General features: G+C 68.5%; 100 protein-coding genes and 1 pseudogene (1 of these 101 running past the window's edge). 51 read left to right on the top strand and 50 right to left on the bottom strand.

From position 1 onward, the window contains the following. From ribD to GGR04_RS12025, 6 genes are all read right to left on the bottom strand, one after another. Positions 1–813, bottom strand: the 5' portion of a protein-coding gene (gene ribD / locus GGR04_RS12050; protein ID WP_183200139.1) for a bifunctional diaminohydroxyphosphoribosylaminopyrimidine deaminase/5-amino-6-(5-phosphoribosylamino)uracil reductase RibD. The gene continues 303 nt to the left of window position 1, outside the view; 813 of the gene's 1,116 nt are visible here — the first part of the coding sequence; it begins with the start codon at positions 811–813; its stop codon lies beyond the left edge, outside the window. After that, entirely contained in the window at positions 797–1,279 is a 483-nt protein-coding gene (gene nrdR, locus GGR04_RS12045; RefSeq protein ID WP_183200138.1) for a transcriptional regulator NrdR, read from the bottom strand. Before nrdR ends, ribD begins: the two co-directional genes overlap by 17 nt. A 12-nt stretch (positions 1,280–1,291) precedes the next feature. Continuing rightward, positions 1,292–2,611, bottom strand: coding sequence for a serine hydroxymethyltransferase (gene glyA / locus GGR04_RS12040; protein ID WP_183200137.1), 1,320 nt, complete (start codon positions 2,609–2,611; stop codon positions 1,292–1,294). Positions 2,612–2,759: 148 nt separating this feature from the next. Further along, positions 2,760–4,085, bottom strand: a complete 1,326-nt coding sequence (locus GGR04_RS12035) for a L,D-transpeptidase family protein (RefSeq protein WP_183200136.1) — start codon at positions 4,083–4,085, stop codon at positions 2,760–2,762. Positions 4,086–4,371: 286 nt separating this feature from the next. Continuing rightward, a complete protein-coding gene (gene ldtR, locus GGR04_RS12030) occupies positions 4,372–4,884 on the bottom strand; it encodes a transcriptional regulator LdtR (protein WP_183200135.1) in 513 nt (170 codons plus the stop codon). A 178-nt stretch (positions 4,885–5,062) separates the two neighbouring features. After that, on the bottom strand, positions 5,063–5,488 hold the full coding sequence (locus GGR04_RS12025; protein ID WP_183200134.1) for a DUF6163 family protein: 426 nt from the start codon (positions 5,486–5,488) through the stop codon (positions 5,063–5,065). A gap of 249 nt (positions 5,489–5,737) precedes the next feature. Here GGR04_RS12025 and hemB point away from each other — a divergent pair, with 249 nt between their 5' ends. The 3 genes from hemB (at position 5,738) to GGR04_RS12010 (ending at position 8,217) form a co-directional block, all read left to right on the top strand. Then, on the top strand, positions 5,738–6,766 hold the full coding sequence (gene hemB / locus GGR04_RS12020; protein ID WP_246393122.1) for a porphobilinogen synthase: 1,029 nt from the start codon (positions 5,738–5,740) through the stop codon (positions 6,764–6,766). A 74-nt stretch (positions 6,767–6,840) separates the two neighbouring features. Continuing rightward, positions 6,841–7,299 carry an RDD family protein gene (locus tag GGR04_RS12015; RefSeq protein ID WP_183200132.1) on the top strand — a complete coding sequence of 153 codons (459 nt, stop codon included), beginning with the start codon at positions 6,841–6,843 and terminating at the stop codon, positions 7,297–7,299. A gap of 138 nt (positions 7,300–7,437) precedes the next feature. Further along, complete coding sequence (locus tag GGR04_RS12010; RefSeq protein WP_183200131.1) at positions 7,438–8,217, top strand: arginyltransferase; 780 nt, start codon at positions 7,438–7,440, stop codon at positions 8,215–8,217. 61 nt (positions 8,218–8,278) lie between these two features. On the opposite strand, the gene parC is transcribed toward GGR04_RS12010, so the two are convergent. Next, positions 8,279–10,528, bottom strand: a complete 2,250-nt coding sequence (parC, locus tag GGR04_RS12005) for a DNA topoisomerase IV subunit A (protein ID WP_183200130.1) — start codon at positions 10,526–10,528, stop codon at positions 8,279–8,281. 215 nt (positions 10,529–10,743) lie between these two features. Between parC and GGR04_RS12000 the strand changes: the two genes are divergently transcribed. Both GGR04_RS12000 and GGR04_RS11995 read left to right on the top strand, forming a co-directional pair. Further along, positions 10,744–11,925, top strand: a complete 1,182-nt coding sequence (locus GGR04_RS12000) for an aq_1923 C-terminal domain (protein ID WP_183200129.1) — start codon at positions 10,744–10,746, stop codon at positions 11,923–11,925. Between the two features lie 65 nt (positions 11,926–11,990). Then, positions 11,991–12,521 (top strand): 2'-5' RNA ligase family protein, encoded by a 531-nt coding sequence (locus GGR04_RS11995; protein ID WP_183200128.1) that lies wholly within the window; start codon positions 11,991–11,993, stop codon positions 12,519–12,521. A gap of 46 nt (positions 12,522–12,567) precedes the next feature. Here the strand turns inward: GGR04_RS11995 and aspS are convergent, their stop codons facing one another. Then, positions 12,568–14,358 carry an aspartate--tRNA ligase gene (gene aspS / locus GGR04_RS11990; RefSeq protein ID WP_183200127.1) on the bottom strand — a complete coding sequence of 597 codons (1,791 nt, stop codon included), beginning with the start codon at positions 14,356–14,358 and terminating at the stop codon, positions 12,568–12,570. Between the two features lie 233 nt (positions 14,359–14,591). Between aspS and rnd the strand changes: the two genes are divergently transcribed. Beyond that, positions 14,592–15,743, top strand: a complete 1,152-nt coding sequence (gene rnd / locus GGR04_RS11985; protein ID WP_183200126.1) for a ribonuclease D — start codon at positions 14,592–14,594, stop codon at positions 15,741–15,743. A 24-nt stretch (positions 15,744–15,767) separates the two neighbouring features. On the opposite strand, the gene GGR04_RS11980 is transcribed toward rnd, so the two are convergent. The 4 genes from GGR04_RS11980 to GGR04_RS11965 form a co-directional block, all read right to left on the bottom strand. After that, positions 15,768–17,327 (bottom strand): Ppx/GppA family phosphatase, encoded by a 1,560-nt coding sequence (locus GGR04_RS11980; protein WP_183200125.1) that lies wholly within the window; start codon positions 17,325–17,327, stop codon positions 15,768–15,770. Then, complete coding sequence (locus GGR04_RS11975; RefSeq protein ID WP_183200156.1) at positions 17,275–19,473, bottom strand: RNA degradosome polyphosphate kinase; 2,199 nt, start codon at positions 19,471–19,473, stop codon at positions 17,275–17,277. Before GGR04_RS11975 ends, GGR04_RS11980 begins: the two co-directional genes overlap by 53 nt. A 244-nt stretch (positions 19,474–19,717) precedes the next feature. Beyond that, positions 19,718–20,386, bottom strand: a complete 669-nt coding sequence (locus GGR04_RS11970) for a P-loop NTPase family protein (protein WP_183200124.1) — start codon at positions 20,384–20,386, stop codon at positions 19,718–19,720. 8 nt (positions 20,387–20,394) lie between these two features. Further along, on the bottom strand, positions 20,395–21,567 hold the full coding sequence (locus GGR04_RS11965) for an AI-2E family transporter (protein ID WP_183200123.1): 1,173 nt from the start codon (positions 21,565–21,567) through the stop codon (positions 20,395–20,397). 199 nt (positions 21,568–21,766) lie between these two features. On the opposite strand from GGR04_RS11965, the gene purM reads away from it, so the two are divergent. Further along, the gene (gene purM, locus GGR04_RS11960) at positions 21,767–22,837 is read left to right on the top strand and encodes a phosphoribosylformylglycinamidine cyclo-ligase (protein WP_183200122.1); all 1,071 of its coding nucleotides are present in this window, start codon (positions 21,767–21,769) and stop codon (positions 22,835–22,837) included. Beyond that, positions 22,834–23,541, top strand: a complete 708-nt coding sequence (gene purN, locus GGR04_RS11955) for a phosphoribosylglycinamide formyltransferase (protein ID WP_183200121.1) — start codon at positions 22,834–22,836, stop codon at positions 23,539–23,541. The genes purM and purN overlap by 4 nt, the downstream gene beginning before the upstream one ends. 21 nt (positions 23,542–23,562) lie before the next feature. Here purN and GGR04_RS11950 read toward each other — a convergent pair whose 3' ends face one another. Continuing rightward, positions 23,563–25,668 (bottom strand): molybdopterin-containing oxidoreductase family protein, encoded by a 2,106-nt coding sequence (locus GGR04_RS11950; protein ID WP_183200120.1) that lies wholly within the window; start codon positions 25,666–25,668, stop codon positions 23,563–23,565. Between the two features lie 116 nt (positions 25,669–25,784). Beyond that, positions 25,785–26,897 (bottom strand): alkene reductase, encoded by a 1,113-nt coding sequence (locus tag GGR04_RS11945; protein ID WP_183200119.1) that lies wholly within the window; start codon positions 26,895–26,897, stop codon positions 25,785–25,787. Positions 26,898–27,019: 122 nt separating this feature from the next. On the opposite strand from GGR04_RS11945, the gene GGR04_RS11940 reads away from it, so the two are divergent. From GGR04_RS11940 to GGR04_RS11930, 3 genes are all read left to right on the top strand, one after another. Next, positions 27,020–27,862, top strand: coding sequence for a 23S rRNA (adenine(2030)-N(6))-methyltransferase RlmJ (locus GGR04_RS11940; RefSeq protein ID WP_183200118.1), 843 nt, complete (start codon positions 27,020–27,022; stop codon positions 27,860–27,862). Between the two features lie 77 nt (positions 27,863–27,939). Further along, the gene (locus GGR04_RS11935) at positions 27,940–28,395 is read left to right on the top strand and encodes a hypothetical protein (protein ID WP_183200117.1); all 456 of its coding nucleotides are present in this window, start codon (positions 27,940–27,942) and stop codon (positions 28,393–28,395) included. 34 nt (positions 28,396–28,429) lie between these two features. Further along, the gene (locus tag GGR04_RS11930) at positions 28,430–29,026 is read left to right on the top strand and encodes a glutathione S-transferase (RefSeq protein WP_183200116.1); all 597 of its coding nucleotides are present in this window, start codon (positions 28,430–28,432) and stop codon (positions 29,024–29,026) included. 453 nt (positions 29,027–29,479) lie between these two features. Here GGR04_RS11930 and GGR04_RS11925 read toward each other — a convergent pair whose 3' ends face one another. Beyond that, complete coding sequence (locus tag GGR04_RS11925) at positions 29,480–30,367, bottom strand: outer membrane protein (RefSeq protein ID WP_246393120.1); 888 nt, start codon at positions 30,365–30,367, stop codon at positions 29,480–29,482. Between the two features lie 189 nt (positions 30,368–30,556). Here GGR04_RS11925 and uvrC point away from each other — a divergent pair, with 189 nt between their 5' ends. The 4 genes from uvrC to GGR04_RS11905 all read left to right on the top strand — a co-directional run bounded on the left by uvrC (position 30,557) and on the right by GGR04_RS11905 (position 34,104). Then, positions 30,557–32,611, top strand: coding sequence for an excinuclease ABC subunit UvrC (gene uvrC / locus GGR04_RS11920; protein ID WP_183200114.1), 2,055 nt, complete (start codon positions 30,557–30,559; stop codon positions 32,609–32,611). A gap of 144 nt (positions 32,612–32,755) precedes the next feature. Then, the gene (pgsA, locus tag GGR04_RS11915) at positions 32,756–33,337 is read left to right on the top strand and encodes a CDP-diacylglycerol--glycerol-3-phosphate 3-phosphatidyltransferase (RefSeq protein WP_183200113.1); all 582 of its coding nucleotides are present in this window, start codon (positions 32,756–32,758) and stop codon (positions 33,335–33,337) included. 52 nt (positions 33,338–33,389) lie between these two features. After that, positions 33,390–33,641 (top strand): molybdopterin converting factor subunit 1, encoded by a 252-nt coding sequence (gene moaD / locus GGR04_RS11910; RefSeq protein WP_183200112.1) that lies wholly within the window; start codon positions 33,390–33,392, stop codon positions 33,639–33,641. Between the two features lie 4 nt (positions 33,642–33,645). Beyond that, a complete protein-coding gene (locus tag GGR04_RS11905) occupies positions 33,646–34,104 on the top strand; it encodes a molybdenum cofactor biosynthesis protein MoaE (protein ID WP_183200111.1) in 459 nt (152 codons plus the stop codon). A gap of 66 nt (positions 34,105–34,170) precedes the next feature. Here the strand turns inward: GGR04_RS11905 and ndk are convergent, their stop codons facing one another. Together ndk and GGR04_RS11895 are read right to left on the bottom strand one after the other, a co-directional pair. Continuing rightward, positions 34,171–34,593: a nucleoside-diphosphate kinase gene (gene ndk / locus GGR04_RS11900; protein WP_183200110.1), complete on the bottom strand. Its 423-nt coding sequence runs from the start codon at positions 34,591–34,593 to the stop codon at positions 34,171–34,173. Positions 34,594–34,683: 90 nt separating this feature from the next. Further along, positions 34,684–35,379, bottom strand: a complete 696-nt coding sequence (locus GGR04_RS11895; RefSeq protein ID WP_183200109.1) for a glutathione S-transferase family protein — start codon at positions 35,377–35,379, stop codon at positions 34,684–34,686. A 300-nt stretch (positions 35,380–35,679) separates the two neighbouring features. On the opposite strand from GGR04_RS11895, the gene GGR04_RS11890 reads away from it, so the two are divergent. Together GGR04_RS11890 and GGR04_RS11885 are read left to right on the top strand one after the other, a co-directional pair. Further along, positions 35,680–37,584 carry an ABC-F family ATP-binding cassette domain-containing protein gene (locus tag GGR04_RS11890; protein WP_183200108.1) on the top strand — a complete coding sequence of 635 codons (1,905 nt, stop codon included), beginning with the start codon at positions 35,680–35,682 and terminating at the stop codon, positions 37,582–37,584. A 139-nt stretch (positions 37,585–37,723) separates the two neighbouring features. After that, positions 37,724–38,623: an alpha/beta fold hydrolase gene (locus GGR04_RS11885; RefSeq protein WP_183200107.1), complete on the top strand. Its 900-nt coding sequence runs from the start codon at positions 37,724–37,726 to the stop codon at positions 38,621–38,623. On the opposite strand, the gene GGR04_RS11880 is transcribed toward GGR04_RS11885, so the two are convergent. Both GGR04_RS11880 and GGR04_RS11875 read right to left on the bottom strand, forming a co-directional pair. Then, entirely contained in the window at positions 38,574–39,026 is a 453-nt protein-coding gene (locus tag GGR04_RS11880; RefSeq protein WP_183200106.1) for a DNA polymerase III subunit chi, read from the bottom strand. The two genes, GGR04_RS11885 and GGR04_RS11880, sit on opposite strands and share 50 nt — an antisense overlap. A 10-nt stretch (positions 39,027–39,036) precedes the next feature. Beyond that, entirely contained in the window at positions 39,037–40,539 is a 1,503-nt protein-coding gene (locus GGR04_RS11875; protein WP_183200105.1) for a leucyl aminopeptidase, read from the bottom strand. 258 nt (positions 40,540–40,797) lie between these two features. Between GGR04_RS11875 and GGR04_RS11870 the strand changes: the two genes are divergently transcribed. The 6 genes from GGR04_RS11870 (at position 40,798) to rsmA (ending at position 48,511) form a co-directional block, all read left to right on the top strand. Next, the gene (locus GGR04_RS11870) at positions 40,798–41,991 is read left to right on the top strand and encodes an LptF/LptG family permease (protein WP_183200104.1); all 1,194 of its coding nucleotides are present in this window, start codon (positions 40,798–40,800) and stop codon (positions 41,989–41,991) included. Beyond that, complete coding sequence (gene lptG, locus GGR04_RS11865; protein WP_183200103.1) at positions 41,988–43,067, top strand: LPS export ABC transporter permease LptG; 1,080 nt, start codon at positions 41,988–41,990, stop codon at positions 43,065–43,067. Before GGR04_RS11870 ends, lptG begins: the two co-directional genes overlap by 4 nt. Before the next feature lies 1 nt (position 43,068). Next, complete coding sequence (locus GGR04_RS11860) at positions 43,069–45,516, top strand: LPS-assembly protein LptD (RefSeq protein WP_183200102.1); 2,448 nt, start codon at positions 43,069–43,071, stop codon at positions 45,514–45,516. 163 nt (positions 45,517–45,679) lie between these two features. Next, positions 45,680–46,618 carry a SurA N-terminal domain-containing protein gene (locus tag GGR04_RS11855; RefSeq protein WP_183200101.1) on the top strand — a complete coding sequence of 313 codons (939 nt, stop codon included), beginning with the start codon at positions 45,680–45,682 and terminating at the stop codon, positions 46,616–46,618. Between the two features lie 16 nt (positions 46,619–46,634). Further along, positions 46,635–47,669 carry a 4-hydroxythreonine-4-phosphate dehydrogenase PdxA gene (gene pdxA / locus GGR04_RS11850; protein WP_183200100.1) on the top strand — a complete coding sequence of 345 codons (1,035 nt, stop codon included), beginning with the start codon at positions 46,635–46,637 and terminating at the stop codon, positions 47,667–47,669. Continuing rightward, a complete protein-coding gene (rsmA, locus tag GGR04_RS11845) occupies positions 47,666–48,511 on the top strand; it encodes a 16S rRNA (adenine(1518)-N(6)/adenine(1519)-N(6))-dimethyltransferase RsmA (RefSeq protein WP_183200099.1) in 846 nt (281 codons plus the stop codon). The genes pdxA and rsmA overlap by 4 nt, the downstream gene beginning before the upstream one ends. Positions 48,512–48,529: 18 nt before the next feature. Here the strand turns inward: rsmA and gmk are convergent, their stop codons facing one another. From gmk to fabD, 7 genes are all read right to left on the bottom strand, one after another. Next, positions 48,530–49,195 carry a guanylate kinase gene (gene gmk / locus GGR04_RS11840; RefSeq protein ID WP_183200098.1) on the bottom strand — a complete coding sequence of 222 codons (666 nt, stop codon included), beginning with the start codon at positions 49,193–49,195 and terminating at the stop codon, positions 48,530–48,532. An 8-nt stretch (positions 49,196–49,203) separates the two neighbouring features. Continuing rightward, a complete protein-coding gene (locus tag GGR04_RS11835) occupies positions 49,204–50,097 on the bottom strand; it encodes a YicC/YloC family endoribonuclease (RefSeq protein ID WP_183200097.1) in 894 nt (297 codons plus the stop codon). A 46-nt stretch (positions 50,098–50,143) separates the two neighbouring features. After that, positions 50,144–51,295 (bottom strand): endolytic transglycosylase MltG, encoded by a 1,152-nt coding sequence (mltG, locus tag GGR04_RS11830; protein ID WP_312857443.1) that lies wholly within the window; start codon positions 51,293–51,295, stop codon positions 50,144–50,146. A gap of 155 nt (positions 51,296–51,450) precedes the next feature. Beyond that, positions 51,451–52,716, bottom strand: coding sequence for a beta-ketoacyl-ACP synthase II (fabF, locus tag GGR04_RS11825; RefSeq protein WP_183200096.1), 1,266 nt, complete (start codon positions 52,714–52,716; stop codon positions 51,451–51,453). 37 nt (positions 52,717–52,753) lie between these two features. Next, the gene (locus GGR04_RS11820) at positions 52,754–52,990 is read right to left on the bottom strand and encodes an acyl carrier protein (RefSeq protein WP_026358398.1); all 237 of its coding nucleotides are present in this window, start codon (positions 52,988–52,990) and stop codon (positions 52,754–52,756) included. Positions 52,991–53,169: 179 nt separating this feature from the next. Further along, entirely contained in the window at positions 53,170–53,907 is a 738-nt protein-coding gene (gene fabG, locus GGR04_RS11815; protein ID WP_183200095.1) for a 3-oxoacyl-[acyl-carrier-protein] reductase, read from the bottom strand. Positions 53,908–53,968: 61 nt separating this feature from the next. Continuing rightward, entirely contained in the window at positions 53,969–54,910 is a 942-nt protein-coding gene (gene fabD, locus GGR04_RS11810) for an ACP S-malonyltransferase (protein WP_183200094.1), read from the bottom strand. Between the two features lie 603 nt (positions 54,911–55,513). On the opposite strand from fabD, the gene rpsF reads away from it, so the two are divergent. The 10 genes from rpsF (at position 55,514) to GGR04_RS11760 (ending at position 65,330) form a co-directional block, all read left to right on the top strand. Beyond that, on the top strand, positions 55,514–55,957 hold the full coding sequence (rpsF, locus tag GGR04_RS11805) for a 30S ribosomal protein S6 (protein ID WP_183200093.1): 444 nt from the start codon (positions 55,514–55,516) through the stop codon (positions 55,955–55,957). Further along, positions 55,957–56,205: a 30S ribosomal protein S18 gene (gene rpsR / locus GGR04_RS11800; RefSeq protein ID WP_062212146.1), complete on the top strand. Its 249-nt coding sequence runs from the start codon at positions 55,957–55,959 to the stop codon at positions 56,203–56,205. The genes rpsF and rpsR overlap by 1 nt, the downstream gene beginning before the upstream one ends. A 158-nt stretch (positions 56,206–56,363) precedes the next feature. After that, complete coding sequence (locus GGR04_RS11795; protein WP_183200092.1) at positions 56,364–57,293, top strand: DUF2232 domain-containing protein; 930 nt, start codon at positions 56,364–56,366, stop codon at positions 57,291–57,293. 28 nt (positions 57,294–57,321) lie between these two features. Continuing rightward, positions 57,322–57,900 (top strand): 50S ribosomal protein L9, encoded by a 579-nt coding sequence (gene rplI, locus GGR04_RS11790; RefSeq protein ID WP_183200091.1) that lies wholly within the window; start codon positions 57,322–57,324, stop codon positions 57,898–57,900. Positions 57,901–58,211: 311 nt separating this feature from the next. After that, positions 58,212–59,696, top strand: a complete 1,485-nt coding sequence (locus GGR04_RS11785; RefSeq protein ID WP_183200090.1) for a replicative DNA helicase — start codon at positions 58,212–58,214, stop codon at positions 59,694–59,696. Positions 59,697–59,713: 17 nt separating this feature from the next. Beyond that, on the top strand, positions 59,714–60,856 hold the full coding sequence (alr, locus tag GGR04_RS11780) for an alanine racemase (protein ID WP_183200089.1): 1,143 nt from the start codon (positions 59,714–59,716) through the stop codon (positions 60,854–60,856). Between the two features lie 5 nt (positions 60,857–60,861). Next, positions 60,862–62,250, top strand: coding sequence for a DNA repair protein RadA (gene radA, locus GGR04_RS11775; RefSeq protein ID WP_183200088.1), 1,389 nt, complete (start codon positions 60,862–60,864; stop codon positions 62,248–62,250). A 78-nt stretch (positions 62,251–62,328) separates the two neighbouring features. Then, positions 62,329–62,961 carry a CvpA family protein gene (locus tag GGR04_RS11770; RefSeq protein ID WP_183200087.1) on the top strand — a complete coding sequence of 211 codons (633 nt, stop codon included), beginning with the start codon at positions 62,329–62,331 and terminating at the stop codon, positions 62,959–62,961. Positions 62,962–63,111: 150 nt separating this feature from the next. After that, the gene (purF, locus tag GGR04_RS11765; protein WP_183200086.1) at positions 63,112–64,572 is read left to right on the top strand and encodes an amidophosphoribosyltransferase; all 1,461 of its coding nucleotides are present in this window, start codon (positions 63,112–63,114) and stop codon (positions 64,570–64,572) included. 17 nt (positions 64,573–64,589) lie between these two features. Continuing rightward, a complete protein-coding gene (locus GGR04_RS11760; protein WP_183200085.1) occupies positions 64,590–65,330 on the top strand; it encodes an SDR family NAD(P)-dependent oxidoreductase in 741 nt (246 codons plus the stop codon). A 12-nt stretch (positions 65,331–65,342) separates the two neighbouring features. Here the strand turns inward: GGR04_RS11760 and GGR04_RS11755 are convergent, their stop codons facing one another. The 5 genes from GGR04_RS11755 to GGR04_RS11735 all read right to left on the bottom strand — a co-directional run bounded on the left by GGR04_RS11755 (position 65,343) and on the right by GGR04_RS11735 (position 71,051). Then, positions 65,343–65,897: a pyridoxamine 5'-phosphate oxidase family protein gene (locus tag GGR04_RS11755; protein WP_183200084.1), complete on the bottom strand. Its 555-nt coding sequence runs from the start codon at positions 65,895–65,897 to the stop codon at positions 65,343–65,345. A 10-nt stretch (positions 65,898–65,907) separates the two neighbouring features. Beyond that, positions 65,908–66,717 (bottom strand): CDP-alcohol phosphatidyltransferase family protein, encoded by an 810-nt coding sequence (locus GGR04_RS11750; RefSeq protein WP_183200083.1) that lies wholly within the window; start codon positions 66,715–66,717, stop codon positions 65,908–65,910. Between the two features lie 4 nt (positions 66,718–66,721). Next, positions 66,722–67,420: a phosphatidylserine decarboxylase gene (locus GGR04_RS11745; protein ID WP_183200082.1), complete on the bottom strand. Its 699-nt coding sequence runs from the start codon at positions 67,418–67,420 to the stop codon at positions 66,722–66,724. Between the two features lie 134 nt (positions 67,421–67,554). Continuing rightward, a complete protein-coding gene (locus GGR04_RS11740; protein WP_183200154.1) occupies positions 67,555–69,405 on the bottom strand; it encodes an ABCB family ABC transporter ATP-binding protein/permease in 1,851 nt (616 codons plus the stop codon). Positions 69,406–69,623: 218 nt separating this feature from the next. Further along, the gene (locus GGR04_RS11735; protein ID WP_183200081.1) at positions 69,624–71,051 is read right to left on the bottom strand and encodes a LysM peptidoglycan-binding domain-containing protein; all 1,428 of its coding nucleotides are present in this window, start codon (positions 71,049–71,051) and stop codon (positions 69,624–69,626) included. A 107-nt stretch (positions 71,052–71,158) separates the two neighbouring features. On the opposite strand from GGR04_RS11735, the gene GGR04_RS24430 reads away from it, so the two are divergent. Then, positions 71,159–71,812: a DUF6481 family protein gene (locus GGR04_RS24430; RefSeq protein WP_312857442.1), complete on the top strand. Its 654-nt coding sequence runs from the start codon at positions 71,159–71,161 to the stop codon at positions 71,810–71,812. A gap of 57 nt (positions 71,813–71,869) precedes the next feature. Here GGR04_RS24430 and GGR04_RS24425 read toward each other — a convergent pair whose 3' ends face one another. The 7 genes from GGR04_RS24425 to GGR04_RS11695 all read right to left on the bottom strand — a co-directional run bounded on the left by GGR04_RS24425 (position 71,870) and on the right by GGR04_RS11695 (position 81,001). Beyond that, positions 71,870–75,289, bottom strand: coding sequence for an SbcC/MukB-like Walker B domain-containing protein (locus GGR04_RS24425; protein ID WP_183200079.1), 3,420 nt, complete (start codon positions 75,287–75,289; stop codon positions 71,870–71,872). After that, positions 75,282–75,962, bottom strand: a complete 681-nt coding sequence (locus GGR04_RS11720) for a DUF4194 domain-containing protein (protein WP_183200078.1) — start codon at positions 75,960–75,962, stop codon at positions 75,282–75,284. The genes GGR04_RS24425 and GGR04_RS11720 overlap by 8 nt, the downstream gene beginning before the upstream one ends. Then, positions 75,952–77,358: a Wadjet anti-phage system protein JetA family protein gene (locus tag GGR04_RS11715; RefSeq protein ID WP_183200077.1), complete on the bottom strand. Its 1,407-nt coding sequence runs from the start codon at positions 77,356–77,358 to the stop codon at positions 75,952–75,954. The genes GGR04_RS11720 and GGR04_RS11715 overlap by 11 nt, the downstream gene beginning before the upstream one ends. Positions 77,359–77,487: 129 nt before the next feature. After that, the gene (locus GGR04_RS11710) at positions 77,488–78,147 is read right to left on the bottom strand and encodes a methionine ABC transporter permease (protein ID WP_183200076.1); all 660 of its coding nucleotides are present in this window, start codon (positions 78,145–78,147) and stop codon (positions 77,488–77,490) included. Beyond that, on the bottom strand, positions 78,128–79,195 hold the full coding sequence (locus tag GGR04_RS11705; RefSeq protein ID WP_183200075.1) for a methionine ABC transporter ATP-binding protein: 1,068 nt from the start codon (positions 79,193–79,195) through the stop codon (positions 78,128–78,130). The genes GGR04_RS11710 and GGR04_RS11705 overlap by 20 nt, the downstream gene beginning before the upstream one ends. Positions 79,196–79,298: 103 nt before the next feature. Continuing rightward, a complete protein-coding gene (locus GGR04_RS11700) occupies positions 79,299–80,126 on the bottom strand; it encodes a MetQ/NlpA family ABC transporter substrate-binding protein (protein WP_183200074.1) in 828 nt (275 codons plus the stop codon). Positions 80,127–80,284: 158 nt separating this feature from the next. Further along, on the bottom strand, positions 80,285–81,001 hold the full coding sequence (locus GGR04_RS11695; RefSeq protein WP_183200073.1) for a GntR family transcriptional regulator: 717 nt from the start codon (positions 80,999–81,001) through the stop codon (positions 80,285–80,287). A 203-nt stretch (positions 81,002–81,204) separates the two neighbouring features. Here GGR04_RS11695 and GGR04_RS11690 point away from each other — a divergent pair, with 203 nt between their 5' ends. From GGR04_RS11690 to dinB, 7 genes are all read left to right on the top strand, one after another. Further along, positions 81,205–82,254, top strand: coding sequence for a 4-hydroxythreonine-4-phosphate dehydrogenase PdxA (locus GGR04_RS11690; RefSeq protein ID WP_183200072.1), 1,050 nt, complete (start codon positions 81,205–81,207; stop codon positions 82,252–82,254). A gap of 68 nt (positions 82,255–82,322) precedes the next feature. Beyond that, a complete protein-coding gene (locus GGR04_RS11685) occupies positions 82,323–83,270 on the top strand; it encodes a sugar phosphate isomerase/epimerase family protein (RefSeq protein ID WP_183200071.1) in 948 nt (315 codons plus the stop codon). Further along, positions 83,267–84,997: a dihydroxyacetone kinase family protein gene (locus GGR04_RS11680; RefSeq protein ID WP_183200070.1), complete on the top strand. Its 1,731-nt coding sequence runs from the start codon at positions 83,267–83,269 to the stop codon at positions 84,995–84,997. The genes GGR04_RS11685 and GGR04_RS11680 overlap by 4 nt, the downstream gene beginning before the upstream one ends. A gap of 65 nt (positions 84,998–85,062) precedes the next feature. Beyond that, the gene (locus GGR04_RS11675) at positions 85,063–86,058 is read left to right on the top strand and encodes a tripartite tricarboxylate transporter substrate binding protein (RefSeq protein ID WP_183200069.1); all 996 of its coding nucleotides are present in this window, start codon (positions 85,063–85,065) and stop codon (positions 86,056–86,058) included. Positions 86,059–86,169: 111 nt separating this feature from the next. After that, a complete protein-coding gene (locus GGR04_RS11670) occupies positions 86,170–86,724 on the top strand; it encodes a tripartite tricarboxylate transporter TctB family protein (RefSeq protein ID WP_183200068.1) in 555 nt (184 codons plus the stop codon). Between the two features lie 12 nt (positions 86,725–86,736). Beyond that, positions 86,737–88,254 carry a tripartite tricarboxylate transporter permease gene (locus GGR04_RS11665; RefSeq protein WP_183200067.1) on the top strand — a complete coding sequence of 506 codons (1,518 nt, stop codon included), beginning with the start codon at positions 86,737–86,739 and terminating at the stop codon, positions 88,252–88,254. Between the two features lie 151 nt (positions 88,255–88,405). After that, on the top strand, positions 88,406–89,446 hold the full coding sequence (gene dinB / locus GGR04_RS11660; RefSeq protein ID WP_183200066.1) for a DNA polymerase IV: 1,041 nt from the start codon (positions 88,406–88,408) through the stop codon (positions 89,444–89,446). Positions 89,447–89,477: 31 nt separating this feature from the next. Here the strand turns inward: dinB and gstA are convergent, their stop codons facing one another. After that, positions 89,478–90,086 (bottom strand): glutathione transferase GstA, encoded by a 609-nt coding sequence (gene gstA, locus GGR04_RS11655; protein ID WP_183200065.1) that lies wholly within the window; start codon positions 90,084–90,086, stop codon positions 89,478–89,480. A gap of 221 nt (positions 90,087–90,307) precedes the next feature. On the opposite strand from gstA, the gene GGR04_RS11650 reads away from it, so the two are divergent. From GGR04_RS11650 to GGR04_RS11620, 7 genes are all read left to right on the top strand, one after another. Next, positions 90,308–91,168: a transglutaminase-like domain-containing protein gene (locus tag GGR04_RS11650; protein ID WP_183200153.1), complete on the top strand. Its 861-nt coding sequence runs from the start codon at positions 90,308–90,310 to the stop codon at positions 91,166–91,168. A 28-nt stretch (positions 91,169–91,196) separates the two neighbouring features. Next, the gene (locus tag GGR04_RS11645) at positions 91,197–91,826 is read left to right on the top strand and encodes an NAD-dependent epimerase/dehydratase family protein (protein ID WP_183200064.1); all 630 of its coding nucleotides are present in this window, start codon (positions 91,197–91,199) and stop codon (positions 91,824–91,826) included. A 135-nt stretch (positions 91,827–91,961) separates the two neighbouring features. Further along, entirely contained in the window at positions 91,962–93,755 is a 1,794-nt protein-coding gene (locus tag GGR04_RS11640; RefSeq protein WP_183200063.1) for a glycoside hydrolase family 15 protein, read from the top strand. Positions 93,756–94,053: 298 nt separating this feature from the next. Next, entirely contained in the window at positions 94,054–94,473 is a 420-nt protein-coding gene (locus tag GGR04_RS11635; RefSeq protein WP_183200062.1) for a response regulator, read from the top strand. Between the two features lie 550 nt (positions 94,474–95,023). After that, positions 95,024–96,418 (top strand): MFS transporter, encoded by a 1,395-nt coding sequence (locus GGR04_RS11630; protein WP_183200061.1) that lies wholly within the window; start codon positions 95,024–95,026, stop codon positions 96,416–96,418. A gap of 147 nt (positions 96,419–96,565) precedes the next feature. Next, the gene (locus GGR04_RS11625) at positions 96,566–97,711 is read left to right on the top strand and encodes an epoxide hydrolase family protein (protein ID WP_183200060.1); all 1,146 of its coding nucleotides are present in this window, start codon (positions 96,566–96,568) and stop codon (positions 97,709–97,711) included. A 228-nt stretch (positions 97,712–97,939) separates the two neighbouring features. Then, positions 97,940–98,536 (top strand): hypothetical protein, encoded by a 597-nt coding sequence (locus tag GGR04_RS11620; RefSeq protein WP_183200059.1) that lies wholly within the window; start codon positions 97,940–97,942, stop codon positions 98,534–98,536. A 15-nt stretch (positions 98,537–98,551) separates the two neighbouring features. On the opposite strand, the gene GGR04_RS11615 is transcribed toward GGR04_RS11620, so the two are convergent. The 4 genes and pseudogenes from GGR04_RS11615 to GGR04_RS11600 all read right to left on the bottom strand — a co-directional run bounded on the left by GGR04_RS11615 (position 98,552) and on the right by GGR04_RS11600 (position 103,300). After that, positions 98,552–99,790 carry an ATP-binding protein gene (locus GGR04_RS11615; protein WP_183200058.1) on the bottom strand — a complete coding sequence of 413 codons (1,239 nt, stop codon included), beginning with the start codon at positions 99,788–99,790 and terminating at the stop codon, positions 98,552–98,554. Further along, positions 99,787–100,520 (bottom strand): annotated as a pseudogene (locus GGR04_RS11610) (response regulator transcription factor). The gene GGR04_RS11615 and the pseudogene GGR04_RS11610 overlap by 4 nt, the downstream one beginning before the upstream one ends. Positions 100,521–100,715: 195 nt before the next feature. Then, complete coding sequence (locus GGR04_RS11605; RefSeq protein WP_183200057.1) at positions 100,716–101,810, bottom strand: DUF4432 family protein; 1,095 nt, start codon at positions 101,808–101,810, stop codon at positions 100,716–100,718. A 125-nt stretch (positions 101,811–101,935) separates the two neighbouring features. Further along, a complete protein-coding gene (locus tag GGR04_RS11600; protein ID WP_183200056.1) occupies positions 101,936–103,300 on the bottom strand; it encodes an O-antigen ligase family protein in 1,365 nt (454 codons plus the stop codon). Positions 103,301–103,484: 184 nt separating this feature from the next. On the opposite strand from GGR04_RS11600, the gene gmd reads away from it, so the two are divergent. Both gmd and fcl read left to right on the top strand, forming a co-directional pair. Further along, on the top strand, positions 103,485–104,552 hold the full coding sequence (gene gmd, locus GGR04_RS11595; RefSeq protein ID WP_183200055.1) for a GDP-mannose 4,6-dehydratase: 1,068 nt from the start codon (positions 103,485–103,487) through the stop codon (positions 104,550–104,552). Further along, a complete protein-coding gene (gene fcl / locus GGR04_RS11590) occupies positions 104,545–105,489 on the top strand; it encodes a GDP-L-fucose synthase (RefSeq protein ID WP_183200054.1) in 945 nt (314 codons plus the stop codon). Before gmd ends, fcl begins: the two co-directional genes overlap by 8 nt. Before the next feature lie 44 nt (positions 105,490–105,533). Here fcl and GGR04_RS11585 read toward each other — a convergent pair whose 3' ends face one another. The 5 genes from GGR04_RS11585 to GGR04_RS11565 form a co-directional block, all read right to left on the bottom strand. Next, on the bottom strand, positions 105,534–106,994 hold the full coding sequence (locus GGR04_RS11585) for a GDSL-type esterase/lipase family protein (protein ID WP_183200053.1): 1,461 nt from the start codon (positions 106,992–106,994) through the stop codon (positions 105,534–105,536). A gap of 2 nt (positions 106,995–106,996) precedes the next feature. Continuing rightward, entirely contained in the window at positions 106,997–107,329 is a 333-nt protein-coding gene (locus GGR04_RS11580) for a hypothetical protein (protein ID WP_183200052.1), read from the bottom strand. A gap of 69 nt (positions 107,330–107,398) precedes the next feature. Further along, positions 107,399–108,760, bottom strand: a complete 1,362-nt coding sequence (locus tag GGR04_RS11575; protein ID WP_183200051.1) for an HlyD family type I secretion periplasmic adaptor subunit — start codon at positions 108,758–108,760, stop codon at positions 107,399–107,401. Further along, entirely contained in the window at positions 108,732–110,471 is a 1,740-nt protein-coding gene (locus GGR04_RS11570) for a type I secretion system permease/ATPase (protein ID WP_183200050.1), read from the bottom strand. Before GGR04_RS11570 ends, GGR04_RS11575 begins: the two co-directional genes overlap by 29 nt. 120 nt (positions 110,472–110,591) lie before the next feature. Then, a complete protein-coding gene (locus tag GGR04_RS11565; protein WP_183200049.1) occupies positions 110,592–111,551 on the bottom strand; it encodes an endonuclease/exonuclease/phosphatase family protein in 960 nt (319 codons plus the stop codon). Between the two features lie 177 nt (positions 111,552–111,728). Here GGR04_RS11565 and GGR04_RS11560 point away from each other — a divergent pair, with 177 nt between their 5' ends. After that, on the top strand, positions 111,729–112,193 hold the full coding sequence (locus GGR04_RS11560; RefSeq protein WP_183200048.1) for a hypothetical protein: 465 nt from the start codon (positions 111,729–111,731) through the stop codon (positions 112,191–112,193). Here GGR04_RS11560 and GGR04_RS11555 read toward each other — a convergent pair. Together GGR04_RS11555 and GGR04_RS11550 are read right to left on the bottom strand one after the other, a co-directional pair. Then, positions 112,103–113,533, bottom strand: coding sequence for a phosphomannomutase (locus GGR04_RS11555; RefSeq protein ID WP_183200047.1), 1,431 nt, complete (start codon positions 113,531–113,533; stop codon positions 112,103–112,105). The genes GGR04_RS11560 and GGR04_RS11555 overlap by 91 nt on opposite strands. A gap of 38 nt (positions 113,534–113,571) precedes the next feature. Next, positions 113,572–114,675, bottom strand: a 1,104-nt coding sequence (locus GGR04_RS11550; RefSeq protein WP_183200046.1) for a mannose-1-phosphate guanylyltransferase/mannose-6-phosphate isomerase, incomplete at its 5' end; no start/stop codon positions are given.

Below are 114,675 nucleotides of genomic sequence, written 5' to 3'. Positions count from 1 at the left end.
CAGCGCCTTTGCGGCGTCTCCATCCGGATCAACGGCAGTCGCGACGATGACGGAAACGTCGCGTGCGGTTCGGGCGAGTTGGCCGTCCGGCGGCAGGCGAAGGCGAGGATCGATGACGATGCGAGCCGGCGAGCGGCTCTTGAGTCCCGGCAGACGGCAGGTGAGCGCGGGGTCGTCGGCGAGCGCCGTGCCGATGCCGACGAGGATGGCGTCCATCTCGGCCCGCACCCCATGGGTCTGCCGGTTGGAGACCGCGCCGCTGATGGCGATCTGCCCTTCACCGCGACGACCAATGAAGCCGTCGCGCGAGACCGCCATCTTCAGCGTGACGAAGGGCCGCCCACGGCGGATGCGCGACAGAAAGCCCTCGAAGGCACGCGTTCCCTCCGGCTCGGCCATCAGGTCGTGAACCACGACGCCGGCCGCATGGAGGATGATGCGGCCTCGACCGTCGACCCGCGGGTCGGGATCGTCCGCGCCGATCGCGACGGCCGCGATGCCGGCCTGCGCCAGGGCGACGGCGCAGGGGCCGGTGCGGCCATGATGCGCGCAGGGCTCCAGCGTGACATATGCCACCGCCCCCCTCGCCGCATCGCCGGCCTCTGCCAGCGCGACGCGCTCGGCATGCGGACGACCACCGAGCGCCGTCACGCCGCGGCCGACGATGCGGGCGTTTTTCCCCGTGCCCTGCACGATCAGGCAGCCGACGGAGGGGTTGTCCGCCGTCAGGCCGACATGCCGGCGCGACAGGCGAAGGGCTGCGGCCATGATGCGCGCGTCGAAACCTGCGCCGGCGTCAGAGGGCGTCGTCATCGCGCCCCGTCGCGAGGTCGGCCTTCAACTCGTCGATGACGGACTCGAAGTCGCGGGCCTCGCGGAAGTCGCGATAGACCGAGGCGAAGCGCACATAGGCGACGTCGTCGACGCCGCGGAGCGCCTCCATCACGAGGCGGCCGACGGTCTCGGACGGCACGTCGCCCTCGCCCGTCGATTCCAGCTGGCGCACGATCCCCGAGATCAGCCGCTCCACGCGCTCGCCGTCCACCGGCCGCTTGCGCAGCGCCGTCTGCACGGACCGCGCCAGCTTGTCGCGCTCGAACGGCACCTTGCGACCGGACTTCTTGACGACGCTGAGCTCGCGCAGCTGCACGCGCTCGAAGGTCGTGAAGCGACCGTTGCAATCGGGACAGACCCGGCGGCGTCGGATCGCCCCGCCATCCTCGGCGGGGCGCGAATCCTTCACCTGGCTATCCTGCGACCCGCAGAAGGGGCAGCGCACGGCGGCGCCCGATCAACCGAGATTAGGGTAGATCGGGAAGCGCGCGGTGAGTTCGATCACCCGGGCCTTCACGCTCGCCTCGACGGCGGCGTTGCCCTCGTCGGAATTGGCGGCCTTCAGGCCGTCGAGCACCTCGACGATCATCCGACCCACCTGCCGGAACTCCTCGGTGCCGAAGCCTCGCGTCGTCGCCGCGGGCGTGCCGACGCGGATGCCGGAGGTGATCGTCGGCTTCTCGGGGTCGTTCGGCACGCCGTTCTTGTTGCAGGTGATACCGGCCCGGCCGAGCGCGATCTCCGTCGCCTTGCCCGTCAGCATCTTCGGACGGAGATCGACGAGCATCAGATGCGTGTCGGTGCCGCCCGAGACGATGTCGAGGCCGCCCTCGCGCAGCGTCTCGGCCAGCGCCTTGGCGTTGTCGGCCACCGCCTTCATGTAGCTCTTGTAGGCCGGCTGCAGCGCCTCGCCGAAGGCCACGGCCTTGCCTGCGATCACGTGCATCAGCGGCCCGCCCTGCAGGCCCGGGAAGATCGCCGAGTTGATCTTCTTGGCGATCGCCTCGTCGTTCGTCACGACGAGACCGCCGCGCGGCCCGCGCAGGGTCTTGTGCGTCGTCGAAGTGGCGACATGGGCGTGTGGGAACGGGCTCGGGTGGTGACCTGCTGCCACCAGGCCGGCGAAATGCGCCATGTCGACCCAGAGATAGGCGCCCACCGCATCGGCGATCGTGCGGAACCGGGCGAAATCGATGATGCGCGAATAGGCCGAGCCACCGGCGATGATGATCTCGGGCTTGGTCTCGTGCGCCAGCCGCTCGACCTCGTCGTGGTCGATCAGACCGGTGGCGGTGTCGAGGCCGTACTGGACGGCGTTGAACCAGCGTCCCGAAAGATTGGGCTTGGCGCCGTGCGTCAGATGGCCACCGGCGTCGAGGCTCATGCCGAGAAGGGTCGCGCCGGGCTTTGTCAGGGCGAGGAGCACGGCCTGGTTCGCTTGGCTGCCGGAATTGGGCTGCACGTTGGCGAAGCCACAGCCGAAGAGCTGCTTGGCGCGCTCGATCGCCAGCGTCTCGACGACGTCGACGAACTCGCAGCCGCCATAGTAGCGGCGGCCCGGATAGCCCTCGGCATACTTGTTGGTGAGGACGGAGCCCTGCGCTTCCAGCACGGCGCGCGAGACGATGTTCTCGGAGGCGATCAGCTCGATCTCGTGCTGCTGACGATGAAGCTCGTCGCGCATCGCCGCGAACAGATCGGGATCACCCGCGGCGATACCTTCGCCGAAGAACGCGTCGTGGCGGGGGGCGGCATCCAGGGCGAAAGCGTGGGACATGGCAGGCTCCTTGGCATCCGGCGGGCGCGCGAGCGGGCAGAACCGGGATGCGCGCGCATAGCACGTTCGCCTCCCCCGCGCCAAGCGAGAGCGCCGAAACGCGAAAGGCCGGGCGTGGTGCGCCCGGCCTGTCGTTCGTTCGCGTCGTTCAGTAGGGCAGATCGGCCGACGCCTGCTCTCCCGCCGCGTAGGCGGTGGGCTGAGCCGAGGTCATGGCGAGCTGCTCGGCGCCGTCGCGGCGATAGATGTCGTCGCGGAACTGGACCACGGTCGGATCGGTCGCCCACGCCGTCAGGTAGGTGAAGTGCAGCGGCACGGGATCGGCGAGGTTCACGTCCTGGCGGGTACGGGCCGCGATCGTCTTCTCGATCGTGGCGCGGTCCCAGCCCGGCGTGCCCTGCGCCAGCCAGACAATGAGGTCGCGCACGTTCTGCACGCGCACGCAGCCCGACGATTCGAAGCGCATGAGCTGCGAGAACACGCTCTGCTGCGGCGTGTCGTGCATGTAGACGGCGTAGGGGTTGGAGAAGTTGATCTTCACCGACGACATGGCGTTCATCTTGCCGGGATTCTGGCGGAAGAGATACTTCACCGCCTCGTCCGTCTGCCAGTTGATCGTCTCCGGCGGGATCACCGAGCCGTCCGGCGCGAAGATCACGATGTCGTTGCGCGTCAGGTAGGTCGGATCCTTCTGCATCAGCGGGATGATGTCCTTGCGGACGATCGAGGCCGGCGCATGCCAGTAGGGGTTGAGGTTGAGGTTGGTGATCTTCGAGTCGAGGATCGGCGTCTGGCGGTCGATCTTGCCGACCACGGCCGTGTGGCGCTGCACGACGCGCCCGCCCTCCACCGCCTCGAGTTGCGCAGCGGGAATGTTGACCATCACGAAGCGGCCGGGATCGATCGGAATGGCCGACAGACGCTGGATGTTGGTCTGCAACTGGGCGAGACGCACGTCGGCGGGCACGTTGAGCGCCTTGAACGTGTATTCGCCCACCGCGCCGTCGGCCGGCAGGCCGTGCCGGGCCTGGAAACGCTTCACCGCCGCCTGGACGTAAGTGTCGAACTGCGCAGAGCCGCCGGCCGAACGGTCGAGGTCGCCGGCGATGGCAAGGCGCTGGCGCAGGGCCGGCACCGCGGCGCTCTGCACGCCGAGTTCCAGCTTGCCGCCGTCCGGCACCATGGGCCAGCCGCCGGCCATCACGATCTGGTTGTACTGCCCCGTCGCCGACTGCATGGCCGAAAGCGTCGAAGGCGAGAAGACGGGCTGGTAGGAGGCGACGTTGCGCACGCTCGCAGCGCGCGTGTCGAACTGGTCGTTCCAGCCGCCGCGGTTGGGCGCGGCGAGGACGCCTTCCAGCGCCGACTGCGCCCGTGCGGCGCCACCGAAGAGCGCTGCGCCCGCCAGCGTCGCGGCACCGCCCACGAACCGCCTGCGCGAGATCGCCGTCCGTTCGGAATGGCCCTTCGACATGATACCCCCTGCCTTATGAAATCCGGTCGCTTGCGACGCACCCTAGAGACACGTGGTGAATCAAACGGAAACGAGGATCGGATCGGCCGGCCGCTCCATCGGCGCCGACGACTTGAGGTTCGACAGGCCATCGGAATGCGGCGAAAGCGTGGATCCACGAGGGCTAACGCTTTGGTGACGGCGGGTTTTTCGGGGGCTGTTGTAAAAAACCCCACGACCGGGACGACGGTCGTGGGGCTGAGAGGAGACCGCGGACTGGAGATCGCGGCCTGCCGTAGGATGTGTCTTAAAGGCGATACATGATCGAATCGTTCCAGAAGCGATCGAGCCGCTGCAGCGATTTGTTCATTTTCTGGAACTCGCCCTCGTCGAGGCCTCCCACCTTGTCGATCGAACCGATGTGGCGATCGTAGAGTTCGGCGACGATCTCGGCGACGGCGAGGCCCTCCTTGGTGAGCGAGACGCGCACCGCGCGCCGGTCGACCCGCGACTTCTGGTGGTCGATGAAGCCGAGCTCCACCAGCTTCTTGAGATTGTAGGAGACGTTGGAGCCGAGATAGAAACCGCGGGTGCGCAGCTCGCCCGCCGTCAGCACCGAGGTTCCGATGTTGAAGAGCAGCAGCGCCTGAACGGCGTTGATGTCGGTGCGCCCGGCGCGGTCGAACTCGTCCTTGATGACGTCGAGCAGGCGGCGGTGCAGCCGCTCCACCAGCTGCAGGGTCTCGAGATAGAGCGACTTAAGCTCGACCTTCTCTTCGGCAGGAATGGCGGTGTCGCGCTTGGTGTTGCTCGTGTTCATCACGGGGCCCCTGTATATCCGAGAGGGTCAGTCATTGACCTTTTGTCTTGACCACAAACTACCGGGCGCCTCTAAAATTCGACTTAAACGTCTGCCTTAATGAGAAGTATCGTTCGGCTCATGTGCCGGCTTGCTTAACGGTATCTGTGCGCCTTCCTTGGCATGCAAACGACCGGCGTCAGGATCGGCCCGGTCGACGCCGTCGCTCGAACGCGGCGAACGCACGCAGCACCGCCAGGAACGCCAGCCCGGCGACATGCAGCCCGACCACCAGCGGTTCGGCGCCGAAGAGATGCGGGAAGCCGAGCCGCATCACCCCCTCGATCGCGGCGATGAGCACCCAGACCACCGTGCCCCACGACGCCGTCATCCACAGCCCGATGCCGGCGACGGGATAGATCACGGCAAGCGTGGGCGCGGCGGCGCGCCACCAGACGGGCATCAGGTCGAAACGCCAAAGGTCGCCGTCGAACACGCCGATCAGCCGCGTCCAGTAGACCAGCCCCATGCCGAACAGGGCGAGGCCGACGATCCGGCACAGGCCGACCGTCAGGATGCGGTTCAACGCCCCATCGGGATCGCGGGAGATCATGTCGATGGTCACCGGGCGCGCGCCGCCAGACGCGGCTCGAAACGGCCGTGCGTCGCCGATGATGTTGTCATGGAGTTCCCCGGTGGCGGCGACGGCACTGCGGCTCGCGCCGATCCCCTCGCCTTGCCGGCGAAAGGCTAAGCATCGCCTCCCGCAACGTCAATGCCGAGGCGGGCGCGCATTTTTCTCGCGCATTGCGGTTCTCGCGGCGACTGCGCGGGGATAGGTTCGCCGCCACGGAAACAGACGGACATGCACGCCATGAGTTCGGGCGAACGACGCGATCTTTCGAGAACCATCGACACCGTCACCGGCGGCACGCGCCTGCGGCGCCTGCGCCAGACCGACTGGGTGCGCCGCCTCGTGCGCGAGAGCGACGTGACCGCCAGCGACCTGATCTGGCCGATCTTCGTGCGGGAGGGCGCGGGCGATCCCGAGGCGGTCGCCTCGATGCCCGGCGTCTTCCGCTATTCGGTCGCCGACTGCGTCGAGGCGGCGCGCCGCGCGCGCGACCTCGAGATCCCCGTCGTCGCGCTGTTTCCCTTCACCGGCACCGAGCGCCGGGACGAGACGGGATCGGAAGCGCTCAACCCCGACAACCTCGTGTGCCGCGCGACCCGCGCCATCAAGGACGCGGTGCCCGAGATCGGCATTCTCTGCGACGTTGCTCTCGACCCCTATACCAGCCACGGCCATGACGGGCTGGTGAAGGACGGCCGCATCCTCAACGACGAGACGATCGAGTTGCTCTGCCGACAGGCGCTCGTGCAAGCGCGGGCCGGCTGCGACATCATCGGTCCCTCCGACATGATGGACGGGCGCGTCGCCTGCATTCGCGCGGCCCTCGACGGCGAGGGCCTGCGCGATACGATGATCATGTCCTATGCCGCAAAATATGCGTCCGCCTTCTACGGCCCGTTCCGCGACGCCGTTGGCTCCACCGGTGCGCTGAAGGGCGACAAGCGCACCTACCAGATGGACATGGGCAACACCGACGAGGCGCTGCGCGAGGCCGCGCAGGACATCCACGAGGGTGCCGACATGATCATGGTGAAGCCGGGCCTGCCCTATCTCGACATTCTCGCCCGTCTCGTCGACGAGTTCCGCATGCCGACCTTCGCCTACCAGACTTCGGGCGAATACGCGGTGATCATGGCCGCCGCGCAGAACGGCTGGATCGACGGCGATCGGGCGATGTTCGAGACGATGCGTTCGTTCAAGCGCGCCGGGGCGTCGGGCATCCTCTCCTACTTCTCGCCCCGCATCGCCGAGTCGCTGCAGCGCCGCTGAGCTTCGCCAGCTTGCGGGGCCCTCGCGCCATCCCCATTTCGAGCCGAGCCGAACGCCAAGGGAAGACGACGCCGATGACCGCGCTGAACGACACCACGCCGACCTGGCTCGACGAGCCACGCGCCTACCGCTCGGTGCGCACCCGGCGCGTCCTGTCGTTTTTCTTCGACTACACGCTCGTGCTGCTCCTCTGCGTGCCCGTCTACTTCGTGGTGACGCTGCTCGGCGTCGTGACCCTCGGGCTCGGCTTCCTGCTCTACGGCGCCATCTTCCCGCTCGTGGCCATCCCCTACGTCGCCTTCACCATGGGCGGCGCGGGTCAGGCGACGCCGGGCATGCGACTGTTCGACCTGCGCATCGAGCGGCTCGACGGTCGCAAGGTCGATCCGACTCTGGCCGTCCTGCACGGCGTCCTGTTCTGGGCCGGCAATGTGCTGACGAGCGGCTTCATCGTGTTGCTGGCGCTGTTCACGCCGCGCAAGCAGCTGGTGCAGGATCTGCTCCTCGGCACCGTCGTCACACGGCGGTCCTGATCCCGGGTCGGGTCCGCGGATTTTGTCGGCCGCGACGTTGCGGTCGACTTTCCAAATCGCGGGTTTGACTCCACATTCGACCCTGACACGTCGCGACCGGTTGGGCCGCGCCCGGACGACGAGGCGACGCAGGTTTCGATGACGGCCCATCCGCAGACGCCTCAGTTCTTTCTCACCTCCCCGTCCGCCTGCCCCTATCTGCCCGGCCAGCTCGAACGGAAGGTGTTCACCCACCTCGTCGGCCACCGGGCGCCCGAGCTTCTGGATCTCCTGACGCAGGGCGGCTTCCGGCGTTCGCAGAACATCGCCTATCGGCCCGCCTGCGAGCGATGCCGGGCCTGCGTCTCCGTGCGCATCCTCGTCGACGAGTTTTCGCCGACGAAGTCGATGAAGCGCGTGGCGCAGACCAATCGCGATCTCGTCGGGAGGATCAGCACGGCCGAACCGTCGAGCGAGCAGTACGCTCTGTTCCGGCGCTATCTCGACGCGCGCCATTCGCGCGGCGGCATGTCCGAGATGTCGGTGCTCGACTATGCGATGATGGTGGAGGATAGCCAAGTCGACACGCGCATCATCCAGTATCGCCGCAAGGGCCCGGACTCGCGCATCACCCACCGCTCGGACGGCGACCTGATGGCGGTGGCCCTCAGCGACGTGATGGCCGACGGTATGTCGATGGTCTATTCGTTCTTCGATCCCGCCGAGGATGGCCGCAGCCTCGGCACGTTCATGATCCTCGACCATATCGAGCGCACGCGCGCTCTCGGCCTGCCCTATCTTTACCTCGGCTACTGGGTCGATGGATCCAGCAAGATGGACTACAAGATTCGATACCAGCCGCAGCAGCACCTGACACCGCGCGGCTGGGAGCGATACGATTCCGCCATGCCGAAGGCGCCGCCGCCGATCCTCCCCTGACGCTTCGGCTTTTTCTTTCAACCGGCTGAACGGCTTCGAATTTAGCGCCGATCTTCACCTCTCAGGTGAAGCGGCCGCTCTTCGGGAAACCCTTCGGCACCAGCCGGCCGGCCTGTGCGCGGTCGCCGCGCCACTCCACGAGATCGGCCTCGGACCGGTTGTGGGTGCGCCCGGCCGTATCACTCCAGCCAAGCCCGTCCGCCATCCGGAACACCTTGAGGTCGGCGAGCCCGCCATCCTTGAACCGCTGCAGCCGAACGCCCTTGCCGCGCGTCATCTCGGGCACCTGCGCGAGCGGGAAGACGACCATCTTGCGGTTGTCGCCCACCGTCGCCACGCTGTCGCCCAAGCCGATCCGCTCGGCGCGCACGAGACGCACTGGCGCCGCGACGTTGAGGATCTGCTTGCCCTTGCGCGTGCCCGAGAGCAGCTCCGCCTCGGAAACGACGAAGCCGTTGCCGTCGCTGGAGGCGACGAGCCGGCGCGCCGCGGGGTCGGCGACGAAGCCGAGCGCGATGTCCTGGTCGTCCTCCAGCTCGATCGCCAAGCGGATGGGATCGCCCGTCCCGCGCCCGCCCGGCAGCTTGTCGGCGCCGAGCGTGAAGGCCCGCCCGTTCGTCGACAGGAAGATGAGCTTGTCGGTGGTCAGCGCCGGAAAGGCGAACTTCAAGCCATCGCCATCCTTGTAGGCGACGTTGGAAAGGTCGGCGAGATGGCCCTTCAGCGCCCGCAGGAACCCCTTCTGCGAGAGGATCACCGTCACCGGCTCCTTCTCGATGAGGGCCACCGCGAGATCGTCGAGCGAACGCTCCGGCGCGTCGGCGAAGAGCGTGCGGCGCTTGCCGAGCTTGGTCTTCTTCGAAAAGGCCTCGCGGACCTCGCGCACCTCGGCGGCGACGCGGCCCCACTGCAGGTCGGCCGATCCGAGCAGCGCCACCTTGTCGGCCCGCTCGGCGGAGAGCTGGTCGAACTCCTTCTTCAGCTCGAACTCCTCCAGCTTGCGCAGCGAGCGCAGGCGCATGTTGAGGATCGATTCGGCCTGGAGGTCGGAAAGCTCGAAGGTGGTCATCATGACCTGCTTGGGCTCGTCCTCCTCGCGGATGATGCGGATCACCTCGTCGAGATTGAGGAAGGCGATGAGGTAGCCCGACAGGATCTCCAGCCGCCGCTCGATCTGATCCAGCCGAAACTGCGAGCGCCGCAGCAGCACCTCGCGCTGGTGCGCCAGCCACTCGGCCAGCACCTCCTTCAGCGACATGACGCGCGGCACCTTGCCGCCGGAGAGCACGTTCATGTTCAGCGGAATACGGGATTCCAGATCGGTGGTGCGGAACAGCGACTCCATCAGCAGTTCGGGATCGACCGTGCGCGCCTTCGGCTCCAGCACGACGCGCACGTCCTCGGCCGATTCGTCGCGGATGTCGGCGAGCAGCGGCAGCTTCTTGGCCATCAAGAGGTCGGCGATCTTCTCGATCAGCCGCGACTTCTGCACCTGATAGGGGATCTCGGTGACCACAACGACGTAGCCGCCGCGCCCCTGCTCCTCACGCTCCCACTTGGCGCGCACCCGGAACGAGCCGCGCCCCGTGGCATAGGCCTCGCGGATCACCTCGCGCCCGTCCACGATGATGCCGCCGGTCGGGAAGTCCGGTCCCTGCACGAACTTCAGCAGTTGGTCGAGATCGGCCTGCGGATCCTCGATCAACTTCAACGCGGCGTCGCAGAGTTCCGCGGCGTTGTGCGGCGGGATCGAGGTCGCCATGCCCACCGCGATGCCCGAAGCGCCGTTGGCGAGAAGGTTCGGGAAGGCGCCCGGCAGCACGATCGGCTCCTGGTCCTCCTCGTTGTAGGTGGGCCGGAAATCGACGGCGTTCTCGTCGATGCCGCGCAGCAAGAGCGTCGCGACGTCGGTCATCCGCGCCTCGGTGTAGCGCATGGCCGCGGCGCTATCGCCATCAATATTGCCGAAATTGCCCTGCCCGTCGATCAGCGGATAGCGGATCGCGAAATCCTGCGCGAGACGCACGAGCGCGTCGTAGATCGAGGCGTCGCCATGCGGATGGAACTTGCCCATCACGTCGCCGACGATGCGCGCGCATTTCTTGTAGCCCTGGCCAGGGTCGAGGCGTAGCACGCGCATCGCATGGACGATCCGCCTGTGCACCGGCTTCAAGCCGTCGCGCACGTCCGGCAGGGCGCGGCCCATGATGGTGGACAGCGCATAGGCGAGATAGCGCTCCTCCAGCGCTGCCCGAAGGTCGATCGGTTCGATGTCGCCGCCATCGGCAGGAGGATCAACGGTCTTGGCCATGCGAGACCCGATAGCCGAAAGGCCGCTTGGGAACAAGCAAGGAACAAACCGGCTCGGCCGAGCACATTCGCCTTCCGCGGCCAACAGGCTTTCGTGAAAGCGCCGGCCGCCTTCCCATCGGAGGGCGAACCGCCATAATAGAGGCCTGTTCGCCCTTCCTGGCTGGTCGCACGAACCGTTCAGCCGCGGTCCATCCTTCGAAAGGTCCTTTCCGCATGTCCGCACTTTCCGCCCGCAGCGTCCTGGCGGGCCTCGCGCTCGTTCTCGCCGGCTCCACCTCCGCTCTCGCCGCCGACGCGCAGGCCTTCGGCGAGCGCCTGAAGAGCGTCATGGCCGGCCAGTCGGTCGTGCTCTCCTATGCCGGCGCGACCGCGGACGGCGACGACGTGGTGCTCGGCGACGCCAAGATCACGCCGCAGCGCCCCGGCGCCGAGGCGCTCGGTCTCGGCGACCTGCGCTTCGAGGACGTCGCCGGTTCGACGCCCGAGGGCTGGCGCGCCGGCCGCGTCGTGCTGAACGACGTCGATCAGGCGGAGGGCGGCACGCGCGTCACCGTTTCGGGCGCCTCCGTCGAAGGCTTGTCGCTGAAGGGCACGAACGACACCTCCGCGGCCCTGTCGCCCGTCTATTTCGAGCGCGCCAATGTCGGCACGGTCGGCATCGAGAAGGACGGCAAGTCGGTGGTCGGCGTCGAGAACGTGCGCCTGCAGAACGCGGGATCGGCGACCGAGGGCTACCGCTCGACCTTCGACGTCGGCAAGTTCCGCGTGAACACCACGGCCTCGGGCGCGCCGGGCGGCGCAGCCGTGATGACCGAACTCGGCTATCCGCAGGTCAGCGGCGACGTCAGCGGCGTCGCCTCCTGGAACCCGCAGAGCGGCGCGCTCACCCTATCGCCGCTGCAGATCGAGGTGGACGATGCCGGCGAACTCGCCTTCGCCTACACGATCACCGGCTACACGCCGAGCTTCATCCAGTCGCTGGCGCAGCTCTCCGAGCAGATGAAGGCGACCAACGGCCAATCCGAGGGTGCGGGCATGGCGGTGATCGGACTGGTCTCGCAGCTCTACCTGCAGTCCGCCTCGCTCGAGTTCGAGGACCGCTCGCTGACCAACCGCCTGCTCGACTATTTCGCCAAGCAGAACAACCAGAGCCGCGAGCAGCTCGTCTCCTCGCTGACCGGCATGATGCCGCTGGCGCTCGGCACCCTGCAGAATCCGGCCTTCCAGGCCAAGGTCTCGGGCGCCGTCACCGACTTCCTGCAGAACCCGAAGTCGCTGCGCATCGAGATCGCGCCACCCGCCCCGGTGCCGGCGACGCAGATCATCGGCGCCGCGATGGGCGCGCCGCAGACGCTGCCGCAGGTTCTGAACGTCGACGTGCGCTCGGGCAACTGACGACCCGGACGAGACAAACCGCCGCCGCCGGGCAACCGGGGCGGCGGCGCGGCCGTTGCGCCGACATGCCGTCTCACGAGTCCGACCCGCTTCTCGTTACCCTGCGCTTCGACGAGCCGTCCTTCCGACGCTTCCAGTCCGAGCGCCGACAGCATTTTCCGCCCGCACGCAACATCGTGCCGGCGCATCTCTCGCTCTTCCACAAGCTGCCCGGCGAGGAGATCGGCGCGATCGTCGCCGACCTTCGCGAGGCGACGAAGGAGCAGCGCGGCGCCATTCCGCTGGCGATCACCGGGCTGCGCTTCCTCGGGTACGGTACGGCCTATACGATCGCCTCGCCCGCGCTCGACGTGTTGCGCGCCGACCTCGCCCGCCGCTGGTCCAGCTGGCTGACGCCGCAGGACGCGCAGCGCTTCTCGGCTCACGTCACGATCCAGAACAAGGCGCCGGCCGGCGAGGCCAAGGCGCTTCATGCCGCGCTGAATGCGGCGTTCGTACCCTTCGCGGCCGAGGCGACGGGCCTTCTTCTCTGGCACTATCGTGGCGGCCCTTGGGAGCCGGCGGGCGCCTTTCCCTTCCCCGAACCGGAAGCGTGAAAAAGGGCGCCGCAGCGTCCTTTTTCGTCAGTCGTAGAACCCGGCCTCAGGCCTTGGGCGCGGGCGGAGCGACGCGGATGCCGAGATCGCGCAGCTGCGGGTTCGACGCCTCCGACGGCGCGTTCATCAGGAGATCGAAGGCCTGCTGGTTCATCGGGAACATGGTGATCTCGCGCAGGTTCTTGACGCCGCAGAGCAGCATCACGATGCGGTCGACGCCCGCCGCCATGCCGCCATGCGGCGGCGCGCCATACTGGAAGGCGCGGTAGAGCGCGCCGAAGCGCTCCTCGACGTCGGCGCGCGAGTACCCGGCGATCTCGAAGGCCTTGACCATCGTCTCGGGCAGCTGGTTGCGGATGCCGCCCGACGCGATCTCGAAGCCGTTGCAGACGATGTCGTACTGGTAGGCCTTGAGCGACAGGGGCTCCTGGCTTTCCAGCGCCTCGATGCCGCCCTGCGGCATCGAGAAGGGGTTGTGCGCGAAATCGACCTTCTTGTTCTCCTCGTCCCATTCGTAGAACGGGAAGTCGATGATCCAGGCGAGCTCGAAGCGCTCGCGGTCGACGAGGTTCAGCTCCTCGCCGACGCGGGTGCGCGCCGCGCCGGCGAAGGCCGCGAAGGTCTTCGGCACGCCGGCCACGAAGAAGCAAGCGTCGCCCGCCTCGAGGCCGAGCTGGGTGCGGATCGCCTCGGTGCGCTCCTCGCCGATGTTCTTGGCGAGCGGGCCGGCGCCGCCGAGCGCCCCCGCCTCGTCGCGCCAGAAGATGTAGCCGAGGCCCGGCTGGCCCTCGCCCTGCGCCCAGGCGTTCATCCGGTCGCAGAAGGCGCGGGAGCCGCCGGTCTTGGCGGGGATCGCCCAGATCTCGACGGCCGGGTCCTTCGCGATCATCCCGGCGAAGACCTTGAAGCCCGAGCCCGCGAAATGCTCGGTCACGGCCTGCATCTCGATGGGGTTGCGAAGGTCCGGCTTGTCGGAGCCGTATTTGCGGATCGCCTCGGCATAGGGAATGCGGCGGAAGGTCTGCGACACCGGCTTGCCGTCGGCGAAATCCTCGAAGATGCCGCGGATCACCGGCTCCATCGTCTGGAAGATGTCCTCCTGCTCGACGAAGCTCATTTCGAGGTCGAGCTGATAGAACTCGCCGGGCAGGCGGTCGGCGCGCGGGTCCTCGTCGCGGAAGCAGGGCGCGATCTGGAAGTAGCGGTCGAAGCCGCTCATCATGATCAGCTGCTTGTACTGCTGCGGCGCCTGCGGCAGCGCGTAGAACTTGCCCTGGTGGATGCGGCTCGGCACGAGGAAGTCGCGCGCGCCCTCGGGCGAGGAGGCCGTGAGGATCGGCGTCGAGAACTCGGTGAAGCCGGTCTCGGTCATGCGCCGGCGCATGGCGGCGATGATCTGCGTGCGGCGCACGATGTTCTTGTGCAGCGTGTCGCGGCGCAGGTCGAGGAAGCGGTACTTGAGGCGCACGTCCTCCGGATACTCCTGCTCGCCGAAGACCGGCAGCGGCAGCTCCTTCGACTGCGAGAGCACCTCGATCTCGCGCGCGAAGATCTCGACCTCGCCGGTCGGCAGCTTGGTGTTGACGGTCTCGGGCGTCCGCGCCTTCACCGTGCCGTCGATGCGGATCACCCATTCCGAGCGCACGGTCTCGGCGGCCTGGAAGGCGGGGGATTCGGGGTCCACGACGATCTGCGTCAGGCCGTAATGGTCGCGCAGGTCGATGAAGAGCAGGCCGCCATGGTCGCGCACGCGATGCACCCAGCCCGACAGGCGGACGGTCTCGCCGACATGGGCGGGGCGCAGATCGGCGCAGGTGTGGCTGCGATAGCAATGCATGATTCGGTCTTTCTTTCCGGCGGACGGGCGAACCCGCCGCGCGAAGCGCGTGCCGAAGCACCGGCGCCCGCGCCCTGATTTGGGGCGGAAAAGCGCATGGAGGCCCCATCCTGTCAAGATTTCGGGCTCGGAGCGCCCGTCGATCCGGCCTCGGCGCGGGCGAAAGCGGTGAATTGGCTCCGCTTCGCCCGAGCCCCCGTGCAACGCGGGAAAAAGACGTTCTATAAGGAGGGATGGAGCCGATCATCACGACCACCGCCCTGGCGGACGCCTGCAAGACCCTCGCGAAGGCCGAGTTCGTCACGGTCGACACCGAGTTCATCCGCGAGACCACCTTCTGGCCCGAGCTCTGCCTCATCCAGATGGCATCCGACGACCTCGCGGTGCTCGTGGATCCGCTGGCCGAGGGCATCGACCTCGCGCCGTTCTTCGCGCTCATGGCCGATGCCGGCGTGCTGAAGGTGTTCCATGCAGCGCGGCAGGACATCGAAATCATCCACAAGCTCGGCGGGCTGATCCCCGCCCCGCTCTTCGACACGCAGGTCGCGGCCATGGTCTGCGGCTTCGGCGAATCGATCGCCTACGACGCGCTGGTGGCGCGCACCTCGGACGGGCGCATCGACAAGACCTCGCGCTTCACCGACTGGCGCCGTCGTCCGCTGTCGCCCGACCAGCTCGAATACGCGCTGGCCGACGTGACGTATCTGCGCGACGCCTATCGCTTTCTTGCGAAAGCGTTGGAGGTCGAAAAGCGCGAGGACTGGCTGGAAGACGAGATGGCGGTTCTCGCCGACCCCAAGACCTACGACATTCATCCCGACGACGCCTGGCGCCGACTGAAGCTGCGCATTCGCAAGCCGATCGAGCTGGCGGTACTGAAGGAGGTCGCGGCCTGGCGCGAGCGCGAGGCGCGCGCCCGCGACCAGCCGCGCTCGCGCGTCCTGAAGGACGACGCGGTCTACGAGATCGCGCAGCAACAGCCGAAGGACGAAGCCGCACTGTCTCGCCTGCGCACGGTCTCCAAGGGCTTCGAGCGCTCCAGCGCCGGGCGCGACATCCTCGCCGCCGTGGCGCGCGCCGCCGCCATCCCGAAGGCCGAGCTGCCGCCGGTGCCGAAGGCGCCGAACCTGCCGGACGGCACCGCGTCAGCGGTGGAGTTCCTGCGGGTGCTGCTCAAGATCGTGGTCGAGGAACGCGGCGTCGCCGGCCGCCTCATCGCGTCGGCCGACGATCTCGAGAAGCTCGCGGTCGATGGCGAGCGCGCCAATGTCGGCGCGCTGCAGGGCTGGCGGCGGGAGCTCTTCGGCGAGCGCGCGCTCGAACTGCTCGCCGGCCGCTCGGCCCTGGTCTACCGCGACCGGCGTGTCGAGGTGGTCAAGCTCTGACCCCCTCCTCCCCTCGATCGGGCGTCAGCGCACCTCCATGCGCAGCGTCCGCTCGATGATCTTGGCGAAGGCCTGAAGCCGGGCTTCGGGGCGCTCGCCGAGAAGACCGGCGAGATCCCGTGGAATGACCAGAGTGAAGCCGCCGCGCGGATCCTGCGCCCAACGCAGGCGTTCGAGAACACCAGGCATCGCCGCGGTCAGCAGGTAGGTGACGCGAAAGAGCGAAGCGAGAATGCGCGCCAGCGTCAGCGTGCGCGTCTCGACGACATGGCCCATGTTGGCGATCGAATCGGGATCGAACGAGCCCTCGTAGCGATAGTAGTTGGCGAGGCCGAGATAGGCCCTGCCGGCATGGTCCACCGCCGGAAAGTTGGCGTTGACGATGATCGACATGCTCTGGCGCCCGCGATAGTCGGGATGGGCGCGCCAGGAGATGTCCGTCAGCAGGCAGGCGGCCTTGCGCAAACGCTCCTCACCGGGCGTCTCGTGGATGCCGAGCGCAGCGAAGGTCCGCGACGACCACTCCACCAGTTCCTCGTTGTGGCGCGGCGAGCGCGAGCGCAGGAACGACAGTTCGTGCGCCGATTCCATCAGCGGATCCTTGGCCTTCTCCGCCGCGTCCAGCCGGGCGTGCAGGTAGCCCTCGCGCACGCCATAGGCCGAGAGCACGATCTCCGAGGGCTTGAGATGGGTGATGACGGCTTGGAGCGTGACCGCGCCGAAGGCCAGCAGCGCCCGGCGGCTGCGCGAGATGGCGGCGATGCCCGGCAGCTTGTCGGGGTCGGCCTTAATGACCGAGGCGAGGAAGTCGGCGATCGCGGCCGGCTTGACGCTGTAGCCGTGCATCACGTGCAGCGGATAGCCGGTCTGCTCCATGTGCAGCTTGAAGAGGTTGCGCCAGGTACCGCCCACCGCGAAGAACGGCCGCCCAGTCGCGACGCCGGCAAAACCCGTGGCGATGACGTGGCTCTCGGCGATGGCGCGCGCCTTGGCAACGTCGTTGCCGGAGAGATCCTGCAGGCGCAGCCCCCCGAGCGGCATGGTGACGCCCTGCCCGATCCTGCCCCCCGCGACGTCGACGATCTCCAGCGACCCGCCGCCGAGGTCGCCGGCGATGCCGTCCGGCGCGTGGAAGCCGGAGACGACGCCCTCGGCGGCGAAATGCGCCTCGTCAGCGCCCGACAGAATGGTGATCGAGCAGCCGATTGCGGCCTCGGCCGCCCGCACGAAGTCCGGCCCGTTGGTGGCCTCGCGCGCGGCGGCCGTTGCGATCGGGTGAATTTCGGTGACGCCCGATTGCGCGCACAGCGCCCGGAAGCGCGACAGTGCCGAGAGCGCGCTCGCCACCGCCTTGTCGTCGAGGCGGTTGGTCTGCGCCAGCCCGCGGCCAAGACCGCTCAGCACCTTCTCGTTGAAGAGCACGGTCGGCGCGCGCGTGTTGCCCTCGTAGATGACGAGACGCACCGAATTGGAGCCGATGTCGACGACCGCCACGGGCGTACGCCCGGGAATGCGTCCGTGCGGGAGGGGGTCAGTCGAAACGGGAGTGCTCCGCACGTTGTCTGGCGATAAGCTTCGGCGCATTCGATTTCAGGGCTTTCCCGCGTCCCGAGAGGCTCGGATTGGTCATGAAGTAGCGCTGGGCGTTGAACGGCTGCTCGCCTGGCAGGGGCACGATGCGCCGCGAGGTGCCGTCCGACAGAACCGACCAGCTCTGCTGATTGTCGAGGATGTTGGCGAGCATGATCTGCGAGAGAACCTGGCTGTGGACCGTGGGCGTGGTGATCGGGATCAGCGTCTCGACGCGTCGATCGAGGTTTCTCGGCATCATGTCGGCCGAGCCCATGTAGACGATCGCCTTTTCCGAAGGAAGCCCGTGGCCGGCGCCGAAGCAGAAGATGCGGCTGTGCTCGAGGAAGCGCCCGACGATCGACTTGACGCGGATGTTCTCGGAGAGGCCGGGCACCCGCGGGCGCAGGCAGCAGATGCCGCGCACGATGAGGTCGATCTCGACGCCGGCCTGACTCGCTCGGTAGAGCGCGTCGATGATCTGCGCGTCGACGAGCGAGTTCATCTTCATCCAGATCTGGCCGGAGCGTCCGGCCTTCTCGTGCTCGATCTCCTCCTCGATGTGCTGAAGGATGCGCTTGCGCAGCGTCAGCGGCGAGATCGCGAGCTTGCGAAGCTCGGTCGGCTCGGCGTAGCCGGTGATGTAGTTGAAGATCAGCGAGACGTCGTGCGCGATGTCCGGGTCGGCCGTGAAGTAGGAGAGGTCGGTGTAGACCTTCGCGGTGATCGGGTGGTAGTTGCCGGTGCCCAGATGCACGAAGGAGGTGATCTTGCCCTCCTCGCGGCGCACCACGAGCGACAGCTTGGAATGCGTCTTCTTCTCGATGAAGCCGAAGACCACCTGCACGCCGGCGCGCTCGAGATCGCGCGCCCAGCGGATGTTGGCCTCCTCGTCGAAGCGCGCCTTCAGCTCCACCAGCGCCGTCACCGACTTGCCGGCCTCGGCAGCGTCGATCAGCGCGCGCACGATCGGCGAGTCGTTGGAGGTGCGGTAGAGCGTCTGCTTGATGGCGAGGACGTGGGGGTCGAGCGCGGCCTGGCGCAGGAACTGCACCACCACGTCGAAGCTCTCGTAGGGGTGGTGGACGACGATGTCCTTCTCGCGGATGGCCGCGAAGCAGTCGCCGTTGTGCTCGCGGATGCGCTCGGGAAAGCGCGGGATGTAGGGGTCGAACTTCAGGTCGTCGCGCGGCAGCTTGACGATCTGCGACACCGATTCCAGCGCCAGCAGCCCGTCCATCACCGAGATGCGGTTCTCGGCGACGCCGAGTTCGCTGGCGACGAAGTTGCGCAGCGACTCGGGCATGGCGTGGTCGAACTCGATGCGGATCACCGAGCCGCGCCGGCGACGCTTGAGCGCGGTCTCGAACAGGCGCACGAGATCCTCGGCCTCTTCCTCGACCTCGATGTCCGAGTCGCGGATGATGCGGAACGTGCCCTGCCCGCGCACCCGGTAGCCCGGGAAGAGCTTGACGATGAAGGCGGCGACAACGCTCTCCAGCGGCACGAACCGCGCCTGCCCGCCCTCGGTCAGCGGCATCTCGATGAAGCGCTGCAGCGCCACCGGCAGGCGCAGGAGCGCGTTCATCGACTGCTTGTCGCGCTCGCGCACGAGCGACAGCGCCATCGAGAAGCCGAGATTGGGAATGAACGGAAACGGGTGCGCCGGGTCGATCGACAGCGGCGTGAGGACCGGGAAGATCGCCTCGTCGAAATGGCGCTCCAGCCAGACGCGGTCGTCCCTCTTCAGGTCACCGGCAGCGACGATGAGGATGTTGGCGGCCTTCAGCTCCTTCACCAGCACGGCGAGCGAGGCCTGCTGCTCCTCCTGAAGAATGACGATCTCGCTGAGCACCCGGTCGAGCTGCTCCTGCGGCAGCAGCCCGTCGTCGCTGCGCACGGTCACCTTCTCGCGCACCTGCCCGGCGAGGCCGGCGACGCGCACCATGAAGAACTCGTCGAGATTGCCGGCCGAGATCGAGAGGAAGCGGACGCGCTCCAGCAGCGGCTGCGCGGCGTTCTGCGACTCTTCGAGAACCCGGCGGTTGAACTGCAGCCAGGAAACCTCGCGGTTGACGAACCGGTCGGCGGGCAGTTCGGCCAGCGGCGCGGGCGGCACGGGCACCGGCGCCGCGACGGGCACGATGCCGGCGGCCTCCATCAGCGGCTGGTCGGGCTGGTCCTGCAGCGCCTCCCCTTCGAGCGTCTCGTCGTCGGCGAGGTCTCCATCGACGGCCGACGCGACGTCCTGCACGCTCGCGTCCTTGGTCCGGCGCGTGGGGCGACGACGCGGCGCGGTGGCGGGTTCGACCTTGGGCTTTTCGGTGGAGATCGAATCGGTCATCGCGCTCGGACGGTCCTTCTGCCCATGGATCGCTCGCTCCTATGACGTTCCCACGACTGTTTCATGACGGCTCCCCCGACTCCAGCGCCATTTCGCGCAGCACTCGCTGCAGCAGCGTCCGGTTGATCGGGCCCTTGGCCGCGAGTGCCTCGCGATCGAGCCGCCGCACGAGTTCCGCGGCGGCCTCCAGCGAGCGCTCCATGCGCGACAAGGCGAAGAAGGCGAGCTTGGGATCGAACTCGATCTGACGGTCGGAGGCGAGTTTCAGCAGCACGCCGAGCAGCAGATCCTCGTCGGGCGCCGCGAGCTCGACGATCGTCGCCGCGCGCAGCCGCGAGCGAAGGTCGGCGAGGCGGATCGGCAGCGCGGCGGGCAGCAGACGGGAGGTCGCGAGCACGCTGCCCCCTCCGAGACGCGCCGCGTTGAGGAGGGCGAACAACGCCGCCTCGTCGTAGGGCGTCCGGTCGAGATCCTCGACGAGCACCGCGAAGGGCGCCGCGGGAAGCTCCGCCGCGTCGTCGAAACTCACGGCACTGGCCCGCTCGCCCCAGGCGGCGGCGATGTGCGTCTTGCCCGAGCCCGGCGGCCCGGCGACCACGAGCACGGGATGCGGCCAGTCCGGCCAGGTGTCGATGGCGCCGATCGCCAGCGCGTTGGCCTCGCTCGCCACCAGGTCGTCGCGCGCCAGCGAGGTCCGGGTGGGGAGATCGAACGGGATCTGCGCGGGCATGCGAGTCGTCAATCGGGCAGTCCGAGGCGTGGATCGACCGGCTTGGCAATGGACGCGCCCGTGGTCTCCGCGCCGATCTGGCGAGACCCCGCATTCGCCTCGATCGTGCGGCCGAAATAGACCTCGCTCGTCAGGTACTGCTGGATCACGAAGCGAACGAGCACGCCCACCACCGCCGCGGCGGGCACGGCCATGAGGAGGCCGACGAAGCCGAACACCGCGCCGAAGGCAAAGAGCGCGAACATCAGCCAGACCGGATGCAGCCCCACCGAGGCGCCGACGAGCTTGGGCTGCAGGATGTTGCCCTCCACGAACTGGCCGGTGAAGAACACGCCGGCCACCGCCGCCACCCAGATCCAGTCCGGCGCGAACTGGACGAGCGCGACGCCGACCGCGATGACGAGGCCGATGGCCGAGCCGACATAGGGAATAAAGGAGATGATGCCGGCGAAGAAGCCGATGAGCAGGCCGAAGTTCAGCCCCACGGCGGTGAGACCCACCGCGTAGTAGGTGCCGAGGATGAGGCAAACGCTGCCCTGCCCGCGCACGAAGCCGGCCACCGAGCGGTCGATCTCGCGCGCCAGCCGGCGCACGGTGTTCACGTGCTGGCGCGGCACCAGCGCGTCGATCTTGGCGATCATCCGGTCCCAGTCGAGCAGCAGGTAGAAGGCGACCACCGGCGTCACCACGAAGAGCGACAGGAAGTTCACCACCGCGAGGCTCGAGGTCCAGAGCGAGGCGACGAGCGAGGTGACGAAGCCCGAGAGCTGGCGCACGACCGCCTGGAAATCCTGCTGCAGCGTCTGGTCGCCGCCTTCCACGAAGCGCGAGAGCGGCCCCGCCCGCAGCTCCTGCGCCAGCTCCTGCAGGCGTCCGAGATATTGCGGCAGCCGCTCGACGAAGCCGGCCACCTGCCCCCCGATCACCGGCACCAGCACCAGGAGCACCAGCGTGATGACGATGATGAAGGTGACGAGGATGAGAAGGCTCGCCATCAGCCGCGAGAGCCCGCGCCGCACCAGCCAGTCGGCGATGGGATCGAGGAAATAGGCCATCACCATGCCGAGCACGAACGGCAGGAGGATGCCCCGAAAGAACCAGAGCAGCAGCACCACGACCAGCGCCGTCAGGCTCCAGAACAGGATCTGGCGTTGCAAGAGGCGGCTTCGATCGTAGACCATGCGTCACTCCGGACCGGACGGCGTGCGGGACGTCAGGATCCTCGCGCGGTCGATCGGAGATAGGCAGCCGCGCGGAATCGGGTCAAGGCTCCCCGTCGCAAAGCGAGGCGCTTGTGTGCTGTTTCGACTTCCCGAGCAGGCCGAAAGGGTTGCTCGCGGGTTTCGATCGTGTCAACTCGCCCCAAACGAGGAAGCCGCCATGACCGCCGAGACACCCAACGGTTTGACCTATGCCGCCACCGGCGTCGACATCGATGCGGGCAACGAACTCGTGCGCCGCATCAAGCCTCTGGTGCGCTCCACCCGCCGGCCGGGCGCCGACGGCGAGATCGGCGGGTTCGGCGGGCTCTTCGACCTCAAGGCCGCCGGCTTCACCGACCCGGTTCTCGTGGCGGCCAACGACGGCGTCGGCACCAAGCTGAAGATCGCGATCGACACGGGTCTCCACGACACGATCGGCATCGACCTCGTGGCGATGTGCGTCAACGACCTCGTGGTGCAGGGCGCCGAGCCGCTGTTCTTCCTCGACTATTTCGCCACCGGCAAGCTCGACCCAGCGCAGGGCGAGGCGATCGTGGCCGGCATCGCGGAGGGCTGCCGACAGGCCGGCTGTGCGCTGATCGGCGGCGAGACCGCCGAGATGCCCGGCCTCTACGCCGAGAAGGACTACGACCTCGCGGGCTTCGCCGTGGGCGCCGCCGAGCGCGGACGCCTGCTGCCTTCGGCCGATCTCCAGTCCGGCGACATGATCCTCGGCCTCGCCTCCTCGGGCGTCCATTCGAACGGCTATTCGCTGGTCCGCCGCATCGTCGAGACCAGCAGCGCCGCCTACGACGCCCCCGCCCCCTTCGACACCTCGCGCACGCTCGCCGAGGCGCTGATCGCGCCGACGCGGATCTACGTGCGCTCGCTTCTCGCAGCGCTGCGCCAGGACGACGGCATCAAGGCGCTGGCCCACATCACCGGCGGCGGCTTTCCCGAGAACATTCCGCGCGTCCTGCCCGAGCACCTTCGCGCCGACATCGACCTCTTCGCCGTTCCCGTGCCGCCCGTCTTCGGCTGGCTGGCGCGGACCGGAGGCGTGGCGGAAGCCGAGATGCTGCGCACCTTCAACTGCGGCATCGGCATGATCGTGGTGGTGTCGGAGGCGGAAGCCGCGGCCGTCGCGGCGATGCTGCAGAGCGAGGGCGAGACCGTGGTGCCGCTCGGCCGCATCCTGCCGCGCGAGGGGGAGGCCGCCGTCACCTTCAACGGGACGCTCGCGCTGTGAGCGCAGTCCCGCGCAAGCGCGTGGCCGTGCTGATCTCCGGGCGCGGCTCCAACATGTCGGCGCTGATCGGCGCGGCGATGGACCCGTCCTTTCCCGGCGAGATCGTGGCCGTTCTCTCCAACAAGCCGGACGCCGGCGGGCTCGAGACCGCCGCGCGCTACGGCATTCCCGCCAAGGCCGTGAGCCATCGCGACCACGAGACGCGCGAGAGCCACGAGGCGGCGCTGATCCGCATGCTCGACGAGTTCCGACCCGACATCGTCTGCCTCGCCGGCTACATGCGCTTGCTGACGCGCCGCTTCGTCGAGCACTACAAGGGCCGGATGATCAACATCCACCCCTCGCTGCTGCCGCTCTTCCCGGGCCTCCACACGCACGAACGGGCGCTTCAGGCGGGCATGCGCGTGCACGGCTGCACCGTGCATTTCGTCACCGAGGACATGGACGAGGGCCCGATCATCGCGCAGGCCGCCATCGCGATCGAGCCCGGCGACACGCCGGACCGGCTCTCCGACCGGCTGCTGCGCGCGGAGCACCGGCTCTATCCGCACGCGCTGCGGCTGGTGCTCGATGGCACGGTTCGCATGGAAGACGGCAAGGCGGTGTTTGCGGCCGACGGCTCGGCTACTGCCGCGCCCTCTACCGGTCACGCCGGACGCGACGGCTTCGCGATCATCGTCTCGCCGGACGGGCGCGACGGCTGACGAGGCCCGCCGCCCGAAGGCTCAGGCGGCGCGCACCCACACCCGGTTGTCGTGGAAGGCCGCACCGCCGAAGGGCGCGGCGGGATCGGCCCCGGTCAGGACGTTGATCCCCTCGCCGCGCTCGAACGCCGCATTCGGCCAGAGCCCCTCGTGAATGAGAACGCCGGGTTTGGCCGCCGCGTCGATCTTCAGCGGCATGACGATCTCGCCGCGCGAATTGCCGATCTCCACCCGTATACCATCGGCGAGGCAGAGCCGCGCGGCGTCGTCCGGATGCATGCGCAGTTCCGGCCGCCCCTCGCGCTGGCGCGAACCCTTCGTCTCGGCAAAGGACGAGTTGAGGAACTGGCGCGCCGGCGGCGTCGCCAGACGGAACGGATGTGCCTCGTCCGCCTCTTCGATCAGCGCGGCATGGTCGGGGAAGGCGGGCAGTTCGCCCACCGGCCCGAGCAGCCCCATCGAGGCCGGCGGGCGGTTCGGCGCGGGCATGCCGGCCCAGTCCGGCCGGAAGCGGAACTTGCCGTCCGGCCAGGCGAAGCCTTTCGCGTAGTGCGCGGTCTCGAAGGCTGGCTGCACGTCGATCCAGCGCTCGCGCTCCAGCGTCTCCAGCCCCTCGTAGCCGCTGGCGCGCAGCAACTGGTCGATCAACTCGCGCTCGGTGAGCCCGAAGCCCGGCCGATCGGCGACGCCGAGCCGCTTCGCCAGCTCCTCGACCACGAAATGGTTGGTGCGCACCGTGTCGGGATGCTCGATCAGCTTGGGGCCGAAGAGGATGTGACTCTGGCCGCCGCCGCGATAGATGTCGTCGTACTCCATCGAGGTCGCGGCCGGCAGCACGAGGTCGGCGAGCTTCGCCGTGTCCGTCATGAACTGCTCGTGGACGGCGACGAAGAGATCCTCGCGCAGCAGCCCGCGCACCACGTCACGCTGCTCGGGGCAGACATTGGCGGGGTTGGTGTTCTGCACGATCATCGCCGTCACCGGCGGACCGCCGGCCAGCGCGTCGCGGTCTCCGGTGAGGACGGCGCCGATGCGCGACTGGTCGAGATGGCGGATCGCGGGATCCTGGTCGCCGCGCCCCTCGATGAGACGCTTGTCGAAGTTCCAGATGGCGCCGTTGTTGTGGAAGGCGCCGCCGCCCTCGTGCCGCCAATGGCCGAAGACGGTGGGCACGCTGAGCGCCGCATGCATCGCCACCGCGCCGTTGCGCTGGCGCGAGAAGCCGTAGCCGAGGCGGAAGAACGAGCGGGGGTTGCGCCCGACCAGCGTCGCGAAGGCCTCGATCTCCTCGACGCCGAGGCCGGTGATGCCGGCCGCCCATTGCGGCGTGCGGGTGGCGAGATGCGCCTCCAGCCCGGCGGGGTCGTCGGTATGCTCGGCGAGATAGGCGCGGTCGGCCGTGCCGTCGCGGAAGGCGACGTGCATGAGCGCGCAGGCCAGCGCCCCGTCGGTGCCCGGCCGCAGCTTCAGCGCGAGGTCGGCCTGCTTCATCGTGGCGTTGTCGTAGATGTCGATCACCACGATCTTCGCGCCGCGCTCCTTGCGGGCGCGGATGGCGTGGGTCATCACGTTGACCTGCGTCGCCACCGCGTTGGTGCCCCAGATCACCACGACGTCGGCCTTCGCCATCTCGCGCGGATCGACGCCGGCGAGCCTGCCGGTGCCGGCGACGAAGCCGGTCCAGGCGAGATTGGTGCAGATCGAATCGAACTGGTTGGAATAGCGCTTTGCGTGACGCAGCCGGTTCAGGCCGTCGCGCTGCACGAGGCCCATCGTGCCCGCGTAGAAGTAGGGCCAGACGGCCTCGGACCCGTGCCGCCCCTCGGCTTGAACGAAGCGCTCGGCCACGAGATCGAGCGCGTCGTCCCAAGCGATCTCGCGCCAGCCGCCCTTGCCCTTCGCGCCCACCCGCTGCAGCGGCTTCAGGAGGCGGTCGGGATGGTGGACGCGCTCGGCGTAGCGCGCCACCTTGGCGCAGATGACGCCGGCCGTGTAGCTGTTGTCCTCGGCGCCGCGAACGCGGCCGATCGTGCGGCTGTCGAGGATCTCGACCTCCAGCGCGCAGGTCGAGGGACAATCATGCGGGCAGGCGGTGAAGCCTTTGGTGACGGCGGCGTGCTGATTCATGGAATCAGTCTAGCTGAGCCGACGCATCGTGCATCATTCATTTTCGCGATGCGATGCATTACGCGAGAGGGGTCGGCATGCGATGCCGACCCCTCCGTCATGTGTCGCGTTTGGTCTCAGGCCGCCTGCGCGTAGCGGGCGCGCTCTTCCTGCGAGAGGGCGGGATAGTCGGTGTAGCCCTTCTCGTCGCCGCCGTAGAACGTGTCCTTGTCCCACTCGTTCAACGGCGCGCCGAGTTCGAGCCGCGCGACGAGGTCGGGGTTCGAGATGAACAGTTTGCCGTAGCAGACGAGGTCGACCTTGCCCTCGGCCAGCCGCTCCACCGCAAGATCGAGGTCGTAGTCGTTGTTGCCCATGTAGACGCCGCCGAAGCGCTGGCGGATCGCTTCGTAGTCGAAGCCGTCCTTCTTGCGGTCGCCGCCGGTCTGGCCCTCGATCACGTGCATGTAGAGAAGGCCGCGCTTGGCGAGCTCTTCGACATAGGCGTCGAACAGGCCCTGCTGGTCGCTCTCGGACGAGCCGCCCATCACCGTCACGGGCGAGATGCGGACGCCGACATGCTCCTTGTCCCACGCGGCCACCACGGCATCGACGACCTCGAGCGGAAAGCGCATCCGGTTCTCGACCGAGCCGCCGTAGCGGTCGGTGCGCGTGTTGGTGCCGTCGCGCAGGAACTGGTCGAGCAGGTAGCCATTGGCCGAATGCACCTCGACGCCGTCGAAGCCGGCGGCGCGGGCGTTGCGGGTCGCCTTCACGTAGTCGGCGACGACGCGTGGCAGCTCGGCTTCTTCCAGCGCGCGCGGCGTCTCGTGATCCTTGAAGCCCTCCTCGGTGAAGGCCTTGCCCTCCGGCTTCACCGCCGAGGGCGCGACCGGCGCCGCGCCGCCGGGCTGCAGGTCGGGATGCGAGATGCGGCCGACATGCCAGAGCTGCAGCACGATCTTGCCGCCCTCGGCGTGCACGGCGTCCGTCACCTTCTTCCAGGCGGTGACCTGCTCGTCGGTGTAGATGCCGGGCGTCCAGGCGTAGCCGCGCCCCTCCACCGAGATGTTCGTCGCCTCGCTGATGATGAGGCCGGCGCCGGCGCGCTGGCGATAATACTCGACATGCATCGCCTTCGGCACGCCGTCGGAGGTGGCGCGCGAGCGGGTGAGCGGCGCCATCACGGCGCGGTTGGCGAGGTGGAGCGGGCCGAGGTCGAACGGCTCGAAGAGCTTGGAATGCACCATGTCTGTCCCTTTGCATGGGTTCGCGAAAAAGCGGTTTCGCGGTAGGGAACGCAGAAGTGGGAGCTTCCGCTCCGCATTGCAGCATCGATGCACTGAACGCTGCGTCTCCGGAGCCCGTTTTCGTGAACTATCGCCATGCCTTCCATGCCGGAAACTTCGCCGACGTCGTCAAGCACGCGCTCGTCTGCCATCTCGTCGAGTACCTGAAGCGCAAGGACAAGCCGTTCCGGGTGATCGACACCCATGCCGGCTGCGGGCTCTATGATCTCGGCGCCGACGAGGCCTCGCGCACCGGGGAGCATGTCGAGGGCATCACCCGGCTCATGGCCTCGCCCGCCTGGGACGATCCGTCTCTCGCGAGCTACCGCGGCGTCGTGGAAAAGGTGCGCGAAGCCTTCGGCGCGCAGGCCTATCCGGGCTCGCCGATGATCGCGCGGCGCCTCCTGCGGCGGCAGGACCGGCTGTCCGCCTACGAGCTGCACCCCGAGGACGCCCGCCGTCTCGCCGCCACCTTCGCCGGCGATCCGCACGTCAAGGCGATCGAGCTCGACGGCTGGCTGGCGCTCGGCGCCCATCTGCCGCCGAAGGAGAAGCGCGGACTGGTGCTGATCGACCCGCCCTTCGAGGAGAGCGACGAGATCGAGCGGATCGTCGAGGGTCTGCGCCGCGCCACGCAGCGCTGGCCCGGCGGCATCTATGCCGTGTGGTATCCGATCAAGCAGCGGGCGCGGCTCGAGCGCTTCCACCAGCTGCTGCGCGAGAGCGGGATTCGCGACGTCGTGGCCGCCGACTTCTACCGCGAGCCGTTGCGCGCCGACGAGCGCCTCGTCGGCAGCGGGCTGGTGGTGGTCAACCCGCCCTACACCTTCCGCGACGAGGCGAGCGCCACGATGAAGACCCTCCTCCCGGTGCTCGGGAGCGGTTCAGCTGCAAATTGTGGCATCCTTGCGCTGGCCGCGGAGTGACGCGAGTGCAATATAACGGGCTAAGAAATCCTAAACCGGCCGATTGCGCCGGACCGAGTCGATACGGGAAACCCACCATGCGCCATCGCCTTGCCGCCCTTCTCGCCAGCGCGCTGAGCCTGTCGGCAGTGCTTCCCGCCATCGCCGCCGACTATTACGAGGCTTCGCGTCAGCCGGCGCCAATCGTCGCCAATGCGCTGGTGCCGAGTTGCGAGGACCCGCGCGTCGTCGCGCAGGTCGAGGATCAGTTCGAATACGGCGCGCCGCGCATGATCCCGGCCGATCTCGCCATCGTCGAGTTCTCCAACCTGATGGAAAAGGCCTACCACCCACTCGGCGGCTACAAGGAAGTCGAGCGGCGCTACTGCCAGGGCACCGTCCTCGTCTCGACCGGCGAGCACCGCACGGTCTACTACGTCGTCGAGTACCCGATGGGCTATGCCGGCATCAGCTGGCGTGCCGAGGGCTGCGTGCTCGGCCTCGACAAGTGGAAGATCTACGGCGCCAACTGCGAATCGCTGCGTCGATTCTGAACGCGGCCCTTCCCTTCCGATCGAGGCGCCCGGCATGAAGCTGCTCTACTCCAAGGCCTCGCCCTATTCGTCCAAGGTGCGCATGGCCGCGCATCTCTGCGGCTTCGAGCTGGACTGCGTGGTGACGGACACGGCTGCCGAGGGCGCCGATCTCGTGGAGAACAATCCGGTCGGGAAGATCCCCACCCTCGTTCTCGACTCCGGCGAAGCACTCTTCGACAGCCGCGTGATCTGCGAGTATCTCGACCGGGCCAGCGGCAATCTGCTGATCCCGCAGACGCTCGAAGCCTGGACGCGCACCAAGCGGGTCGAGGCGCTGGCAGACGGCATGACCGAGGCGGCGATCGCGACGCTCTACGAGGTTCGCTATCGACCGGAGGAGAAGCGCCACCAGCCCTGGGTCGACAAGCAGTGGCGCCGCGCCCATCGCGCCCTCGACGCGCTGGAGCGAGAGGTCGCACAACTGCCGGCGGAGCCGAACCTCGCGCATTTCGCCGTGGCCTCCGATCTCGGCTGGCTGCAGCTGCGCTATCCCGGCTCGTTCGAAACGCGCAATCCCGCTCTTGCCGTGTGGTTCGAGCGGTTCTTCGCCGACAACCCTGTCTACGAGCCGATGCGGCCGCAAGGCTGATCGCCCGTTTCCGTGGGTCGGCGCTTCGTCCTGCGTTGCGGGATGTTTCGCTTTAAACGCCAGATCGGCTCGATAGCGCTTGCGTCTGCATTGGGGTGACAACGCCTAGCCGAAACGCGGGACGCAAGCGTCAGAATTGCTTGCAATATGAGGCTTCTACGCCTCCCCCGCCGATCAGCGACGATGGCCAAGCGGCTCAAAGCTTCGTTGGGCAATCGCAGCCGAGTGCGAAACGGGCGATGCTGAAAACGCGGTCGCACGAGTGACGACAGGTCGAACGTTAAAACGGGACCTAATCGACACCCGCGACCGGTTTGCGTTCCGGCAACTGGCTGCCGAGAGACCGAGGTTCGCCGCCGATGATCGATGCGAACGATACCTTTGCGTCTCGGAAACATCACCGCCGGCAGCGCCCCGAACGAGCTTCAAGACAGGAGGCAGCGGGCTCTTACGTCAGAACTTGAGCGCAACGCCGGCGCGAATCGAGTGTTCGTCGAAGCCCGACGATACCGACACGTTTCCGAGATCGTAGGTCTTGGCGTCGAAGTCGGAATAGCGATATTCGACGCGCGAGGTCACGCCCGGCGCGACCTTCGCCTCCACGCCCGCTCCCACGGTGTAGCCGACATGCGTGTTGTCGTCCTCGGCGCCGCCCAGCGACATCTCCTGATGCGACACGGCGACGCCACCGGTGGCGAAGAGGAGGATCGGATCGTAGGCGACGCCGATGCGTGCGCGCAGCGAACCGAAGGCGGTGGAATCGTTCGAGATCGGCACGCCCGTCGCGGCGTTGAAACCGGACGCATCCACGTCGGACGCGCCGATATCGGCTTCAAGACCGTAGACGAGGCGTTCGGTCTGGAGATTGTAACCGGCATAGACGCCGCCGACCACGCCTTCTCCGTCGAACGACGCGCCACCGCTCTGGTCGAAATCGGCGAAGTTGTAGCCGACGAAACCGCCGGCATAGGGTCCGGACCACGTGTAGGTCGAGGCCACCGGCGCCTCGGCAACCGGCATGTCCGGCAACACGGCATCGGCCGCGAAGGCGTTGCCCGCCGCGAGCGCCATCAATCCGCCTGCAATGAAGGTGCCGAACACCCGCATGACCCAACTCCACTGGAAGGCCGCCGGTGCCTCCCTTTCACTCAACATGCGAACGCCGGCCGAGCCCCGTGCGTTCCGGCCAAGGCCTTGCAGCAAAACCCGTTTGGGGAGTTGACCTGCGCAAGCCTCGTTCCAGCATCGATATAAGCGCGGCCTTCGCCCGCCGCCAATTGCAAGCCGGTGACACCCCCGGGATTCTTGCTCGGCCTGGATAAGGCGGACCTTCGAGACCAAGGTACGCAAGCGCCCTCCTCCCGCCGGATTTGCCCCTGCATTTCCGGCGACGACGAATCATATAAGTGGAGACCGCACGTGCCGAACCGGCCGGGGCGATCCGCCGGCCCCTCGGGCACGCGCCGCGGACGGTTTCGAAAGGGCGTGCGGGCCCGCGGCATCCAACCCCGGTTCGCGAACGAAGATGACATGACCGACGAGCCATTGCCCGAGATCGACGACGAGGACGAGTTCGACCTGGACGAACCCAGCGAAGGCGACGACGCCCTCCCGGCATCGAACGCGGCTGCTCTGCTGGCCGCCATCGAATGGGACGGCAGCGGGCGGGCCCTCGACCAGACGCTGGTCGGCGCCGAACTCATCGCGGCCTTCGTCCAGCGGCTGCCGAACCGCCCAGGCGTCTACCGTATGTTCGACGAGGCCAACGAGGTTCTCTACGTCGGCAAGGCGAAGTCGCTGAAGAAGCGGGTGGCAAGCTACACGCGCCTCGCCGGCCACACCAACCGGATCGCGCGCATGATCCGCTCGACGCGGCACATGGAGTTCGTGACCACTCGCACCGAGACCGAGGCGCTGCTGCTCGAGGCGAACCTCATCAAGCGTCTGCGCCCGCGCTTCAACGTGCTGATGCGGGACGACAAGTCGTTTCCCTACATCCTCGTTTCCGACGATCACGAGGCGCCGGCGATCTTCAAGCATCGCGGCGCGCGCTCGCGGAAGGGCAGCTATTTCGGACCCTTCGCCTCCGGCGGCGCGGTGGGGCGCACCGTCGCCTCGCTGCAGCGTGCCTTCCTGCTGCGCACCTGCACCGACAGCGTCTACGAAACGCGCACCCGCCCCTGCCTTCTCTTCCAGATCAAGCGCTGCTCGGGCCCCTGCACCGGCGAGGTCTCCGCCGAGGACTACCGCGCGCTCGTCGGCGAGGCGAAGGGCTTTCTCTCGGGCCGCTCCGGCGAGGTGAAGCGCTCGATCGCCACCGCCATGCAGGCCGCCTCCGAAGAGCTCGACTTCGAGCGCGCCGCCGTCTACCGCGACCGTCTCTCGGCGCTGTCGCACATCCAGAGCCATCAGGGCATCAACCCGCACGGGGTGGAGGAGGCCGACGTCTTCGCCATTCATCAGGAGGGGGGGCTCACTTGCATCCAGGTGTTCTTCTTCCGCACCGGGCAGAACTGGGGCAACCGCGCCTATTTTCCGAAGGCGGACCCCTCGCTGGAGCCCGGCGAGGTGATGGGCGCGTTCCTGGCGCAGTTCTACGACGACAAGCCGGTGGCCTCTCTCGTGCTGCTGCCGGTCGAGATCGAGGATCGCGCGCTGATGACGGAGGCGCTGAGCACGCGCGCCGGCCGGCGCATCGAGATCGCGACTCCCCGGCGCGGCGAGAAGAAGGATCTCGTGGATCACGCCACCGCCAACGCCCGCGAAGCGTTGGGGCGGCGGCTGGCCGAAACGTCTTCGCAGGCCCGCCTCCTTGCCGGCCTGCAGGAGACCTTCAAGCTGGCGCGCGCGCCCCGGCGCATCGAGGTCTACGACAATTCCCACATCATGGGCACCAATGCCGTCGGCGCCATGGTGGTGGCGGGGCCGCAGGGCTTTGCCAAGAACCAGTATCGCAAGTTCAACATCCGCGGCACCGACATCACGCCAGGCGACGATTTCGGCATGATGCGCGAGGTGATGACGCGGCGCTTCTCGCGGCTGCTGAAGGAGCACGGCGACGCCGGCCCGGCGCCTGACGTCGTGCCCGACCCCGAAGCACCCGAGACGAGCGATTCGGCGGACATGCCGGACTGGCCGGATCTCGTGCTGGTGGACGGCGGCAAGGGCCAGATTTCGGCGGTGCGCAAGATCCTCGACGAGCTCGGCATCGCCGACAAGGTGACCACGATCGGCGTCGCCAAGGGCGTCGACCGTGACGCCGGGCGCGAGCGCTTCATCGTCGAGGGCCGCGAGCCCTTCTCGCTACCGCCGCGCGATCCCGTGCTCTACTTCGTGCAGCGCCTGCGCGACGAGGCCCACCGCTTCGCCATCGGCACGCACCGCGCCAAGCGTAAGAAGGAGCTGACGAAGAACCCGCTCGACGAGATCGGCGGCATCGGCCCGACCCGCAAGCGCGCGCTGCTCCACCATTTCGGTACGGCCAAGGCCGTGTCGCGCGCCGCCTTCGACGACCTTCTCAAGGTCGAGGGCATCTCAGCGGCGATCGCCCGCCTCGTCTACGACCATTTCCACGAGCGCCCGTGACGCCGGCTCCGCATGGCGGACGATCATCCCCGGATGATTTGTCCGCGCGATGTTGACGCGGCTCCCCCCGCGCGGTTGAACAGGCGATCAGCACACCGATCCATGCCGACCTCGGCCGGCCCCTTCCCGAACCGGACTGATTTGATGGCATCCAAGGCGCTGAACCTTCCCAATCTCCTCACCTACGCCCGCATCGCCGCCGTTCCGCTCGTGGTCATCTGCTTCTTCATGGAAGGGCGCCTGCACGGCTCGGAGACCGCGCGCTGGTGGGCGCTCGGCATCTTCGTGATCGCCTCGCTCACCGACTGGCTCGACGGCTATCTCGCCCGCGCCTGGCAGCAGACCTCGACGATCGGACGCATGCTCGATCCCATCGCCGACAAGTTGCTGGTGGCGGCCGCGCTGCTGCTGCTGGCCGCCGACGGCACGATCGCGGGCTGGTCGACCTGGGCGGCGATCGTCATCCTCTGCCGCGAGATCCTCGTCTCCGGCCTTCGCGAATATCTTGCCGAACTGAAGGTCTCGGTACCCGTCACCCGGCTCGCCAAGTGGAAGACGGCGACGCAGATGGTGGCGATCGGGTTTCTGCTCGCCGGCCCGGCCGGCGATCTCGTAATGCCCTACGTCACCAAGACCGGCATCACGCTGCTCTGGGTCGCCGCGCTCATCACGCTTTACACCGGATACGATTACTTCCGCGCCGGGCTGCGCCATATCGACGTGTGAGGTCGCGGCCGAAAGGGCCGGAGACGACCATCGCCGGGACGGAGGCTGCAGGATGAAGATCGTCTATTTCGCCTGGGTGCGCGAGCGCGTCGGAATACCCGAGGAAGAGGTCGCCCTCCCCGCCGGGCTTGTCACCGTCAGCGACCTCCTCCACTGGCTCAAGGGCCGCGGCGAGAACTACGACGCCGCGCTGCAGGCGCCCGAGATCGTCCGCGTCGCGCTCGACCAGGAGCATGTCGAACATTCGCAGCCGATCGGCGATTGCCGCGAAGTGGCGATCTTCCCGCCGATGACGGGCGGCTGACCCGGTGGCGGTCTCCGTCTCGGTGCAGGCCGAGCGCATCGACATCGGCGCTGAGACGCGCGACGCCGCACCGGGCGGCGAGGCCGGCGCGGTGGTCACCTTCGCGGGCTATTGCCGCGACGAGGGCGGCACGCTCGCTGCGCTCGAACTCGAGCACTATCCGGGCATGGCCGAACGCGCGATCGCGCGCATCGCGCAGGAGGCCACCGAGCGCTGGGCCCTGTCGAGCGTTCGCTGCATCCACCGCTTCGGCAAAGTGTTGCCGGGCGAGGAAATCGTCTTCGTCGCCTGCGCCTCGGCCCATCGCGGCGCGGCCTTCGAGGCGGCGTCCTTCGTCATGGACTTCATGAAGACGAAGGCCCCCTTCTGGAAGCGCGAGCATCTCGTGGACGGCACCACCGGCGGCTGGGTGGAGGCGAAGGACACCGACGACCACGCGGCGGACCGCTGGCATCGGCTCTGAGACCCACGAAAAAGGCCGCTCCCCTTCGAGAGCGGCCCCATCAGGCATTCCGAGGATCGCTCGGGATCAGCCGACGATCTCGAGTTCCGAGAACCAGTAGGCGATCTCTTCCTTGGCGGTCTCCGGCGCATCCGAGCCGTGCACCGAGTTCTCGCCGATCGAGAGCGCATGCACCTTGCGGATCGTGCCGTCGGCGGCCTGCGTCGGGTTGGTGGCGCCCATCAGCTCGCGGTTGCGGGCGATGGCGTTCTCGCCTTCCAGCACCTGAACCACGGTCGGGCCCGACGACATGCCCTCGACCAGCTCGCCGAAGAACGGGCGCTCCTTGTGCACGGCATAGAAGCCTTCCGCATCGCGCTTGCTCATCCAGACGCGCTTGGAAGCGACGACGCGCAGGCCACCCTCTTCCAGCATCTTGACGATCGCGCCCGTGAGGTTGCGGCGGGTCGCGTCGGGCTTGATCATGGAGAAGGTGCGTTCGATCGCCATCGGCTCTGTTCCTTGATGGTTCGGGAGGGTGGGCGCTCTATAGCGGCGCCCCCCGCCGTCAGCAAGGCCGCCATCGGCCGGGTCAAGGGATCAGACCGCCGCCGGCACCGATCGCCCGAGCCCGCCATGCAGGTCGAGGCAGCGCTCGAACCACTGGGCCACCGGGTCCGACCCTTCAAGGACAACGAAGGGCGAGGCGATCCGCAGCCATTGGAAGGCGCCGAAGACGATGTAGTCGGCAAACATCGGCGCGTCTCCGGCGAGGAAGGGCTGGCGCTTCAAGGTCGCGCGCAGCGGCTCCAGCGCCTTGCCAAACTCCGCGAGCCTCTCCGGCGTGCGCCCGTCCTGCATCGCCTCCAGCGGTCGGCCCGAGCGCCCTTCCCGGCTCTCGCGGAAGAAGCGGCGGTTCTCGTCGTCGAGCATGGCATGAATGTCGAGGATCGCGACCGAGGCGATGAAGGGATGGATCGTGCGCTGCGACCAGCCTTCTACGAAGCGAGCGAGCCCGCGCCCGCCGGGCTGGCCGAACAGCGCGGGACGGTCGGGGTAGCGGTCGTCGAGATATTCGGCGATGGCGAAACTGTCCTGCACCACGCTGTCGCCGTCGCGGATCACCGGCACCGTGCGGTCCGTGCCGCCTTCGACGCTGGCGACCTCGACGAAGCGGGTCGGCACAGCGTCCGCTTCGAGCCCCTTGTGCGCAAGGGCCATCCGCACCTTCCAGCAGTGGGGCGAGAAGGGCCGGCCGGCATCCTCGCCGACGAGATCGTAGAGCGCAATGGTCATGCCGCCTGCCTTCAATTCGCATCATCATGGAACGCGGCGACCTTCTCCCACCCTGCGCCCTACGACAAGCCTGCCGACGCAGGTCGACAGGCCGGCCCGGCAGAACGCCGAAGGCCAGCTTCGCTCGTCAGCCGACCATGCGACATGCCGACGACGCGGCAGCGTGGGCAGGTCGACGCGGTCCCGGCAGGCCACGAGGGTGACGGCAGGGACCGGGTCTCGCCCGTATTCGGACCGAGGCGGAAACAGCCGGATTGCAGTGCACTTTCGTCGTGCGACCAAACATGCCAAAAGCCTTCCATGCTTCAGATCAACGACCTGTCCGCTCGCGTCGCCGGGCGCCTTCTCATCGACCACGCGACGCTGTCGATCCCCACCGGCACGAAGGCCGGGCTCGTGGGTCGCAACGGGGCGGGCAAGTCGACGCTGTTCCGGGTGATCACCGGCGATCTCGCCTCCGAGACGGGCAACGTCTCCTATCCGAAGAACCTGCGCATCGGGCAGGTGGCGCAGGAGGCGCCGGGCACCGAGGATTCGCTGCTGGAGATCGTGCTGCAGGCCGACGAGGAGCGCGTGGCGCTGCTGGCCGAAGCCGAGACGGCGACCGATCCGAGCCGGATCTCCGACATCCACATGCGCCTCGCCGACATCGAGAGCCATTCGGCCGAAGCGCGCGCCGCCTCGATTCTCGACGGTCTCGGCTTCGACGCCGCCGCGCAGGCGCGGCCGGTCTCTTCCTTCTCGGGCGGCTGGCGCATGCGCGTGGCGCTCGCGGCAGTTCTGTTCTCGCGGCCCGACCTGCTGCTGCTCGACGAGCCCACCAACTATCTCGACCTCGAAGGCACGCTCTGGCTCGAAAGCTTCGTCGCCCGCTATCCCTACACCGTGCTGATCATCAGCCACGACCGCGACGTCCTCAACAACGCCGTCAACGCCATCATCCATCTCGACCAGAAGAAGCTCGTCTTCTATCGCGGCGACTACGACAGCTTCGAGCGCCAGCGCGCCGAGAAGATGGAGCTTCTGTCGAAGGCGATCGTCAAGCAGACGGCCGAGCGCAAGCACATGGAGGCCTTCGTCGAGCGCTTCCGCGCCAAAGCCTCGAAGGCCCGGCAGGCGCAGTCGCGCCTCAAGGCGCTGGAGCGCATGCAGCCGCTCGCCGCCATCGTCGAGGAGAACGTCACGCCCTTCGTGTTTCCCGAGCCCGAAAAGGCGCTGGCCTCGCCGATCATCCGCATGGAAAACGTCTCGGTCGGCTACAGCGCCGAGCGTTCGATCCTGCGCGGCCTGAACCTGCGCATCGACGCCGACGACCGCATCGCGCTGCTCGGCGCCAACGGCAACGGCAAGTCGACCTTCGCCAAGCTCCTCGCCGAGCGGCTGAAGGAGCAGTCCGGCCAGATCACGCGGGCGCCCGGCATCAAGATCGCGATGTTCGCGCAGCACCAGATCGACGACCTGCGCCCGAACGAGACGGCCGTGCAGCACGTGCGCCGCTTCATGCCGGACGCCCCGGAATCGCGCGTGCGCTCGCGCGTGGCGCAGATGGGCCTGCCGACGCAGAAGATGGACACGGTGGCCGACAGCCTGTCTGGAGGCGAGAAGGCGCGCCTCCTGATGGGTCTCGCGACGATCGACGCACCGAACGTGCTGATCCTCGACGAGCCGACGAACCATTTGGACATCGAGGCACGCGAGAGCCTCGTGCGCGCCCTCAACGACTATCCTGGCGCCGTGATCCTCATCAGCCACGACCGGCATATGGTCGAGGCGACGATGGACCGGCTGTGGATCGTCGGCGACGGCACGGTGTCGCGCTACGACGGCGATCTCGAGGACTACAAGAAGCTGATCCTCTCGGGCGGGCGCGCTGGCGGGGGCAACCAAGGCGAGGCGGTGACGGTGGTCGACGCCGCGCCGACGCTCTCGAAGGTCGATCAGCGCCGCGTCGCGGCCGAGCGGCGCGAGGCGCTGAAGCCGCTCAAGAAGAAGATCTCGACGCTGGAGATCCAGATCACGCGCCTGCAGAAGACGATCGCCGACTTCGACGAGAAGCTCGGCGACCCCCTGCTCTACACGAAGGAACCGGCCAAGGCCGCGGACCTTTCGAAGCAGAAGGCGAGCGCCGAGAAGACCCTCTCGAAGGCCGAAGGCGAGTGGCTCGAATTCACCACCGAACACGACGAGGCCATGGCCGCCGAATAGAGACCACGCCCACCTTGCCGAAAATTTAGCAGGGTTTGCCAGTGCTCGCGATTGCGGCACTCGGAGCGCGGAACTAAAGTCGGCGGGCCAAGGTTTCTGGCCCGGCGCTCTGCGGCGCCCGCGAAGGTGGAGAGTCCGGATGCATCGTTCGGTTGCGGGTCTCGGTCTCGCCGTCTGCCTCGTTCTCGGTACGGGATCTCACCATGTGTCGGCCTTCGCCCCCGAGTTGCAGCCCGACCAGATCGGCTTTGCCGACGTCAACGACATCCGGATGTTCTTCCGCGTCTACGGAAGCGGCTCGCCGGTCCTGCTGATTCACGGAGGCTTGTCCGATTCCCGCGTCTGGCGCGCGCAGCTCGACGCGCTGGCGCTCGATCACGAGGTCATTCTCGCCGACAGTCGTGGCCAAGGCCGCTCGACGCGCACCGACGCGCCCATCACCTATGACCTGATGGCCGACGATTACCTGAAGCTTCTCGATCGCCTCGGCATCGACAAGACGGCGCTCGTCGGGTGGAGCGACGGCGGCATCATCGGCCTCGACATCGCGATCAAGCATCCGGAGCGGCTGTCCCGCCTGTTCGTGCAGGCGGCCAACGCCTCGCCGGACGGCGTCAAGCATTACGACGCCGCCACGGCCGTGGTGCCGGAGTTGCGCCACTACGACGACGTCGCCGACGAGATCCACGCCCTCTGGGCGAACGAGCCGAACTTCACGGCCGCGGATCTCGCCTCGATCCGCGTACCCACCGAAGTGGTGATCGGCGACCACGACGAGGCCATCAGCCGCCGCCACACCGAGTACATGGCCGCGACGATCCCCGGCGCCAAGCTCGTGATCCTGCCCGATGTCGGCCATTCCGCACCGCTGGAGGATCCCGAAGGCTACGCCTCGGCGGTACTCGCCTTTCTCGACCAGCCGGACGAGCTCGGTACGGCCGACGACACGCTCGTCGCGGGTTTTGCGGGGTCTGCCGAGCCCGACGCCCTCACGCCTTCTTCAGCCAACGCCGATTCTCCGACTGCTGCCAGTAGGTAACGGCATGACCGGCGGATTTCTCTGCCGTCCAGCGTTCGCGGGCGACCGCAAGCTGCGTCTCGTCGTGCCCATCGAAGAGATAGACGCCACGCACGTAGCCTTCCAGTGACGCGGGCACGGCCCCATCGACGAGGAAGCGCACCTGCGGGTCGTTGGCGCGCTGGTCGGGTTCGACCGTAAGCAGAATGGGCTGCATCGCGCCGCTGGCATCGCCGTCTGTCCCGTGCGGCAGGAAGGCATCGTCGCGATAGACCCAGAGGTGATGGTCCAGCGCGTCGCGCCGTTCCGTCGTCATCGACTGGACGACGACACGCCAGCCGCGCGCGAGCGAGCGTTCGAGGAGGTCCGGGAGGGCCTCCTCAAGACGGCTTTCCGTCAGATGGTAGAAGAGAACCTCGGCCATCTCCGTCCGGTCAGCGCGACTCGTAGTGGTCGGCCACCAAGCGATCGAGAAGCCGTACGCCATACCCCGAGGCCCAGGACTGGTTGTACTCGTTGGCCGGCGAGCCCATCGCGGTGCCGGCGACGTCGAGATGGGCCCAAGGCACCTTGTTGACGAAGCGCTGCAGGAACTGCGCCGCCATGATCGACCCGGCGGCCCGGCCGTTGCCGACATTCTTGATGTCGGCGAACTTGCCCTCGATCATCTTGTCGTAGACGGGCCCGAGCGGCATGCGCCACACCTTCTCGCCGGTGGCGAGCCCGGCCTCGGTCAGGCGCTGCGAGAGCGTGTCGTCGTTCGAGAAGAGCCCGGCGTGCTCGCTGCCGAGCGCCACGATGATCGCGCCGGTGAGCGTCGCGAGATTGACCATGAACTGCGGCTTGAAGCGCTCCTGCGTGTACCAGAGCGCGTCAGCCAGCACGAGACGTCCTTCGGCGTCGGTGTTCAGCACCTCGATCGTGGTGCCCGACATGGCGGTGACGATGTCGCCGGGGCGCTGGGCGTTGCCGTCGACGGAGTTCTCTACCAGCCCGATCACGCCGATCACGTTGACCTTGGCCTTGCGCCGCGCCAGCGTCGACATGAGGCCGACGACGGCCGCCGAGCCGCCCATGTCGCCCTTCATGTCCTCCATGCCGGCCGCCGGCTTGATCGACACGCCGCCGGTGTCGAAGACGACGCCCTTGCCGACGAAGGCGACCGGCGCCTCGCCATCCGCGCCGCCGTTCCAGCGCATGATGCAGAGGCGCGGCGGCATGGGCGAACCCTGCGCGACGCCGAGCAGCGCGAACATCTTTAGCTCGCGCATCACCGGCTCGTCGAGGATCTCGACGTCGAGACCAAGCGACGACAGCGCCGCGACGCGGTCGGCATATTCGGTAGTGGTCAGGACGTTCGTCGGCTCGTTCACGAGATCGCGCGCGAGCGTCACGCCCTCGGCTACCGCCTGCGCCACTGCGAAGGCCGTCTCGGCTGCTGCAGGATCGGCCGTCGCGAGCGTCACGGTCAGCGCTGAGTCGGCGCTTGCATCGTCCTCGCCGGCACCGGTCTTCTTCGTCTTGTAGCGATCGAACTTGTAGGAGCGCAGCAGGATGCCGAGACCGATCGTCGCGATGTCCTTCGCCGTGGCGGGCTTCGCCGCGCCGTCGGTCCAGACCGTCACGCGCTCGGCGCCCTTGGCGCGCGCGGCGATCGTGCCGCCGAGCTTCAGCCAGTCCTCCTCGCCGAAGTCCGACTCGCCCTTCGTGCCGATGACGACGATGCGGTCGAACGGCGAGGCCGGCGGCGCGGCGGCCTCGACCACGGCGAGGCTCTTGCCCTTGAACTTGCCCACCGTGATGGCCTTGCGCACGCCCTCCTCGACCTCGGCGGGGAGCCCCGGCGCAAGCGCCCCGCCCTCGCCCGCCAGAAGCATGAGCACACCGCTCGCGGGAAGTTCGAGGGCGGAAAACTGAATGGTCGGCTGGGCGGACATGTCGTCTCCGGTTCTTTCGATCTGCGTTGGCGTGCAGGGCACGACGGCCGAGGGCGCTGCAGGGGCGCTTCGAGTGCCCATACTGTGCGTCGCGGTCTCCATTGCAAGGGTGGTCTCGCCGTTTAGAAACCGCTAACCATCCTTGTTCGCCCTTCTTTAGCCAAGCTGGGTCACCCTATTGCAGCGGGGCGCGACCCGGACCAACGCGCATCCGATCGGATCTGCAGGCCGGAACAGGATTGCTGAGACGACCATCGGATGAAATTGATCGAACGCTACATCTTCAAACGGGCCCTGGCATTCAGTGCCGGCTCGCTTGCGGCGCTCGTCCTGATCGTCTGGATCGTGCAGGTGCTGCAGCGACTCGACATCGTGAGAACGAGCGCGACGGCCGCCGGCAACATCCTCTGGATCGCGCTGATGCTGATGCCCGATCTCGCGGCGGGCGTGCTGCCTTTCGCGATCCTCATCGGCTCGATCCAGGCGCTGAACTCGCTGAACACCGATTCGGAGCGCGCCGTGATCGCCGCCGCCGGCGGCTCGCGCAACGTCATCGCCAAGCCGATTCTGGTGCTTGGCTTCATCGGCGCGGCGATCGTCCTCTTCAATTCCAACGTCGTCGGGCCCGCCGCATCGAGCGCCTTCCAGAACGGCGTGCGCGCGATCAACGCCGACGCGATCAGCCTGTTTCTCCAGCCGGGCCGGTTCGAGAAGGTTCAGGACGGGCTGGTGATGAGCATCGAGGAAGCGCGCGGCCCCAACGTGCGCGGCCTCTTCCTTTCCGACACGCGCGATCCGACGCTCGATCTCACCTATTTCGCGCGCGAGGCCACGATCGTGGAGCGCCTCGGCCAGTCCTATCTCGTGCTCGACGACGGGCAGCTGCATCGCCGCACAAACGCGGACGGCGCCGTCTCGATCATCGAATTCCAGACCTATGCGTTCGATCTCGCCAACCTGCGGCCGGTGGAGACGGGCGACTGGATCCGCATGTCCGAGCGCTCGACGCGCGACCTGCTCAATCCCGATCCCAACGACCGCGTCTACCAGCTGCATCCCAACCAATTCGTCGAAGAACTGGCGCAGCGCCGCACCGACTGGCTGTATGCCATCGCCTTCGTCCTTTGGGCGCTGATCATCGCCGGCCATCCCCGCACCAACCGCCAGGGCGCAGGCCCCGCCATGGGTCTCGGCCTCGCCGGCGCGCTCGTGCTCAAGGCGCTCGGATTCATCACGCTGTCGCTCGTCAGCGACAATGCCGCCTATGCCGGCGTCGTCTACGCGCTGCCGATCTCCGCCATCCTCCTCGACCTCTGGCTGGTCTGGCGTAACGTCAATCCGGTGGACATGGCCGTGGTGCGCTGGACGTCGGACGCGATCCGCCGGCTCGGCCAGGCGATCTGGCGGATCCTGCCCACGCGCTTTTTCGTGGGAAGGACGCCCGGCGCATGACGCGGCTCACCCTCAACCTCTATTTCCTGCGCCGGTTCGTCGTCAGCTTCGTCTCGACGCTCATCGCCGTCTTCGCGCTCACCTATCTCATCGACATGATCGAGGTCTCACGCCGCGGTCTCGGCGGCGAGGTCGGCTTCCTGACGATCGCGACGATCTCCGCGCTCCGGGTGCCCGCCTTCATCGAGCAGGCCTTTCCCTTCATCGTCCTGTTCTCGTCGATCTTCACGCTGGTCTCTCTCAACCGGAAGATGGAACTGGTGGTGGCGCGCGCCTCGGGCGTCTCGGTCTGGCAGATCCTTGCCCCGTTCATCGCCGGCTCGCTGCTGATCGGCATTCTCTCGGTGGCGTTCTACAATCCGATCGCCTCCTACGCGCAGGGCCGATCGGAGTTGCTGCAGACCTCGAACCAGGGCTTCACCGCCAATCTCGGCGACCGCGCGCCGTTCTTGCGCCAGAGCGGCGAAGGCATCCAGTCGATCATCGGCGCCAAGGCGATCTCGCAGGGCGGCGCCACGCTAGGCGGAGTCACCGCCTACATCCTCAATGACCAGGGCATCGTGCGAGAGCGGATCGACGCCGCGCAGGCCCGGCTCGAAAACGGCGCCTGGGTGATCGAGAACCCGACGGTGACCCAGATCGGCCTGCCCCCCGTGCAGCAGGCCATGGTGCGCCTGCCGACGACGCTGCTGCCGGAATATATCGAGCAGCGGCTCGCCGATCCCGAGGCGATCTCGATCTGGGAGCTGGCGAGCAAGATCGAAGTGGCACGGAGTCTGGGCTACAATGCCGAGGCCTTCGCCATGCGGTTTCATGCGCTCATCGCCCGCCCGGCCCTGTTCGTGGCCATGGCGCTGGTGGCGGCCACGGTGGCTGTGCGTTACCAGCGGATCGGCCAGTCGGGCCGCCTGATCGTCAGTGGCGTCGCCGCTGGCTTCGTGCTTTACGTCATCACGTTCCTGGCTCAGGCGCTGGGAAGCAATTCCGTGATTCCGCCCGTGGTCGCGGCGTGGTTCCCGGTCGTGGCGGCGGGATTGTTCGGGGTGACGATCCTGCTCCATCAAGAGGATGGTTAGAATGACAGCGAGGGGGAACTCGCGCGACGCCCGGACCAGGGGACGGTCCAGGGCGAAGAGCGCACTCCTGGCCGGCGCGGCACTGTCGGTGCTCGCCCTGGCGACGACGCCGGCGCTTGCGCAGGCGGGCCTCGGCGAGCTCGGGGCCAACGTCTCGGTGCCCGAAGGCACGCAGCTCTTCCTCGCGGCCGATACGGTCACCTACGATTCCGAGCGCGGCGTCGTCACCGCGACCGGCGGCATCCAGATCGACTACGGCGCCTACAAGCTCGTGTCGCGCAACATCGTCTACGACCAGAAGGCCCGCCGTCTGGTGGCCTCGGGCGACGTCGAGCTGATCGAGCCGACCGGCAACCGCATCTATGCCGATTCCATCGACCTGACCGACGATTTCGCCAACGGCTTCGTGCGCGCGCTGCGCATCGAGACGCCCGACAACACGCGCTTCGCCGCGGGCCAGGCCGTGCGCCAGGACGCCGAGGTCACGACCTTCGAGCAGGGCGTCTACACGGCCTGCGAGGCCTGCGAGAAGAACCCGGAGCGCCCGCCCCTGTGGCAGGTGAAGGCGCGCCGCATCGTCTGGGACCAGAAGAACAAGGTCATCCGCTACTACGGCGCGCGCTTCGAGTTCTTCGGCAAGCCGCTCGCCTACCTGCCATACTTCGCCTCGCCCGATCCGACCGTGAAGCGCCAGTCCGGCCTGCTGGCGCCGAGCTTCAAGTCGTCGAGCGACACCGGCTTCGGCGTGCGCATCCCCTACTACTTCGCCATCGACGACACGTCGGATGCGACGGTCGCGGGCACCTACTTCTCCAAGCAGGGCTTCCTCGGCGAAGTCGAGTATCGCAAGGCGACTGAGAACGGCTACTTCACGCTGCAGACCGCCGGCATCGCCCAGCGCGATCCCGACGCCTTCGGCGACTTCCGCTCCGACAACGTCACCACGACGCTCGACCCGTCCGATACCGATCGCGGCATGATCGGCACCACCGGGCGCTTCGCGATCAACGAGCGCTGGACCTTCGGCTGGGACGTTCTCGCCCAGAGCGACACGAACTTCTCGAACGTCTACGACATCGAGAACTTCTCGCAGATCTACCACACGTCGGAAATCTACCTCACCGGCCTCGGCGAGCAGAGCTTCTTCGACCTGCGCGCGCAGAAGTTCGACGCGCAGACCGAGAACACGCTGATCTCGGACGTGCAGCCCTACGCGCTGCCGACGCTCGACTACCAGAGAATCGAGGAGAATTCGGTCCTCGGCGGTCAGCTGCAGTTCGACGCGAACATGACGCATCTGCGTCGCGACGACACCAGCGCCGGCTATCTGCTCATCTGCCAGTCGCAGTTCCTCGACAACAGCGTCTGCGACGGCTCGCGCGGCTTCCCGTTCCGCACCGACTACTTCCGTCGTGCGACGCTGGAGGGCGACTATTCACGCGCCAGCGTCGATGCGAAGTGGAAGCGCACCTTCACCACCGAAGCGGGCCTGCAGCTGACGCCCTCGGCCTCGGCGCGGGGCGACCTCTACCGCGCCGACATGAGCGCCACCGGCTACCAGTTCGACGGCACGCGCTTCGGCGATACCGACGTGAATGAGGCCGGCGGCCGCGCCATGGCGACGGCCGGGCTCGAGGCCCGCTATCCGTTCCTCATCGAGAACGGCAGCGCCACGCACATCGTCACGCCGATCGCCCAGCTTCTCGTGCGTCCCGACGAGATGGATGCCGGACGCCTGCCCAACGAGGACGCGCAGAGCCTCGTCTTCAACGCCTCCAACCTCTTCGACGAAGACAAGTTCTCCGGCTACGACCGGATCGAGGGCGGCACGCGCGCCAATGTCGGCGTGCAATATGCCGGCATCTTCGGGGCGGGCTACGCGATCGACGCACTGATCGGCCAGTCCTTCCACCTGGCCGGAGAGAACCCCTATGCGCAGGTCGATCTCGCGCTCGTGGGCTTCGATTCCGGACTGGAGACCGATCGCTCCGACTACGTCTCCGCCGTCGCGCTCAGCACGCCGTTCGGCCTGAACCTCGGTGCGCAGGGTCGTTTCGACGAGGAGTCGCTGGCGCTTAACCGTGCCGACCTGATGGCGGGCGTTTCCTACAAGAAGGTCGACACGTCGGTCACCTACTCGCAGATCGCGGCGCAGCCGATCTATGGCTTCGCGGAGGATCGCAATCAGGTGACGGCGTCGGCCACCGTGCGCGTCACCGACCAGATCCGCACCTTCGGCTCGCTCTCCTACGACATCCAGAACAGCGCGATCATCGACCGCACGCTGGGCATCGGCTATGCCGACGAGTGCTTCAGCCTGATCGCGCAGTACCAGCAGACGGAAGACCGCTACAATCTCGACACTTCGGAGACGAAGGTCCTGTTCAAGCTGTCGCTTCGCACGCTGGCCGACGCCGAGTTCGGCTATGGCCTGGGGTCGTCGAACTGAGCCGGCCCCCGAAACTGGCGCGGCGCTGGACTTGCCCGGTCGACCCGTTTCGATGACCGGCACAATGCTCTAGAAGCATCATGGTTTCGCCCCATGCCGTCGCTACAAGCGGCAAAGTTGCGGCGGCACCGCGCAAAAGCCCGGGTCGGGAGAGATAGAGATCATGACCGTACGTTCGTCCCTCGCCCGCCTGACCGTCACCTCGGTCCTCGCGATCTCGTGCCTGAGCGGCGCGGGGCTTTCGGTGCTGCCGGCCATGGCCGCCTCCGGGATCAGCGTCGTCGTCAACAAGCAGGCGATCACCACCTACCAGATCCAGCAGCGCGCGGCTTTCCTCAAGCTGCGGCGGGTGCCAGGCGGCGACGCCGCTGCCAAGCAGGAGTTGATCGACGAGGCGCTGAAGTCTCAGGAGATCCGCCGACGTGGCATCTCCATCCCCGACGGGGCGGTGGACGAAGCCTTCGGACGCTTCGCCCGCGACAACAAGCTGACCGAAGCGCAGCTCGGCGAAGTGCTCGGCCGGGCCGGCTTCTCGGCGAAGGGGTTCAAGGATTACATCCGTGTCCAGATGGGCTGGGGCCAGGCCGTGCTCGCCAACGTGCGGCAGACCGAACGCCTGTCAGAGCAGGACGTGGTGCAGCGGATGCTGAGCGAAGGCGGCAAGAAGCCGAGCACGACCGAGTACACGCTGCAGCAGATCATCTTCGTGGTGCCGCAGGACAAGCGCGCCTCGCAGCTGTCGCGGCGCATGAGCGAGGCCAACAGCCTGCGCCAGCGCTTCACCAGCTGCCCCGCCACCTATGACGTGGCGCGCGGCCTGCGCGACGTGACGGTGCGCGATCTCGGTCGGGTGGCCCAGCCCGAGTTGCCGCCCCGCTGGAAGGACGAGATCAGCTCGGCCTCGCGCGGCGCCACCACGAAGGCGCAGGAGACCGAACGCGGCGTCGAGTTCATCGCGGTGTGCGACACCCGCTCCGTGTCCGACGATCAGGCCGCGGCCATGGTGTTCCAGGCCAAGGATCTCGAGGCCATGGGCAAGCAGGAGCCGGACAAGGTCTTCCTGAAGAAGCTGCAGGACAAAGCCACCATCGTGAACCGCTGAGGTGACTGAAGCGGCCGTGAACGACGCTGCGGGCCCTCGCCCTCTCGTGGTGACCGTAGGGGAGCCGTCCGGCGTCGGGCCGGACATCACGCTCATGGCGCATCGGCGACGCGCGGAATGGTCGCTACCGCCTTTCGTCCTCATCGCCGACCCCGAGATGATGGCGCGCCGGGCGGAGCGTCTCCGCTTCGACGTGACGATTCGCACCGTCGGGTCGATCGCCGAGTTCGACGTGGCGTTCGACGGGCTTTCCATCCTGCCGCTCGTCAATCGCCATGCCGAGGCGCCGGGCCGGCCCGATCCTGCCAACGGCGCCGGAACGATCGAGGCGATCGACCGGGCGACGCGACTGGTGCTGGCCGGCGAGGCGTCGGCGATGGTCACCAATCCGATCGATAAGAAGGCGCTCTACGACGTCGGCTTCGCCCATCCCGGCCATACGGAGTATCTTGCCGAGCTTTGCGGCGCGCTGACCGGGTGCCCGGTGCAGCCGGTGATGCTGCTGACGGGGCCGGAGCTTTCCTGCGTCCCCGTCACCATCCACATTCCGCTGGCGGACGTGCCGAAGGCCCTGACCACCGAACTCATCCTCTCGACCGCCCGCATCGTCGCGGCGGACTTGCGTGCCCGCTTCGGGCTCAATGCACCACGCCTCGCCGTGTCGGGTCTCAATCCGCATGCCGGCGAACGGGGCGCGATCGGGCGCGAGGACGAGGAGGTCATTCGCCCGGCGGTGGAGATCCTGCGGCATGAGGGGCTGGACGTCGTCGGCCCCCTCCCCGGCGACACGATGTTCCACGCCGAGGCGCGTGCGCGCTACGACGTGGCGCTCTGCATGTATCACGATCAGGCGCTGATCCCCGCCAAGACGCTGGCCTTCGACGAGACGGTGAACGTGACGCTCGGCCTGCCGATCATCCGCACCTCGCCCGATCACGGCACGGCTGCCGATCTCGCAGGGCTGGGAACGGCGCGCCCCGCTTCCTTCGTTGCGGCGTTGCGGCTCGCGGGGCGCATGTCCTCGATCCAGAACGAGGCTTCCGCTTCGTGACCATTGCTTTGGACGGTCTTCCGCCGTTGCGCGTCGTGTTGGAATCGCACGGGCTGGATCCGCGCCGGGCACTCGGCCAGAACTTCCTGCTCGACCTCAACCTCACCGGCCGCATCGCGCGCCAGGCCCTGCCGCTCGAAGGACAGGTCGTGGTCGAGGTCGGCCCCGGTCCCGGCGGTCTGACGCGCGCGCTTCTCTCGCACGGCGCCGCGCATGTCATCGCCATCGAGAAGGACGCGCGCTGTTTGCCCGCGCTCCATGCGATCGCTGACCACTATCCCGGTCGCCTGACGGTGGTGGAGGGCGACGCGCTGCGCATCGACCCTTCGACGCTCACCGAGGGTCCGTTCAAGATCGTCGCGAACCTGCCCTACAATGTCGGCACGCAGCTGCTGCTCGACTGGATCACCGTTCCCGACTGGCCGCCGCGCTGGACCGATCTGACGCTGATGTTCCAGAAGGAGGTGGCCCAGCGCATCGTCGCGGGGGCGGACGACGACCATTACGGCCGGCTCGGCGTTCTCTGCGGTTGGCGCACGGAAGCACAGATCCTCTTCGAGGTTTCGCGCGAGGCTTTCACGCCGCCGCCGAAGGTCACCTCCGCAATCGTCCAGTTACGCCCGCGCCCCGATCCCCTTCTCGTCGAACTCGGCCGGCTGGAGCGCGTCACAGCCGCCGCCTTCGGCCAGCGCCGCAAGATGCTGCGCCAGAGCCTCAAGCCGGTCGGCGGCGAGGCATTGCTCGCGCGCGCCGAGATCGAGCCGCAGCGCAGGGCCGAGACCCTGTCGGTGGCGGAGTTCGTCCGCCTCGCCAACGCGCTGGACTCCAACGCGCTGGACTGAACCCGCCTTGTGGCCTCGTCAGCCCTCGGCCGCCTCGCGCGCCTCGTCGAGAAGCTGCGCCGTGAAGTCGAACAGGCCGGGCCGGCGGTCGCGGCGCAGGCGCTCGGCATTGACGATCGACAGCACCGAGGTGAAGGCGCGGTCGAGATCGTCGTTCACCACGACGTATTCGTAGTCACGCCACCGCTCGATCTCGACGCTGGCATTGCGAAGCCGCATGGCGATCGTATCGTTCGAATCCTCGGCCCGGCGCATCAGCCGCGACTTCAGCTCGGCGATCGAGGGCGGCAGGATGAAGATCGAGACGATGTCCGACTTCGCCTGCTCCTGAAGCTGGCGCGCACCCTGCCAGTCGATGTCGAAGAGCATGTCGCGGCCCTCGCGCATCGCCTTCTCGGCGGCGTCGCGGGGCGTGCCGTAGAGATTGCCGTGCACCTCGGCCCATTCGAGCAACGCGTCGCCGCTGCGCAGGCGCTCGAACTCGTCCACCGTGATGAAGTGATAATGGACGCCCTCGATCTCGCTCGGCCGACGCTTGCGCGTGGTGACGCTTACCGACAGCGAGAAGCGGTGGTCGAGGTCGAGAAGGTTTCTCGCGATCGTGGATTTGCCGGCCCCCGAAGGCGAGGAGATGACCAGCATCAAACCGCGCCGGGCGATCGGCGACGAGGATTCGATGTCCATGAAGGGCTTCATTCGATGTTCTGCACCTGTTCGCGAAACTGATCCACCACGACCTTCAACTCGACGCCGATGGCTGTGAGCGACGTCGCGTTCGACTTGGAGCACAGCGTATTCGATTCGCGGTTAAATTCCTGCGCCATGAAGTCCAGACGGCGACCGATAGGCCCCCCCTGCTCGAGCAGCTCGCGGCAGGCGGCGACGTGGGCGCTCAGCCGGTCCAATTCTTCGCGGATGTCGGCCTTGGCGGCGAGAAGGGCGGCTTCCGCGTGCAGCCGCGCCTCGTCGAACGCGGAACCCGCCGCGCCGAGGAGCTCCGCCACCTGACGCTGAAGCCGGGCGCGGATCACGTCGATGCTTCGAGCAGGATCGTTCTCGGCTTCGGCGGCCAGGGCCGCGATCCGATCGAGTTGGTCGTCGAGCAGCGCACGCAATGCTCTACCCTCTTCCGACCGGGAGGCGACGAGACGCTCAAGCGCGACGTCGAGACCAGCCAGAAGGTCGCGGGCGAGATCGTCGGGCACGGCCTCGCTGTCCGCAGCGGGCGCCATGTCGAGAACGCCCCGTAGCGACAGAAGCCCGTCGGCCGTTGGTAAGGCAGCGTGGCCGTCCCGAACGAGGCCGGCGGAGATGCGGACGAGTTCCGCCAGAAGGCCGGCATCGACGGTGACGCCGGACGCGGCACCCCTCCCGCGATCGATCGTCAGCGTCAGGTTCAGATGGCCGCGCGAGAGCCTTACCTGCACGGCCCGGCGGATCTCCGCTTCCAGCCGGTCCAGCCCCGGCGGCGTCCGCACCCGGACCTCCAGCCCCTTGCCGTTGACGGACCTGAGTTCCCAGCCGAAGGCCGAGCCGGCACTTTCGCCATCGTAGCGGGCGAAGCCCGTCATGCTCATGACCGACATGGGATCTTCCGTTCGCCGAATGCCGCCGACCTCGATCGAGCAATGCTCATTCGAGGCTGGCGCCAGTGCCGGTCGGCTCGGCCGCCTGCGCCGTTCCGTTGCGCCGCTCGATCTCGCGATATTTGCGCACGTTCGTGTTGTGCTCGGAAAGGGTCGCCGCGAAGGCATGTCCGCCCGTCCCGTCCGCTACGAAGTAGAGATCCCTCGTATCCAGCGGATGCGCAACGGCCTCCAACGCGGCACGGCCGGGATTGGCGATCGGGCCGGGCGGCAGGCCGCGGATCACGTAGGTGTTGTAGGGTGTCTCGCCGGCAATATGCGACTGGCGGATCGGCTCGCCCGCGGGTTTGCCGGCCCCGCCCCAGATCCCGTAGATGATCGTCGGATCGGACTGGAGCCGCATCCCCTGGCGCAGCCGATTGACGAAGACGGAAGCGACATGCGGGCGCTCCGCATCGACACCGGTCTCCTTCTCGACGATCGAAGCGAGCGTCACGAACTGGCCGATGTCCTTCACCGGAAGATCGCTCTGCCGGCCCGCCCAGATCTCGGAGACGAGCTTCGACTGCGCGGCGGTCATCTGCGCCACGAGTTCGGCGCGGCTCATGCCGCGGGTAAACTTGTAGGTTTCCGGCAGCAGCGTTCCCTCCGGCGCGGTGGCCGGCATGTCGCCCACCAGCGTTTCGTCGCCGGCGAGGCGCGCGTAGATCTGCTGCACGGTCCAGCCCTCGGGAATGGTGACCGAGTGCAGGATGGAATTGCCGCTGCGCAAGGTCTCCATCACGGAGCGCATGCTGGCGCCCGGTGCGAAGGCGTATTCGCCGGCCTTGAGCTCAGAGCCCGCCTTCTCGTAGCGCACGCCGAGTTCGAAGATCCGGGGATCGCTGACGATGCCCTTGCGGGCGAGACCCGCCGCGATGGTATCGAGCCCGCCACCCTTCGGCACGAGATAGGTCGCCTCCTGCTGAAGCGGGCCCGGCCCTTCGAACTGGCGCTGACCCCAGACGAAGAGAAGCGCCGCACCGATCACGGCGATCAGCGCCAGCGAGAAGAGGAAGCTGAGGAACGTCACGAGACCGCCGCGGGCCCGCTTCGAACGGCGCCTGGCGCGCCGGCGGTCAGCCACCAGATCGGCATGCGTCACCAGAGCGGGGGCGTCCATCGGGGGACGGGTCGTCGTCTCGGGTCCGGTCGTCACGACGGCGCCTCCGCGAGAGGGCGCGACATCACGCCGATGCCGGGCCCGTCATTGTCAAATGCAGCGCCGCGATCGGCTCCAGCTTTCGCCGTCCCGAACGACGCTCGCGATGGACGCTCGATCCATCATCGGAATGTGGCAAAAGACCGGGTCGGTCAGTCCACCACGCGGCGCAGCACGAGGGATGCGTTGGTTCCGCCGAAGCCGAAGGAGTTCGATAGCGCGATGTCGATCGGCTTCTCGCGCTTGCGCTTGGGAACGAGGTCGATCGACGTCTCCACCGACGGATCGTTCAGATTGAGAGTCGGCGGCGCCACGTTGTCGCGAATCGCCAGCGCACAGAAGATCGCCTCGACCGAGCCGGCGGCCCCGAGAAGGTGACCGATCGCCGACTTCGTGGACGACATGGTCGCGCGCGAGGCCGCGTCGCCAAGCACGCGCTCGATCGCGCGCAGTTCGATCTCGTCGCCGAGCGGCGTCGAGGTGCCGTGTGCGTTAATGTAGTCGATCTCGCCGGGGTCGATGCCGGCCCGCTTTAGCGCCATGCGCATGCAGCGATAGGCGCCGTCGCCGTCCTCGGCCGGCGCCGTGATGTGATGCGCATCGCCCGAGAGACCGTAGCCGGTGATCTCGGCGTAGATCCGCGCGCCGCGGGCCTTCGCATGCTCGTATTCCTCGAGCACCACGACGCCGGCGCCCTCGCCCATCACGAAGCCATCCCGGCCGCGGTCATAGGGGCGCGAGGCGGCAGTCGGGTCGTCGTTGTAGCTCGTGGACAGCGCGCGGCAGGCCGCGAAGCCCGCCATCGAGATGCGGCACACCGGCGATTCGGCACCGCCGGCGACCATCACGTCGGCATCGCCGAGCATGATGAGACGCGACGCGTCGCCGATCGCATGCGCGCCGGTGGAGCAGGCCGTCACCACGGAGTGATTGGGACCGCGCAGCTTGTTGCGGATGGAGACGTGACCGGACGCCAGATTGATCAGGCTGCCGGGAATGAAGAAGGGCGAGATGCGTCGCGGACCCTTCTCGGCGAGAATCAGCGAATGGCGCTCGATGCCCTGAAGGCCGCCGATGCCGGATCCGATCATCACGCCGGTGGCGCATTGATCATCGTAGGTCTCGGGATGCCAATCGGCATCATCCAGCGCCTCGGCCGCCGCCGCCACCGCGAAGATGATGAAATCGTCGACCTTGCGCTGCTCCTTGGGCTCCATCCAGAGATCTGGATTGAAGGTCCCGTCGGTGCCGTCTCCACGGGAGATTTGGCACGCGATCTGGCAGGGCAGGTCGGAGACCTCGAAGCTCTCGATCCGTCGGGCCGCGTTGCGACCGTCCAGCAGATGCTTCCAGGTGGTGTCGACACCGGCCCCGAGAGGGCTCACCATGCCGACGCCGGTAATGACGACTCGTCTCATTCGATACTCTTCTGCAGCGACGGCGACCGTCAGAGCGTCAGGCTTGGTTCTTCTCGATGAACTTGACCGCATCGCCGACCGTCAGGATGGTCTCGGCCGCATCGTCGGGGATCTCGACGCCGAACTCTTCCTCGAACGCCATGACCAGCTCGACCGTGTCGAGGCTGTCCGCGCCGAGATCGTCGATGAAGGATGCGTTCTCGGTCACCTTTTCCTGCTCGACGCCCAGGTGCTCGACGACAATCTTCTTCACGCGTTCAGCGGTATCGCTCATGGTCATTCCTTCGTTGAGATGGCGTCCGACGTTTCGTTAACGGTCGGACTCCGGTTAATCAAGCTGTGCCCGCTCCGGCCGGCCCTTCGAGGCGCCATGGGTCGAGGGCATCCGGTCCTTCGCCAGAGAGGCGCGACTTAGCACGGGGTGCGTGCCGGGCCAACGCCTCCGGGCGTCGTTTAGATCATCGCCATGCCGCCATTGACGTGGATCGTCTGGCCGGTGACGTAGCCCGCCTCTTCGGACGCCAGAAACAACGCGGCGGACGCGATTTCGGATGCATCGCCCATCCGCTTCATCGGGATCGCTCCCATGATCGCGTCCTTCTGTTTGTCGTTCAGCTTCTCGGTCATGGCGCTGGAGATGAAGCCGGGCGCGATGCAGTTGACCGTGACGTTGCGCGAGGCGATCTCCTGCGCGAGCGACTTGGAAAAGCCGATCATGCCGGCCTTCGCCGCGCAGTAGTTGGTCTGGCCGGGATTGCCGGTGACGCCCACGATCGAGGTGATGTTGACGATGCGGCCATAGCGACGGCGCATCATCTGGTGCGTGAGTCCGCGGGTGAGACGGAAGGTGGCGGTAAGATCGACCTCGATCACCCGGTCCCAGTCCTCGTCCGACATGCGCACGAAGAGCCCGTCCTTGGTGATTCCCGCGTTGTTGACGAGGATATCGACCCCGCCGAGCCCGGCGTCGGCCGCTTCCGCCAGCGCTTTCTGGTCTTCACGGCTGCCGAGATCGGCGGGAAAGACGTGCGCCCGCTCGCCGAGCGCGGCGGCGAGGTCTTCGAGCTTCTCGCGCCGGGTGCCATGGAGGCCCACCGTCGCGCCCGCCGCATGAAGGGTGCGCGCGATCGCTTCGCCGATGCCGCCGCTGGCGCCTGTCACGAGGGCCTTGCGGCCGGTCAGATCGAACATGGATCGGTTCCCTGCTAATGGCTGCTCGTGGCAGCCTTGAGAGATGGATGTGGGGTCGAGTTCAGGCGAGCTTGGCCATCGCGGCATCGACCTCGGCGGGCGTTCCCACCGGCTGCGCCGCCAACCGCTTGTCGATTCGCTTGGCGAGACCGGAGAGCACCTTGCCCGCGCCGACCTCGAACAGGAGATCGACCTCGGCGTCGGCGAGATAGCTCATGCTTTCGCGCCAGCGCACCTGCCCCGTCACCTGCTCGACGAGCCGAAGACGGATCTCGTCGGGATCGGAGATGGCGGACGCCAGCACGTTGGCGACCAGCGGCACGCGCGGCGCCTCGATCCATGCGCCGGCCAATGCCTCGCGCATGCGCTCGGCCGCCGGCTGCATCAGCATCGAATGGAAGGGCGCGGACACGGCGAGCGCGATGGCGCGCTTGGCACCGGCTTCGCTCGCCAGCTGCATGCCACGCTCGACGGCGGCCTTTGTGCCGGAGATGACGATCTGCCCGCCGCCATTGTCGTTGGCGATCTGGCAGACGCCGCCCTCGCTTGCCTGCGCGCACACAGCGGCCAGCTGCGTCTCGTCGAGCCCGATGATGGCGGCCATCGCCCCCTCGCCCGGCCGCACCGCCGCCTGCATCGCCTTGCCGCGAATGCGCAGGAGCCGCGCGGCGTCGGTGATCGAGAGCGATCCGGCGGCGGCCAGCGCGGAATATTCGCCGAGCGAATGGCCGGCCACGAAGGCAGCGTGTGCGCCGAGGTCGAGGCCGCGCGACTCCAGCGCCCGCATCGCGGCCAACGACACCGCCATCAGCGCCGGCTGGGCGTTGGCCGTGAGCGTCAGGGCGTCTTCGGGCCCGTCGAAGATCAGCGCCGAGAGCCGTTCGCCGAGCGCCTCGTCGACCTCGTCGAAGACCTTCCGGCTTTCCGGGAACGCCTCGGCCAGTTCGCGTCCCATGCCGACCGTCTGGCTGCCCTGGCCGGGAAATACGAGCGCGAGCGACATCCGAACCCCTTCTCAAAATCATCGATTTGTTCGGGTGATGCGGGAGGGTTCGCGGAACTGTCAAGGCGCGGCGCAGCATTGAGGGGTGAGCTGCGGCCGGATCGAGGCAGGCAGCGAGGAACAGGCGACCGCTCTCCGACCGAAATCACGCCCTTTCGACGTCGCACGAGATGGGGGCGACCAATGGCTCGAAGGAGGCTGGTGGCCGCCGCCGGCATCGACGCCGGCCGTTCGTCTCGATCATTCGTAAAGCGTGGGCTGACGTCGGTCTTTTCTCAGCACCGACCTATCGCTGAACCTGCTAGATGACGCTTAGTGGCTCTCGCTCCGAGCCGTGGGCTTCCCCTCCAACGCTTGCCAAGACGAGCGAAAGACGTTAAGCGCACCCCGTCATTGCCCGACGTCCGGCCGGGGGCTGAACGGAAGACCGCTCACGAATCGAGCGGCCAAGCGCCTGAGGCGGCGCTTCGTCTTCCCGTGTTCCCGCTCTCGACCGTCTCTATCGACGCGCCTTTCCACTCACGGCCTCCGGGCCAGCAGGAGAGTCGCAGAGGCTTAGCCGCCGGATCCGGGCAAACAACACGATGGAAAAGGCGAACGATTATGGCGCTCTACGAGCACGTATTCCTTGCCCGACAGGATATCAGCGGCCAGCAGGTCGAAGCACTCGTGGAACAGTACCGCGGCGTGCTCGAGGCCAATGGCGGCAAGGTCGGCAAGGTCGAGAATTGGGGTCTGAAGACCCTCACCTACCGGATCAAGAAGAACCGGAAGGCCTACTACACGCTCCTCAACATCGACGCCCCCTCGGCGGCGGTCGAAGAGATGGAGCGCCAGATGCGCTTCAACGAAGACATCCTGCGCTACATCACGATCCGCGTCGAGCAGCACGACGAGGGTCAGTCGGCGATGATGCAGAAGCGCGACGACCGTCCGCGTCGCGGCGACCGCGACGGCGGCGATCGTCCGCGTCGTGACCGCGAAGACCGCCCGCGCCGCGAGGACGACGATCGTCCCCGTCGCCCGCGTACTGAGGAGGCCGCATAATGGTCGACGTCGCCCAGATGCCCACGCGTCGCCCGTTCCATCGCCGGCGCAAGTCCGATCCGTTCGCGGCGAGCGATTCGCCCAAGATCGACTACAAGGACGTCCGTCTCCTGCAGCGCTACATTTCCGAGCGCGGCAAGATCGTCCCCTCCCGCATCACCGCGGTGTCGCAGAAGAACCAGCGCGCCCTCGCCCAGGCGATCAAGCGCGCCCGTTTCCTCGGCCTGCTGCCCTACGTCCTGAAGTAGTCTTCGAGACGATACGCATTCGGACCCCGCGACGCATGGCGTCGCGGGGTTCACTTCTAAGGTCCGCGGCCGTTCGGCGCCCCACGGATCTCGAGGCCAAAGCCGAGTTGGGGCCGACATGGGTCCCCTAACTGCCGCAGGCAGGACAGCGAACCCACATGAAACCCGATGCCCTCCTGACGGGGCTCGCGGCCGGCGCCGCGACCGCCCTTCTCTTCGCCGGACTGGTCGTCCAGTCGCCCGGCGCGGTGGGTCTCGCGCTCGCCGCCCCCATTCCCGTGCTTCTCGCCAGCCTCGGCTGGGGCTCGAAATCCGGCTTCCTCGCCGCGATCACCGCCTTCATCGCCGTCTCCGCCTTCGTCGGATCGGTGCTCGGCGGACTGACGATCCTCCTGTCGGTCGGCCTGCCCGCCGCGATCGTTGGCCATGTCGCCGGATTGGCGCGCCCGGTCGGCGACCCGCAGGTGCCGACGCTCGACTGGTTTCCCGTCCGCCGCATCCTCTTCGCCATCGCCGCGCTCATAGCTGCCGCCTGTATCGGGCTCGGCTGGCTGTCCGGCTACGATCCGGCCGAAGTGGGCACGGTGATGACGCAGGCTCTGCAGACGCAGAGCGCCGAGACCGGCGTCTCGCCCGAGCAGATCGAGGAGTTCACCCGCTTCGCGGTGACCGCCTCGCCCTTCGTACTGCCGGCCTTCCTCGTGGTCACGATGGTGGTGTGCCTCTACCTGTCGGCCGCGATCGTCCGGCTCAGCGGCCGGCTGCCGCGCCCGAAGGACGACCTGCCGGCGACGGCCACCCTGCCCCGCGTCGCGTTGCCGGTCTTCGCGCTGGCGCTGGCGGCCTGCTTCGCACCCGGCGCTATGGGGCTGCTCGGCGCCGTGGTGACGGGCGCGTTCGCGTCGGCCTTCACGCTGGCGGGGCTCGCTGCGATCCACCGGCGCACGCGGGGGCGCGCCGCGCGCGGCCTGCTGCTGTTCACCGCTTACGCGGCGATCCTGCTGCTGTCGTTCCCTCTTCTTGCCTTCATGGTGCTCGGCCTGTTCGAGACCGCGAAACCGCCGGCAGCGCCGGCATCCCCAGCCTGACAACCTCCCTTCTCAAAGGATCCCGATCATGGACGTCATTCTTCTCGAGCGCATCACCCGCCTCGGCCACATGGGCGAGACCGTTCGCGTGCGCGACGGCTTCGCCCGCAACTTCCTCTTGCCCACGGGCAAGGCGCTGCGCGCCAACGAGGCCAACCGCGCCAAGTTCGAAGCGCAAAAGACCCAGCTCATCGCCCGCAACGAAGAGCGCAAGAGCGAGGCCCAGACGATCGGCCAGTCGCTCGAGGGCAAGCGCTTCACTACGATCCGCTCGGCCGGCGAGACCGGCCAGCTCTACGGGTCGGTTTCGGCGCGCGACATCGCCGATCTCGTCAAGGCCGAGGGCTTCAACGTCAATCGCAACTCGGTTGAACTGAACCTGCCGATCAAGACGATCGGCCTGCACAAGGTGTCGATCGCGCTGCATTCGGAAGTCTCGGTCATGATCGAGGTGAACATCGCACGTTCGCACGAAGAGGCCGAGCGTCAGGCGCGCGGCGAGACCCTCACCTCGGCCGACGCCATCTACGGCATGGACGAGGACGAGCAGCTCGACGAGGAGACCGAGGTCTCCGAGGAGACGGACGAGACCGAAGAGCAGGCCTGAACGGCGCCTGGACGGCCGACCGCGCGACGGGCGGCCGACTTCGAGACTCGAGTTGGAGCCCCGGCTTGCCGGGGCTCTTTTGCGTTCTTCCTCCGCGATCTCGATCGATGCAGGATCGTCATCCCGCCGAGCCGACGTCGCTTGGCATGTGCGTGTCAATTCCGCCAAACGTTTCCCACAGGTTCTCCACCGGCATGGTGGCGTTCCGCCGATGCGACGGTTTTTCATGCCTCGCGCGTATCGCGCGTTTGGTCTCGCGCCGCGATCTCCTGTAGGGTGATTGCCTACCCCCGATCAGGAAGAGGCCCGGCATGGCGGAAGCCGCACGCAAGTTCGAGGAGGAGTCCCCGCTCTATCGCGAGGCACCGGCGAACATCGAGGCGGAGCAGGCGCTGCTGGGCGCGATCCTCGTCAACAACGACGCGTATTACATCGTCCACGACTTCCTGAAGCCCGACCATTTCTTCGAGGGCATCCACCGTGAGATCTTCTCGAAGGCCTCGGTGATGATCAAGATGGGCAAGATCGCCAATCCGGTGACGATCAAGACCTTCCTGGCCGCCAACGACCGCATCGGCGACATGACGCTCGCGCAATATCTCGCGCGCCTCGCAGCCGAAGCCACCACCATCATCAACGCCGCCGACTACGGCCGCGCGATCTACGATCTCGCCATCCGCCGATCGCTGATCCGCATCGGCGAGGACATGGTGAACCTCGCCTTCGACGCGCCGGTGGACGCCGAGCCCAAGCGGCAGATCGAGGACGCCGAGAAGTCGCTGTTCGAGCTGGCCGAGACCGGGCGCTACGACGGCGGCTTCCAGTCATTCGAGGATGCGATGGCGCTCGCCATCGAGATGGCGGGTGCGGCCAAGGACCGCGACGGCGGCCTGTCGGGCACCTCCACCGGCATCCGCGAGCTGGACCGCCGGCTCGGCGGCCTGCAGGCGTCCGATCTCATCATCCTTGCCGGGCGCCCCGCCATGGGAAAGACCTCGCTCGCCACCAACATCGCCTTCAACATCGCAGCCGCCTACGAGCCGGCGGAGCAGGCCGATGGCTCGTTCAAGGCCAAGAACGGCGGCGTCGTCGCCTTCTTCTCGCTGGAAATGTCGGCCGAACAGCTGGCGACCCGCATCATCTCCGAACAGTCCGAGGTCTCCTCGTCGAAGATTCGGCGCGGCAACATCACCGACGCCGAATATTCCAAGCTCGTCGCCTGCACCGAGATGATGCAGAAGGCGCCGCTCTACATCGATCAGACCGGCGGCATCTCGATCGCCCAGCTCGCGGCCCGCGCCCGTCGCCTCAAGCGCCAGCGCGGCCTCGACGTGATGGTGATCGACTACGTGCAGCTGATGCAGGGATCCTCGAAGAACGCCGGCAACCGCGTGCAGGAGATCACCGAGATCACCACCGGGCTCAAGGCGCTCGCCAAGGAGCTGGCCGTGCCCATCGTGGCCCTGTCGCAGCTCTCGCGTCAGGTGGAAAACCGCGAGGACAAGCGCCCGCAGCTGTCCGACCTCCGAGAATCCGGCTCGATCGAGCAGGACGCCGACGTGGTGATGTTCGTCTATCGCGACGAGTACTACCTGCAGAACAAGGAGCCGAAGCCCGGCACCGACGAGCATATGAAATGGCAGCAGGAAATGAACGACGCCCGCGGCAAGGCCGAGGTCATCATCGCCAAGCAGCGCCACGGCCCCACCGGCTCTGCGCCCCTCGCCTTCCAGGCCGAGTTCACGCGCTTCACCGATCTCGCCGAAGAGAGCCAGCTGCCCGAACGCTACGAATAGCGCTATAGAAGCCCGCCATGTCACATCCCGTCCTCTCCGCCGTCCCCCACAGCGGACGTCGCCCTTTCGTCACGATCGACGGCTGGGCCTTGAAATCCAACTGGCGGCACATGGCCAACACCGCCCCCGGCGCGCGCACCGGCGCGGCGGTGAAGGCCGGCGGCTACGGGCTCGGCGCCCCCTATGTCGCCAAGGCGCTCTTTGCCGCCGGCTGCCGTGATTTCTTCGTGGCCTGGGCCGAGGAGGGCGCGGAGTTGCGCGCCGCGCTACCGGGTGCCAACACCCGCATCTTCGTGCTGCAGGGCCTCGATGGCGACGCCGCCGCGATCTGTCGCGAGCACCGGCTGGTCCCCGTCCTGTCCAATCTCGACGACGCCCGCATCTGGCAGGAGACCGGCATCGGCCGGCTGCCGGCCCCGGCCGCCCTCCAGTTCGAAACCGGGATGAACCGGCTCGGCATGGACGAGGCCGACGCCCGCAAGGCCGCCGCGCTGGCGCGGGCCGGGGCTTTCGACGTGACGCTCGTCATGAGCCATCTGGCATCCGCCGACCATCCAGCCTCGGCGCAGAGCGAAGCGCAGCGCCACGTCTTCGAGCGCATCGCCGCGCTGTTTCCGCATGTGGCGCGCTCGCTCGCCAACTCCGCCGGCGTCTTTCGCGGCAGGCCCTACCATTTCGACCTGACGCGGCCCGGCATCGCGCTCTACGGCGGCGAGACCGCGCTCGACCCGTCGGCGGCGCTGCGCCCGGTCGCGACGCTCTATGCGCAGATCCTCCAGGTGCGCACGGCGCCGCGCGGCGAAGCGGCCGGCTATGGCGCCACGGCGAAGCTGGAGCGCGCCACGCGCATCGCCACGATCGGCATCGGCTATGCCGACGGCTATCTGCGCTCCTCCTCCGGCGTCACGCCGCTGCGGCCTGGCGAGCCGGCGCCCGAAGTCTCGATCGGCGGACGCCGCGCGCCGGTGCTCGGCCGCGTCTCGATGGACCTCACACTGGTGGACGTCACCGATCTTCCCGAGGACCTGGTGGTTCCCGGCGAGGTGGCGGAGATGTTCGGAGCGCAGATCGCGATCGACGAGACGGCGCGGCGCGCCGGCACCATCGCCTACGAGTTCCTCACAGGGTTGGGCCCCCGCGTCGCCCGGCTGGCGGTCTGACCGGCATGGCGAAAACCAAGGCGAGCTTCATCTGCCAGAACTGCGGCGCGGTCTACTCGCGCTGGATGGGCAAGTGCGAGGCCTGCGGCGAGTGGAACACCATCGTCGAGGAGAGCGACACCAACGGCATCGGCGGCGGCCCGCTGCGCTCCAAGCGCAAGGGCAAGCCGGTGGCGCTGCTGCCGCTGTCGGGCGAGCTGGAAGAGGCGCCGCGCATCATCTCGGGCATCGACGAACTCGACCGGGTGACGGGCGGTGGCTTCGTGCGCGGATCGGCGCTGCTCGTCGGCGGCGACCCCGGCATCGGCAAGTCGACGCTGCTGATGCAGGCGGCGGCGGCGCTGGCACGCGGCGGCCACAAGGTGATCTACGTCTCGGGCGAAGAGGCGGTGGCGCAGGTGCGCCTGCGCGCGCAGCGCCTGAAGGCCGACGACACGAGCGTGCAGCTCATGGCCGAGACCAACATCGAGGACATCCTCGCGACGCTGACGCAGGACAAACGCCCCGATCTCGTGATCATCGATTCGATCCAGACCGTCTGGACCGACATGGCCGATTCGGCGCCGGGAACGGTGACGCAGGTTCGCGCTGGCTGCCAGGCGCTCATCCGCTACGCCAAGTCGAGCGGCGCGGCGGTGATTCTCGTCGGCCACGTCACGAAGGAAGGCCAGATCGCCGGCCCGCGCGTCATCGAGCACATGGTCGATGCCGTGCTCTATTTCGAAGGCGAAGGCGGGCATCACTACCGCATCCTGCGCACCGTCAAGAATCGCTTCGGGCCGACCGACGAGATCGGCGTCTTCGAGATGAGCGATCTCGGCCTGCGCGAGGTGCAGAACCCGTCCGAGCTCTTCCTCGGCGAGCGCAACGGCAAGGCGCCGGGCGCCGCGGTGTTCGCGGGTATCGAGGGCACGCGGCCCGTGCTGGTCGAGATCCAGGCGCTCGTCGCCCCCTCGCCGCTCGGCACACCGCGCCGCTCGGTGCTGGGCTGGGACACGCCGCGCCTCGCCATGGTGCTTGCGGTGCTCGAAGCCCATTGCGGCGTGCGGCTCGGTCAGCACGACGTCTATCTCAACGTCGCCGGCGGCTATCGCATCAAGGAGCCCGCCGCCGACATGGCGGTGGCCGCCGCGCTCGTGTCGTCGCTGTCGGGCCAGCCGCTGCCGGCGGACTGCGTCTTCTTCGGCGAGGTCAGCCTCTCGGGCTCCGTTCGCCCGGTGTCCCATGCCGGGCAGCGGGTGAAGGAGGCCGAGAAGCTCGGCTTCGCGCAGGCCGTGGTGCCCGCCGGCTCGGCCGATCTGCCGAAGGGACGCGGCGTCGAGGCGCATGAAATCGAGACGCTCGCCCATCTCGTCGCACGCGTCGCGGGGCGTGCTCCGCAATCCGACACTTGATTTTTCGCGCTGCACGCTCTGTAAGAACAGCGGTCGCACGTTTGGAAACGTTCGAGACCCCGAGAGGCCCGGCCCCGAATGACATTCACCCTGTTGGACGCGATCCTCGTCGCCATCATGCTGATCTCGGCGCTGCTCGCCATGGTCCGCGGCTTCTCGCGCGAGGTCCTGTCCGTCCTGTCCTGGGTGGCCGCCGCGGCGGTCGCCTTCCTGTTCTACGGGCAGGTTACGCCCTTCGCGCGGCAGTATATTTCGAGCGAGACGGTGGCGACGGCCGCTGCCGCCGCCGGCCTGTTCTTCCTGACGCTGATCATCGTTTCCTTCATCACGCTGAAGATCGCCGACTTCATCATCGACAGCCGCGTCGGCGCGATCGACCGCACGCTGGGCTTCCTCTTCGGCGCGGCGCGCGGCCTGCTGCTCGTGGTCGTCGCCATGGTCTTCTTCAACTGGCTTACGCCGCCCGAGGCCGGCAACCAGCCGAGCTGGGTCACCGCCGCGCGCTCCAAGCCGATGCTCGACGAACTCGGCGTCAAGCTGGTGGCGGCGCTGCCCGACAATCCGGAAGAGCAGATTCGCGAGCGCTTCGGCACGCCGCCGGCCGCGCCCGACGGCACGCCAGCTCCCGACAGCGGCATGGCGGACCAGCCCAGTTCCATCGAGGATGCGATCCAGCAGGGCGAGCAGCCCGCGGAAGCGCCCGCGAACTGACATCCGGCTGCCGCATTGCGGCGGCCCGTCGAACGATCGGCTCGGGACGGCGACGGCCCGAGCGTTTCTGGTTTGTTTTCCCGGAGCGGTCCCCATCTTTGGATGACGGGCGCCGCGACCTCCGGTGTTTGGGAAAAAGGGTGTGACACCATGGGCGAGACCCCCTTCGGCGACACGGACGACGACAGTCTGCATGAGGAATGCGGCGTCTTCGGCATCTTCGCCCGCACCGACGCGGCGGCCCTCGTCACGCTCGGCCTCCATTCGCTGCAGCATCGGGGCCAGGAGGCGGCGGGCATCGTCTCCTACGACGGCACGCAGTTCCACGTGGAGCGCCACGCCGGCCTGATCGGCGACACGTTCACCAAGCAGTCGGTGCTGGAGCGCCTGCCCGGCACCTGCGCCATCGGCCACACGCGCTACGCCACCACCGGCGGCGGCGGTCTGCGCAACGTCCAGCCCTTCTTCGCCGAGCTGTCGGCCGGCGGCTTCGCCGTCGCCCACAACGGCAACATCACCAACGCCATGACGGTGCAGCGCGAATTGCAGCGTCGCGGCTCGATCTTCTCATCCACCTCCGACACCGAGACGATCCTCCACCTCGTCGCCACCTCCGGCGCGCGGGCCTTCACCGACAAGCTGATCGACGCGCTGTCGCGCCTCGAAGGCGCCTTCTCGCTGGTCGGCATGGCGCCCGGCCGCATGATCGGCGTGCGCGATCCGCTGGGTATCCGGCCGCTCGTGCTCGGCGAACTCGAAGGCTCGGTGATCCTCGCCTCGGAAACCTGCGCGCTCGACATCATCGGCGCCACCTTCGTGCGCGACATCGAGCCGGGCGAGATGGTGATCGTCAGCGACGAAGGCGTGGAGTGCCTGTTCCCGTTCCAAGCCCGCCGCTCGCGCTTCTGCATTTTCGAATACGTCTATTTCGCGCGGCCCGATTCCAACGTCGAGGGCCGCAACGTCTACGAGATCCGCAAGCGGATCGGCGCCGAGCTGGCGCGCGAGAGCGTGGAGACGGGCGACATCGTGGTGCCTGTGCCCGATTCCGGCGTCCCCGCAGCCATCGGCTATGCGCAGGAGGCAAAGCTTCCCTTCGAGCTCGGCATCATCCGCAACCACTATGTCGGGCGCACCTTCATCCAGCCTTCCGATTCGATCCGCCACATGGGCGTGAAGCTCAAGCACAACGCCAACCGGGCGATGATCGAGGGCAAGCGCGTCATCCTCGTGGACGACTCGATCGTGCGCGGCACCACCTCGCAGAAGATCGTGCGCATGGTGCGCGAGGCCGGGGCCACGGAAGTGCATATGCGCATCGCCTCGCCGCCCACCCGCGCCTCCTGCTTCTACGGCGTCGACACGCCGGAAAAGTCGAAGCTTCTGGCCTCGCGCATGACGATCGAGGAGATGGCCGAGTACATCCAGGTGGACAGCCTCGCCTTCGTGACGATCGACGGGCTCTACCGCGCCTCCTTCGAGCCGGAGCGCAACCCGCACGCCCCGCAGTTCTGCGACGCCTGCTTCACCGGCGACTATCCGACTGCCCTCACCGACTTCGACGGCTCCGACAACGTGCGCCAGCTCTCGCTGCTCGGCGGCAACGGCTGAGGAGGATCGGTCCGACCATGGCAGGACAACTCGAAGGGCGCGTCGCGCTCGTCACCGGTGCCTCGCGCGGCATCGGCTACCAGCTAGCCAAGCTGCTGGCAGCAGAGGGCGCCCATGTCGTCGCCACCGCCCGCACCGTCGGCGGACTGGAGGATCTCGACGACGAGATCAAGGCCGCCGGCGGCTCGGCGACGCTCGTGCCGCTCGACCTCGCCGACATGGCGGGCATCGACCGGCTGGGCGGGGCCATCCACGAGCGTTGGGGCAAGCTCGACGTGCTCGTCGCCAATGCCGGGTCGCTCGGTGTGCTCGCGCCCATCGGCCATATCGAGGCGAAGACCTTCGAGAAGACGATGATGCTCAACGTCACCGCGACGTGGCGGCTGATCCGGGCGGTGGACCCGCTGCTGCGCGCGTCTGAAGCCGGCCGGGCTGTGTTCCTGTCGTCGGGTGCCGCGCATTCCTGCAAGGCGTTCTGGAGCCTCTACGCCGCCACCAAGGCGGCGGGCGAGGCAATGGTGCGCTCTTGGGCCAACGAGACCGCGAACCTCCCCCTGCGGGTGAACTCGGTGAACCCCGGCGCCACGCGCACGGCGATGCGGGCGATGGCGATGCCGGGCGAAGACCCGGACACGCTGCCGAAGGCGACGGACGTCGCTGCCGCCATCCTGCCGCTGACCCTGCCGTCGGTGACGCAGACCGGCGGGCTCTTCGACGTGCGCAAGAACTGCTTCCTTGCCTACCGCGATCCCGAGTGAGGCAAGGCCCCGTCAGGCTTCCGCGAAGCCGGTCGGCAACCCGTCGATGCTGACGAGGTTCTTCTCCAGACGGTAGGCCTTCAGCCCGTCCTCGCCCTTCGCCTCAGCCCAGCGGTCGAGCACCGGCCGCTCGCCCGTGCGCGCGAAGAGCGGCACGGCGTAGCCGCATGAGGTCTGCACGAGATTGATGCCGAGCGTCACGACCTGCCGGGCGCCGAGCGGTTCGCGGCCGTCGTAGCGCTCCGCAAGGAAGGCGTCGTAGGCGGGCGAGCCCCGAAAATCGACGCGACCCTTGCCGTAGAGGCGCAGGATCAACGGCGGCCCTTCGAAGGCGCAGAGCATGATCGTCATCGCGCCCCCGGCCCGGATGTGCGCGGCCGTCTCGCTGCCGCTGCCGGTCAGGTCGAGATAGGCGACCGCGTTGGGCCCGAGCACGTGCAGGTGCTCGGTGGAGCGCGGCGAGATGTTGACCCGGCTGCCCTCCACCGCCGAGCCTGCGAAGAAGATGCGCTGGCGCTCGACGAAGGCCTGCCGCGCCTCGTCGATCGCGGCGAACTGCTTGGCCATGCGAATCTCCTCAGACGTGCGGCTCGACGGGGTTGCGGGCGACCTGCCGGCGATAGGAGCGGACCGCGAAGGGAATGGACGCGAAGTAGGCGAGCGCCGAGACCGTCAGCGTTTCCCAGAAGAAGCTGAGCAGCAGGCCGATATAGAGGACCACGAAGAGGATCATCGGCACGACGTAGTCGCGCCGCACGGGGATGCCGATCGTCTTGCCGGAATAGGTGGGTATGCGGCTCGCCATCAGCAGACCGATCGCGACGAGGTAGAGCGCCGCGACGAAGGCGGTGATGTCCGGGAAGTTCACGTTGCTGGTGAAGCCGAGATAGACCGGAAAGAGCGCGAGCCCTGCCCCCGCCGGCGCGGGCACGCCGACGAAATAGGCGGTCTTCCAGGCCGGGCGGTTGGGCTCGTCCAGCATCGTGTTGAAGCGCGCGAGGCGCAGCGCGCAGCCGCTAATGTAGAGAAGCGCCGCGATCCAGCCGATCGAGCCGGCGTCGTGCAGCGTGTAGGCATAGAGCAGCAGCGCCGGCGCCACGCCGAAATTGCAGATGTCGGCGAGCGAATCCATCTCGGCGCCGAAGCGGCTCTGGCCGTTGACGAGCCGCGCGATGCGCCCGTCGATGCCGTCGAGGAAGGCCGCGCCGAGCACCAGTCCCACTGCCAGCTCGAACCGACCTTCGAAGGCGAAGCGGATGCCAGTGACGCCCGCGCAGATCGACAGGATCGTCACGAGGTTGGGCAGGATCTGCCGAAACGACACCCGCGACGCGGCGGGTGTGGGCTTGGGCGCTGCGAGAGGGTCGCTCGGGGTCGGCTCGATCATCCCATCAATCCTTGCGCCACGACCAGCCGTGCGAGCGCTCCGCGTAGTCCGCGATTACGGTCTCGCCGGCCACCGCCGTCTGCCCTTCCGCGACGCGCGCGACCGCGCCGTCGGGGAGGTAGATGTCGAGCCGCGAGCCGAAGCGGATGAGACCGAAGCGCTCGCCGGCCTCCAGATGGTCGCCGGTCTGCGAGAAGACGATGATGCGCCGCGCGATGGCGCCGGCAATCTGCACCACGCCGACCTCGCCGCGCGGGCTGTCGATCACCAGGGACGAGCGCTCGTTCACCTCGCTCGCCTTATCGAGCTCGGCGTTCTTGAACTGCCCCTCCTTGTAGGCGATCCGCGCGATGCGACCGCGCACCGGGGCGCGGTTCACGTGGCAGTCGAAGACGTTCATGAAGATGGAGATGCGCAGCAACGGCTCGTCGCCGAGGCCGAGTTCCGTGGGCGGCACGACATGGCCGACCAACGAGACGCGCCCGTCCGCCGGACTCACGGCCAGATGATCCGAGACCGGCGTGACGCGCGCGGGATCGCGGAAGAAGTAAGCGCACCAGAGCGTCAGCACGAGACCGGCCCAGAACAGCGGCTCCCACAGGAGCCCGAGCAGCACGGCGGCAACGAAGAACCCGGCGATGAAGGGGGTGCCGGCTCGATGGATGGGCACCAGAGCGTTGCGGATCGATGCGATCATGTCCATCGAGAGCGGGATCCTTTCAGGGTGGCAGGTCGCCGGGATCGGCGCACGATCGGCACCGTCGCCGGCGCCGTCGTCTTCACATAGGGGGGAATGCCGGCGGGCTCAACGCGAGAAGCCGCACGGCGAGACTGGCGTCACACCGGCTGGCGGTCACGCTTGCGTTCCAGCACGCCGAGCGCATCGGCCTCGCGGGCGCGGCGCAAGGTCTCTTCCGCCTCGCTCGCCTCGCGCTGCATCGCCCACATCTCGGCGTAGAGCCGGCCGGCGGCCAGGAGGTCGCGATGCGTACCGCGCTCCACGATCTCGCCGGCGCGCAGGACGATGATCTCGTCGGCGTCGATGATGGTCGAGAGCCGGTGCGCGATCGTCAACGTCGTGCGCTGCTGCGAGACGAGTTGCAGCGCGCTCTGGATCTCCTGTTCGGTGTGCGTGTCGAGCGCCGAGGTCGCCTCGTCGAGGATGAGGATCGGCGGGCTCTTGAGGATGGTGCGAGCGATAGCGACGCGCTGCTTCTCGCCTCCCGAGAGCTTCAGACCCCGCTCGCCGACCATCGTCTCGAACCCCTCCGGCAGCATCTCGATGAAGCCGGCGATCTGCGCGAGATCGGCGGCGCGCCGCACCTCGTCTTCCGGCGCGTCGGGGCGGCCGTAGCGGATGTTGTAGGCGATCGTGTCGTTGAAGAGCACGGTGTCCTGCGGCACGATGCCGATGGCCGCGCGCACGCTCGCCTGCCGAACGCCGGCGATGTCCTGCCCGTCGATCGTGATGCGGCCGGAATCCACGTCGTAGAACCGGAACATCAGGCGCGAGATCGTCGACTTGCCGGCGCCCGACGGCCCGACGATCGCCACCGACTTGCCCGCCGGCACCTCGAACGAGATGCCCTTCAGGATCTGCCGCTCCGGGTCGTAGGAGAAGCGCACGTCCTCGAAGCGGATGGCGCCCTCGCGTACGCTCAGGTCCGGCGCGTCGGCGCGGTCCGTCACCTCCTGCCGGATGGCGAGGAGGCGGAACATCTCCTCCATATCGGTGAGGCCCTGCCGGATCTCGCGATAGACGAAGCCGATGAAGTTGAGCGGGATCGAGAGCTGCATCAGCAGCGCGTTGATGAAGACGAAGTCGCCGAGCGTCTGCGTGCCCGCGCGCACCTCCAGCGCCGACATCACCATCGCCGTGCCCATGCCGGCCGAGAAGATGACGCCCTGCCCGAAGTTCAGCCAGCCGAGCGAGGTCCAGGTCTGCGTCGCCGCCTTCTCGTAGCGCGCCATCGAGCGGTCGAAGCGCTCGGCCTCCATCGTCTCGTTGCCGAAATACTTGACGGTCTCGAAGTTCAGAAGCGAGTCGATCGCCTTGGTGTTGGCGTCGGTGTCGCTCTCGTTCATCTCGCGGCGGATGCCGATGCGCCAGTCGCTCGCCTTGATCGTGAACCAGCCGTAGAGAAACACCGTGGCCGCGATGACGACGAGATACCAGACGCCGTAGGTGAAGCCGAAGATCGCCGCCGTCAGCGCGAATTCGAGGATGGTCGGCACGGTGTTGAGGATCGTGAAGCGCACGATCGTCTCGATGCCCTTGGTGCCGCGCTCGATGATGCGGCTGAGGCCACCGGTGCGCCGCTCCAGATGGAAGCGCAGCGAGAGCTCGTGCATGTGCACGAAGGTGCGGTAGGCGAGCACCCGCACCGCATATTGCCCGACGCGGGCGAAGAGCGCGTCGCGCAGCTGGTTGAGCGCGACCGAGACGACACGCGCCACGTTGTAGGCGACGACGAGCGTGATGGCGCCGGTGAGGATCAGCGGCAGCACGCGCTCGGCGGAGTTCGCGCCGTCCAGCGCGTCGGTGGCCCATTTGTAGAAATAGGGAATGCCCACCGTCAGCAGCTTGGCGAGCACGAGATAGAAGCTCGCCCAGAGCACGCGGGCCCTCAGGTCCGGCCTCTCCTGCGGCCACATGTAGGGCCACAGGTTCTTGAGCGTCGTCCACATGGCGCTGCCGTCGCCGGACACCGCAGGCTGTTCTGGTCGGGACAAGGGTCGATCGATTCCGCTGGAGGTCGCGCCGCTGCGCGAAGGGCGTGGCCGTCTGGCCCGCCGATTTGGAAGGGTTCTAGTCCTCCCCGCCCCGCTCGACCAGTGCGATGGCTCCCATGCGCGACCGAATGTCCACGAACGGACCGTCAGCCGTGGACACTGGCGTCTGGCCGTCAGCCCTGACCGTCGCTGGCTTCGTCCTTGGGCAGTTTCAGCACCTGTCCCGGGTAGATCCGGTTGGGATTGCGAATCTGGTCGCCGTTGGCGAGATAGATCACGCTGTATCGACTGCCCCGCCCGTAGGTGGTGCGCGAGATGCGCCAGAGCGAATCGCCCCGGCGGATGATGACGCGCGCCTGCACCGTCTCGAGCGGCGCCTGGACGGAGGTGCGCAGGCCGGCCTCGGCGGTCGGGGCGGCGATCGCATCCGTCGCTGCCGTCATCTCCTCCGACGCTTCGGGCGAGCCCGCCGCAACCACGCTGCCCGGCGCAGCCACCGCCGGCGCTTCGTTCATTGGCGCGCTCGCGGTTCGCTCCGTCTCGTCCGCCGGCCGGGCGCTCGACGCCACCGCCGACATCGAGCCGAGGTCGGGCCGGTTGAACGGCACTTCGGCTCTCGCCACGACTTGCCCGTCCGGCCCGATCTCGTCGGCGCGGATGACATGGTCGCCGACCGCGACGCCCGCGAGCGCGCTGCCGATGAACCGGTCGCCCTCGCCGCCCCGCGTCTCCGTCACGAGCTTGTCGTCGAGATAGATGCGGATGGTGGAGCGTGGATCGGCGGAGCCGGCGATGAACAGGCGACCGTTTTCGATCTCGACGGCCTCCACCGCGAGCCGGCGTTCGGGGCCGGTCGCGGCACCCGTCGAGCCGTCGGCCATGGTCGTTTCGGCCGCAGTCGGCGCAAGCTTGTCTGGATGCGACGGCGTGACGGGTTTGACAGCGGCGGCGGGCGACTCCGGCGTCGCCGGGACTTCGACTGGCGAGACCGCCGCCACCTGCGGCTCGGCGGGCCGCGGGCGGACGAGGATCTCGGAGGCCTGCCCCGGCCGCTCCATCATCACGAGCAGCTCGTTCGCGCGGTCCTTCGGGGGCACGTTGACGATGGCCGCCTCGTCGGAGAGCGCGGACGGCGCGTTCGCATCGGCGGCGTCGCCTTGCGCCAGTCGGAGGCGATGCTCGCCAGCCGGAAGCGTCAGGTCGAGCACGAACTCGCCGCCTGCTCCACTCCGCGTTTCGCCGAGCACCGTATCGCCGTTCACCACAGTGATGCTGCGTCCGGGCTCGGCCCGCCCGGCAATGACGGCGGACCCGTCGGGCTCGACGCGCACCACGTCGAAACTCGGCTTCGCGGCAGAGTCGGACGTCGCCTGCGCAGGCGTCTGTCTCGGCTCGGACGGCGTCGGCGTCACCGGCGCCACGGGTGAGGAATCCACGACGGACGGCTCCAGCGCGGCCTGTCGCGCCTGCCCGGCGTCGCTCGCGGTCTCGGGTCCGCGCGCCGGCTCGACGAGCGTCGGCTCGAACACGCCCGAACGCCAACCGAGCGCGAACGCCGCCAGCACCACGACGAAGAACAGGACGGGAAGCCGTCGACCCATGACCGAAACGCTTTCAAGAATCCGAAGCCGCGAAGGATGCGGCATGCCCAAGCCTACAATCCGCGCCGTCGCATCACAATCGATGATTCGGCAAGAGCGTCAACAGGATGAAGGGCTTGCGCGGCGACGGGGCGGCTGTCGCCGACACGGGGACATTGCTCCGCGGCTTGCTGCCGTCGCCGCAATTGTCTCGACGATGGCAAGTGCTCGATCCCTATCTCCGCACGCGCCCGGCCGGCTGCGGCGATAGGGGTTGGGCAAAACGCAGGTTTTGCGCTATAAGACTTTCGTACGCCCTGCCCGGTCCGCCGGCTCAAGGGGCGCCGAACCTCACCGATGATGATCGAGACTCCACTTTGAAGCACGACAACGCAGATTTTGCGGGGCGCCGCGACACCGCACGCCAGGCCAAGGCCGCTCTTCTCGAGAAGGCGAAGGCCAAGCTCGCCGACCCCGCTCTTGAGGCGCGCCGCGCCGAGCGCGCCCTGGTGGTCGCAGCCCGCGCGGAACGCGAAGCCGCCCGCGCCAAGGAAGCCGAAGCTCAGGCTCTCGAAGAGGCCGAGCGCCAGCGCGTCGCCGCCGAGGTGGCGGCCCAGGAAGAGGCCGTCCGGCAGGAGGCGCTCGAAGCCGAGCTCGCCGCCGAGAAGGCCAAGGCCAAGGAAGCCGACAAGCATGTGGCGAGCTTCCTGCGCGACGAGGCGGCCCTCAAGGCTGCCCGAGACGCGCGCTACGCCGCCCGGCAGGCGCGCCGCAACAATTGACGATCCGGTGCGGCGGCCCCTCGCGGCCGCCGCCCGACCATGCGCGTCTCGCCGCGCCTATTCGGCGGCGGAGCGGAAGCCTTCGATCCCGCGATGGTCGGGGTTGAGCCGCGCGAGAGCCGCCTTGGCGGCCGCGCCCGGATGCTCCGTGTCGATATAGACCGAGCGCCCGTCCAGCGACTTGTTCACCAGCACGATCGTATCCAGCACCTCGGTGAAGGTGGCGCGCTTGTCCTCGGGGCCGGCGATGAGAAGCTGCAGGCCCATGTCGCGGAAGAACTGCAGGAGCGCCTGCGTGTTCGGCACGTCGAGCTTGTTGAACGCTTCGTCGAACAGCGCCAGTCCCATGCCGGCGGGCTTCCCCGCGACATGACCGGGGAAGTAGGCGAGCGCCAGCGAGGCGGCGATCGCCACGTAGAACGGCACCTGGGCCTCGCCGCCCGAGCCCTTCAACGCGCGGGACGACAGCGTCGTGCGGCCGCCGCGCGCGTCCGTCATCACGATCTCGAACGTGAAATACTGCCGATAGTCGGCCATCGCGACGGCATCCTCGCCGCCCTCGATCATCGCCTCCACCTCGCCCATCGAGCCGTCGAAGACCTCGTCGGTCAGCTCGCCCGCCGCCGCCCTTTCGGCCAGCGCATGAAGGCTCGCGAGCCGTGTGTTGACCGCGTAGGTAAAGGCGTAGGTCTGCCCGGTGAAGCGGTGGCGCTTCAGCAGGCGGTTGATGCCGGCGAGGCGATAGGAGACCTTGCCGAGCTTCTCCGACAGCCGCGCCAGCAGATCTTCGCGCAGCATGCGGCGCATCTCGTCGCCGGCCTTGGCGCAGGCGTCGCGGTAGCCGCGCAGCTCGTGCGTCTCCAGTCGCGCCGTCTCGTCGACGATCCACAGATAGCCGTTAACCATCGTGTCGGCATCGACCGCGGGCACCGCGACCTTCCAGCTCGCGGCATATTCGGTGAGATCGCGCAGCGCCACCAGCTGCTCGCGGCGCGCCGTGCCCTCGCTCGCTTCGGCGGCCGCGCGCGCGTCGTTGCGAAGGGTCGAGAGCCAGGCGGCGGCGTCGCGCCGTTCGCTCTCCTCGTGGCGCACGCGCTCGCGAAACCTCGCGCAAAGCTCGACGGGATCGAGCCGCTCGCCCTCAGGCCCGGCGGCGACGAGCGCGCGGCTGCCCTCGTCGTCGATCGCGCTCCAGGCACGCCGGCGCGCGAGCGAGGCGCCGCGCAGCTTTTCGGTGGCGAGATCGAGCTTCGCGCGGGCCGTCGCGGCGCTCCCCTGCAGCTCCTGCACCCGCGGCTCCACCTCCTCGGCCAGTTCCGTGGCATGGGCGTCGCGCTCGGCCCGGATCTCGTCGATCTCGGCCCGAAGCTCGCTGGCGTCGCCCGCCTCCACCGCCCGCCGGTCGCGCGAGAGCGTCTCCGTGCGCAGGCGCGCCGCTGAGACGCGGTGCTCGAGGTCGAACGGACCGGGCTCGGCCCGAAGCGCCGTGACGATGGCCGGCAGGCCCCGGGCGGCCTCGCGCAGGAGCCGCAGCTTTACCCGATTCTCGCCGATCGCGCGGCGCAGCGCCGTCGCCTCGGCCTCCAACCGTCCGTTGCGCCCTTCGTCCACGCCGCGCCCGAGAACGAGGTCGCGCAGGTCGCGCTGGACCGAAAGGCCCATGCCCGAGGAGGTCTTGCCGTTGCGCATCACGCCGCGGTCGAGCCGGTCGAGCTCGGCATCGGTCTCGGCCTTGCGGAAGGCGCCGATGCGCACGGCGAGAAAGGCGCGCGCGTGCTCGTCGTCGGAGCGCAGCGCCTCGACGATGCTGCCCTTCGGCACGTGCACGGGCGTGCCGCGCGTCGCGCTCGTCTTCACCAGCGTGCAGCCGGCAAAGGCGTTGCGGTCGCTCCACATCAGGTCGAAGGCCGAGGGCAGAAGGCGTGGCTCGACGATCACCGCCTCGCGCCCGCGCCCGAGCAGCGCCTCGGCGGCGTACTGCCATTCGGCATCCACCACCTCGACGACGTCGCAGAGCGGCACCGCGGGAATGCCGCGCTCGGTGAGCATCGCGAGCAGCCGCGTCGTCTCGCGCGAGAGGATGGCGCCGGCCGGGCGCTGCAGCCCGCCTTCGACGCGCAGAAGATCGGATTCGAGCTGCCGAGCCTCGGCCGCCAGCCGGTCGGCGGCGTCATCGAGATCGAAGCTCCAGGCCTCAATCGCCGCTGCCTCGGCTGCCAGCGCCTGCAGCCGGTCGCCGCGCCCGCGCAGCGCCTCGTGAAGCGGCGTGCCCTCGGGCGCCAGCGCCAGCGCCTGCCGAGCCGCGTCCACGGCGCCGGCATGGGCGCCGTGGACTGTGCCGGCCGTCTCGGCAAGGCGCACGAGCGCCGCAAAGGCACCGCGGATGCGTGTCCAGGCGGCCTCGGCCTCCTTCAGGTCGCGCCCGGCGAGCGCGGCCTCCGCCGCGATCTGGCGCAGCTGCGATTCGCCCCCGGCCTGCGCCAGAAGCGCCTGGCGCGAGCGGATCTCGTCGTCCCAGTTGCGGATCCACTCTCGGCGGCTGGTGAGCACACCCCGCTCGATCTCGAGTTCGCGCAAGCGCGCCAGCAGCGTCGCACGGGCGGCCCGCACCTCGTGGGCGCAGCGCCGCGCCTCGGCGCTCGCGGCCCGCCAGCGCTCGCGGTCGGCGCCGAGCCGCGCTGTGGCCCAGACGCGGAAGCGCTCGGCGATGCGCCGGACATGGCGATGCCGCGATTCGGCGTCCTCGATCAGCCGTTCGAGTTCACGCCAGGTAGCGATGGAGGCGCGCACGCGCTCGACGTCCAGCGGTTCGGGCTCCAGCACGAAGTCGCGCACGAAGATCGTGGGATCGAAGATCGGCTTGAAGGCGAGCGCATTGGAGAAGGCGCGCAGGAAATGCCGCGCGTTCGGCGGCTGGCCGGGGCCGCGCATCGCCGCCAGCATTTCCGACGTGAAACGCTCGGCCGAGGCGCGGTGCTCGCTCATCTCGGGGCTGAGCGCGCGCAGCCGGGCCGCGATCTCGGCCCAGGGCGCGACGCCGCTTTTTCCCCGGCGGATGTCCTCCACCGTGAAGGCGTGGCCCGGCACGATGAAGCGCGAGAGCACCTCCTCGCGGCTGTCGCCATGGCGGGCGGCGAGCGCCACGCCCACGGCGATCGGCTCGTCGGTGTAGTCGTTGACGAAGGTCAGCGCGAGAATGGTCTCGCAGGACGAGCGCAGCGGCCGGCCGTCCTCGGCGGGGTCGCCGGTCATGCCGAGGCAATATTCGAGGACGCTGCGCGAGGAGCGCCCGCTGGCGCTGGCGTTGAGGTTCAGCCGGTTGGCATTGACGCCGGTGATGACGGTCTGGATCGCGTCCTGGATCGAGGACTTGCCGGCGCCGGTCGGCCCGATCAGCGCGGCCTCGCCGCGGATCTCGATGTCCTTGGCGTCGACGAGGTACCAGTTCACCAGCGAGATGCGGCGAAGGCTATACACGGGCACCCTCCCCGTCGGCCTCGCCGGGCGCGGCGGCGCGCGGCGGCGCGCCTGCCCAGAGGGTGAGGTCGGAGAGGTAGCTGTCGGGCACGAGCACGGCGATGCCCGGCAGCACGGCGAGCGGCGAGGCGCGCCGGATCCGGTCTCGCTCGCCGAGCCGGACGGCGCCGTGACGCGCGAAGCCGCGCAGGATCTCGGTGAGGCGCGTCTCCTCGGGCGGCGGCGCGCCGGTGACCGCCGCGAGCCGATCGACGAGATCGTCGGTGGAGGTCTCGACGATGCCGGCCTCGCCGATCTCGTGCGTGCGCAGCGCCTCCTCCCAGAGAAGCCGCAGCGCCAGGAGAACCAGCGTCTCGTCCTTGCGCAGGCGCTCGAAGACGCCATCGTAGCGCGGCTCGTCGGCGGGCACGCTCAAGGCCACCATCTGGTCGCGCGGCGACACGGCCAGCCGATAGCCGAGCGCCCCGAAATAGCGCTCGAAGAAGCCGGAATAGGCGCGCACGAGATCGTAGGTGCGCCCGACACCGCTCGTGTGGGCGTAGACGCACTGGCGCGTGATCATCACCTGAAGGGCGCGCGTCAGTTCCTCGGCGTTCGGGCGCCGGCCGGCGATGTGGCCGCCCGCCCAGTCGCCGTCCACGATGTCGCGGAACTCGTCGGTCTCACGCTGCATGCGTCTGTCCTGTTGGCCTGCGGCGGATCAGGAAATCCTGGCAGGAGATCCAGTCGTTGCTGCAGCGCTCGGGAAGGAGCACGATCTCGTAGGGCTTCGCAAGCGCGCCGCCGAAGATCGAGGGCAGCTCCCGCAGCCGCTGGAAGGCCACGAAGTCGTCCACCGTCACGACGCCGATGTCACGACCGCGCACCTGCGACCCCGCCCCGAGCGCCCGCTCCAAGAAGGCGGCCAGCACCGGCGCGGTGACGCGCGTTCGCCGCACATACTCCTCCTTGGCGCGGGCGTAGAGCACCACGGCGGGGTCGGGCTCGGTATCATGGAGGATCGTCGGCTCGATCGGCGCGCGCTCGCGGCGCGGCGCGGGAATGTGCACGGGGCCGAGCGGCAGGATGCGCGGCAGGAGCGCCGTCGCCACGGGCACCTCGTCGCCCTCGAAGCCGGCGACCACGCGCAGCGCCTCGGCGATGAGAGCCTGCGAAGGATTGGCGATCCGGTCCATGTAGCGGGCGGCGTTGACGATGCGCCGCTCGATGCGCGCCACCGTGCCGTCGATCGCGTCGAGATGCGAGGCCGCCGCCTCGAACACCCGCTCGATCTCGGCGAGTTCGCCGCGCACGCGCGCCTCGCCCTCGCCGGCGTCGGGCGCCCGCCCCTCGCGGGCGTAGGCCGCGCCGAGCGCGGCCACCAGCGCGGCGTCCTCGGCCATGGCGACGGCCTGCCGCACGATGCCGGAGCGGAAGCGGAAGGGATTGTCCTTCGTGTGCAGGGTCTTGAAGTCGCGGATGAGATGGCGCTCGACGAAATCCTCGAAGAAGTGCCGGAAGACCTCGCGCAGCGTCGGCTGGCGCAGGATGCGATCTTCCGCCTGGCGTAGCGACACCGAGACGGTTCGCATATGGGCCATGAAGTCAGCCGATTCGCGCGCCGCGTTCTGCAGGCTCTCGGAGCGCTCCAGCGGCTGCGATGCCGCACTCTCCAGCGCCGCGAGCACGCCGAGCACGGCGCCGCCATAGGTGCGCGTCTCGCCGCGCTCGATCTGCGACAGGAGGTGGAGCAGCCCGGCGGCGTCGGGGTCGAGATCCACCCGGCGCACGTAGCGCTCGCGATGCTCGACGAGCCAGCCCGTCTCGATCAGCCGGGCATAATAGGCGGACGGGCGGTCCTCGGGCCGTGTGACATCAGGCAGTTCGTCGTCCGCAGCCGGCTCGCCGCCGGTTTCGAAGCCGGTGAGGAACGCCTCGATCTCGCCGACCACCTCGGACCGGCTCGGCGCCTCGCCGGCCAGCGCGAAGGCGGTGCGGTGGAGGTGCAGCAGCAACTCGGCATAGAGCTGCTTCGAGGCCGCGGCGAGCGGCCGGAAGAGATCGGGAGGCAGGACGTCGAAAAGCGGCATTCAGAACCTGATCGCGCGCGGAGGCCGGGCGCGCGTCGGCGGGGCAGGACCGACCCTGTCTAGCGAGCCGTCAACCTTCGATCAACCATGCGGCCCGCCGGGCTCCACTCGCTCCACAGGTGCGGGCGCTCAGCCCTTGCGATGGTCGAGGCGCGCCACCAGCCGGTCGCCGCCCCATTGCAGCAGGCAGACGAGCGCGATGAGTACGGCCACCACCGCCACCATCACGCTCGTCTCGAAGCGCTGGTAGCCGTAGCGAATCGCGAGGTCGCCGAGCCCGCCCGCGCCGATGGCGCCCGCGACGGCCGTGGCGCCGATGAGAGTGACGAGCGTCACCACGAAGCCCGACACGAGGCTCGGCAGCGCCTCCGACAGCAGCACTTCGCGCACGATAGTGGGCCGCGTCGCGCCCATGGCCCGTGCCGCTTCCACCAGCTGCGGATCGACCTCACGCAGCGAGACCTCGGCGATGCGCGCATAATAGGGGATCGCGGCCACCGACAGCGGCACGATCGCCGCCAGCGTGCCGATCGAGGTGCCGACCACGAGGCGCGTGAAGGGAATGAGCGCCACGAGCAGGATGATGAAGGGCACGGAGCGGAAGGCGTTGACGAGCGCGCCGAGGACGCGGTTCGTCCAGGGCGCCTCGAGGATCGCGCCCCGATCGGTGAGGACCAGCGCCAGCCCGATGGGAAGGCCGACGACGAGCGCGGCGAGGCCCGACGCCGCCGTCATCAGGATGGTTTCCCAGGTCGAGCGGACGAGGAGGTCAACGAGCTGGGGAGACATGGCCGAGAAGTTCCGTGCGAAGGGTGGCGGCGGCGAGCTGGTCGAGAATGGCGGGAAGATCGGCGGACGCGCGCGGCGTGACGCCGAGGAAGAGCCGCCCCACCGTGTCGCCGCCGATCTCGTCCACGGCTCCACCCAGGATGCGGATCGCCACGCCGTGGCGGATCGCGACGTCCGAGAGGATCGGCATGGGCGCGGCCGCTCCGCCGAGATCGAGCCGCAGGATCGCCTCCCCCGACGGGTCGGCCTGAAGACGGTCGCGGATCGCGGCGGGCAGGCCGGCGGCGGCGGAGACGCCGAGGAGGTTGCGCGTCGCCTCGGCCTGCGGATCGGCGAAGACGCGGCCCGTCGGCCCCTCTTCGGCGATGGCGCCGGCATGCAGCACCACGACGCGCCCGGCGATGCGGCGCACCACGTCCATCTCGTGGGTGATGAGGACGATGGTCAGCCCCAGCCGCCGGTTGATCTCGGCGAGCAGCGCCAGGATCTGCTCGGTGGTCTCGGGATCGAGCGCCGACGTCGCCTCGTCGGAGAGGAGCAGGGCCGGGTCGGCGGCGAGCGCACGGGCGATGCCGACGCGCTGCTTCTGCCCGCCGGAGAGCTGCGCGGGATACTGCCCGCCGCGCCCCGCCAGACCGACGAGATCGAGGAGTTCGGCGACGCGGCGCTCGCGCTCGGCCCGGCTCGTTCCCGCGATCTTCAGCGGCAGCGCCACGTTCTCGGCCGCGGTGCGGTTGGCGAGGAGGTTGAAGTGCTGGAAGATCATACCAATGCGCCGGCGCACGGGCCGCAGCTGCGAATCGCTCAACGCCTCGATCGCGCGGCCCTCGACCTCGACGCGCCCCGCGTCGGGCCGCTCCAGCCCGTTGATGCAGCGGATCAGCGTCGATTTGCCGGCGCCGGAGCGGCCGATGATGCCGAGGATCTCGCCGCGGCGGATCTCGAGATCGACGCCGGCGAGCGCGGCATGCGCGCCGAAGCGCTTGGAGACGTTGGCCAAGCGCAGGATCGGCGGTGCGCCGGCTTCGGTCGTCGGGAAATCGGGCATGGCATCGGTCCGCACGAGAAGAAGAGCCGGGCCGTGAAACGAGACGACCGCCGCGGCGAGGCGGCGGTCGCTCAGCGGCGATCCGGCGGGAGGGGCGGCGGGCTTACCAGGCCGGAAGGGCGGCGCCCTTGTAGGCGGTCTGGAGCGCAGCCTTCACCGGCTCGCTCTGGTAGGCGGAGACGAGCGTCTTCACCCAGGGCTTGGTCTCGTCGTCGGTGCGCACGGCGATGAAGTTGCGATAGGGGTTGTCGGTCAGCGTCTCCTGCCCGATCCGCTCCTTCGCGGGATCGAGCCCGCTCTTGAACGCCCAGTCGGTATTGACGACGCCGGCCGCGAGATCGGCGATCGAGCGCCCGACGATGCCGGCGTCCAGCTCGCGGATCTCGACATTCCTGGGGTTCTCCTCCACGTCGATGGCGGTGGCGAGGATGCCAGCGCCCTCGCGCAGCTTGATGATGCCGAGATCCTGCAGGAGGTTGAGCGCCCGCCCGCCGTTGGAGGGATCGTTGGGAATGCCGATCGCGGCGCCCTCGGGAAGCTCGGCGACGCTCTCCACCGACTTCGAATAGAGGCCGATCGGGAACAAGGCCGTGTATCCGGCGGGCACGACCTTGTAGCCGCGCTGCTGCACCTGCGCGTCGAGATAGGGCTTGTGCTGGAAGGCGTTGGCCTGAATCTCGCCGCGGTCGAGCGCTTCGTTCGGCTGCGTGTAGTCCGCGAAGATCACCGGCTCCACCGTCAGCCCGCCCTTGGCGGCTTCGGTCGCGACGACCTTCCAGACGTCCTCGTCCTCGCCGGCCATGATGCCGACCTTCACGGTCTCGGCCTGCGCCGACGCCATGCCCATTCCCATCGCCGTCACGGAGGCCAGAAGCGCGGCGAGGACCGGGCGACGGGTGACGGAGCGATGGGCGGTGGGGTGACGAAGCATGAAAGTTTCCTAACGAAAGCCCGAAGGCGATGGCGCCGGCTGCACGCCAAAGGCGAGCATCGACCTGCAAGAGATGCCGCGGGGGAGCGCCGCGATCAAAGAACAGGAATCCAACTTATCGCCGATCCGCGCAAAAACAGCCGGCATGGGGCCTCGCGTCACAAGCCCGTTTCGACCCGCGTCCAGGCGTTGCCGAGATGGCGGCCGAGCACCTCGGCGAGGCGGTCGCCGTCGCGTGCCTCCAGCGCCGCCATCATCTCCTGGTGCTCGTTCACGGCCGCCGCCCACATCGCCGGCTCCTCGTGGCCGATGAAGCGGATGCGCTTCAGCCGCATCTGCAGCGTGGCGTGGACGTGCGCGAGCGCAGGATTGTCGGCGAGCGCCACGATCATCGTGTGGATCGACTGGTTGAGCTTGTAGTAGGCGAGCCGGTCCTTCGCCGCGTAGCGCTCCAGCATCGCGTCGTGCGCGCGGCGCACGGCCGCGATCCCCGAATCGCTCGCCGCGGTGACGGCGAGGCGTCCGGCCAGTTCCTCCAGCGCGCGGATCACCGTCATCATGTCCTGCACGTCCTTGCGGTCGAAGCGCTTCACCACGGCGCCGCGACTGGGAACGAGCTCGACGAGCCCTTCGCTCGCCAGATACTTGATGGCCTCGCGCAGCGGCGTGCGGGAAATGCCGAGCTGCTCGCCGAGCTGACCTTCGTGCAGGCGAGTGCCGGGCACGAGCGCGCCCTCGATGATCATGTCGCGCAGCCGCGTGACGATCGTGTCGTGCAGCGACTGCCGCGAGATGCGCCCCGGCTCGATCGGGCCCGCGTCGCTCGCGGTCGCAAAAGAACCGTCGTGCCCGCCCGTCTCCAGCGTCTCGCTCATCGGATGTCTCCCATGCCGTCGTCCTGGCGATCGCGGTTGTGCGCGAAGGTAATCGCAGCAGCGTGAACGGCCATCGCCTGCGCACTCACCACGCGCTCGCCGTCCCGTCAAACCGCCTAATTCTGTATGCAGCATACAAAACACTTGATACGCGCATTCAGCTCGGGTAGCAAAGGCGACGTTTTGCAACTGGGAGGTTCGCGATGACGAACGAAGCGATGGCACCCTCGTCGACGGCACGCCCCATCGTGGCTCTGGCCATGGGCGACCCCGCGGGCATCAGCCCCGAGCTGACCGCGATGCTCCTCGCTCTGCCCGAGACCCACGAGGCCGCCCGCCTCACCGTCTTCGGCGACCGCCGCATCCTGGAGAAGGGCGCCCGCGAAGCCGGCGTCACGCTCGACCTCGATTATGTGTCGGCCGACGCCCCCCGCGCCCCCGCCGGCTCGCGCCCCGTCTTCGTCGATCTCGCCAACTGCGCGCCGGAGACGGTGCAGCGCGGCGAGGCGACGCTGGCCGGCGGCACCTTCGCCACCCAGAACTTCCGCGCCGCGCTCGAAATGGCGCATCGCGGAGAGGCCGACGCCGTCTGCTTCACACCCTTCAACAAGAAGGCGATGCGCTACGCCTATGAAGGCTACGACGACGAGATCCGCTTCGTGGTCGACGTCACCGGCTTTCGCGGCAAGGTGCGCGAGTTCAACGTTCTGGAGAAGGTCTGGAACGCCCGCGTCACCTCGCACATCCCGCTGAAGGCGGTGTCGGATCACCTGAGCGTCGAAGCGATCCTCGCCGAGGTCGACCTCACCCATCGCTGTCTCGCGCAATCGGGCATCGAGCGCCCGCGCATCGCGGTGGCCGGGCTCAACCCGCATGCGGGCGACGGCGGGTCGTTCGGCATGGAGGAGATCGACATCATCGAGCCGGCCGTCGCCGCGGCCAAGTCCAAGGGCTTCGACGTCGAGGGGCCGTTCCCGGCCGACACGGTGTTCCTGCGGGCGCTCAACGAGGGCTATCACGCGGTGCTGACCATGTATCACGACCAGGGCCAGATCGCGATGAAGATGATGGGCTTCGACAAGGGCGTGACGATGATGGGTGGCCTGCCCTTCCCGCTCTGCACCCCCGCCCACGGCACCGCCTACGACATCGCCGGCACCGGCAAGGCCGACATCGGCGCGACGCGCGAGGCCTTCCGCCTGGCTGTGCGCATGGCCAACCAGCAGCGCCAGCTGCGCGTCGCCGCCGAATAGCATCGCCCGCCTTCGGCCGGGGGTGGAGGGCCCCCAGCCGAACCGTTCGTCCTGCGGGGAGGAAACGCATGACATCCGACACGAAACTCGACCGGACGAACTGGCCCATTGCCGCGGCGATGATCCAGTATCCCGGCACCCTGCCCGACGGCCGCTCGACGCAGGACCAATCCGCCGAGGAATGGTCCGCGACCCTCGCCGACGTGTCCGACGCCGGCTTCACCGAGCTCGATCCGACCGACGGCTGGCTGCGCATCGCCGATCTCGAACCCTCGCGGCTGAACGAGTTCCTGGGCGTCGTCGCCGACCACGGCCTGACGATTCCCGCCGTCTCCACCGCGCGCAAGAACCTCGTCGATCCCGCGCACGGCGAGGCGCATCTCGCCTACGGCCATCGCCTGCTCGACACCGCCGCAGGGATCGGCGCGAAGGCCGTCTCCTTCGGCTTCTTTGGCCCGCTGAACGAGGCGCAGAAAAAGGCGCTGTGGTTCTGGACGGTGCAGGGCGAGCGCAACCCTGACGACGCCGGAACGTGGAACCTCGCCGTCGAGCGGGTGCGCGACCTCGGCCGGCATGCCGCCGATCTCGGGCTCGAGATCTCGCTGGAGATGTACGAGGACACGCTGATCGGCACCGCCGACGGCGCCGTGCGCCTCGTCACCGACGTCGATCTGCCGAACGTGAAGATCAACGCCGATCTCGGCAATCTCATTCGCCTGCATCGCCCAGTGGAGCACTGGCAGACGATGATGGAGAAGGTCGCGCCCTTCGCCGGCTACTGGCACGTGAAGAACTACACCCGCATCGAGGACGAGACGACCGGCGCGGTGATGACCGCGCCCGCCCCGCTCGAATTCGGTCTCATCAACTACCGCACGGCGCTGCGCATGGCGCTTGCCCACGGCTTCCGTTCCGCCCTCCTCGTCGAACATTACGGCGGCGACGGATTGAGCGTCAGCGCCACCAACCGCGACTATCTGCGTCGCATCCTGCCGCGCCCGGAGACGCACGCATGACCGCAATCTTCGATGAACCCGAACGCTTCGCCGCTACCGCCCTCCAGGGCTTCTGCGACGTACATGCCCGCCTCGTGCGTCATGTTCCCTCCGGCGCGGTGCGTGCGAGCGCCAGCGACGAGGGCAAGGTGGCGGTCGTGATCGGCGGCGGCTCCGGCCATTATCCGGCTTTCCTCGGCTATGTCGGTCCCGGCTTCGCCGACGCGGCGGTGGCCGGCGACGTCTTCGCCTCGCCGTCCACGCAAGGCGTCGCACGCATCTGCCGGCTGGCGAACCGCGGCGGTGGCATCGTGCTTGGCTTCGGCAACTATGCCGGCGACGTGCTGAACTTCGGCGCGGCGGCGACGCGACTTCGCGCCGAGGGCATCGACGTGCGCATCCTCGCCGTCACCGACGACGTGGCGAGCGCCCCGGCCGAGACCCCGACGCTGCGCCGGGGCGTCGCAGGCGACGTGCCGGTGTTCAAGATCGCCGGGGCGGCCGCCGAGGCCGGACACGACCTCGACGCGGTGGAGCGCCTGGCACAGCTCGCCAACGCCCGCACCCAGTCCTTCGGCATCGCCTTTGCCGGTTGCCGCCTGCCCGGCGCCGACGGGCCGCTCTTCACGGTCGCGCCCGGCACGGTCGCCCTCGGTCTCGGCATCCACGGCGAGCCCGGCATTCGAGACGAGGCTATGATGCCCGCCTCGAAGCTCGCCGACCTTCTGGTGACGCCGCTCCTCGCCGAGCGGCCGGCGGGCGCCAATGGCCGCGTCGCCGCGATCCTCAACGGGCTCGGCGCCACCAAATACGAGGAACTCTTCGTCCTCTGGACCCATGTCGCCGAGCGCCTGCGCGGCGCCGGGCTGACGCTGGTGGAGCCGGAGGTCGGCGAGTTCGTCACCAGCCTCGACATGGCCGGCTGCTCCCTGACCTTGACCTGGCTCGACGACGAGCTGGAGCCGCTCTGGCGCGCACCCGCCGACACCGCCACCTTCCGGCGCGGCACGATGGCCCCGCGCGAAGCCGCGCCGCCCATCGTGCTGGCCGACGAGACGCGCACCTATCCGCCTGCCGACAGGGCGTCGAAGGCCTCCGCCGCGGTGGCTCTGAGCGCGATCGAGGCGATCGCCGCCGCGCTGAAGGACGCCGAGGTCGAGCTCGGACGCATCGACGCCATTGCCGGCGACGGCGACCACGGCCAGGGCATGCGTCGCGGATCGCAGGCCGCAGCCACGGCCGCGCGCGAGGCGCTGGCGGCCGGCGCAGGCGCCGGCTCGCTCATGGCTGCGGCGGGCGATGCCTGGGCCGACACGGCCGGGGGAACCTCGGGCGCGATCTGGGGCCTGCTCCTGCGGGCCTGGGGCGGCGAGCTCGGCGACGCCGGCACGTCGGATGCCGCGCGCGTCGCGGCCGGGGCCAAGGCGGCGGCGGAAGCCGTCACCACGCTGGGCCGCGCCAAGCTCGGCGACAAGACGCTGGTCGATGCGCTGCTGCCCTTCGTCGAGACGCTCGGCTCGCAGGTCGAGGCGGGCACCTCGCTGCGCGAAAGCTGGGCCGCCGCCACGGACGCCGCCGCGGCCGCGGCCGACGCCACCGCGGCGCTTACGCCGCGTCTCGGCCGGGCTCGGCCGCTCGCAGCCAAGAGCCTCGGCCATCCCGACGCCGGCGCCGTGTCGCTGGCGCTTGTCGCCCGCACCGTCGCGGCCTGCCTCTCCGAGGCTCGCGCGAGCCCGCAACCTGCCTGACTCCACCACCGGAGGGCGCCGTCCGGCACCCCCGAACCCCTCGATCCATCTGGGAGGATGACACCATGAAGACCCGCATCGCAGCCAGCCTCGTCGCCATCGCCGCCGCGACCCTCGCCACGTCGGCGCAGGCGCAGTGGGCGCCGTCCAAGCCCATCGAGTTCATCGCGGCCGGCGGCGCGGGCGGCGGCACCGACCAGTTCGCCCGCCAGATCCAGGCGGCGATCGCCAAGGCCAACCTCACCGAAGAGAACGTCGTCGTCGCCAACAAGGGCGGCGGCTCGGGCGCCGAGGCCTTCATCTATGGCAAGGGCGCGACCGGCGACGACCACAAGCTGATCTTCGGCACCTCGAACGAGTGGACCCTGCCGCTCGTCACCAAGCTCGGCTTCCAGGCCGAGGACCTGACGCCCGTCGCCGCGCTGGCACTGGACGAGTTCATCGTCTGGGTGCAGGCCGACGCCCCATACCAGACGATCATGGATCTCGCGGCGGCCGGCAAGGAGAACCCCGGCAAGCTCAAGTTCGGCGGCTCGCAGTCGAAGGACGTCGACCAGACCCTGCTGCGCCAGATCGAGAACGCGACCGGCGCGAAGTTCGTCTACATCCCCTTCAAGTCGGGCTCGGAAGCGGCGGTGCAACTCGCCGGCAACCACATCGACGCCAATACCAACAACCCCGCCGAGAACGTCGGCCAGTGGCGTGCCGGACAGGCCAAGCCGCTCTGCGTGGTCGCGCCCCAGCGCATGGCCTACAAGGAGAAGGTGACGGAAACGATGTCGTGGAACGACATCCCGACCTGCAAGGAACAGGGCCTGGCGCTGGAGAGCTTCCAGATGCCGCGCACCGTCTTCGCGCCGAAGGACGCCGATCCGCAGGCGGTCGCCTACTACACCGACCTTCTGCAGAAGGCGTCGGAGACGCCGGACTTCCAGAACTATCTGAAGACGACGTCGCAGACGGCGCGCTTCATGACGGGTGACGAGTTCAAGAGCTTCATCGCCGCCGATCTCGAGAAGTCCAAGGCGCAGTTCGCCGCCGACGGCTGGCTCGCGAAGTAAGCGACCGGCAACGCGCCCGGTTCGCCGAAGCGGAGCGGACCGGGCGTCGGCGACAAGCCCGCTGTGGCCAAGCCGACGCTTCCCGTCTCCATATCCCGAGGGAGTCCGCCGATGCTGACGCGTCGTCATGTCGAAGTCGCCACCGGCGTGGCGCTCGCCGCGCTCGGCGGCATCACCGCCTATGGCAGCCTGGAGAATGGCACGGGCTGGACCGATTTCGGCCCGGCCGCCGGCTACTTCCCCTTCCGCATCGGGCTGATCCTCGTGGCGCTCGGCCTCGCCATCGCGCTGAAATACGGGCTTACCGGACGACGCGCCGCTGCCTCGAACGCCGCAGTCATCGCCGATACCGAGATCGCCGGCCCGGCGGCGCTGCACCCGGCGACGAATTTCGACGAGCGCTTCTTCGAACCGGGCTCGCTCGGGCGCATCGCCTCGGTGTTCATCCCCACCGCCGTCTCGGCCGCGCTCATTCCCTGGCTCGGACTCTACCTCTCGGGCGCGCTCTTCCTCGTCTTCTCGATGATGACGCTCGGCAAGGTCGGGGTCGCCAAGGCGCTCCTGATCGCGCTCTGCACGATGGGCGCCTTCTTCGTGCTCTTCGAATTCTGGTTCCAGGTGCCGCTCGCCAAGGGCGTCGTGATGCCGCTTCTCGGCATCCATTGAGGATCCGCTGACATGGCCGATTTCGCCAATCTCCTGCACGGCTTCTCGGTCGCGCTCTCCTTCTACCACGTGGCGCTGATCGTCGCCGGCGTGCTGCTCGGCATCCTCGTCGGCGTGCTGCCGGGGCTCGGCGCGCCCAACGGCGTGACGCTGCTCCTGCCGCTGACCTTCACGATGGACCCGGTCTCGGCGATCATCCTCCTGTCCTCGATGTACTGGGGCGCGCTGTTCGGCGGCTCCACGACCTCGATCCTCTTCAACATTCCCGGCGAGCCCTCCTCCGTCGCAACGACCTTCGACGGCTATCCGATGGCCAAGCAAGGCCGCGCCACGGAGGCCCTCGCCACCGCCTTCTTCTCGGCCGGCATCGGCGCACTCACCGGCGTCATCGTCATCACGTTGCTCGCCGGCTGGATCGCCGAGTTCGCGCTGCGCTTCTCCTCGCCGGAGTTCTTCGCGATCTACCTCCTCGCTTTCTGCTCCTTCATCGGGCTCGGCGGCGGCGATCCGATGAAGGCCGGCGTCTCGCTGCTGGCGGGCCTCGCCTTCGCCACCGTCGGCATGGACACGGTGTCGGGCGAGTTGCGCCTCACCTTCGGCTTCACAGACCTCCTGCGCGGCGTCTCCTTCCTCGTCGCCGTCATCGGCCTCTTCGGTATCGGCGAGTTGCTCCTGACGGTGCAGGAGGAGTTGAAGTTCAAGGGCGTCTCCTCGAAGATCGAGATCCGCGAGATCTTCAAGGCGCTCGCCCGCCTGCCGCACTATTGGGCGACCTTCCTGCGCTCGGCGGCGATCGGCGTCTGGATGGGCATCACGCCCGGCGGCCCGACCGCGGCCTCCTTCATGAGCTACGGCATCGGCCGGCGCTTCGGCCGCTACGGACGGAACTTCGGCAAGGGCGAGCCGGAAGGCGTCGTCGCGCCCGAGGTCGCCGACCACTCCGCCGGCACCTCGGCGCTCTTGCCGATGCTGGCGCTCGGCGTGCCCGGCTCGGCGACGGCGGCGGTGATGATGGGCGGCCTGATGATCTGGGGCCTGCAGCCCGGCCCCCTCCTCTTCGTCGAACAGCCCGACTTCGTCTGGGGCCTCATCGCCTCGATGTACCTCTCCAACGTCATCGCCGTGGTGCTGGTGCTCGCCACCGTGCCGCTCTTCGCGTCGATCCTGCGCATTCCCTTCGGCATCATCGGCCCGATCATCATCGTGGTCTGCCTCATCGGCGCCTACACGGTGGCGAACGCGGCCTTCGACGTATGGCTCGCCGTCGCCTTCGGCATCGTCGGCTACGTCTTCAAGCGGCTGGACTATCCGATCGCCCCGCTGGTGCTCGCCATGGTGCTCGGCGACAAGGCCGAGGACGCGTTCCGCCAGTCCATGCTCTATTCCGGCGGCTCGCTCTCGATCTTCTGGTCGAACCCGCTGGTGGGAACGCTGATGGGCCTCGCCATCCTCCTCCTCGTCTGGCCGCTCGTCTCGGCTGCGGTCGCCCGGCTGCGGCCGGCGGCGACGAGCGAGACCGGCGCCCGCTAAGCCCTTAAGCACACCGACCGTCGCGATTACGGGGGCGCCTCTGGCAAGGGGGCGCCCTCGTTTGCTATGAGAAGACGTGAGGAACGAAACGAGATCATCGGGCGATTCGCGCACTGACGATCCCCCGCGGCGCAAGATCATCCATGTCGACATGGACGCCTTCTACGCCTCGGTGGAGCAGCGCGACGACCCCTCGCTGCGCGGCCTGCCCGTCGCGGTCGGCGGCTCGCGCGAGCGCGGCGTCGTGGCGGCGGCGAGCTACGAGGCGCGCCGCTTCGGCGTCCATTCCGCCATGCCCTCGATCACCGCGCGCCGGCGCTGCCCCGACCTCGTCTTCGTCAAGCCCCGCTTCGAGGTCTACAAGGCGATCTCTGCCGAGATCCGCGCCGTCTTCGCCGAGCACACCGCGATCATCGAACCGCTGTCGCTCGACGAGGCCTATCTCGACGTGACCGAGAACATCCGGGGGATCGGTTCCGCCACCGCCATCGCCGAGGCGATCCGCGCCGAGATCCGCCGGCGCACCGGCCTCACCGCGTCGGCCGGGGTCTCCTACAACAAGTTTCTCGCCAAGATCGCGTCGGACCAGATGAAGCCGGACGGGCTCTTCGTCATCACCCCGGCGATGGGGCCCGGCTTCGTCGAAACCCTGCCGGTGAAGAAGTTCCACGGCGTCGGCCCCGCCACCGCCGAGCGCATGCATCGGCTGGGGCTCCACACGGGGGCGGACCTGCGGGCCCAGACGATCGAGTTCCTGACCGCGCATTTCGGCAAGTCCGGCCCGTACTACCACGGCATCGCGCGGGGTATCGACCATCGCCCGGTTCGGGCCAATCGCGAGCGCAAGTCGGTCGGGTCGGAATCGACCTTCTCGTCGGATCTGCGCCAGCGCGAGGATCTCGAGGCCGCGCTCGCGCCGCTGATCGACAAGGTCTGGCGCCATTGCGAGACGCATGGCCTGGCCGGGCGAACCGTGACGCTGAAGGTCAAGTTCGCCGACTTCCAGCAGATCACCCGCGCCCGCTCCAATGCGGCGCCGGTCGCCTCACGCGAGGCGCTGGAGCGCCCGGTGCTCGAGCTGCTCCAGGCGCTGCTGCCGGCGCCCAAGGGCATCCGGCTTCTCGGCGTCACCATCTCGTCCTTCGCGGAACCAGGAGAGACCGCGCCCGTCCAGTTCGCGCTGCCGCTGTGACGGGGGCCGGACGCGCCGGCCCCCAGGCCAATCAGGCGGCGATGCCTTCTTCAGTGAGCGCTTGCCGCACGCCCGGACGCGCTCCGGCTGCCGCCATGAAGCGCATCACCGCAGGAAAGCCCGACAGGTCGATCTTCATGGGCGCGGCCCAGCGCAGCACCGTGAAGGCGTAGGCGTCGGCCGCCGTGAAGGTTTCGCCCGTAAGGTAGGTGCGATCCGCAAGGGCGGCATCGACAAAGCCGAGGCGCTTGTCGAGAAGCGCACGCGAGGCCGTCTTCGTCTCCTCCGGCGTGCCCGGCTTGAACAGCGGGCTGAAGGACTTGTGAAGTTCGGTGGAAATGAAGGCGAGCCACTGCTGCACCCGGTAGCGCGCCGGGTCGCCGGCCGGCGGCATCAGGCCGGACGAGGGGTTCCGGTCGGCGAGATACTGCACAACGACGGAGGCCTCGGTGAGCACCGGTCCGTCGCCGATGTCGAGCGCCGGCACGTAACCGTTCGGGTTGACGGCGAAATAGTCCTCGCCGTCCGGAAGCGTCTTCGCGGCGAGATCGACGGAGACGAGATCGAGCGCGACGCCCGCCTCGCAGGCGACGATGTGGGGGGCGAGCGAGCAGGCGCCGGGCTTGTAGAAGAGCTTCATGGGATCTCGTGTCCTTCTGGCATCGATGCGGATGGCACGGGCTTGGCATGCCCCAAGCGCCCGCTCAAGCGCGACGCACCGTCTTCCGGCGAAGGGGGTCTTCGATACCCGGCATAAATCTGCTTGCGCCATCTTCGCTTCGCGGTTGCGAAGTCCATCTTCCCTCGTGCCGGAGCGAACCCGAGGGGATCGAGGCTTTGAGCGAGGGACGAGCGATGACGGTGCGATACAAGCTGGGCTGCGATCTGTCCTATGAGATCAAGTCGACCACCGTCTTCATTTTCAACCTCGAAGTGGCGAAGCTCCAGCGCCACCACGATCTGGTGGAGCGCCTGACGATCACACCCGACGCCGCGCGCCGCGTCTACACGGTGCCCTCCGTGCAGAACCGCTATTTCGCCATCGAGGCGCAGCCCGGCCCGCTCAACGTCCATTACGAGGCGGAGGTGACGCTCGACGTCTTCCGCGCCGACCCGGCCGGCATCGACGAAACGCCGCTCGCCGCACTGCCCCTCGACATCATGCCCTTTCTCCTGCCGTCGCGCTTCGTCTCGTCGGATCGCCTTGCCGCCTTCGCCCAGAAGGAGTTCGGCCACCTGCCGAAGGGTCATGGCCGCGTCACCGCCATCTGCAACTGGCTCTACGACAATCTCGACTATCGCCGCGGCTCGTCGGACGAGCAGACCACGGCCGACGAAAGCCTGATCCTGCGCGCCGGCGTCTGCCGCGACTTTGCCCATCTCGGCATCGCCTTCTGCCGGGCGCTGAACATCCCCGCCCGCTTCGTCTCCTGCTACGCCTACGGGCTGGAGCCGCGCGACTTCCACGCCGTGTTCGAGGCGTATCTGGACGGGCGCTGGTGGCTCTTCGACGGCACGCGGCAGGCCAATCTCGACGGGCTCGTGCGTATCGGCGTCGGGCGCGACGCCGCCGAGATCGCGTTCTCCTCGCCCTTCGGCGAGATGGAGCCCGGCCCGGTGAAGATCACGATCGAGCACGCCGACGGCTCGCCCGAGCTTCCCGGACGCACCGCCGACGCCATCTCCACTGAGGAACCTGCGCCGGACGCCGGCGCCAGTTGAAGCCGGGCGTCGAACGGGAGCGGTCGAGATGAAGATCCTGCTCCTCGGAGCCACCGGGCTGGTGGGCGGCCACGTGCTGGAACGCCTGCTCGCCGACGAGCGCGTCAGCGAAGTCCTCGCGCCCGTGCGGCGGTCGCTCCCGCTCCATGCCAAGCTCGACGCGCCGCTCGTCGATCTCGTGCGATGGCCGGAGACGGCGGGCGAGCGGCCGCTCGATGCCGTGATCCTCGCCTTCGGCACGACGCTCGCGCGCGCCGGATCGAAGCCGGAGTTCCGCCGCGTCGACCACGATCTTCCGCTCGCTCTGGCCGGATGGGCGCGCGAGTGCGGCGCACGGCGGATTGCGCTGACGTCCTCCGCCGGCGCCGACGCCGCGTCGCGCTTCTTCTATCTTCGCGTGAAGGGTGAACTGGAGGAAGACCTCGCAGCCCTCGGATTTCCCTCGCTCACCTTCGTGCGCCCCGGCCTGATCGGCGGCGAGCGCATTGAGAGCCGACCCGCCGAACGACTGGCCCAATCGGCGAGCGGCTGGCTGTCTCCGATCCTGCCGCGCCGGCTTCGGCTCCATCCGGCGCCGCGCATTGCCGAGACGCTCGTCGAAGCGGCGCTGACGGGACGGCCGGGCGTTCACATCGTGGGCTCGCGCGATCTGGCCTGACCGACGCCCCCCGCTTCGGCCGACATTCGTCCGCCGCTTGACGTCGGCGACGGCTGGCCTCTCTCCCCTGCCGAAACCGCTATTCGGCCGGGCGTTCCAAGCACCAGCCGCTTCCCGCCCGCCCAGGAGTTCGCCATGCATCCCCGGATCGAAGACTACGCGCTGATCGGCGACTGCGAGACGGCGGCGCTCGTCGGCCGCGACGGCTCGATCGACTGGCTGTGCTTCCCGCGCTTCGATTCGCCCGCCCTCTTCGCCGCGCTGCTGGGCACGCCGGAGAACGGTCGCTGGCGTCTGGCGCCGAGCGACGAGACCACGCGGAGCGAGCGCGCCTACCGCGAGGACACGCTGATCCTCGAAACGCTGTTCCGCACCGAGAGCGGCGTCGCGCGCCTGATCGACTTCATGCCGCCGCGCGACGGGCGGCCCAACATCATCCGCATCGTCGAAGGGGTGGAGGGTCGCGTCGAGTTCGACTTCGACCTCGCGATGCGCTTCGACTACGGGCGCACCATGCCCTGGGTGAACCGCATCGACGCGCAGACGCTGACGGCCGTCGCCGGCCCCGACCTGATGATCCTGCGCACCCCCGTCGAGGTGCATGGTCAGGACATGCACACGCGCGGACGCTTCACCGTGGAGGCGGGACAGCGCCTGCCCTTCGCGCTGACGCATCAGGCCTCGCATCTCGAACTTCTCGCTCCGATCGATCCGGAGGCGGACCTACGCGACACCGAGGCGTTCTGGCGCGAGTTCGCCGGGCGCTGCCCGGAGGTCGACGGCTACACGGCCGACGTCAAGCGTTCGCTCATCACGCTGAAGGCGCTGACCTATCGGCCCACCGGCGGCATCGTCGCGGCCGCCACCACCTCGCTGCCCGAGCAGATCGGCGGCGGGCGCAACTGGGACTACCGCTACTGCTGGCTGCGCGACGCCACGCTGACGCTGCTCGCCTTCATGCATCTCGGCTATTACGAGGAGGCCCATGCCTGGCGCGACTGGCTGATGCGCGCGGTGGCCGGCGATCCCGCGCAGATGCAGATCATGTACGGCGTCGCGGGCGAGCGCCATCTCCTCGAATGGGAGGCGCCGTGGCTGGACGGCTTCCGAGGCTCGAAGCCCATCCGCGTCGGCAACGCCGCCGCCGACCAGTTCCAGATCGACGTCTACGGCGAACTGGCCGACATGCTGGCGCAGGCCCAAACCGGAGGGCTCGCGCCGCATCCCCGCTCGCCGGCCATTGCCGACGCCGTCATGCCCTTCCTCGAAGCCAACTGGCGCGAGCCCGACGAGGGCATCTGGGAGGTGCGCGGCGGCCGCCAGCATTTCGTGCACTCCAAGATCATGGCCTGGGTCGCCTTCGACCGGGCGGCCAATCTCGCCGCGGACCAGGCCACCACCGATCGCTGGCGCCGCGTCGCCGACGAGATCCATGCCGACGTCTGCGCCCGCGGCTTCGATCCCGAGCTCGGCAGCTTCGTGCAGGCCTACGGGTCGAAGGCGCTGGACGCGAGCCTGCTGCACGTGGCCCTCACCGGCTTCCTGCCGCCCGATGATCCCCGTGTCGTCGGCACGGTGGCCGCCGTGGAGCGTCGCCTGCTGCGCGACGGCTTCGTGCTGCGCTACGATACGGGCGAGACCGAAGACGGCCTCCACGGCGAGGAAGGCGCCTTTCTCGCCTGCTCCTTCTGGCTGGCCGACGCCTATGTGCGGCTCGGCCGCATTGAGGATGCCGCGCGGCTCTTCGAACGGCTGCGCGCGCTGCAGAACGATGTCGGGCTTCTGGCCGAGGAGTACGATCCGAAGGCGAAGGAGATGCTCGGCAACTTCCCACAGGCGTTCAGCCATGTCGGCCTGATCGTCACCGCGCTCAATCTCTCGCGGGCCACGGGGCCGGGCGAACAACGCGGCGAGAGCGCCGCGTCCTGATCGCAGCGGACGGCCGGACAAAAAAATAGCCCGCTCGGGGGAGGACCGAGCGGGCCAGTTTGTGCATGGATCTGGGAGGAAACGATGCAAAGCCACCATGCCATGCTGCGCTGCAGGAGAGAATGCGCGATTTTGCATGGGAGCTATGCCGCAGCGCAACCATGCGGTCTCTGTGCCGGGGTCGGGCGGGACGCCACCGGATTGGAGGCGGTGGCCGATCGTCTGTGGATCGATCGCGTTCGCGGGAACCGATCCGTGCCCCTCGGCTTGTTTCCCTATCGAAACGACCGAGGGTCCGATGTCACAGCCACCTATCGCCCTCGTGGTGGACGACGAACCGTTGATCCGCATGGATGCCGGCGACATTCTGAGCGAGGCCGGGTTCCACGTCGTGGAAGCGCGCAACGCCGACGAGGCCTATGCGCTGCTCGACCAGCACATGAGCCTTCGGCTTCTCTTCACGGACGTGCAGATGCCCGGCGAACTCGATGGGTTCGCCTTGGCGCGACGTGTGGCCGAGGGCTGGCCGCATGTCTGCGTCATCGTCGCGTCCGGCGCAATCGGGCCGGGCCCTCACGACCTGCCGGCGGGAGCGCAGTTCATCAACAAGCCGTTCACGCCCGACCTCGTGCTCGAGTCCGTGCAGAAATCGCTTGGCGCTCTGCCGGTGGAGGAACGGTCGAACGACGAACCGGGCAAAGACGAAGCCGCCGGATAGACGTTGGATCTCCTATCGCGAACTCAGCGCCATTCCCGGCGGTCACGTGTCTTCGCCGACACACCAACAAATTTTCCCAATCGAGACATGCTCTGGTCAGATCCTTCATGTATCTTCATAGCAATCAACCGACGAGGTCCAGGAAGATGCTCACTGTCAGCTGGCGAGATGTTGCACATGCGAAGACACCGGGACCAGTAAGCTTTAAAGAATATTCACTGGACTTGCGGACCGAGGACATCGCTCGCTGGGTGGAAGACCCGGATGGTCGGTTCAAGCTGGTGTTGAGCGAGACGCAGCCACAGGCCCAGCTCGGAATGTTCTATCCCAGCCTTTAAGGCTCTCTCGCGGGTGCGGGACAAACCACCCTGCTCGCTGCGGCACGATGTCTTACGCTTCGGAAATCCCGCCGGAATAGCATGGGATGCTGACGAAAATGCCGTTCGGGCATCTCGGCGGACTGGTCACGGCTCGGTGATCGCGATACCAGCGGCCCATCCGAGGCTTCGATGGATGGGTCGGTCCTGCCGGACCCCCACAGGCGTTCCGCATGCATCCGCAAGACGGTCTTCCCCAGCGGCAGCGCAATCTCGCCTTCGCGACGATCGCGCTCGCCCTCTTCGTCGCGGTCCTCGACGGCGCCATCGCCAACATCGCGCTGCCGCCGATCACGCGCGAGCTCGGCATCCGGCCCGTCGATGCGATCTGGGTGGTGAACGCCTACCAGCTCGCCGTGACCATGGTGCTGCTGCCGCTGGCCTCGCTCGGCGAGCGCATCGGCTATCGCCGCGTCTATCTCGGCGGTCTCGCGCTCTTCACGATCGCGTCGCTTCTCTGCGCGCTGTCGAGTTCGCTGCCCCTGCTCGTGGCCGCTCGCGCCTTGCAGGGGCTCGGCGCCGCCGGCGTGATGAGCATCAACATCGCGCTCGTGCGGTTCATCTTTCCGCGCGCCATGCTGGGACGCGCGGTCGGCAACGTCGCGATGATCGTCGGCGTCTCCTCGGCCGCCGGCCCATCCATCGCAGGGCTGATCCTGACGGTGGCGCCGTGGCAGGCGCTGTTCCTGATCAACGTTCCCATCGGGATCCTGGCGCTTCTCGTGGGATCGCGCACCCTGCCCCACACGCCGCGCTCGCCCCATCCGTTCGACGTTCGCAGCGCGCTGCTCAGCGCAGCGACGTTCGGCCTCGTCATCTCCGGCATCAACGGGCTCGGCCATGCCGAGGGTGCGGCGCTGGCGATCGGGCAGATCGTGCTTGGGCTCGGCGTCGGCATCGTCTTCGTGCGCAGCCAACTCGGCCTCGCGGCGCCGCTCCTGCCGGTCGATCTTCTGGCGCGGCCCGTCTTCGCGCTCTCGGCGATCACCTCGATCTGCTCCTTCAGCGCGCAAGGCATCGCCTTCGTATCACTGCCCTTCCTGCTCCACGACACACTGGGGCGCAGCGCCGCCGAGACCGGGCTGCTGATGACGCCGTGGCCGATCGCCACCGCACTCGCCGCCTTCGTCTCGGGGCGGCTGGCCGATCGCTTCGAGCCCGGTCGCCTCGCCGCATTCGGCCTCGCGGTTTTCGCCGCCGGCCTCTTCGCGCTCGTCTGGCTTCCCGCCGCGCCGAGCGATGCCGATCTCGTCTGGCGCCTCGTGGTGGCCGGCCTCGGCTTCGGTCTGTTCCAGTCGCCCAACAACAAGGTGCTGATCGCCAGCGCCCCGCGCGAGCGTTCTGGCGGCGCCAGCGGCATCCAGTCCACGGCGCGGCTCGTCGGCCAGTCGTTGGGCGTGGCGTTCCTCGCCGTCATCTTCGGCCTCGTTCCCAGCCATGCGGTACCGACCGCCCTCGTCCTCGCGACGTGTCTGGCAGCCGCCGGCATCGTGCCGAGCGCGATGCGCCGCTTCGTCCCCGACGCCGCGCCGGTGGCAGCCCCGCAAGCCGCCGACATCGACGGCTGAACTCGGAGCCGCCGGGCGGCGCGGTCGCGATCCGACCGGTGGCCGGCGAAGATTTCCGACCCCGGTGCCGCTGGCCCGCCATGTCGGCGAGACCAGATTCAGTCTCCATTGGTGCCGGGAACCGGCGCCTCGACGGAGACACCCACCATGCAGCGCTTCGAGATTACATGGGACGAGGCGAAGTTGCGCCGGATCATGGAACAGGTCCGCGCCTTCCACCCGCCTCTCGCCCCGGACAGCGCAGACGGCGACGGCTGGCGCTACGGCTGCGACCCGGCCTTTCTGGAGAGGCTGCGACAGTACTGGCTCGACGGGTTCGTTCCCGCTGCCGCCGAGCGCGAGCTCAACCGCTTTCCGCAGTTCACCGTGCGCGTCGAGGATCTCGACATCCATGCCGTCCATCTCGTCGGCGAGGCCGAGGGGCGCCGCCCGCTGCTCCTGACGCATGGCTGGCCGGGGTCGATCTACGAGTTCTGGCAGGTCGCCGAACCCCTCGCCTTTCCCAGCCGCTTCGGCGGGCGCGCGGAGGATGCGTTCGACCTCGTGATCCCCTCGCTGCCGGGGTTCGGTTTCTCGGGCAAGCCGACGCGGCCGATCGGCCCGCGCACCGTGGCACGCCTCTTCGACACGATGATGCGCGAGGGCTTCGGCTATCCCCGCTATCTCGCGCAAGGCGGCGACTGGGGCGCCGGCGTCAGCGCCTGGATCGCGCTCGACCATCCCGCAAGTGTCCGGGCGATCCATCTGAACTACCTGCTCGTGCAGCCGGCCGGCGACCCGGAGACCCCCGAGGAAAAGACCTGGAAGGCCGACTTCGACGACGCGCAGCAGCGGCTCGGCGGCTATTCGCACCTGCAGGGCACGAAGCCGCAATCCCTCGCCTATGCGATGGCCGGCAATCCGATGGCGCAGGCGGCGTGGCTGGTAGAGCGCTTCCACGACTGGGCGGACCTTCGCCACAAACGCTTCGAGGAGGTGTTCACGCTCGACCAACTGCTGACCGATGTGATGATCTACGTCATGAACGACGCTTTCACGACGGCCGCCTGGATCTATGCGGGTGCGGCAGAAGAGGGCGTGCGCAAGATGGCCGCCGGGCAGCGGGCCGAGGTGCCCACCGCCTTCTCGGCCTATCCCGACCCCCGCTCGCCCAACCCGCCGCGAAGCTGGGTGGAGCGCGGCTACCGGGTGGAGCGCTGGCGCGACATGGAACGCGGTGGGCACTTCGCGGCGATGGAGGAACCCGCGCTCTTCGTGGACGACCTGCGCGACTGGGCGCGATCGCTCGGCTAGGGCCGGCAAGGCGGCAACATCGGCGAGACGTTTGGATACGAAACGTAACATCACGGCCCGAAACCTGTCGCGGAATTCCCGCACCCTGCAAAGGTTCGAGACGGAGATGAACCGATGCAGCGCAACTGGACCCGCGGCCTGTCGCTGACCGGCAACCTCGCCCGCCGCCTCGCCGTCCAGGCGCTGGTGTCGGGCACGGTCATGGTCGCCCTGCAGGCGGCTTAGCAGATGGAGCACACCCTTGCCGGGGTCGACTGGTCGCAACTCGCCGACGACGGGGGCTCGTTCGGACGTTCGTCCGCCCTCGCGCAAGCGGACGAAGTCGGGAGGCCCGCCGCCGCCGCGCACCCGGCACCTGCGGTCGAAAACGTCGCGCCGGCAAGCCTGCGGGAAGCCCGCCTTCCCGTGCCCGCCGGCCGGGACGCCCGTACCCGCTCGCCGAGCATTGCAGAAGCGGTGGTGCGCGTGCGAACCGGTCGCGCGTCGCGGGCCGCGCCCGTCGTCGCGGTTCGCAGCGCCGGGCTGGCGAGCCTCGCCTCCGAGACGCTGCGCTTCGACGAATGCCATCCAGCCTGCGAGTCGCGCGACCCGCTGCTCCTGCGGGTCGCGCAGCGCGAGCCGGTCGGCGCCGCGATCTCCCGCGCCGCCGAAGACGCTGCCGCCCCCTCGCAGCTGAAGACCCCTACCGATGGCGGCGATGCGGGACGTTTCATGCAAGCCGAACCGGCGGCCCCCACACGTTTCGGAGCGCTCTGGAACGACGTCCTCGGCGGGTGGCAGACCGCCCGGCAGGCGACGGGATCGGTGGTCGGACGCATCGGCTAAACGGTCGGCCTCGCGTCAGCCGAGCGGTAGCGAGACGCTCTGGCGCAGCCCGCCGCCCTCGCGGTTGGCGATGGCGATGGTGCCGCCGTGCCGCTCGACGATTTCGCGGGCAATGGCGAGACCGAGGCCTGCTCCCGCGCCCGAAGCCCGCGTTTCGCGACCGCGCGCCGGATCGACGCGGACGAAGGGCTCGAAGACGCGGTCGAGCAGCGCATCGGGAATGCCCGGTCCGCGGTCGTCGATCTCGATGATCCCGTGCCCAGCCGCCTCGCGCATCCGGACGCTCGCGTCTTGGCCGTGGCGCGCGGCGTTCTCCAGAAGGTTGCCGAAGGCGCGTCGCAGGCCGAGCGGCTCGCCGCGAACGCTCGCCGGCGGCATCTCGCCCTCGATCGCGACGACGAGGCCGATCTCTCCGAGTTCGCCGACCAGGGCGGAAAGGAGGGCGCCGAGGTCGAGCGACCGACGCTCGCCCGCACTCGCCTCTTCCTGCACGAGGCGAATGGCGCTGTCGGCGATCGCGTCGAGCTCCGCAAGGTCGCGGAGCCAGGTCGCCCGATCCTCTTCGGGCAGGAATTCGGCGCGCAGGCGCATGCGCGTCATCGGCGTCCGCAAGTCGTGGCCAGCGGCCGCCACCAGCCGCATGCGGCTTTCCGTTGCGCTCGCGAGCCGTTGCGACAGAGCGTTCAGAGCGCGCGCCGTCGCCTTCACCTCGGCCGGTCCCTCTTCGGGCACGTGCGGCAGGGTGCCGTCCGGCCGAATGCGGATCGCCGCCGCTTCAAGGACGGCGAGCGGTCCGACGATCCGCGACGCCGCATAGAGGGACACCGCCGGCGCGCCGAGAACCACGAGCGCCAGATAGGCCGCAAGCGGTCGCACCGGTGACGGCGGCCCTCGAAGCGTCGGCAGATAGGCCCAGCGCCCGGCTTCGAGCGGCACGGCGAGTGCGGCATCGCCGTCCGGCGACCGGACGATCCGAACCGCGGGATCGAAGAGCGTCGCCCCCGGCTCGTGCGGGGGCGCGCTCGCGCTCGCAGGAGGCGCGCCACCGACCGGGATGCCGACAGCCGCAGCCCGATCGGCCGAGCCGCCGATCAACCGGATCAGCCGATGCGTCTGCTCGGCGAAGAGCGCGTCCGGCGGCGCGTCGCCGCGCGGCCGCTCGACGATCCGCACGGTCACCGCGGCGGCGATCACCACGACGGCGAGGATGGCGACCACCAGCAGCGCGGCGAGGCGCGCGCGCAGCGAGGTCATGACGTGCCGACCTCCACGCGCGCAGCGAACTGGTAGCCGCCGTTGCGCACGGTCTTGAACAGGCGAAACACACCGTTGTCGCCGAACTTGCGACGAAGGCTGCTCATGGTCACGTCGATCGTGCGGTCGAGCGGATCGGCCGAGACGCGCCCGTGCAGGAGATCGAGAAGCGTCTCGCGCGACAGGACGCGGTGCGGCCGCTCCAGAAAGATCAGCAGAAGGTCGAACTCCGCGCCGGTCAACGCGACAGGGGTGCCGGCTTCGTCCCACACGTCGCGCGCCGCCTCGTCCACCTCGTAGCTCTCGAACCGGAAGATGCGCCGGGCCGGCGGCGGGGAGCGCGCCGCCGCATCGCCGGCCGGTCCGCGCCGCAACACGGCGCGGACCGGCCGGCGAGCTCGCGCGGGTTGAAGGGTTTGCCGAGATAGTCGTCGGCGCCGAGTTCGAGCCCGACGATTCGATCGACGTCTTCCTTCAGGGCCGTCAACAGGATCACCGCCGGGGCGCCGGGACGACCTTTGATCTCACGGCAGATGTCGAGCCCCGAGGCGTCGGGCAGCATCACGTCGAGCACCACGAGGTCGATGCGCCCCTCCGCGAGGCACGTCTCGCACGCGCGCCGATCACCGGCGAGCACGGACTCGAAGCTCTGCGTCTCGAGGTAGCGGCCGAGCAGTTCGCGGATGTCGCGATCGTCGTCGATGACGAGGATGCGCGGCGCGCCGGTCATCGCGTCGCGTTCCTCGGAAAGGGTCCGCATCGTCCTAACGTATTTTGCATGGCAGCCATGCAAACTCCTCTATCGCCAAGCCGGCCGCGGAGGGCGCATAGATGGAGATAGCAAGCGTTCCTCCCGATTGTTTGCATAAATTAGCCCGCCCGGCTTGCCGAGGCGGGCATTCTTTTGCCTGGAGACCGGCCGGGGTCAGCCCTGCCCGTCGCTTCGTCCCATCACGGCGTCGATATGCTGCGCGGCGCCCTGCGCCTCCTCCGCCGTCAGCAGCCCGAAGCGCATGTCGCAGCGCCAGCTTTCGCCCCCTTCCAGCCGGACGTAGCGCCCCTCGCGCATTTCCAGCGATCGTCCGCCGCTCATCGAGGTCGAGGGGAACGAGAAGCCGATCGCGTCCTGGTCGGGCGTCCGGCAGATCCAGCGGTTGAGGACGGGCGCCTGCTCCGGGCGGTGGCCGACATAGTCGGCCGTGCCGTCGGGATGACGCTGGACGGCGTGGGCCCAGCCGTCGCCATCGGCTACCGCGTCGATGGTGAACACCACTTCGGGATCGAAGGCGAGGCCGGGCGTCAGCTTGTGGTGGAGGGCGGGATCCTCGGCCAGCCGGGCAATGAAGTCGCCGTAGCCCGGCCCGGGCGTGATGTGTCCGGGGATCGTGCGGCGCACGCGAACGGCCTCGGCCGTATAGGGCGCGGTGTAGGCGAGTTCGCCGTCGTCCACCGGCCGGAAGTTCAGATGCGCGAGATACATCAGCGGCATCGGCGTGCGCTTGCGGTTGCGCACATGGAGATGGGCGTCGATCAGCGCCGCGTCGGCCTGCAGCGTCAGATCGCAGCTCATCTCGTAGTCGGTGAAAAAGGCCACCGTGTGCCGGAACGTGCCGCCGAGCGTCACCGTCTGCCGGGCCTCGTCCACCACGAGATGGGCGTCGCGGAAGGCCGCGGTCGGCAGTTCGCCATGCAGCGGATGGTCGTCGCCCTCGGCCGGCGCGCCGATCGCGGTCAGCCCGCAGTGAATGAGGAAGGCGCCGTAGCTTTCGAGATAGACGAGCGAGGCGGCCGGCTCCTCGAACATCGAGCGCATCGTCAGCTCGCGTCCGTCGAAGCTCGCCCGCCAGATCTGCTGGCCTCGATAGGGCAGCGCCACGATCTCGCCGCGCCGGTTGCGCAGTCGCAGCGCCGCCACTCCGGAGCGGTAGCGAAAGGTCGAGACCTCGAAGCTCGCGAGCGTGCAGAGGGGCTTCTCGTTCATGGCGAACATCGCGTCGTCGAGTTCGATTCGGATCGGCATGCCGGCTTTCCATCTCCCGTGATCGGCCACGAGCATGGGCCTCGCGGCGCGGGCCAAGGCAAGCCCTTTCTCGTGCGTCCCGTTCATCGGCCGCAGAGTGGAAGCGGTTCCCCTCGCCTTCGCGATCAGGCCGAGCGGGCAAGACCGGGAGCTGCCGTCACATCGCTGCGGGGCGGGATCGCGGGTCTGCGGGCGGCGACGCTTTCCTTGCGCGTCGGCAGAGCCACGAGCACGCCCACGACGAAGCCGCAGAGGCCGCGCCACTCGTAGCTGAAGCCGATGACGATGATCAGCATCGCCAGGCACAGCCGCAGTTCGGGCGAGAAGCGGAAGCCGCGGCTGGCATAGGTCACGTAGCCCGCATAGGCGGTGATCAGCCGCCAGAGCGAGATGCCCATGAGCAGCGCCAGACCGACGAAGCCGGTGTTCACGATGGTGCCGAGATAGGCGCTGTGGATCGATCCGCCCCAGAGGCGCACGTGCGTGGCGGTGAACAGGTAGTATTTCGGCCGATCGCCGAGCGGCAACCCGAACAGGTAGTCGAAGGTCGACCAGTCCGCGAGGTTCTGCAGGAAGCCGGACCAGATCAGCGTCCGGTAGGTGAAGGTGCCGCCCTTGCCATATTGCGCCGCGGTGCCTTCGATCAGCTGGGCGTTGATCGGCGTGTTGGTGATCGCGAGGGCGAGGAAGCCCAGGATGATGGCGACGATGCCGAGATAGGTGACGCCGCGGTAGCGGTTGCACAGCATGAAGCCGAGGGCGATCATCAGGCCGATCGAGGCGGTCCGCTGTCCCGACAGGAGGATCGCGGCGAGGAACAGGATCGTCAGCGCGTCGAGACGGAAGCGATGCTCGCCCGGCGGGCCCGTCTCGATGCGCCGGCACATGCGCAGCACGATCGCGATCGACAGAAGCAGCACGGAAAAGGCGTTGAGCGTGCGCCCGTCATTGTAGAGAACGCCCGGAATGGTGGTCCATTCGACGGCCGCGAAAAGCTCGAAGCCGAAGACGTTGCGCAGCAGCGAGAGCGCGCAGGTGGCCAGCGCGAAGCCGGTGAAGATCTGCGTGACGCGGCCGTAGCCGACGCGCTCGATGCCGCCGGTGAGGACGCAGAGCAGCAGTCCGAAGAACACCGTGTCGAAGCGGAAGCCGAGGAATGTCCGCAGCGGATCGCTGAAGGCCCCGCGCAGCATGGCGACCGCGTAGATCAGCGTGAAGATGGTGATCACGAGCGGCAGGCGGACGCGCGTTCCCAGAATGAAGAGAACCAGCGGCCCGAGGGCGAGCGTCACGAGATCGTCGGCCCAGATCGCGGTCGAGCCGAGTTGAGCGATCTCGGCGGTTCCCCGCAGGTCGAGGAAGAACGTGGCGAACAGCGAGGCCACGAGGATGTAGACGTCAAGATACCGGCGTAGCTGCTCGGCGAGCCCACCGGTCTGCCGGGCAGTCCGGACGCCTCGCCCGGCAAGTGTACGGCCTGCAACCGTCATCGATCACCTCGTCCCACGCGAACGGCGCATGTCCTTTCAGGCACCGTCCCGGCCTGCCACACGGCGACATCCAGCCTGCACCGCACCCATGATATCCTTTCGTCATTGCACCGCACAGCGCAATTGCGTTTAAGTCCGCCTAGTTTGCCTGCACCAGGCTTACGATTGAGCATGAGGAGCCGTCATGGCGGAAAACAAGGTTGCCCTGATCACGGGCGCGACGGGTCAGGACGGGGCCTATCTTGCCGAGCTGCTGCTGTCGAAAGGCTATACGGTCCACGGTCTGAAGCGCCGCTCCTCGTCGTTCAACACGGGCCGCGTCGAACATCTCTACCAGGACCCGCACGAGGCGGATCCGCGCTTCATCCTGCACTACGGCGACATGACGGATTCCACCAACCTCATCCGCATCGTGCAGCAGACCCGGCCGGACGAGATCTACAATCTCGCGGCCCAGAGCCACGTGCAGGTGAGCTTCGAGACCCCCGAATACACCGCCAATGCCGACGCGATCGGCACGCTGCGGCTGCTCGAGGCGATCCGCCTTCTCGGGTTGAACGACAAGACGCGCTTCTACCAGGCCTCCACCTCCGAGCTCTACGGGCTGGTGCAGGAGGTGCCGCAGAGCGAGAAGACGCCGTTCTATCCGCGCAGCCCCTACGCGGCGGCCAAGCTCTACGGCTACTGGATCGTGGTGAACTACCGCGAGGCCTACGGCATGCATGCCTCGAACGGCATCCTCTTCAACCACGAGAGCCCGCTGCGCGGCGAGACCTTCGTGACGCGCAAGATCACCCGCGCCGTCGCGGCCATCAAGCAGAAGCGCCAGGAGCGGCTCTATCTCGGCAATCTCGACGCCCAGCGCGACTGGGGCCACGCCCGCGAATACGTCCGCGGCATGTGGCTGATGATGCAGCAGGAAAAGCCCGACGACTACGTGCTGGCGACCGGCGAGACCACCTATGTGCGCCAGTTCGTGGAATGGGCCTTTGCCGAAGTCGGCATCACCATCGAATGGCGCGGCACGGGCGTCGATGAAAAGGGTTTCGACGCCGCAACCGGCGCCTGCCTCATCGAGGTGGACCCGCGCTACTTCCGCCCGACCGAGGTCGAGCTCCTGCTCGGCGACCCGACCAAGGCGCGCGAGGTGCTCGGCTGGAAGCACGAGACCGGCGTGCGCGAGCTCGTGGCCGAGATGGTGCGCGAGGACATGAAGATCATGGCGAACAGCCCGGTGCTGGCCGATGCCTGAGGGTTCCTACGATCTCTCCGGCAAGCGCATCTTCGTCGCCGGCCATCGCGGCATGGTCGGCTCGGCCATCGTGCGGCGCCTCGCGAGCGAGAACTGCGAGGTTCTGACGGCGGGCCGCGACCGGGCGGATCTGCGCCGCCAGACTGAGGCGGAGGCCCTGCTGCGCGACCTTCGCCCGGACGTGGTGTTCATGGCGGCGGCCAAGGTCGGCGGCATTCTGGCCAACGACACCTATCCGGCGGACTTCCTGTTCGACAATCTGATGATCGCGGCGAACGTCTCGAAGGCGGCGCACGAGGCGGGCACCGAGAAGTTCCTGTTCCTGGGGTCGAGCTGCATCTACCCCAAGCTCGCGCCGCAGCCGATCGAGGAGGAATCGCTCCTCACCGGACCGCTCGAGACCACCAACGAGTGGTACGCGGTGGCCAAGATCGCCGGCATCAAGATCGGTCAGGCGTTCCGGCGCCAGTATGGCTGGGACTTCATCTCGGGCATGCCGACCAATCTCTACGGCCCCGGCGACAATTTCGACCTCGCCTCCAGCCACGTCATGCCGGCGCTCCTGCGCAAGGCGCACGAGGCCAAGCTCGCGAACGCGCCGAGCATCACCGTCTGGGGTACGGGCACGCCGCGCCGCGAGTTCCTGCATGTCGAGGACTGCGCCGATGCGGCGGTCTTCCTGATGCAGCACTATTCCGACGAGATGCACGTCAACATCGGATCGGGCACGGATCTCAGCATCCTGGAGCTGACGCAGCTCGTCTGCGACGTCGTCGGCTATCGCGGCGAGATCATCCACGACCTCACCAAGCCGGACGGCACGCCGCGCAAGCTGATGAGCGCCGACCGGCTGCGCGGCATGGGCTGGCAACCGCGCATCGGCCTCGAAGACGGCGTGCGCCGGACCTACGAGTGGTTCCAGGCCCACCACGCCTGATTGGATCGGGAGCGGCCCGCCGCTCCCGATCCGCCTTCGCCGTCTCAGGCAGCGCGCAGCTGTGGCATGGCGACGCGCACCGTGCCGCTCGCCGGCTGCCCGGCAATGCCCTTCACCGTCAGCCAGAACGGCCGAAGCTGGGTGGCACCGGCGAGGTCTCCCGGCGGCGGCGCCAGCAGCCCATCGACCGCGTCCGGCGGCAGCGGTCCGCTCGCGGCCTCGAAGGTCGATCCCATGTCGAACCCGTCGGTCGCCAGTTCCCCCGTGGCCGCCGACAGGCGCTGGCCGGACTGTCGGCGGATCTCCAGCCCGACGAGGGAGAGGTTCTCCGACCCCGCGTCGATCCGGTAGCGCATCTGCACGTCGGCGAGCGAGGTTCCCGGGGTCAGCCCCGCCGGAATCGCCGTCGACGAGACGTAGGCGTTCACGTTGAGCGAAGCGACGCCGGAAAAGCTCATCACCAGCCAGTTGAGGCCGTTCGCCTCCTCCATGCGCGTCGTGATTCCGGTGCCGGAGGGCACGGTCCAGCCGGACGGCGCCGCGCCGCTCGTCACGAAGTCCCCGCCCACGAGCACGCCCGCCCGCGTCTGCGGGTCGTAGGTGCGGGTCACCCGGGCGAGCGCCTGCCAGATCTCGCGACCGACGGCGAAAGCGCCGCGCTTCGACCAGTGAATGCCGTCGCGGTAAGCCCAGCCGAGCGGCGACGCCGAGTCGGGCCCGGCTGCAACCGCGTTCCAGCTCGGCACCACGACGAGGCCGGACGCGGGATCGGCGAGCGCACGCACGCCGTCGCGCACCGCGATCTGCTTGTCGGGGTAGCCGAGGCCGGCCACCGGCACCTCGTCGAGGAGGAGGCAGACCCGGCCGGGGTCGGACTGGACGAAGGTCCGGGCCATGAAGGCGAGGTTTTCGAGCGTGCGCTGCGCCGAGATCGCACCGCTGTTGGCATCGTTGACGCCGCCTAGAAGCACCAGGATCGCGGCATCGGAGGCGAGCACGGCCGGGAACTGGTTGGCGCGGATCTCCTCGGTCGTGGCGCCGCCGACGCCGCTGTTACGCGCCTTTCGAAAGTCGATGCGACCGAGCGAGAGCTGCCGCGCCCAGGTCACCGGGCCGATATTGGTGATGGTGCCCGAGCGGAAATTGTCGAGCGTCCGGCTGTCGCCGAGCGCGGCGACGCGGTTGTTGGCGGCGAGGCGCTGTGTCAGCGCGACTTGCAGCAGCCTCGCTGCCGAGCGCACGGGCAGATCGGCTCGGGCCTCGATGCGGTGCGCGCCGCCGTCGAGGACGCCGAGGTCGAGCGACCAGCGACCGCTTGCATCGGCCGTCGCGCTGCCGCGCTGCGCACCGTCGACGAAGACCGTGACGGAGCGACCCCCGAGCGCCGCGCCCGCGCCGTCGCGCACGAGACCGGAGGCGACCGTCCGCCCGCCCGAGGCCGAAACGGTGATGGGAAGGCGCAGACCGCCGCCGGCGCGGCCCGAACCGGAAAGACCGAGCATCATCGTCAGCGGTCCAGCACGGCGATGCGATCGCCGAAGTCGAGCGCGAAGTCGCGCGTCTGCCCGTCCAGCACCAGGAAGCCCGAGACCGGCGCGCCGGCCGCGGGAAGCTGCGCCACCGGCGCGGCGCCGCAGGCGATCCAGACCGCCCCCTCCTCGGCCGTCACCGACACGAAGCCCGAGCCCGGCGGATCGCCGCTCGCGAGCGTGCTCGCCACCGACGCCGCGCCGCTGGCGAGAACCTCGGACCGGCTGCCGGCAAACCGCGGCACCGGCATCGAGCCGCCCTCGATCGAGCGGTTGCCCACCTGGCAGAACGTCACTGTCACCTTGGCCATCCGACCCTCCTTCGCAAGAAACGCGGCGATTGTCGGGCCGACGGCGCGAAGGGGGATAGATCGCGGCCCTCAGCGCTCGCGCATCGAGTGGGCGAAGGCGTCGGTCAGCGGCCGCGTCAGGTAGGAGGCGACCGTGCGCTCCGCCGTGGGGATGACGATCTCGGCCTCGATGCCCGGTCGCAGGCGCTCCGTCAGGTCCGCCGGCGCGTCGGCCATGTCGAGGCGCACCTCGCCGTTGACGATCGTGCGGCGACCCTGCTCGTCCGGCACCGCGTCCGGCGAGATGCGCAGCACCGTGCCCGTCATCTGCATCGTGTGGAAGGACTGCAGTCCGGAGAACCGGAGGTTCGCCGGCATGCCCGGCTTCACCTGGTCGGCATAGTTCACGGGCAGCTGCATGCTGACCACGAGGTCGTCCGAGGTCGGCACGATCTCCATCACCGCGACGCCGGGCGTCACCACCGCACCGAGCGCGCGCACGCGCAGGTTCTGCACCACGCCGTCCTGCGGCGAGCGGATTTCGGTGCGCGTCAGCAGCTGGCGCTGCATGTCGAGCTGAACCTTCAGCGAAGCGGCCTCGGCGCGCGTCTCGGAAAGCTGCTTGCCGATCTCCTCCTGCCGCGTCTGGTCGGCCTTCAGGCGTTCGAGATCGACGCCGTCGAGCGAGGAGCGGGCCTGGTCGCGCTGAATGGCGATGGCGGCGCGCTGATCCTCCAACTCGCCGAGATCGGCCTGCTTGGTGACGAGCGTCGACGTCGAGACGAAACCCTTCCCCACGAGCTCCCGCGTGCTCTCGATCTGCTTGGCGGCGTCGCGGATCTGCGCGTCCAGCCGGTCGAGGCGCTCCGACTGCTTCTCGACCTGCGCGGCGAACTGGCGCTTCTGGTTCGCGTAGATCTCGATCTGGCGCTGGCGGGTCGCGAGGCGGGTCGCGAAGACGCGCGCTTCCGTCTCGAAGGCCTCGGCGAAGCGCGCCTCGCCGGCCTCGCCGGTGAGATCCGACAGAAGGGTGCGGGTGGGCAGCTCCACCGCGAAGCTCTCCTCGTTCTCGACCTCGGCCTTCAGGCGGAGATCGGTGAGGAAGGCCGCGACGTAGCGCGAGCGCAGGATGTCGATCTGCGCCGCCGTCTCGGTCGCCTCCAGGGTCAGGAGACGCTGGCCCTTGCGCACCACCTGCCCCTCCTCCACGTCGATCGTCGACACGATGCCACCGGTGAGGTGCTCGATCGACTTGCGGGTCGAGGCGACGGCGACGGTGCCCTTGGCGATCACGGCGCTGGCGACCTGCGCCAGAACCGCCCAGGAGACGAACGTGCCGAGACCGAGAACGGCGGTGCCGTAGCCGAGGCGTGACAGGCGGCGGATGGACCGGCTGTGGCGGTCCTCGCCCGAGGGTTCGGACTTACGACGCGAGCTGATGAACGGCAGCATGGAGCAGGTCCTGTGGGTTGCCGAGGGAAGAGGCGGTATCGGTCGTGGTGGCGAGGCGCGGCTGGGTCTGCAGCGGGCCGTGGGCCTTCACGGTGCCGTTCGCGAGGGTGAGCACGCTGTCGGCGATGGCGAGGATCTTGGTCTTGTGGGCCGAGAAGAGCACCGCCGCGCCGCGCCCGCGCGCGCCGTTGATGGCGCGGATGAGGCAAGCCTCGCCCTGCGCGTCGAGATGGGCGTTGGGCTCGTCGAGGATGACGAGGCAGGGATTGCCGTAGAGGGCGCGGGCCAGCGCCACGCGCTGCCGGATGCCGCCCGAGAGCGCGACGCCGCCGGGGCCGATCTTGGTCGCGTAGCCCTCCGGCAGCTTCTGGATGAGCTCGTGCAGCCCGGCATGGCCGGCCGCCTCGATCACCGCGTCGCCGTCGGGCTCGGCCATGCGGGCGATGTTCTCGGCGACGGTGCCGGGATAGAGCACGATCTCCTGCGCGACGTAGCCGACATGCCGGCCGAGCGTGTCCGGGTTCCACTGGTCGAGCGCGAAGCCGTCCACTCGCACCGTGCCACGGTCTGCCGCGATGGCGCCGACGACGGCGCGGATCAGCGTCGACTTGCCGGCGCCGGAATGGCCGGCCAGCGCCAGGATCGAGCCGGGCGCCAGGGTGAACGAGACATTGCTGAGAAACGCGCGTCCGGTGGCGGGATCGGCGACCGTGACGTTCTCCACCGACAGGACGCCCTTGGGCACCGGCAGGTCCATCGGCGCTTGCACGCTGGGCGCGGCGTCGAAGAGCTCGTTCAGGCGGCGATAGGCAGCGCGCGCTTCGAGGAAGGGCTTCCAGTTCGCCACCGCCTGCTCGACGGGCCCGAGCGCGCGGCCCATGAGCAGCGAGGCCGCGAACATCGAGCCGCCGGAAATCTGGTTCTGCATCGTCAGGTAGGCGCCGACGCTGATGAGGCAGAGTTGCAGCAGCATGCGCGCGAATTTCGACAGCGCCAGCAGTGCGCCGGAAATGTCGTTGGCGCGGGTCTGCGCCGCCAGCACCTTGTCGCGAGAGACCTTCCAGCGGTCGAGCATGCGCGTGCCCATGCCGAGCGGACGGATCGTCGCGATGCTGTCGAGGATCAGCGCGGCTTCCGCGAACGAGGCGCTCGACGCCTGATTGGCGGCCTCGACATGGCTGCGCGTCGCCCGCTCGTTGATCAGCGCCAACCCGAGCACCACCACCGCGCCGACGAGCGCCGTCATTCCCAATGCAGGATGCAGCATCCAGCACAGGAGGATGAAGAGCGGCGCCCAAGGCGCGTCGAGGAACATCACGAGGCCTGCGCCGGTGAGGAACTCGCGGAACTGGTCGGCGTCGCGCAGATGCCGGATCTTGCCGTTGCGGCGGGGATCGCGCTGCGGCGTGGCGAGGCGCGTGAACAGCGGCCGCGCGATCAGCTCGTCGAACCGCAGACCGGCGCGCACGAGAATGCGCGAGCGCAGGAAGTCGAAGACGCCGAGAAACACGAGCAGCGCGACGGTGATCGCGGCGATCGTCACGAGCGTCGGCACGGAGCGCGAGAACAGGACCCGGTCGTAGACCTGGATCATGTAGATCGGCATGGCGAAGGCCAGGAGATTGCAGATCGTGCTGAACGCGAGGACCGGCGTCAGGATGGTTCGGAAGGAGCGGACGGCTGCTCCGAGAGGGCCGGCAGACTGGGTCATCGCACGCGACCTGCTTTCGAGACGATTGGCGGATCGCTCCACGCTACCCCTCGCGGCGTGAAGGCTTGGATAAGCGCAATAGTGAACGAAATCCACAACATGGTCTCCCGACCGGACCCGTCACCCGAGCGACGGACGCCCGCCGCGTGGAACGGCGAAACGGGTCACCAGTCCGCGATGGTTCGACCCGAACGAACCGGGCATCGCCTCCACGGACAGGATCGTGGCGCCGCGCGCCAACACGTGGTCGATCGGCAGCCGCAGCGCACCGAGCGCCGCCGGCCAGGTGCCGACATAGGAGCCGGAGAAGACGAAACCGGTCCGGCGTGCCCAGTCCGCCAGCTGCGGCGACCATGGCAGGGTATTGAAGTCGCCGGCCAGAAGGACCGGCTCGCGCAGCCGGCTCACCCGCTCGGCGAGGACGCTGAGTTCGATCGCCGCGAGGTCGTCGAACCAGGGCTTCGTCAGATGGACGCCGACCAGCGTCAGCGGATGACCGTCGAAGTCGATGCCGAACTGGACGTAGCGGCTGGCTGGCACAGCGCCGAGGCTCGCCGTCCAAGCCGCCTTGGGCGGATGTTTCGACAGCAGCAGCATGTCGCATTTCGATCGCCCGTCGCAGCCGATCCGGTAGGGATAGACCGTCGAGAGCACGGGCAGAGAGGTCGCGAAGCCCTCGGCCTCAAGCAGCAGTACGGCATCGGCGCCGCTGGCGAGGAGATAGGGCACGGCGTCCGCCGCCCGTTCGTTGGCATGGAACGCGTTGAAGCTGACCAGCGTGAACACCGCGTCTGCTCTGGATTGCAGGTCGGCCGGGCCCTGCGACACCGCCTGCCATCGGTCGAAGGCGGACCAGAGCGCCGCCGCGGCCAGCACCACCAGGACTGCAGGTCGCGCCCTTCGGCGCAGTATCACCAATGCAAGCGCCACGAGGAGAAGCGGCGCGGCAACGATCGGCGCGAGTTGCGCGGCGACGGGAAAGCGGACTGCGAACGGCTCGACCACCGAGAGCGCCGCGATCGTCGCGAGCGCGGCGCCCGCCAGCGTCAGAGCGCCCGACAGTTCGTCTCGCAGTCGCATGCGCCCGGCGCTCCCGTGCCCTCCCCGCACCGTTGCAGGATCAGGAATATGTTTCGCATTCGCGAAACGGAGGCGGCAAGCTGCCACCCCGTCTCGCACTTGCGAAATCGATCAGTTTCCCGTCAGGTCGTGAGCCTAGAACGACGTGCAACCGACGAACCGGCTGGAAGCGACCCCATGCCCGAATGGATGAAACAGGACATCGTCGGTCTCACCGGACTGGCACGCGACGCGCTGCACGTGCATATCGGGCTCGGTCTGATGCTGGCGGCCGCGGCTTTGCTCAAGGGCCGACACATCGTGCGGGCCTGGCTCTTCGTGCTCGCGGCCGAACTTCTCAACGAAGCCACGGAGCTCAGCGGCGCCTTTCCCGATCCGAGCGAGGGCGACTGGGCCGGCTCGCTGCACGACATCGCCAACACGATGTTCTGGCCGACGCTCATCCTCGTCGCCGTCCGCCTCGGGCTCGTCCGGCTGTTTCCGACATCCCCGGTCGAGCGTGAGCCGACACGCTCGGTGGCGCCATCGAGCGATGCGTCGTCGATCCCGGATCAAGCCTCGCGCGAGATCTCCGCGGAGGCCATGGTCAGCCCCCACTTGAGCAGCCGCGCCGCCGCCCCATCGTCGGCCGCCTCCACGTAGCAGCGCAGCTCCGGCGCGTTGCCGGAGGGGCGGTAGTGGACGATCGAGCCGTCGCCCGCGGTGATCCGCACGCCGTCGAACGTGTTGATCGCGGCGACGCCGCCCTTCTCCGCAAACAACGCATCGGCGGCACCGGGCATCTCCGCCAGCCGCGCGAGGAAGGCGCGGCTCCGCTCGGACGGCACCTCCTGCAGGCGGTCGGCCGCTGCCGAGCCGGCCTTCAGCCCGGCCACGACCTGCGACACCGACTGGCCCGCCGACTTCGCCTGCGCGAGCACGCAGACGATCGGCAGGAACGCATCGCGCGTCGGCATCGCGGCGAGGCGCCGGTCACCGATCTCGACGTCGGACCCGAGCAGCACGCCGCCATTGGCCTCGAAGCCGACGACGACGCCCGTGGTCTCGCCAAGCGCCTCCTCCATGCCGGAGATGACGAAGGGCGAGCCGACGCGCGTGCGGCGCACCGCGTCGAGGAAGGGCGCGCGCTCCATGCTGGACGAGGAGGTGACGGGCGTCACCACGACGCTCGCGCCGAGCTGGCGCGCCGTGAGAAGACCCACGAGATCGCCGCGCACGACGCGGCCCGTCTCGTCGGCCACGAGCGGGCGGTCGGCATCGCCGTCGGTGGAGACGATCGCGTCGAACCGTCCTTCCGCGCCCCAGACGGCGAGAAGTTCGACGTCTTCTGGCCTGTGCGCCTCGGTGTCCACGGGAATGAAGCTGTCGGCGCGCGCCAGCGGCGTGACGGTTGCGCCGAGGCGGGCCAGACCATCGGTCAGCACGTCGCGCGCCACCGAACTCTGCTGGTAGACACCGACCCGCAGGCCGGCGAGCGCCTGCGGCCCGAAGAAATCGACGTAGCGGGCGACGTAGCGCTCGACCGCACCCTCGCCCGTCTCGATCGCGCCGTCTGCCGATGTAGCGGCTGCGTCCGGTTCGGCCTCGAAGGCGGCGCGAATGCCCTCCTCGTCCTGCTTGGTGATCTCGCCGTCCGGCCGGTAGAATTTCAGCCCGTTGCGGTCGTCGGGAATGTGGCTGCCGGTCACCATCACCGCCGCCGCGCCGCGGCGCAGCGCATCGAGCGCCAGCGCCGGCGTCGGCAGCGCGCCGCAGTCGATCGCCCGCCAGCCCAATGCCGCCGCCGCCTCCAGGCAGTCGCGCGCGATCGCCGGGCTGCTGGAGCGAAGGTCGCGCCCGACCAGAATCTCTCGCGAGGCCGGCGCGGCGCCGCTCGCGCTCAGATGCTGCAGGAAGGCGGTGGTCCAGTCGCGGCTCGGGCCGCCGACGAGATCCACCACCAGGCCGCGCAGGCCGCTCGTTCCGAATTTCAGGCTGCTCATGGATCGACAGGTCTCGCTTGGCGGGAAAGGTCCGGGCGTCAGTTCCGCGCGTAGATGTCCTCGAAGCGGATGATGTCGTCCTCGCCGGTGTAGGAGCCGACCTGCACCTCGATGATGTTGAGGTCGATCTTGCCGGGATTGCGCATCCGGTGGGTGCAGCCGATCGGCAGGTAGGCCGCCTCGTTCTCGTGGTAGAGCCGCACCACGTCGTCGATCGTCACCTCGGCCGTGCCGTGCACCACCACCCAATGCTCGGCGCGGTGGTAGTGGCGCTGCAGGCTGAGCACGCCGCCCGGCTTGACGCAAATCTGCTTGACCTGGAAGCGCGCGCCGATGTCGATGCGCTGATACCAGCCCCAGGGGCGGTGGATGCGGTGATGTTGCCCGGCCTCCGAACGGCCCTCGCGGTGGAGCTGCGCCACGAGCGCCTTGACGTCGGGCGCGCGGTCCTTGGAGGCGACGAGAACGGCGTCCGGCGTCGAGACCACCACGACGTTGTCGAGCCCGACCACGGTGGTGAGCACCTGGTCGGAGCGCACGAAGCTTCCCGTGGTGCCGAGAACCGAGACCGGCCCCTCCAGCACGTTGCCGTCGTCGTTGCGGGTCTTGATGTCGTAGAGCGCATCCCAGGAGCCGACGTCCGACCAGCGGAAACGGGCCTTGAGCACGCCGGCTTTGCGCGTGCGCTCCATCACGGCATAGTCGATGGAGATGCGCGGCGAGCGGGCGAAGGCGTCCTTGTCGAGACGCAGGAAGTCGAGATCGCGCTTCGCGCCCTCAATGGCGCCGCGTGCCGCCGCCAGCACCTCGGGCACGTTGGCCTCGAGTTCGGCCAGCATCACCGGCACCGGGAACAGGAAGTTGCCGCTGTTCCAGCTGTAACCTTCCTCGATGTAGCGCTCGGCGGTCTGCGTATCCGGCTTCTCGGCGAAGCGCTGCACCTGGAAGCACTGGTCCTCCCCCAGCGGCTCGCCGGCGGCGATGTAGCCGTATCCGGTGGAAGGCCAGGTCGGATGGATGCCCAGCATCATGATGCGCCCCTCGCCCGCGCAGCGCGCAGCGGTGAGGCAGTCTTCCACGAAGAGCTCGTCGTCGGCGACGATATGGTCGGCGGCCAGCACGAGGCAGAGCGCCTCGGGGTC

This window comes from Aureimonas pseudogalii, assembly GCF_014196835.1.
Taxonomy (GTDB): domain Bacteria; phylum Pseudomonadota; class Alphaproteobacteria; order Rhizobiales; family Rhizobiaceae; genus Aureimonas; species Aureimonas pseudogalii.
This window is presented reverse-complemented; position numbering and strand designations above follow the sequence as displayed.

Coding starts and splice junctions, on each gene's coding strand:
- GGR04_RS11570 (WP_183200050.1), bottom strand. CDS start 110,471: ATGACCCAGTCTGCCGGCCCTCTCGGAGCAGCCGTCCGCTCCTTCCGA.
- GGR04_RS11760 (WP_183200085.1), top strand. CDS start 64,590: ATGGCAGGACAACTCGAAGGGCGCGTCGCGCTCGTCACCGGTGCCTCG.
- GGR04_RS11995 (WP_183200128.1), top strand. CDS start 11,991: ATGCCGTCTCACGAGTCCGACCCGCTTCTCGTTACCCTGCGCTTCGAC.
- rpsR (WP_062212146.1), top strand. CDS start 55,957: ATGGTCGACGTCGCCCAGATGCCCACGCGTCGCCCGTTCCATCGCCGG.
- fabF (WP_183200096.1), bottom strand. CDS start 52,716: ATGAGACGAGTCGTCATTACCGGCGTCGGCATGGTGAGCCCTCTCGGG.
- GGR04_RS11575 (WP_183200051.1), bottom strand. CDS start 108,760: ATGCTGCCGTTCATCAGCTCGCGTCGTAAGTCCGAACCCTCGGGCGAG.
- GGR04_RS12015 (WP_183200132.1), top strand. CDS start 6,841: ATGACCGCGCTGAACGACACCACGCCGACCTGGCTCGACGAGCCACGC.
- fcl (WP_183200054.1), top strand. CDS start 104,545: ATGCCTGAGGGTTCCTACGATCTCTCCGGCAAGCGCATCTTCGTCGCC.
- GGR04_RS12035 (WP_183200136.1), bottom strand. CDS start 4,085: ATGTCGAAGGGCCATTCCGAACGGACGGCGATCTCGCGCAGGCGGTTC.
- GGR04_RS11715 (WP_183200077.1), bottom strand. CDS start 77,358: ATGCCGCTTTTCGACGTCCTGCCTCCCGATCTCTTCCGGCCGCTCGCC.
- GGR04_RS11795 (WP_183200092.1), top strand. CDS start 56,364: ATGAAACCCGATGCCCTCCTGACGGGGCTCGCGGCCGGCGCCGCGACC.
- GGR04_RS11720 (WP_183200078.1), bottom strand. CDS start 75,962: ATGCAGCGTGAGACCGACGAGTTCCGCGACATCGTGGACGGCGACTGG.
- GGR04_RS11710 (WP_183200076.1), bottom strand. CDS start 78,147: ATGTCTCCCCAGCTCGTTGACCTCCTCGTCCGCTCGACCTGGGAAACC.
- GGR04_RS12010 (WP_183200131.1), top strand. CDS start 7,438: ATGACGGCCCATCCGCAGACGCCTCAGTTCTTTCTCACCTCCCCGTCC.
- fabG (WP_183200095.1), bottom strand. CDS start 53,907: ATGTTCGATCTGACCGGCCGCAAGGCCCTCGTGACAGGCGCCAGCGGC.
- GGR04_RS11770 (WP_183200087.1), top strand. CDS start 62,329: ATGACATTCACCCTGTTGGACGCGATCCTCGTCGCCATCATGCTGATC.
- GGR04_RS11835 (WP_183200097.1), bottom strand. CDS start 50,097: ATGTCGGTCATGAGCATGACGGGCTTCGCCCGCTACGATGGCGAAAGT.
- GGR04_RS11565 (WP_183200049.1), bottom strand. CDS start 111,551: ATGCGACTGCGAGACGAACTGTCGGGCGCTCTGACGCTGGCGGGCGCC.
- GGR04_RS11645 (WP_183200064.1), top strand. CDS start 91,197: ATGAAGATCCTGCTCCTCGGAGCCACCGGGCTGGTGGGCGGCCACGTG.
- hemB (WP_246393122.1), top strand. CDS start 5,738: ATGAGTTCGGGCGAACGACGCGATCTTTCGAGAACCATCGACACCGTC.
- GGR04_RS11950 (WP_183200120.1), bottom strand. CDS start 25,668: ATGAATCAGCACGCCGCCGTCACCAAAGGCTTCACCGCCTGCCCGCAT.
- purM (WP_183200122.1), top strand. CDS start 21,767: ATGACCGCCGAGACACCCAACGGTTTGACCTATGCCGCCACCGGCGTC.
- gmk (WP_183200098.1), bottom strand. CDS start 49,195: ATGGACATCGAATCCTCGTCGCCGATCGCCCGGCGCGGTTTGATGCTG.
- GGR04_RS11740 (WP_183200154.1), bottom strand. CDS start 69,405: ATGTGGACGACGCTCAAGAACCTGTGGCCCTACATGTGGCCGCAGGAG.
- GGR04_RS11855 (WP_183200101.1), top strand. CDS start 45,680: ATGACCGTACGTTCGTCCCTCGCCCGCCTGACCGTCACCTCGGTCCTC.
- GGR04_RS12000 (WP_183200129.1), top strand. CDS start 10,744: ATGTCCGCACTTTCCGCCCGCAGCGTCCTGGCGGGCCTCGCGCTCGTT.
- GGR04_RS11635 (WP_183200062.1), top strand. CDS start 94,054: ATGTCACAGCCACCTATCGCCCTCGTGGTGGACGACGAACCGTTGATC.
- uvrC (WP_183200114.1), top strand. CDS start 30,557: ATGACCGACGAGCCATTGCCCGAGATCGACGACGAGGACGAGTTCGAC.
- GGR04_RS11705 (WP_183200075.1), bottom strand. CDS start 79,195: ATGCCCGATTTCCCGACGACCGAAGCCGGCGCACCGCCGATCCTGCGC.
- GGR04_RS11945 (WP_183200119.1), bottom strand. CDS start 26,897: ATGGTGCATTCCAAGCTCTTCGAGCCGTTCGACCTCGGCCCGCTCCAC.
- GGR04_RS11685 (WP_183200071.1), top strand. CDS start 82,323: ATGACATCCGACACGAAACTCGACCGGACGAACTGGCCCATTGCCGCG.
- GGR04_RS11690 (WP_183200072.1), top strand. CDS start 81,205: ATGACGAACGAAGCGATGGCACCCTCGTCGACGGCACGCCCCATCGTG.
- GGR04_RS11895 (WP_183200109.1), bottom strand. CDS start 35,379: ATGACCATTGCGCTCTACGATCTCGTCGGCGAGGATGCCGGCCGGCCC.
- GGR04_RS11625 (WP_183200060.1), top strand. CDS start 96,566: ATGCAGCGCTTCGAGATTACATGGGACGAGGCGAAGTTGCGCCGGATC.
- GGR04_RS11630 (WP_183200061.1), top strand. CDS start 95,024: ATGCATCCGCAAGACGGTCTTCCCCAGCGGCAGCGCAATCTCGCCTTC.
- rpsF (WP_183200093.1), top strand. CDS start 55,514: ATGGCGCTCTACGAGCACGTATTCCTTGCCCGACAGGATATCAGCGGC.
- parC (WP_183200130.1), bottom strand. CDS start 10,528: ATGGCCAAGACCGTTGATCCTCCTGCCGATGGCGGCGACATCGAACCG.
- pgsA (WP_183200113.1), top strand. CDS start 32,756: ATGGCATCCAAGGCGCTGAACCTTCCCAATCTCCTCACCTACGCCCGC.
- GGR04_RS11745 (WP_183200082.1), bottom strand. CDS start 67,420: ATGGACATGATCGCATCGATCCGCAACGCTCTGGTGCCCATCCATCGA.
- GGR04_RS11615 (WP_183200058.1), bottom strand. CDS start 99,790: ATGACCTCGCTGCGCGCGCGCCTCGCCGCGCTGCTGGTGGTCGCCATC.
- GGR04_RS11555 (WP_183200047.1), bottom strand. CDS start 113,533: ATGAGCAGCCTGAAATTCGGAACGAGCGGCCTGCGCGGCCTGGTGGTG.
- glyA (WP_183200137.1), bottom strand. CDS start 2,611: ATGTCCCACGCTTTCGCCCTGGATGCCGCCCCCCGCCACGACGCGTTC.
- GGR04_RS11965 (WP_183200123.1), bottom strand. CDS start 21,567: ATGGTCTACGATCGAAGCCGCCTCTTGCAACGCCAGATCCTGTTCTGG.
- GGR04_RS11860 (WP_183200102.1), top strand. CDS start 43,069: ATGACAGCGAGGGGGAACTCGCGCGACGCCCGGACCAGGGGACGGTCC.
- GGR04_RS11585 (WP_183200053.1), bottom strand. CDS start 106,994: ATGATGCTCGGTCTTTCCGGTTCGGGCCGCGCCGGCGGCGGTCTGCGC.
- gstA (WP_183200065.1), bottom strand. CDS start 90,086: ATGAAGCTCTTCTACAAGCCCGGCGCCTGCTCGCTCGCCCCCCACATC.
- GGR04_RS11560 (WP_183200048.1), top strand. CDS start 111,729: ATGCCCGAATGGATGAAACAGGACATCGTCGGTCTCACCGGACTGGCA.
- GGR04_RS11880 (WP_183200106.1), bottom strand. CDS start 39,026: ATGGCCGAGGTTCTCTTCTACCATCTGACGGAAAGCCGTCTTGAGGAG.
- GGR04_RS11600 (WP_183200056.1), bottom strand. CDS start 103,300: ATGACGGTTGCAGGCCGTACACTTGCCGGGCGAGGCGTCCGGACTGCC.
- GGR04_RS11640 (WP_183200063.1), top strand. CDS start 91,962: ATGCATCCCCGGATCGAAGACTACGCGCTGATCGGCGACTGCGAGACG.
- GGR04_RS11870 (WP_183200104.1), top strand. CDS start 40,798: ATGAAATTGATCGAACGCTACATCTTCAAACGGGCCCTGGCATTCAGT.
- fabD (WP_183200094.1), bottom strand. CDS start 54,910: ATGTCGCTCGCGCTCGTATTTCCCGGCCAGGGCAGCCAGACGGTCGGC.
- ndk (WP_183200110.1), bottom strand. CDS start 34,593: ATGGCGATCGAACGCACCTTCTCCATGATCAAGCCCGACGCGACCCGC.
- GGR04_RS11670 (WP_183200068.1), top strand. CDS start 86,170: ATGCTGACGCGTCGTCATGTCGAAGTCGCCACCGGCGTGGCGCTCGCC.
- GGR04_RS11735 (WP_183200081.1), bottom strand. CDS start 71,051: ATGGGTCGACGGCTTCCCGTCCTGTTCTTCGTCGTGGTGCTGGCGGCG.
- rplI (WP_183200091.1), top strand. CDS start 57,322: ATGGACGTCATTCTTCTCGAGCGCATCACCCGCCTCGGCCACATGGGC.
- GGR04_RS11970 (WP_183200124.1), bottom strand. CDS start 20,386: ATGCCCGCGCAGATCCCGTTCGATCTCCCCACCCGGACCTCGCTGGCG.
- GGR04_RS11890 (WP_183200108.1), top strand. CDS start 35,680: ATGCTTCAGATCAACGACCTGTCCGCTCGCGTCGCCGGGCGCCTTCTC.
- GGR04_RS11675 (WP_183200069.1), top strand. CDS start 85,063: ATGAAGACCCGCATCGCAGCCAGCCTCGTCGCCATCGCCGCCGCGACC.
- aspS (WP_183200127.1), bottom strand. CDS start 14,358: ATGCATTGCTATCGCAGCCACACCTGCGCCGATCTGCGCCCCGCCCAT.
- rnd (WP_183200126.1), top strand. CDS start 14,592: ATGGAGCCGATCATCACGACCACCGCCCTGGCGGACGCCTGCAAGACC.
- GGR04_RS11680 (WP_183200070.1), top strand. CDS start 83,267: ATGACCGCAATCTTCGATGAACCCGAACGCTTCGCCGCTACCGCCCTC.
- GGR04_RS11620 (WP_183200059.1), top strand. CDS start 97,940: ATGGAGCACACCCTTGCCGGGGTCGACTGGTCGCAACTCGCCGACGAC.
- purF (WP_183200086.1), top strand. CDS start 63,112: ATGGGCGAGACCCCCTTCGGCGACACGGACGACGACAGTCTGCATGAG.
- GGR04_RS11975 (WP_183200156.1), bottom strand. CDS start 19,473: ATGGAGGCCGCCGGCATCGTGCCCGTCGCGGCGCCGGTGCCCGTGCCG.
- GGR04_RS11875 (WP_183200105.1), bottom strand. CDS start 40,539: ATGTCCGCCCAGCCGACCATTCAGTTTTCCGCCCTCGAACTTCCCGCG.
- GGR04_RS11935 (WP_183200117.1), top strand. CDS start 27,940: ATGCGCCATCGCCTTGCCGCCCTTCTCGCCAGCGCGCTGAGCCTGTCG.
- GGR04_RS11980 (WP_183200125.1), bottom strand. CDS start 17,327: ATGCGCCGAAGCTTATCGCCAGACAACGTGCGGAGCACTCCCGTTTCG.
- radA (WP_183200088.1), top strand. CDS start 60,862: ATGGCGAAAACCAAGGCGAGCTTCATCTGCCAGAACTGCGGCGCGGTC.
- lptG (WP_183200103.1), top strand. CDS start 41,988: ATGACGCGGCTCACCCTCAACCTCTATTTCCTGCGCCGGTTCGTCGTC.
- GGR04_RS11700 (WP_183200074.1), bottom strand. CDS start 80,126: ATGCTTCGTCACCCCACCGCCCATCGCTCCGTCACCCGTCGCCCGGTC.
- GGR04_RS11695 (WP_183200073.1), bottom strand. CDS start 81,001: ATGAGCGAGACGCTGGAGACGGGCGGGCACGACGGTTCTTTTGCGACC.
- GGR04_RS24430 (WP_312857442.1), top strand. CDS start 71,159: ATGAAGGGCTTGCGCGGCGACGGGGCGGCTGTCGCCGACACGGGGACA.
- GGR04_RS11605 (WP_183200057.1), bottom strand. CDS start 101,810: ATGCCGATCCGAATCGAACTCGACGACGCGATGTTCGCCATGAACGAG.
- GGR04_RS11885 (WP_183200107.1), top strand. CDS start 37,724: ATGCATCGTTCGGTTGCGGGTCTCGGTCTCGCCGTCTGCCTCGTTCTC.
- GGR04_RS11785 (WP_183200090.1), top strand. CDS start 58,212: ATGGCGGAAGCCGCACGCAAGTTCGAGGAGGAGTCCCCGCTCTATCGC.
- GGR04_RS11820 (WP_026358398.1), bottom strand. CDS start 52,990: ATGAGCGATACCGCTGAACGCGTGAAGAAGATTGTCGTCGAGCACCTG.
- GGR04_RS11755 (WP_183200084.1), bottom strand. CDS start 65,897: ATGGCCAAGCAGTTCGCCGCGATCGACGAGGCGCGGCAGGCCTTCGTC.
- GGR04_RS11580 (WP_183200052.1), bottom strand. CDS start 107,329: ATGGCCAAGGTGACAGTGACGTTCTGCCAGGTGGGCAACCGCTCGATC.
- moaD (WP_183200112.1), top strand. CDS start 33,390: ATGAAGATCGTCTATTTCGCCTGGGTGCGCGAGCGCGTCGGAATACCC.
- GGR04_RS11665 (WP_183200067.1), top strand. CDS start 86,737: ATGGCCGATTTCGCCAATCTCCTGCACGGCTTCTCGGTCGCGCTCTCC.
- alr (WP_183200089.1), top strand. CDS start 59,714: ATGTCACATCCCGTCCTCTCCGCCGTCCCCCACAGCGGACGTCGCCCT.
- dinB (WP_183200066.1), top strand. CDS start 88,406: ATGGACGCCTTCTACGCCTCGGTGGAGCAGCGCGACGACCCCTCGCTG.
- ldtR (WP_183200135.1), bottom strand. CDS start 4,884: ATGAACACGAGCAACACCAAGCGCGACACCGCCATTCCTGCCGAAGAG.
- GGR04_RS11750 (WP_183200083.1), bottom strand. CDS start 66,717: ATGATCGAGCCGACCCCGAGCGACCCTCTCGCAGCGCCCAAGCCCACA.
- GGR04_RS11930 (WP_183200116.1), top strand. CDS start 28,430: ATGAAGCTGCTCTACTCCAAGGCCTCGCCCTATTCGTCCAAGGTGCGC.
- gmd (WP_183200055.1), top strand. CDS start 103,485: ATGGCGGAAAACAAGGTTGCCCTGATCACGGGCGCGACGGGTCAGGAC.